The sequence below is a fragment of the Pyramidobacter sp. YE332 genome (assembly GCF_033060595.1).
Classification (GTDB): domain Bacteria; phylum Synergistota; class Synergistia; order Synergistales; family Dethiosulfovibrionaceae; genus Pyramidobacter.
Genome location: NZ_CP133038.1, coordinates 2,122,480 through 2,236,167, shown reverse-complemented (window position 1 = coordinate 2,236,167; position 113,688 = coordinate 2,122,480). Strand labels below are relative to the sequence as shown.

The following is a 113,688-nucleotide window of genomic DNA, read 5'->3' as shown; positions in this document are numbered from 1 at the left end:
GTGCTACGCCTACACGCGTGGCGATACGGCTCACGTAAGGCCGTGGTGCGCGTACACATGGGCGCGCGCAGTGGCGCGCATATACCATTCATTGAAAGAAAGGAAAACGACATGGCATTCGTAACCTATAAAGACAGCTACGATAACGACATCAAAGCCTACGACAAAGTAAAAGTCGCCGGGCACGAAGTTGAAAATAACTCTAGGGAATGGCTGTTCGACATTTTTCTTGGCATGGACGAGCTGACAGGGACAGGCGCGCCCTACCGCTGCGCTTCGGGGTATTACCCCGTCTGCGTGCGTATCGACGCGCAAGGTGAACTGAACATACCGGCGCTTCGCCTGGATGCGCTGAAAACGCAGCGCATCCAGCTGATCGAAAGCCACGCGGCGCGACAAGCGACAGAGATCGACGAGATGCTTCTGATGCTTGCCCCCGGTCCCGAAGCAGCCCCCGAAGATACCATCGGAGTCGTCGCTTCGTTGTGCGCGCACCTGAACGACGGCCCCCAGACGCCCGAGGAACAAACCGCACTCGATAATCTGGTAAACACCTATAACACCTTCTCCGGTGCGACCCTTCCCCAGAGCTGCGGGATGAACCTCTTTATTTTCGTGCTAAATCTAATCGATTCCCAACGTGCCCAGATCGCCGCCGACAAAGCGCTGCACATAGCCGCCGTGCAGGCCGCGACGACGGAAGCGGAAGTGAACGCCGTACCTTGTATCTGGACACCCCACGACACCCCCGTCTTCGACCCCGACACGACATATACCTATACGCCTACGCCGCAGGAGCCGTAAAGGAGAACTAAAACGCAACAAGGACGCCCTCACGCGGGAGCGTCCTTGTTGATCGGCGCTGTCTAGCGCGCCAGTTTATACAACATGTACTGGTTGAGGCTGACTCCCTCGACGGCGGCGGCGTCTTTCAACGTCTTATGCAGGCTGCGCGGGATCCGCAGCACAATGCGCCCGCTGTACTCGTCGAGCTGCAGCTTCAGTTCCTCCAAGGCAATGGTCGTCCCGTCGTCCATGGCCTCCGCGGCGTCCAGCGACGCCCGTTCTTCAGGCGTCAGTTCCTCGGCGGGCTGCGCGTCGATGCGCGCTATGCGGCGCCGGATATCTTCCATTCCGAGTCCTTTTTTCATCGTGCGGCCTCCTTGTATTTGATATCGATTCGAGTGTTGATTTCGATGACGGTGATAACGATTTCGCTCTTGCGCCATTCAAAGATGATGCGGAAAGGCGGCGTTTTGTAGCGGTATAGATTTTTCGTGCCCGCCAGCCTGCGAATGTCGCCCTTGAATTCCGAGACTTCGTCGAGGGCGGCATACAGCTTCGTTCTCGTTTTTTCGTCGAGCTTTTTGAGGTATTTTTGCGGTTGCTTTTTGAGCAGTATCTCCATGCTGCCGCCTCCCTTGCTGATGTAATAGTATCATATATGGTACTAAAAGTCAAGGGCGAGTTTGGTTTCTACAGAATATGACTGAGGTGATTTTATGTCCGAAAAACTATCGGAGCATTTCAGCCGGGAGGAGTGCGCGTGCCGCGATCACTGCGGTTTCGACACGCCCGATCCGCGGCTGCTGGAACTGGCGGAGAAGGTTAGGACAATCCTGAAAGAACCAATGCACGTTCACAGCGTGTGCCGCTGCAAGGCGCGCAACACCAGGCAGGGCGGTTCGCCGACGTCGAAACATCTGAAGGGGCAGGCGATGGATTTCCATTGTGAACGCCTGTCGCCGCTGGCAGTCTACAACGCCATCGCCAAGGCGTGGTACGACGGACGGCTGCCCGAGCTGGGCGGCGTCGGGCTCTATGATTGGGGCGTGCACATCGATGTCGCCAAAGCGCCGGATGGGCATTTGAGAAAGTGGGATTTGCGAAAAAGGAGATAGTCAATGCCGGGAGAGGAACAGCACGAGCGGACGTTGATCGACATCGCCATGACGGGAGGTGTGGGAGCGATGCTGGCCATGATTTTTCAAGGAGTACGCGCCGGTCGTGAGCATCTCGGAGAGCCGTTCGACGGCTGGCGTTTTACAGTGGGGCTGATCAGCGCCGGGGCGATCGGCGCGATTGTCGCCTGGGGGCTTGACAGCCTGGGGGTGAGCAAGCAGCTGTCTGCGGTCATCATCTCCATGTGCGGCTACGTTGGCGGCCCTCTTTTGGACATCTGCTATACCGAGATCCAGGAGACGCTGCAGGCCGCGTTCGACGGTCTGCAAAAGTGGCTGTCGGAGGGGAAGTGGGATCGCCGTGGGCACGATGAGTAAGTTACGCGAATTCAAAATTGGATTCTTGTAGGAATGCTTCCGGGATATTCATAAACGTGTTAATACTTGACACTATGTAAAAACATGTTTATAATGTGTCCTGAAAGCGAGGTGATATACACATGGCAAAGCGAGGCGAAGAGGAAAACTCAAGGGGAAGAAAAACCTTCACCACGACGATTAATTCTGAAAAGCTACTGCCTTTCAAGATTAAGTGCGTGGAGTTGGGGCTTCCCATGAACACCGTGCTTGAGAATTTTATGGAACGCTTTGCCGCCGGTACATTAAAATTTGAACCTGCGGACAAATAGCAAAAACCCCGCGCATCTGCAAAATCTTCTCGGCAGAAGACAGATGAACGGGGTCCCAGAACCACAGAGGTTCCATGGAGATTATATCACAATCTTCTATCCTCTGTGGATGAGCCATTATTCATGGAGGTAAAAAATGCTCGCACCACTACCGAAACTCTACGGCAACCTCTTCGAGAATATTTTTCTGCCCCCCTTGAATCATCTTTAATCATATGGTATCATCGTGAATAAGGAAGGAGGGCGAGAAATGGATAAACTTCTCACAGTAAAGGAGGTTGCCGAAATCATTGGAGTTCACATTGACACCGTGAGGATATGGCTGCGTACAGGCCGAATGAAAGGCGTAAAGTTCGGGAAGGCGTGGCGCATTCCTGAAAGCGAACTCAAAAAAGGCAACCCCGAATAACCATCAAGTCTTTGGCCGGACTTGGTTATTCGGGGCCCCAGAACCACAGAGGTTCCATGGAGATTATACCACAATCTTCTGCCCTCTGTGGATGAGCGATTATTCATGGAGGTAAAAACATGCTCGCACCATTACCGAAACTCTACGGCAAGGACCATCTGTTCAACCAGCTCCCCAATGAGGCCGTTCGGGCCATGGCGATTCGCGAAGCGCTGGCGCTCTGGAATCAGGGGCTTCACAGGTTCCCCGAAGGCGTCGACCGGAGATGGAAGTACGGCGACAATCTGTTCGTGGCGTATCTGTACATCGCCGACCTGATCAAGCACAACTGCGAGGTCAGTCTCGAATCGCTGGAGTCGATGTTCAACAACTGGTCGAATCAGGAAGTGACCTACGGCTTCTTCGCCCGGCCGGTCGCGCCCGAAAGCTCCACCCTCGGCGTGACGCTCTGGAAGGGCGAAGCCCGCGTCGGCAGCATGGACGTGTCCAAGTATTTCGAGAAGGAACATAAAAATGTGATGCGAGATATTAAAGAGCTGGACTGTTCCTTTGATTTTCAAAAGCTCAATTTTGAGCTCTTGTCCCGAACCGTTGAAGTTGCTAACGGCGCGCAAAAAGAAGTTCCCTACTACATGATGACCCGCGACGGGTTCACGTTCCTCGTGATGGGCTACACGGGCAAGAAAGCGGCGGCGTTCAAAGAAGCCTACATCAAGGCCTTCAACGCCATGGAAGAGATCATCCGCGGGCATTCCGACCGCGTGGTCGAGATCGAAGTGGATCACGAGGCCGAACGCCTCGAACTGCTGCGCCGCAATCTGGCGCTGCTGGAGGGGATGAAGAAGCCCGAATCAATCCTGACCAAAGGGCCTGAGAAGCTGCCGGAAAGCGCGCCGCGGAAGGAAGACCAGCTGGCGCTGCCTCTGCCGGGAAAGAAGGCGCGACGGCGTCGGCGCTGTTACCGCTTCGTCCCTCCGGCGCGCGGCTACTACACCGCCACGCAGCTGGCGGAAGAGTTCGAGACGAGCCGGGGATACATCGGTAAAGTCGCGCTCCGCTACCGGCTGAAAGCGCCCAAGGGCGAACGCAACGAGTTCGGCTATTGGTACGCCGACCAGAGGGGCAAAAATGAATCCCGGCTGTGGGCGTACAGCGAGTTCGCCCGCGAGTGGATGAAGAAGTATTTCGAAGCGCTGTAATGCATCTGAATAACGGACAAGGCGACCTCTACAGGGGGCCGCCTTGTTTTATTGGAGGACATGCGAGATGACGAAAAAATCTTGGCTGTTATGGCTGGCGGCGGTTGTCGTTGTCGGACTGCTGGCGTTTATCTATTGGCGTCAATATCAGGACTGGCGTGAGACGGACGCGCTGATCTCCCGCCTGCGCGAGAGCGCCGCCACGTCCGAGCGCCGGGCGGATGCCATCGTGGACGCCACCAGACAAAGGGAGGTGACTGTTCGTGCTCAAGCCAAAAAGCGGACTGATGATCTACCTGCTGACCGTCTCGCTACTGCTCTCGACGTTCTGCTGGCAGAGTATCGCGCAGGCCGCTGATGTTCAGCGCGTCTCCGACGGGTATCTGCTCTCCGAGGCCGCCATGCGCGACACCATCGCCGGCTGGACGGCGGATCGCGAGAGCGCCCGCGTCCTGCGGCAGGGACTGGACGATCTGCGGGCGGAGATCGCCGCGCAGGCGGAGGATACGCGGCGGCTCGTCGTGGACCTCCGGCGCGAGCTGGCGGCGGAGCGGGCGGAGTATAATAGACGCATCAGGCGTGGACGGGCACAGGGGCTCCTGCTGGGGTTGCTGGTCGGAGCTGCGAGTATGGCCATAGCAAAATAAAGAGCGGGCATCGTCTGTCATTGACGGTGCCCGCTCTTTTTTGTTTTTCACTCATATGTCGGGGTGCCGTCACGCAAAGCATCCAGATAGTCGGCGTAGACCTGCATCATCGCCGTGCGTTCCTCGATGTATTCGAAGCGGTTGTACGCATTACGCACCTTGTCGCGCTCCTTGTGCGACAGCTGGCGTTCGATCACGTCGCGGGGGAATCCCATGCCGTTCAGCAGCGTGCTGGCCGTCGCGCGGAAGCCGTGCACCGTCGTCTCCGGCGGACGCTGGTCTTCCGGCAGCGTCGCGTGCAGAGTTTTCACGGCGTTGAGCAGCAGCGTCTTCGGCAGCTGGGCCCCCTTGATATCGGACGGAAAGATCAGCGCCTCTTTGCTGGTGAATGAGCGCATTTTTTGCGTTTCCAAAATCGCCATGGCCTGGCGCGACAGCGGCACCACATGATCTCGCTGTTCTCGCCGGCGCTTGGTGTGAGACGCGGGAATGATCCAGAGACGTTTTTCAAAGTCGATTTCCGCCCACGTTGCTTGGCGCATCTCCTTCTGGCGCACGAACGTGTACATCACAAACAGCAGCGCCAGACGCGTCGTCGGCGTGGAAACGGTGTCGATGGCGCGCATCAGGCGCCCGACGCCGGCAGGATCGGTGACCGCCGCGAAGTGCTGCTGCTCCGTGTCCTCGGGCGAGTCGGGGATCAGCGCGCGCGACAGATTGCCGGCCGGGCTTTTGCCGAGCACGCCTTCGTCGAGCGCGTAGTCGAACAGGCCGGTGACGATGGTCGCGGTGCGCTGGGCGGTCTTGTACGAATGCTCTTTCTGGATCCGCTTCAGATCCATGACCAGCTCGCGGCGCGTCACGTCGGCGCAGGGTTTCTGCCGCAGCGCCGCGCTGAAATACGAGAAGCGCAGGCGCTTGATGTACTCCTCGTCGGGCGTTTTCTTGCGCACGAACTCCGTCAGCCAACGGTCGGCCAGCTGCTGCAAAGACGGTCCGCGCAGCGCCCGCCCGTTCAACAGATCTTCGGCGATGTTGCTCGCCTCGATGCGGGCGTCTTTCAGCGACATGTCGGGATACCTGCCGATCGTCCGGCGAGCCTCCACGCCGCCGATGCGCGTGCGGATGACCCACTTCTTCAACCCGCTGGGGTAGACGCGCAGATACAGACCATTCGCCGTATCGGCCAAGACATACGCCTTGGCTTCCGGCTTTGCCTGGTCGATCGTCACCTTCGTCAGCGGCGTGCCGTCAGCCTTCTTTTTCTTCCCCGTTCGATCGAGCATTTTCAACGCCTCCGTTTCAAGTCACCGATTTTAGCGGTGACTCGAAACGATAGGGCAGTTTTAAGTCACCACTTTACGTCACCGATCGAGCATAATAACAACCAATGACACTTAACGACTTTAAACGAATTATAACAAACAGAGACGTTGCGGCGCAACGTCCCCAATCTTTAATCTTCGTTGAAAAACATTGCTTGTCAACGGCAAAAAGATAAAAAAATGGAGCCGACTCCCGGATTCGGACCGGGGACCCCATCCTTACCATGGATGTGCTCTACCTACTGAGCTAAGTCGGCTTAAAAAATGGTGGTAGCGGGTGGATTTGAACCACCGTAGGCTCTCGCCGTCAGATTTACAGTCTGATGCCATTGACCACTCGGCCACACTACCACGTCGTATGAAGTTGTCAAAACTGGAGCCGGCGATCAGAGTCGGACTGATGACCTGCTGATTACAAGTCAGCTGCTCTACCAACTGAGCTACGCCGGCCTGACAGGAAGACATTATAAAGGGTTTTCGTCAAAAGTCAACGGGCAAATGCAAATTTCTTCGTTCGCGGCGTGCGGCTCGGGAGAACAACCTCCATCCTGTGTCGTCCTTTCGACGAGCCTTCGGCGGGCGAAAAAGCGCGAAAAGAGCGCGGCGAAACGGCCGCTTGTTCGATGAAAACGACCGCTCCGCCGCCTCGCTTTTCAATTTTTCGCGCCGTTCCGTCCTGCCGCCGCGGGCGGAACGGCGTCGGGCAGCTTGAACCGTTCCGAAAGGCCGAGCGCGTAGTCGAGATCGGCGCGGCTGCTGTTCATGTCGTAAACGGCGTCGACGAGCTGAGTGCGGGCGTTGGTCAGGGCGGTGCGGGCGTCGAGCACGTCGAGGTTGGTGCCGACGCTGGATTTATAGCGCAACAGGGCCATGCGGTAATCTTCCTGCGCGCTGGCGACCTGGCGTGAAGCCACGTCGATGCGCTGGCGCGCCGATTCGAAGTTCAGCTGCGCCGACGAGACCTCCAGCGCGACCTGCCGTTTCACGTCTTCGATCTGGGCGAGCAGTTCCTGCGCCCGCGCTCTGTACTCCTTGACCTGGGCGCGGGCCTTGCCGCCGTCGTAGAAATCCCATCGCAGGCTGAGCGACAGCTTCCACGTGTCCAGATCGTCGGGCCAGAAATCGCGCCCCGTGTTGAAAACTTCTCCGCCGGCGACAATCTTCGGACCGGTAGACGCGCGCGACGCGGCGGCGACGGCCAGCGCGGCGCGGCGCGAGAAATCGAGCGCCTTCAGCTCGGGACGCAGGGCGTAAAGGCTGGCCTCGTCCCAGTGGGGCGCGTCTTTCGGCGCCGCGTTCCGGTCCGGCTCCGGCAGGTCGAATTTCGAGCGCAGCTCGGTGCCGACGGCGCGTTCGAGCGCGCGCCAGCGCACGTCCACGGCGTTTTTGGCGGAGATCACGTTCAGCTCGCCGTTGGACACGTCGACTTCCACGCGCAGCACTTCGTCCTGAGCGACGACGCCGTACTTGAAAAAGTTCCTGACCTGCGACAGATGTTCTTTGGAAAGCGCGAGCACCTCTTCGGCCACGGCCAGCTTGGCGCGGGCGCGCTGCAGGTTGTAATAGGAGACGAGCACGGCGTTCTCCACGGCCTGGCCGGTGCGGACTTCGCGGGTCTGAATGCCGCGGAAGGCCATTGTGCGCGCGGCGATCGTGTTCTCGACGGCGCCGCTGCTGAAAAGCAGCCACTGCACGCCGAGCGCGGCCTGATACGCCTCTTCGAAGGAATTGAGGGCGTAACCGCTGAAAACTTTAGGCGGATCGGACTTTGGATCGACGGTTACAACAGCAGGAACTTTTCCCTCCTCGCCCTGCCACGCCCCGGCGAGCGCGGCGTACAGCTTGGGCAGTTTGTCGGCGCGGGCCTGGGCGAGCTGCTGCCGGGCCTGTTCGATGCGGGCCTCGGCGGCCGCCAGCGAGGGATTGTTCGCGCAGGCCAGTTCAAGGGCCGTCTCCGTCGTCAGCACGGGACGTTCGGGGCGTTTTGAGGCGCGGCCGTCCTTCGCCGCGGCGGGGACGGCCAGCACAGCGGCCGCCAGAAGAGCGGCGATCGTTTCCTTGTACACGGGCATCAGCCTCCTGATCGGTCGGGCTTTTTCGCGCCCGACGAAAGATGCGTTGCCGCCATTATACATAAATTTGCGGGAATCAAGAAGCCGCAGCGGCAATTTTGTTCAGTTCCTGTAACCTGTTCGAAACGAAAACGCCCCGCCGTGAGGCGGGGCGTTCGCGTGCGATTTTCTCGCTATGCCAGGGCGGCCTTGAAGACTTTTTCCACGTCGGCCTTCTCGGCGTGCCCTTCGTGAACTTTCTCGCCGTCCACGAAAAACGTGGGCACATAATAGTAATCGTACTTCGCGGCGACGTCGGGCTGTTTCTTCTCGTCGACCATCTCGAACGGAACGGCGGCGTACTCGGGGTGTTCGGCCTTCAGCTCGTCGAGGCACTTGCGGGCCAGCTTGCAGTGAGGGCAGCTTTCGAACATGAACATGGTGATTTTTTCATCGTGGTTCCTCCTTGGATAAATAAAATCGAAGCCTAAAATTCGTACAGCACTTCCACGCCTTTGGGCAATCTTTGTGGTTCGAGCAGCGGCAGAGGATCGAGCGCCGCGCCGCCGCTGAAAAGGCCGAGGTGGAGGTGCGGTCCGGTGACGCGCCCCGTCGCGCCGGAAAGGGCGATCGCGTCGCCGGCTTTCACTTTCTGGCCGGCTTCGACGAGGTTCTTCGAAAGATGGAAATAGGCGGACAGCACGCCGCCGCCGTGATCCACGTAGACGGCGCCGCCGGAAAAATAATGGGCCCCTTCGAGCACGACCGTACCGTCGGCGATCGCTCTGACCGGCGTACCGACGGCGGCGCGCAGGTCGAGGCCGCCATGGCCGCTGCGGGGCACGCCGTTGTAGACGCGGAAGCCGCCGAAATACGCGGTGGGGATCCCCGGCACGGGGGCACGTAACGGCGCGGCAGCACGCCGCCTTTGCTGCGCGTCGCCAGCGCTTTCCGCACGAGCTGGCGCTCTTCGGCGATGCGTTTCAACTCCGACTGAGGCGGAGTGACCATCTTCGGCGCGACTGTGAGCACCTGTTTGGGGTAACGGTAGCCGGTCACTTTGATTTTTCGTTCGGCCCGGATCCGGCCTTTGGCACCGCAGTCGAACTCTACCTGCACGGGCAGCGTCGATCCGGCCAGTTTGGCGTCGTTGGGCGCGCCGAGGATCGTGCGCACGGCGTTGCGGCGCGGCGCGAGGACAAACTTTTGCCCGCGCCACGTCACCGTGACGTCGCCGATCGCTTCGTTGGCGCGCAGCTCCAGAAAAAAAGGCTGACCGATCGGCGCCTCTTCCGGCACCGTCAGCCGCATGCGCGCGGCAAACGCCGCCGGCATGAATGCGAACGTCAGCAGCAGCGCCAGGACAAATTTCTTCACTTCTTCTCTCACCTCTGAAAAAATTCGCCCGGGCGGCGAAAGCTTTTGGGCCGGCCAGACGTCACTCAAGCTCTCTCAGCTTGCGGCGCAGGATCTTGCCCGAAGGCGACACGGGCAGGCTCTCGACGAAATCGACCTTGCGCGGGATCTTGTAGTTGGCGAGTTTGCCCTTGCAGTATTCGATGATGTCGCGGTCGGTGACCGAAGCGCCTTCCTTGAGCACGACGAAAGCGCGCGGGATCTCGCCGTTGACGAGGTGGTGCATGGCCACGACGGCCGCCTGGGCGATCGACGGATGGACGTTGAGGATGCGTTCCACTTCCTGGGGATAGACGTTGAAACCGCCGACGATGATGATGTCGGTGAGGCGGTCGAGCACGGTGATGTAGCCGTCCGCGTCGTATTTGACGACGTCGCCGGTGTCGTACCAGCCGTCGGGGGCGAGGCGCTCGGCGGTGACTTCGGGCGCTTCGTAGTAGCCGTGGAACACGGACTTGCCGCGCAGTTTGAGCACGCCGGGCGTTTCCGGCGGCAGCGCGTTGCCCTGCTGATCGCAGACTTTCCACTCGTAGCCGGGCAGGACGGGACCGATGGTGCCGAGCTTGCGCGTCTTTTCGTCGTTGTTGAAGGTGACGACGGGTGAGCACTCGGTCGTGCCGTAGCCTTCGAGAATGGGATGGCCGAACAGCTCCATGCTGGCCTGGTCGAGCATCGTATTGAGCCGGTCGCCGCCGGTAATGACGGCGCGGACCGAGTTGATCTCGATGGGATTGTGTGCGGCCGAACGCTTCAGGAACTCGAGCATGGCGGGCACGAGGAACAGCACGGTACAGCCGGCGTCGCGGATCGCCTCGAGCGTTTTCAGCGGCGGCATGAATGCGGGCACGGCGGCGACTTTCGCGCCGGCGTATTGGGGCAGCAGCATGGAGAGCGTCAGGCCGAAGGAGTGGAAGTTCGGCAGCGCCCAGATGATCGTGTCGCTCGGATAAATCGGGAAATGTTTGCAGATCGAGCGCACGTTGTCGACGAAATTTTCGTGGCTCAGCGGCACGGCCTTGGGCAGGCCGGTCGTGCCCGAGGTCGTGAAGAACACGGCCCAGTCGGACGTCGTCGTTTTGCGTTCCACGCCGCGGAATTTGTCAAGCGTGCCTGTCGTCGGCTCGATCTCCACGACGGGGTAGCGCAGCACGCCCGCTGCGGCTTTGGCGTCGCCGCGCGCGACCGCGATCGCGAACGGCTGCACGAGGTCGATGGTGGGCAGCAGATTGTCGGTGCCGGCGCGCATGTTCAGCGGGACCAGCGTGCCTTTCAGGGTCCAGACGGCAAGAGTCAACGTCAGCAGCGCCGGGCAGTTGGGCAGCAGCGTCATGAGCCGCTGCCCTTCTTTGAAACCGGCCGCCGTCAGCGCTTCGCGTTCCGCGGCGACGGCGTCCAGCAGCGCCTGCCCCTTCAGCCACTCCCCGTCCCACCAAAACACATCCGCGGCGGCGCGTTTTCTCAAACTCTCCAGCAGGAGATCTTCAAGACGTTCCATTTGTTTCCTCCTCAGATAAAGCGGCGGCAGAATCTCCGCGCCGGCCGGCTCATTTCTCAGCTTGGCGCGCCCTGGCAAGGACGCATTTCAAGAATTCTACACGATTCTCCTTTTCAAGGCAAACGGATGCTTTTATGTCTTCAGTCCGGCTCAGCACTGATACTTCATGGGCACGAACTGGGGCATTTCGCTGAAGCCGAGCTTCTCGTAAAAGGCTTGGGTGCCCGGAGCGCCGACCAGACCGATCCAGTCGATCCCGACGGCGCGGAGTTCCTTCACAAGCCGGGAAACGATCTTCTTCCCCCAGCCCTGACCGCGGTAATCGGTGCGCACCACGATGTCCTGAATGTAAGCGTCGCTGACGCCGTCGGAAAGGGCGCGTCCCATGCCGACCAGCTCGCCGCCGTCGAACAGCGCCACGAACCGGAAGGAATTGGCCACCATCGCGGGGATGACGTCTTCGCTCCAGCCCTCTTCCCACCAGCCGGCATCCATGTAAAGATCGACGACCGCCTCGGGGCGGAGCGATGTAACCACTTCAAGGCGCAGTGAATTTTCCAATTAAGAAGCACCTCCATGAGAAATGTAACGCGATATTTTCTTCGATCACCGGTTATATGGTAATTTTTCGCCGCCAAATTGGCAAGCGCCGATTGCAGAATTTTGTCGCCGCGTCCGCCCCCAAAAATTCGGCGGCGCGTTTCTTCGGCACGGAGCCGGGGCTTCGTCATTTTCCGCCGCGCAAAAAACGTTTTCATCTTCGTTATGTTTCATTGAAGCGGCTGCGACTCCGTGTTATAATGACGGCAATCGAACATGGAACTCCGTTTAAAGAGGAAGCCGGTGGAAATCCGGCGCGGCCCCGCCGCTGTAACTCGGACAAATCCGAAGCACGTCACTGATCGCGTTATTGGGAAGACTCGGACGAGGATGAAGAGAAGCCAGAATATTCTTTAAAGGGAGCTTGCAAAGGGGGAATGTTTGCGTGGGCGAACTCCTGTGCGGCTGACCAGTGACAGCCGCGGCGGAAGGACACGACGCAGGGTCGTGTCTTTTTTTGTCTCCCGAGGCCCGAGCTTCGGAAAAAAATTTCATGAAAGGTCGTCTGATGAATATGTCCTTTAAGTCCATGATTCTCGCCGTCACCCTCGTGGCCGTCGCTTTCTCCGGGATCGCCTGCGCCAAGGAAGCCAAAAAGGAAGAGAAACAGGCCATCCTGATCACCTCTTTCGGCACCTCCATGCCCAGCGCCCGCAAAGCGATCGACAATCTGGTCGTCGCCGCCAAAAAGGCGTTCCCCGGCGCCGAGGTGCGCTTGGCCTTTACCTCCAACATCATCCGCCGCAAGCTGGCCCGCGAAGGCAAGAAGAACGTTCCCCCACGCCCGTCATGGCTTTGGCGCAGCTGAACGACGAAGGGTTCGCTACGGTCGGCGTGATGCCGACGCACATCATCCCCGGCGCCGAATACGACGAGATCAAGAACGTTGTCGAAGCTTGGGGCGAACTGAAAGGCAAATACGGCATCAAGGATCTGCGCCTCGGCAAGACGTTCCTGTCCAGCGTCGAAGGCTGCGACGAGATGGCCGCGATCCTCGTGAAGAGATTCGAAAAACTCGCCGGCAAGGACACCGCCGTCGTGCTGATGGGACACGGCACGCCGCACCATATCGCCAACGCCATGTACAGCCAGCTTCAGGTCGCCCTAAACAAAGTCGCCGACGGCCGTTTCTTCATCGGCACCGTCGAGAACACGCCGCTGATCGAAGACGTCGTCGCCGCGCTGAAGAAAGCCGGCTACAAGAAGACGCTCGTCTCGCCGCTGATGATCGTGGCCGGCGACCACGCCAACAACGACATGGCCGACAAAGACGATCCGGAGTCCTGGTACAGCATCCTCAAGAAGGAAGGCTTCGCCGTCGAGACTTACATCAAGGGCCTTGGCGAGGACAAGAACGTTACCGCCGCCTTCGTGGAACACCTGAAGGAAATGATGAAGTAAACATGCCTCCGTCGCCTGTCGGAAATCTCGAGCGCTGGCGTTCGCAACTTCGTGCGCGATACTTCCGCCTCGGAGCGGCGCTCGGCGTTCTGCTCTTTCTGACGGCGCTGTGGCGAATCACGCAGGGAGAGTGGAATATTCCACTCTCCCGCGTCTTTGAACTGCTCTCGCCGTTTCTTCCCGCCGCCGAGAGCGAGACCGCCGAGGCGCTGGTGATCCGCGCCGTCCGCCTGCCGCGGTTCTTCGCGGCGGCGGGAGCCGGGGGGCTGCTCGCCGTCTCGGGTGTCGTCCTGCAGGGGCTTTTGGCCAATCCGTTGGCCGAACCTTACACGCTGGGCATCGCCGCGGGCGCGGCGTTCGGCGGCGCGGTGGGATTTTTCTTCGACCGCTTGGCGGTGACGCCGACGGCGTTCGCCGGCGCGCTCGGTTCGCTGGCGCTGGTCAATCTGATCGCGCGCAAAAACGGCGGCAGCGGCGCGTATCTGGTGCTGGCGGGCATCGTCGCCAACGCCGTGCTCTCGGCGGGGGTGACGCTTCTCAAGGCCGTCGCCGACGACAAGCTGGGAGCGATCGTGCTCTGGCTGATGGGCAGTTTTTCCGGCGCTTCGCCCGCGGCGGCGCGTCTGGTCTGGCTGGGCGCGGCGATCACGCTGGTCCCGGCCTGGCTTTACGGGCGACGGCTCGACGCCGTCTCGCTCGGCGAAGGGCAGGGGGAAATGCTCGGCGTCGACGAGAAAAAACTGCGGCGGCGTCTGCTCTGCGCCGCATCGCTGGGCACGGCCATGAGCGTGAGCAGTTTCGGCATCATCGGTTTCGTGGGGCTGGTGGCGCCGCATGTCCTGCGGCTCCTCATCGGGCCCTCGCACCGGCCGCTGCTGGTCTTCAGCTTCCTCGCCGGCGCTCTGCTGACGGCGCTGGCGGACGGAGCGGCCCAGCGTCTCGGGGAACTGCCCGTCGGCGTGATCACGGCGCTGATCGGCGGCCCTTTTTTCTGCTGGATTCTGGTGAAAAGAAAATGACCGCGCCGTCTCTTTCGTATTGTTTGCGCGATCTCAGCGCCGGCTACGGGGACCGCGAAGTCCTCAGAGGCGTTTCCGGCTCGGTCGAACCGGGGTTGGTGACGGCTCTGATCGGCCCCAACGGCAGCGGCAAAAGCACGCTGCTCAAAACGCTGGGCGGTTTTTTGCCCTATCGGGGCAGCCTCGCGCTCGGCGGGCGCGAGATCCGGCGCTGTCCTCGCCGCGAGCTCGGCCGCCTGCTCGGCGTCGTCGCCCAGCAGGCGGTCATGAAAGCGGCTTTCAGCGTCTACGACGTGATCGGTTTCGGCCGTCTGCCGTACCAGCGTCTGCTGGCTCGGCGCTCGCCCGCGGACGACCGTGCCATTCAGGCGGCAGCCGAGCGTCTGGAAATCGCGTCGCTGCTCTTCCGCCCCGTCACCGAACTGTCGGGCGGCGAGCGGCAGCGCGTGCTCCTCGCCATGGTACTGGCCCAGGATCCGCCCATCTTTTTGCTCGACGAACCGACTTCGGCCATGGATCCCCGCCAGGCCCAGCATGCCTTCCGCCTCATGCGCGGGCTTGCCGCCGGCGGGAAAACTGTGATCGTCGTCGCCCACGACATCAACGCCGCGCTGTCCTGCGCCGACCGTTATCTCGCTCTCCGCGGCGGCGAACTGATCGCCGCCGGGCGCGCGGATCGCATCGACGGCGGCGTGCTGGAAAAACTTTACGACACGCCGTTCGTCCCCTACATTTCGCCCGAAGGTGATAAAGCATGGCATCCTTCTTCAAAAAAACGCTGATCATTTTTCTGATGGCGTTCGTTTGGGCCGCGCCGGCGACGGCTTACGAGCGCATCGTTTCGCTCTATTCGGGGCACACCGACAACATTATCGCCCTGGGCGGCGAGGGAAGGTTGATCGCGCTGTCGAAAAACGACGAACCATCGCGCCTCACCGATCTGCCGCGCTTCGCCCTCAACGTCGGCGCCGAGGCGCTGCTGGCGCTCAAGCCGGATCTCGTGCTGACGCGTACGCTGGTGGAAAAGCAAAATCCCGAACTGCGCGGCGTGCTCGAACGCGCCGGAGTTCCCGTCATGCGCGTCGATCCGCCCTCGTGGGACTCTTTCACCGCCTACCTGCGGGCGCTGGCGCCGCTGATCGGCGTTGCTCCGCAGGCGGCGGAAGCCCAGTTCGCGCAAGCCTGCGATGAAATCCGGCAGGCAGCGGCGGCGCGACGAGGCGGCCGCCCCGCGCCGTCGGTCTTCGTCGAAGCCACGGCCAAGGAACTGCACACCTGTTCCCCCGATTCGTGGGCGGCGCATCTGATCGAACTGGCCGGAGGCGCGAACGCCGCCGCGGAAGCCGAACCGATCCGCCGCGGCAGCGCCGTCGCTCCCTGGGGAGTAGAGCGCGTCATGAAGCTGCTCGCCGGGGGACTGGACGTCTACCTCGTCCAGCACGGGCCGATGAACCGCGCCTCGCTCGACGAAGTCAAAGCCCGCCCGTGGGCGGCGGCGCTCGCTTCCGTCAAGCTCGCGCAGATCCCCGAGTACTGGCTGAGCCGTCCCTCGCTGCTTGGGCTCAAAACGGGCGGGGCGGAATTGATCCGCATTTTTTACGGAGAGTGATCCCATGAAATTTATCGTTGCCGGCGTCGGTCCCGGCGATCCCGATCTCGTCACCGCCGGCGCGCTGAAACTGATCGAGCGGGCCGACCTGGTGCTCAGCCCCCATTCTCATGCGGAACGGGCCAGCGTGGCCGAACAGGCCGTACGACCGCATCTGCCCGATCTGAAAACGACGCCGGTGTTGTTTCCGATGACCGGCGACGCGACATCCCGCGACGCGGCGCTGAAAGCGCAGCTGGAAGAGCTGCGCCCTCTCTGGCAAAACGCCGAGACGGTCGTGTTGCCCGTGATCGGCGACTCTACGCTCTACGCCACGGGTTTCTACCTTTACGAGCTGTGGAAGCAGATCGTCCCCGAACTGGAACTCGAGCTGACGCCCGGCATCTCGGCGCACTGCCTGGCCGCGGCGAAGTCCGGCTCGTTCCTCGCCATGGGGAGCGAGATCCTCGCCATCGTCCCCGCCACGGCGTCGCGCGAACGGATCGCCGCTGCGCTGAAAGCGGCCGACGCCGCCGCGGTCTACAAGCCCTGCGCGCTGCGTGGACAGCTCCGCTCGACGGTGGAAGAAGCCGGCCCGTGGAACAAGATTTTGCGTATCGACCGCGCCGGTCTGCCCGACCAAAAGATCTTCACGGACGCCGCGGCCCTGGGCCCCGCCGAGGAATACCTTTCGATCCTGCTGCTGTGGCGCTGACCATGGACTGGGCGCGTCTGCTCCGCGGCGAACTGCGGCTGACGATCGACATTCTCGCCGGTTTTCTGATCGGCGCGCTGATCGTCCGCACGGGGCTGGCGGACAAAGCGCTGCGGCGCGCCCTGCCCTGGCTGAAACGATGGGGCATCGGCGCTACGCTCGGCGCGGCGCTGACCGTCAGCATCGGCTCGTCGAAAGCCGGCGCCGCCGTGGTAGCTTCGGCGCTGGACAGCGGGCGCATTTCGCCGCGCACGGCCAAATGGGGCACGCTGCTGCTGGCTTTTCCGGCCTACGCGCGCCGCTGGGTCGCGACGATGGTTTTGTCGTGCAGTCTGGCCGGCTGGGCGGGCGCGTTCTTCGCGCTGACGCTGCTGTTCCGCTCGGCGGCGAAATTCGCGCTCGAGCTTTTCATTCTCAACCGCGGCGAACACGACGACCGGCCTCTGGAAGAAACGGCGGCGGGCGGCGAAACGGCGCGGAGATTCGGCTTCAAGCTGCTGAAAACGCTGCCGCTGGCGTGGTTCTTCTACGCGCTCGCCGTGCTCGTCGTGCCATGGGCGGAAAAATATCTACAGCTCTGGCTGCGCGGCAGCGCCTTTTTCCCCCTGCCCGCCATGGCGGTGGCGGCGGCGTCTTTCGCCCACGTTTCCGCGGCGCTGGCGCTGGCCGGGGGCAGTCTGGCCGCGGGCGAGCTGTCGACCGCGCAGGCGGTTTTCGCGCTGCTTTTCGGCAACAGCCTGAGCCTGATCACGCGGCTCGTGCGCACCAACGCCGGCTATTACTTCGGCTTTTTCCCGCGCGCCGTCGCCCAGTCCATGCTGCTGTGGAACGTCGCCGCGTCGGCCGCGCTCAGCCTGCTGACGCTGGCGCTGGCGGCGCTGCCGCTGTGTCTGTGAAACGAAATTTTGCCTTAGAAGAGGTGAACGCTGTGAGACCGGAAGAGATCGAACAGGCGAGCATGAGAACGATCGTCGCCGAAATGGAACCGTGGCAAGGACCGGAGGAGAACCTGCCCGTGGTCATGCGCGTCATCCATACGACCGCCGATTTCGAGTTCCAGAAGAACCTGCGCTTCACGCCGAACGTGGTCGGGCGCGCCCGCGAAGCGCTCCGCGCCGGGACGACCATTGTCACCGATACGATGATGGCCGCCGCCGGCGTCAACAAAAAAGCCTGCCAGACGCTGGGCGTGCAGGTCGTCTGCCGCATGTCGGACGCCGCCGTCCGCGAAGAAGCCGCGTCGCGCGGCGTCACCCGCGCCGTGGTGAGCATGGAGGCGGCCGTGCGCGAGACGCCGCAGGCCATCTTCGCCATCGGCAACGCGCCGACGGCGCTGATCCGCCTCTGCGAGCTGATCGACGCGGGCGAGGCCCGTCCGGCGTTGGTCGTCGGCGTGCCCGTCGGTTTCGTCAACGTGATCGAGTCCAAGGAACGCCTGGCGCGCACCGCCGTGCCCTCGATCGCCGCCATGGGACGCAAGGGCGGCTCCGCCGTCGCCTCGGCGGTCCTCAACGCGCTGCTCTATGGAATTACACGATAGCCGTGGCCTGCGCGAAGGTTTCACCACCGGCAGCTGCGCCGCCGCGGCCGCGCAGGCTTCGGCGCTGCGCCTGACGACGGGGCGGTGCCCCGCGCAGGTGCGCATCGTCACGCCCGCCGGCAAGGAACTCACGCTCGACATCGTCGAGTACGCCTTTCCGGCCTGCGGCGTCGTCAAGGATGCCGGCGACGACCCCGACGCCACCGACGGCATGACGGTGATCTCGTCGGTGGAACTGGGCGACGGCGACGGCCCCGTCTCCTTCAGGGCCGGCCCGGGCGTGGGCACAGTGACGCTGCCGGGGCTGAAAATCCCCGTCGGCGAAGCGGCCGTCAATCCCGTGCCGCGCCAAATGATCGAAGAGGCGCTGCGCGCCGTCATCGGCCCGCGCCGCGCCTGCGTCACCGTCTCCATCCCCGGAGGCGAAGAAAAGGCCGCGCACACGTTCAACCCCCGTCTCGGCATCGCCGGCGGTTTGTCGGTGCTGGGCACCACAGGCATCGTCAAGCCGTACAACGTCGAGTCGGTCTACGCTTCGTTCTTGCTGGAACTGAGCACGTTCGCTTCGTCGGGGCTGAAGTGCGTCGGCCTGTGCTTCGGCAACAGCGGCGAAAAGGCCATGCGGCACGTATGGAACATCGGCGGGCGCGTCATCATGCACACGGGCAACTACATCGGCTTTGTGCTCGACGAGGCGCTGCGGCTCAAGTTCGAACGCGCGCTGATCTGCGGCCACCCCGGTAAGCTGCTCAAGGTTGCCGCGGGAACGTTCGACACCTACAACCGCACCGGCGACGGCCGCCGCGAAGCCCTCTGCACGCAGGCCGCTCTGGCCGGAGCGGGACGCGAGATCGTCAGGAAACTTTACGAGAGCACTACGACCGAGGTCGCCATGCAGATCGTCCGCGAAGAAAAGCTCGACTTCCTTTGGACGACGCTGGCCGAGGTGACGGCAAAGCGCTGCCGCGAGCGGATGTTCGGCGACCTCGCCGTGGAAGCCGCTTTTATCGACAATCAGGGCCGACTGCTGGGCGCGAGCGCCGGCGCGGCGGCCTTCGCGGAGGAACTCGCCCATGCGCAATAAACTTTTCGTCGTCGGCGTCGGCCCGGGCGGCGCCGATCAACTGACGTCCGCCGCGCGCGAAACGATCCGGCGCGCCGGGTGTGTGGTCGCCGCGCCGCGCCATCGCGCGCTGGCGGGCGGCCATCCCAACGTCATCGCCCTCGGCAAATTCGAGGAGACGTTTGCCGCCGTCGACGCCGCGCTCGACCGAAATTCCGTGGCCGTGCTCGTCTCCGGCGACGCGGGCGTGTTCAGTTTACTGCCGCTGCTCAAAAAACGCTTCCCCGGCGACGACCTCGAAGTGATCCCCGGCGTCAGTTCGCTGCAAAGCCTGTGCGCCGCCGCACGCGAAACGTGGATCGACGCCGTTGTCCTCTCCGGGCACGGGCGCGATCTCGGCGAGGCGAAGGTCCTCGACGCCGCCGACCAGAACAGAAAGACGATCTTCTTCTGCGGGCCGCAGTGGAACCCGCGCCGCCTCTGCCGCCTGCTTGCCGACTGGGACATGGACCACCTGCGTCTCACCGTCGGCGAGCGGCTCAGCTACGGCGACCAGCGCCTCAGCCGCGGTTCTCCCGCGGAACTGGCGGCGCGGGAATACGACGATCTGTCGTTGGTTCTGATCGAAAATCCTTCGCCGTGGAGCGCGCCGCAGGCGCGCCCGCGAGACGACGATTTTCTCCGCGCGGACGTGCCGATGACGCGCGAGACCGTGCGCTCGGCGATCCTCGACGAGCTGCGTCTGCGCCGCGATTCGACGCTCTGGGATCTGGGCGCGGGCACTGGCTCGGTGACGGTCGCGGCGGCGCTGTTCTGCGCAGACGGTCGGGTCTGCGCCGTGGAGAAAAATCCCGCAGCCGCGGCGCTGATCGCCCGCAACGTCAGAAAGTTCCACCGGCACAACGTCGCGCTGTACGAGGGCGACAACGCCGCCGTGCTGCCGTCGCTGCCGCGCCCCACGCACGTCTTCGTCGGCGGCAGCGGCCCGGAACTGCCGGAGCTGCTGCGCGCCGTCGCCGCGCTCGGCGAAGGGATCCGTGTCGTCGTCTCGGCGGTAGCCTTCAAAACCTACGCGGCCGCGGCCGAGAACCTCGCCGGAGCCGGCTTCCATGATTTCGACGCCGTACAGGTGGCAGTCGGCCGCGCCAAAAAGATCGGCGGCACGCTCATCATGGCCGCGCAGAACCCCGTCACCATCTTTTCGGCGTTCACCGCCGGCATACAGAAAGAAGGACGATAACATGATCCACTTTGTCGGCGCCGGCCCCGGCGCGCCCGACCTGATCACGCTGCGCGGCGCGAAACTGCTGGCGCGGGCGGGCATGGTGATCTACGCCGGTTCGCTGGTCAATCCCGAACTGCTGAACGGCACGCCCGCAGGCTGCGAGATCTACAACAGCGCTTCGATGACGCTGGACGAGGTGATAGAGAAAATGGCCGACGCCGACCGCCGCGGCCTTGAAGTGGTACGGCTGCACACCGGCGACCCGTCGATCTACGGCGCGATCCGCGAGCAGATCGACCGGCTCAAAGCGTTGGGCGTCGCCTACGACATCACGCCCGGCGTCAGTTCGTTCTGCGCCGCCGCGGCCGCCGTGGAGGCGGAATACACGTTGCCGTCCGTCAGCCAGACGCTGATCATCACGCGCATGGAGGGGCGCACGCCGGTACCTCCCGGCGAGAAGCTGGCGTCGCTGGCCTCTCACGGCGCTTCGATGGCGCTGTTCCTTTCCTCCGGTCTGCTGGAAGAGACCTGCGCGGCGCTGATGCGGGGCGGTTACGCGCCCGACACGCCCGCGGCCGTGGTCTACAAGGCGTCGTGGCCCGAACAGAAGGTGCTGCGCGGCGACGTTTCGACCATCGCGGCCATGGCGGCGGAAGCGGGCGTCCGCAGCACGGCGCTGATCCTCGTGGGTGGATTCCTCGGCGAGGACTACGAGCTGTCGAAGCTCTACGACGCCTCGTTCTCGCACGGCTTCCGCAAGGCCAGCCGATGACGTCCCTTCACGCCGTCGCCTTCACGCGCGACGGGACGGAACTGGCCCGGCTGATCGCCGCCCGTCTCGGCGGGCGGGCCTGGGCCCCGCCCCGCTACGCCGGCGGAGACGTCTCGCCTCTGACGGGCTCGATCGCCGTCTGGACGCGCGAACGTTTTTCCTCCAGCGACGCGCTGGTATTCGTCTCGGCCTGCGGCATCGCTGTGCGCGCCGTCGCTCCGTGCCTGAAGGACAAGACGCGCGACCCCGCGGTCGTCTGTCTCGACGATCGGGGACGGAACGTGATCTCGCTGCTTTCGGGGCATCTCGGCGGCGCCAACGAGCTGGCGCGCCGCGTCGCGGCGCTGACGGGCGGCCGTCCGATAATCACCACGGCGACCGACGTCCATAAGGTCGAAGCCGTGGACGCGTGGGCGAAAGAACACGACTGCGCCATCGAAAACATCGGCACGGTCAAAAGCGTTTCCGCGGCCGCGCTCGACGGCGAAAAAATCGGCGTCGCCGTCACCGAAATGGAACAGCCCGCGCCCTGGCCGGTGACGCTGTGGCTGCGGCCGCGCAACCTTGCGCTCGGCGTCGGCTGCAAGCGCGGTACGACGAGCGCGGCTCTGCGCGCGGCGCTGGACGATTTTTTAAGCGGCGCGGGAGTCTCGAAATTGTCGCTTTGCGCGTTGGCTTCCATCGACCTGAAAAAGAACGAACCCTGCTTGGCGGATTTGGCGCGCGAGCTGGGCGTTCCCTTTCTCACGTTCCCGGCCGCGGAACTCGCCGCCGTGCCGGGGCAGTTCTCTCATTCGCAAAAAGTCCTCGACGTCACGGGCGTGGGCAACGTCTGCGAACGGGCGGCCGTTCTGGCTTCGGGGCTCGGCGTTTTGCTGCGCGGCAAAGCGCGCTATCCCGGCGTCACTTTCGCGCTGGCGCGGCGAAAATTTTTCGATCACACGGAGAAGGCGGACCCATCCATGAAGAACGTTTCTGATACGGAGGCGCAAGCATGATCTACGTCGTCGGCCTCGGCCCCGGAGGCGAAGACCAGCTGACGCCGCGCGCGCTCGCGGCGCTGGAACAATGCGACGTCATCGTCGGCTACAAAACGTACGTCGACCTGATCGCGCCCCGTTTCGAGGGACGCAAGGAACTGGTCGTCTCGCCCATGAAGGGCGAAGTGCAGCGCTGCGAAGACGCGCTGCGCCGTTCGCTGGCGGGGAGCACGGTAGGCGTCGTTTCCAGCGGCGACCCCGGCGTGTACGGCATGGCGGGCATTATGCTCGAAGTGGCGGCGGGACGCGACGAGGTGACCGTCGTGCCCGGCGTCACGGCGGCCTGCGCCGCCGCGGCCGTGCTCGGCGCGCCGCTGACGCACGACTTCGCCGTCGTCAGCCTCAGCGACCTGCTCACGCCGTGGAAGCTGATCGCGCGCCGCCTCGAAGCGGCCGCGGCCGGCGATTTCGTGATCTGCCTTTACAACCCCATGAGCCGCGGGCGTCCCGACAATCTGCGTCTGGCCTGCGAAACGCTGCTGAAGACGAAAAGCGCCGACACGGCGGCTGGCTGGGTGCGCAGCGCCGGGCGCGACGGCGAAGAGGCGCATCTGACCACGCTGGGGGCACTCGCCGACGAGAAGCTCGACATGTTCTGCACGGCCATCGTCGGCAGCAGCGCCACGAAATTCCTCGACGGCCGCCTCGTCACGCCGCGCGGCTATCAGCGGCCATGAACGGGCGGCTGCTGGTCTTCGGCGGCACGACCGAGGCGCGCGAACTGCTGCGCCGCGGCGTGCCGGCCGTTTGCTGCGTGGCCACCGCTTACGGCGCCAAGCTGCTTGAAGGGCTCGAAAACGTGCGCGTGCTCACGGGCCGTCTCGACGAAACGGCCATGGAAGATCTGTTCCGTGCCGAGAAGGTCACCCACGTGATCGACGCCACGCACCCTTACGCGCTGGAAGTGACGAAGAACGTGCGCCGCGCCTGCGAACGCACGGGCGTGAAGCTGCTGCGCGTGGCGCGCGCCAGAACGCCGCTGTTCGGCGACGTGACCGCGGTCGCCACGCCGGAAGAGGCGGCGGCGCTGCTGGACGGCGGCGGCGAGAAAGTCCTGCTCACGGTGGGCAGCAAAGAGCTGCCGGCCTTCGCGGGCGTAAGCCGCGCAAAGGAGCGTCTTTTCGCCCGCGTGCTGCCCACGTCGGACGTGATCGCCCAATGCGAGGCACTGGGCTACGACGCTGGGCACCTGATCGCCATGCAGGGAGCGTTCAGCGCCGCCATGAACGAGCAAATGCTCGCGGCCACCGGCGCGACGGTGATCGTCACCAAGGACGGCGGCGCGTCCGGCGGCATGGAGGAAAAGCTGCGCGCGGCGCAGAACCGCGGCGCGCGCGTCATTCTTATCGGCCGCGGTGACGAAGAAGGGGCGACTGTCGACGAAGCGATGCTGTGGCTGCGGCGCGAGATGAAACTCGAATGTCCGCCGCTGTTTCCGATGCTGCTGCCGCTCGAGGGCAAGAAAGCCCTGCTGATCGGCGGCGGCCCCGTCGCCCTGCGGCGCGCGCAAACGCTGAAAAGCTGCGGCGCCGACGTGCGCGCCGTCGCCGTCGCGTTCTGCGAAGGATGGGACGGTTTCGACACCGCCGCGCGCGAATGGCGCGAGAGCGACCTCGACGGCGCGGTCCTGGCCGTGGCCGCCACCGACAATCGCGAACAGAACCGCCTGATCGCCGCCGCGGCGAAAAAACGCGGCGTCCCCGTCAGCATCGCCGACAACGCCGCCGAGGGCACTTTTTACTTTCCCGCGCTGATTCATTGCGGCGCGGCCGCCGTATCGGCGTCGAGCGGCGGACTCGATCCGGCTCTGACGCGCCGCCTGGCCGACCGCCTCAGAGAGATCTGGCCCGGGATCGTCGCCGAAGAACTCCATAGGAAAGAAGAAAACCGCCGATGAAAATCCTTCGTTTTGGCAGCCGCAAGAGCGATCTGGCGCTGGCGCAGACGCGCCTTGTCATGGATGCCGTCGGGCGCGCCCATCCCGAATACCGTCTCGAACTCGTGCCCATCGCCACCAGCGGCGACGTGAACATGAAACCGTTCTCGGAAGCGTCGGACGCGTTCGGCATCAAGGGACTTTTCACGCGGGAACTGGAAGAGGCCCTGCTCAACGGCCGCATCGACGTGGCCGTCCACAGCCTCAAGGACCTGCCCGCCGCGCAGGACGAACGGCTGCCGCTGCTCGCCTGCTTCCGTCGCGGCGATCCCCGCGACGCGCTCGTGCTGCCCGACGGAGTCTCGGCCATGAACGGCGCTGTGATCGGCTGCTCGTCGGCGCGACGCCGCCTGCAGGCGCTCGATCTGTTTGCCGGCGCCGAGGTGCGTCCGGTGCGCGGCAACGTCGGCACGCGCCTGCGCAAGCTCGACGAAGGCCAGTTCTCGGCGCTGATCCTCGCGGCCGCGGGACTGGCGCGCCTCGGCTTGAACGCGCGCGTCAGCCGTTACTTTTCGGTCGACGAGATCGTCCCCGCGCCGGGACAGGGAATCCTCGCCTGTCAAGGACGCGCCGGCGACAAAAACGAAGACTGGCTCGACGCCGTTTTCGACCCCGACGCGACGGACTGCGCCCGCGCCGAACGAGTCTTCTCGGCGGCGCTCGGCGGCGGCTGCGCGTCGCCCGTCGGCGCGTGCGCGCAGCTTCGCGGCGGCGAGATGAAGCTGACGGGCTTTTTCGCCGACGAAAGTCGCGGCCTGAAACTTCGCGCGTCGTTGACGGGACGCCGCGAAGAAGCGCAGCGGCTCGGCGAAATGCTGGCCGAAAAAATTCTCGGAAAGACGAGGTGATCTCATGTCCGTCGGCAAAGTCTGGCTCGTCGGCGCCGGTCCGGGCGATCCCGGGCTGCTCACCTGCCGCGGCCGCGAAGTTCTGGAGCGCGCCGAAGTCGTGATCTTCGACCGCCTCGTCGGCGACGGCGTGCTGGCGCTCATGCCCCGCACCGCGCGCTGTATCGACGTGGGCAAGGAGGGCGGCCGCCACCCCGTGCCGCAGCGCGAGATCGAGGCTCTGATCGTGCGCGAAGCGCTGAATGGACATAACGTCGTGCGCCTCAAAGGCGGCGATCCGTTTTTGTTCGGCCGCGGCGGCGAGGAGATCGAAGCGCTGCTGGCGCACGACATCCCCTACGAGGTCGTGCCCGGCGTCGCTTCGGCGATCGCCGCGCCGGAGTGCGCCGGCATCCCCGTCACGCACCGCGGCCTCGCCAACTCGCTGCACATCGTCACCGCCCACACCAAGGAGGGCGGCATCGCCGCGCAGGATTACGACGCGCTGGCGCGGCTGAACGGCACGCTCGTGTTTCTGATGGGCGCGACCGCCATTGCGGAGATCTGTTCGCAGCTGCTGGCGCGCGGTTTCGCCGCCGACACGCCGACGGCGGCCGTCGAATCGGGTACGACCGCCTGCCAGCGCGCGCTCGTCGGGACTCTGGGCGATTTCGAACGCAAAGCCCGCGACTTCGGGCTGCGCGCGCCGGCCGTCATCCTTGTCGGCCCCGCGGCCGCTCTGGCGTCGCGGTTCGCCTGGCGGCAGAAACTGCCGCTGTGGGGCAAAAAAGTGCTCGTCACGCGCCCGGCCAACCGTCAGGGACGGTTGTCGCGGATGCTCCGCGACCTCGGCGCCGAAGTGGTGGAATTTCCCTGCATCGCCGCCGCGCCGCTGGAGACGAAACTGCCGCCGCTGGACGGCTACGACTGGGTCGGTTTCACCAGCGCCACCGGCGCGGAATGCTTCTTCGCGCGTCTGGCCGCGGAAGGGCGCGACGTGCGTGAACTGGGGGCGGCCAAAATCGCCGCCATCGGCCCCGCCACAGCCGCGGCGCTGCGCGAGCGCGGGCTCCGTCCCGATCTGGTCCCCGCCGTTTACGACGGCGTCCATCTGGCCGAAGAACTGGCCGGCCGAGGCGGCTCCGCGCTGCTGTTCCGCGCGCTTGACGGCTCGCCCGAGCTGACCGAGACGCTGCGCGCCCGCGGCGTCGTTTTCAGCGAAGTGCCCCTCTACCGCACCGAAACGCTCGCGGCTCCGTTTCAGCCCGTAAATGTCGACGCCGTGTTGTTCACCAGCGCCTCCACTGTGCGCGGCTTCAAAAAAGCCTGCCCCGAACTGGAAGCGCCGCTGGCCTGCTGCATCGGCGCGCAGACCGCGCGCGAAGCCGAACGGCTGGGGCTGAAAAACATCCGCGTCGCCGCCCGCGCGACGCTGGAAGACCTTATCAATACTTTGAAAGAAGATGGCAGATCATGATCGTCAGACCGAGAAGACTGCGCCAGACCCCGGCGCTCCGCAACCTCGTCGCGGAAACGCGCCTCAGCGCCGATATGTTCATCTACCCCGTGTTCATCCGCGAAGGCTGCGGCATCGTCGAAGACATCCCCTCGCTGCCCGGGCAGAAACGTTACAGCCCCGACACCTTCCCGCTCGTCCTCGAAGAGATGGCGCGCTGCGGCGTCAAAGCCGTGCTGCTCTTCGGCCTGCCCGAGCGCAAGGACGAAACCGGTACCGGCGCGTGGGACGAGAACGGCGTCATCCAGCAGGCGCTGCGCGTCGGCAAAAAAGCTTTTCCCGAGATCACCTTCATCGGCGACGTGTGCATGTGCGAATATACCTCGCACGGCCACTGCGGCATCCTTCACGGCGAAAAGGTGGACAACGACGAGACGCTCGAGTACCTGACGCGCATCGCCGTTTCCCAGGCCGCGGCGGGGGCCGACGTCGTCGCTCCCTCCGACATGATGGACGGCCACGTCGCCGCCCTGCGCGCCGGACTGGACGCCGCCGGCATGAAGGACAAGATCATCTTCTCTTACGCCGTCAAATACGCCTCGGCGTTCTACGGCCCCTTCCGCGACGCCGCCGGCTCCGCGCCGGCCTTCGGCGACCGCCGGGGCTACCAGATGGATCCGCGCAACGCGCGCGAGGGACTCAAGGAAGCAGAACTCGACATCGAAGAAGGCGCCGACATGATCATGGTCAAACCCGGCCTGCTCTACCTGGACGTGCTGCGCGCCGTCAAAGAGATCAGCCCCGTGCCCGTCGGTTCCTACTGCGTCAGCGGCGAGTACGCCATGATCAAGGCCGCGGCCGCCAAAGGCTGGCTCGACGAATCGCGCGCCGTCGCCGAAGCGGCGTACAGCCTGGCGCGCGCCGGAGCCGACGTGATCGTCACCTACTCGGCCCTCGACCTGGCCCGCTGGCTCAAAGAAGGGCGCGTCGCCTTTTAGGAATGCCGGAAATTTTTGAACGACAGCCGCCGCGGAGAAGTGGCGACGCGGAGATTGAAATGGGAAAGGTACTTTCCCCTCATGTCTTTCTTCTGCTTTTCTTCGAGCCTTTGTGCCTCCGTGGTCGTTTCCGTTTTGATCCCGTTTTTCTCCGCTTCGCCGCTTCTCCGTGGGAGATCTTGTTTTACGGTGCGTTTGCTATAGCGACAGCATAGGCCGGAGCGGGAGCGCTTCGGCGAAAGGAAGTGAACGACCATGAGCGCGCTGAAAAAGTTCCCCCGTCTCGTCATCGCTGCCACTCAGAGCGGCTGCGGCAAAACAACGCTCACCTGCGGCATCCTCGCCGCCCTGAAAAAGCGCGGCCTGGCCGTGCAGGCCTGCAAGATCGGCCCCGATTACATCGACCCCGGCTATCTGGCCCAGGCCAGCGGACGCCCCGCGCACAATCTCGACACCTGGCTGATGGACGAGACGGCGATGGAGCGCCTGTTCGCGGAAAACTCTTCGCAAGCCGATCTTGCCGTCGTCGAAGGAGTGATGGGGCTGTACGACGGCGGGCGCGGCGGCGTCAGCAGCACCGCGGAGATCGCCAAAAAGCTACGCGCCCCCGTGGCGCTGGTGATCGACTGCAAGTCGATGGGTGACAGCGCCGCGGCGTTGGCGCTGGGATTTCGCGAATACGACCGCGGCGTAGACTTTTGCGGCGTGATCCTCAACCGCCTCGGCTCGGACGCGCACCGCGACATGATCGCGGCAGCCATGGACCGCCTCGGTATCCCCGTGCTGGGCGCCCTGAAACGCGACGAACGGTTCGCCGTCTCGGAACGGCACCTCGGCCTGCTGCCCGCGGAAGAAAGCGGGGAACATGACTTCAACGCGCTGGTCGAGTGCGTGGAACGTTCCGTCGATCTCGAGACGCTGCTGAGGATCGCCGCGGAAGCGCCGGCGCTGGAATTTTCTCCCCGTCCCGCCCCGTCCGCGGCGGAACGCCGGGCCGTGATCGGCGTGGCGCGCGACAAGGCCTTTTCGTTCTATTATCCGGAAAGCCTCGCCGAACTGGAGCACGCCGGCGCGCGGCTCGTCTTCTTCAGCCCGCTCGACGACAAGGAGCTTCCCGACGCGGACGGCCTGATCTTCGGCGGCGGCTTCCCGGAGATGTTCGCCGCACGTCTCGCCGCCAACGACGCGATGAAAAGCGAACTTGCCGCGGCGGCCCGCGCCGGCATGCCCATCTACGCCGAATGCGGCGGCTACATGTACCTGACGCGCTCGCTGACCGATTTCGAAGGGCGCGCATTCGCCATGGCCGGCCTGATCCCCGCCGCGTGCCGCATGAACCCCAAGCTGCAGACCGTCGGCTACGTCGAGGCCACAGCTCTGCGCGACACCGTACTCTGTCCCGCCGGAACCGTCGTGCGCGGCCACGAGTTCCATTTTTCCTCGGTGCAGCCCGACGAGAGGACGGAAGCGAGCGCCGCCTGGCGTTTCGTCAAAAAGCGTACCGGCGCGGCGTATGCCGCCGGTTACGCGAGTGCGAACGTGCTGGCCTCGTATCTCCACCTGCACTTCGCCGGCAGCCCGCAGCTCGCCTGCAATTTTGTGGACGCCTGTGAACGCTTCGCCCGCTCCCGATAAAAAATCCAGCCTGAACGGCTGTTCCGATCGGAACAGCCGTTCAGGCTGGATTTTTTATTCAAAAAGAATCAATACCGCAGCGAGTAGACGGGATGGTACAGGCGCTCGTCGCGGAGGATCCTGCTCTGCTCGGCCAGCGCGTTCATCGCGTCGTCGCCCATGTCGATGGAGAGACGCGAGGTGAGGATGTGGATCAAAAACAACGGTCCGATCAGGCTGCTGCCGAAGGTGGGGCTGTTGTCGCTGACGAAGAACGACAGGTCGGCGTCGCTGCAGATCGGCGCGGCGGGACTGTCGGTGATGGTGACGATTTTGGCGCCGTTGCGCCGGCCCCGCTGCAGCGCCTCGGTGAGCAGCACCGAGTAGCTGGGCAGGTCGAAGGCGATGATCAGGTCGCTTTTGCGGACGCTGCGGGCCTGCTCGATCAGCGTCAGGCAGCCGGAACCGGGGTACATCTGATGGGCGCGCAGCCCCAACTCGCGCAGGCGGCTGTGCAGGCATTCGGCCATCATGCCGGAGATGCTCCAGCCGGCGCAGTAAATGCCCTCGGCCGATTTGACGAGTTCGCAGAACGCGCGCACGTCTTCGACGCGTAGGCGGTTCCACGTGTCTTCGAGATTGGCGTGTTCCATCTGGCGGATGCGCTCCGACAGATCGCCCTCTTCGCTCATGGCGCGGGCCAGCATCGCCGCGGGATTAACCTGTTCGAGCACCGATTCCTTGAGCGCGCTCTTGAGGTCGGCGTAGCCGGTGAAGCCGAGGATGCGCGCCACGCGCACGAGCTGCGCCTTGGAGACGTTCAGCTGCTCGGCCACGTCGCCGATGGAGACGAAGGCCGCCTCGCGCATGTGAGTGAGAAGGTATTCGACGACGCGGCGCGCCTTGGAGGGCATCGAGTCCAGATTGCTGCGCAGAAGTTCCTGCAATTTATTCGCTTCCAATGGATAACACCTCTTTCATCGCTAATAAACAAAAGTACATTAATATTTTACAAAAAGCGACGCCGCCCGTCAACGGCGAAAATCCGCCGATCGATCAGATGGAGGTCGTCCTTTCCCGGCCAAGCGTCGCGATTGCCTCAAACGCCGCGAAAAAGGGGAGCGCCGAAAAAATTCCGGCGTTCCCCTTTTTCGCTCGATGGATCAGCCAAGGATGGCGGCCAACAGTTCAAGCACACGAAGCGCGGCGTTCAAAGCGGAGCTTTTCCCGGCCGCGCCGCCGTCTTCGGGCGACTTCTCCGGAGCGCCGGCGGGCTGTTCCGCCTTGGCTTTTTCCTGTTCAAGCCAGCGCTCATAGATGGCCTTGATCTCGGCGGCATACTTTTTCGATCCGGCGACCGTGTAATATTCGCAGTCCGCCGCCGTGGTGTAGGTATATCCTTTCATGCCGGGGTTCATCGGCGCCAGCGCGACGATCGCGCCGCCGGCGTGGTCGCGCTCGCCGGGGACGGGACGGTAGACGATCATGACGAGATGGTCGTCTTCACGGGTCGATTTGACCTTTTCAGCGACTTTAGGATGCATTACTTCATGAGAAGCGTTCAGCAGGTCGAAAATCGTCCAGTCCTTGCCCGCGAAGGTGATCAGGAAATCGCCCGGCTGCAGCCCCGCGCCGATCGCCTGCCCGCCGGGCGTCAGCTTGGTGATGCGGGTCAGGCAGACGCCCTTGGCGGCGGGCGCTTTCTTTTGCCGTTTCAGATAATTCTCCAGCGGGATGGGGCGGAACGGCAGCGTGTTGGTGTCGGCGCTGCCGATCGCGGCGTTGTTGCCGGCGCGGTATTCGGTGCGGCCCCCGAGCGGCACGGCGTAGCCGATGACGCTGCCGTTCGCGCTCTTGTAAGTGTGGCGTCCGCCCAGCTCTTCCACGCGGGCGATAGGGGCGTTGCGGGCGTCGCGATATTCCCAGCGGTTGCCCACTTTGCGCACGGTGCCGAGCGTGGCGTTGTTCGGCGCGGTGTAGGTCAGCACGCCGCCCATTGTCTTCGCGTAGCCGACGACTTTGCCGCCCACGCGGTATTCGACGCCGTTGCCGAACGTGCGCCCCGTGTACCTGACGCCGCCGACGGTGACGTCGATGTTATAGGCGAAACCCGCGGCGGCGGACGACGCCAGCGCGAAAGCGCAGAGGAACAGAAATATCTTTTTCATAAAATGGCCTCCTCAGTTTGATCTTTTTTCGACGGAAAATCACTCGCCGAACTCTTCGCTCTCCCCGTCGCCCTCGCCCCACTCGCGCATCAGCACGGCCCAGGCGAACTGGTCGGCCTGATATTCGTAGGCGTTCATGTTGGCGTTGGTCTGCGACCAGAAGTAGCAGCCGCGGCTGTCGTGCAGCAGATGGTGGATCTCGTGGAACAAGGCGAAGCCCTGCCAGAAGCGGGGCAGGCGGCTGTTGAGGTGGATGCGGCAGCGGCGCAGCTCGCGATTGGTGTAGGTGAAACCCCACATGTCGGGGCTCATCGGCACGCGCGCCGTCTCGACCTCGAGAGAAACGCGCTCTTCCAGCTTGGCCAGCGCGTCGAACTCGTCCAAACCCTGCCACTCCGCCGCCTCTTTCAGGATCGACGGCTCGATGTACCGGGGCGGCGGCGGAAAAACGAAATCCTCTTCCGCGCTAATCTCTCGCTCTTCTCGATCTGCCACGCTTCGGCTCGCCTTCCCAATCCGACAGAGCGGCGTCGATCAGCCGGTGGACCATGTGCACGTCCTTTTCGGAGAGCTTGTGGCTGCGGTACCAGATCTCCATCGGCTTGGGACCGGCGAAGAGCTCTTCCAGCTGCAGACGACCGCCGGTGTCGCGAGGAAATTCCTCGAGAAGGTCCGAGGTCTCCACGCCGAGCCTGTCGGCAAGACGGTGGAGCAGTTTCATCGAAGGACTGCGGCGGTTGCTCTCGAGCGCCTGAATGTAAATCCTGCTGACTTCCGTCGCGTCGGCGAGCTGCTGCTGCGTCATCTTGAGCGCCTTGCGAAGCGTGCGGATCCGAAGACCTAGAGTCATCAAAAAGACCTCCCTGTTGATTAGTGTACACGTACTATACTACAATAAATTTCTGTTGACAAGTACCCCAAACGGCGAATTTCATGTATAATGTCCCTGACACTTCATTCTTTTTATTTATAGACTTTGACGGCAAGGGAGCTGATTGCATGGATTTCAAGGAGTTGGAGACGTTCGTTTCCATCGTGGAAAAGGGAAGCATATCCGCCGCTGCCGCTGCTCTGGGAGTCTCGCAGCCGGCGGTGAGCAAACGCGTGGCCCGCATCGAAGCGGAAATGGGCGCTTCCATGTTCGCCAACGGCCATAAACATTCTACGCTCACGTCGGAAGGCGCGGTGCTCTACAAAGCGGCGCTGAAGATGCTGGATACCCGCAAGAAAGCGCGGATCCAGATCGCCGAGATCTCTCAGGAACTTTACGGCACGGTGCGCATCAGCGCCAGTTCCATCCCCGGCGATTTCATTTTGCCGGAGATCCTCGTAGAGTTCATGGAAAAACATCCCGGCGTGAGCGTACAGGTCACGCAAGGCGATTCGCAGTCGGCGCTCGAGGATCTTTCCGACAAAAAGGCCGATCTTGCCGTGATCGGCTCCGACCGGAGCCTGCCGGGTTTCACCAGCCTGCCCTTTTATCACGACGAGCTGGTGCTGATCGTCAACCACAATCATCCGCTCGCCGCGAGAAAATACATCCCCATGGAAGAAATCGGCGGGCTCAAGCTCGTCGGGCGCACCTCCGGCTCGGGCAGCCGGCAGACGTGGGAGCGCATCTACAAGAGCCGCACGGGCACTTTCAAAGAGCCGGAGCTGCAGTTCGGTCACACCATGGGCGTGGTCAACGCCGTCGCTAACGGTGCCGAAGCGGGCATCGTCTCGCGTTTCGCCGCCCAAACCTCGCCGGCCGTCGCCGTGCTGACCTTCAAACCGGCAGTGTATCGCGCTTTTCATCTCGTCTACGGCCTGTGCGAGACCAAAGCCGTGGAAGTGTTGATCTCTTTCCTGATCCAGAAAGCCGAACAACAGCAGTTGAGTCAGCCGCAGTAGAAGAGCGAAAGACTTGCGGCGATCCCCGGCGTCGCCGCCCGTTTGTCCTCAATGAGAACAAGGGGTATCGTGAAGAAGCCGAGAAGACAAGGGCAGACCCGAGCGATAAAACATTGGACGATCTCCGAAGAAGCATTGTGGAGAAGATCGATAAAGCGAGCTGCGCAGACCACTCTATACGGTCTGCGCAGCTCGCTTTGTGAATCTCTCCCGCAGCGCCCTCGCGTTCGACTTTTTCAATAAGAAACAGTATCACTCGTTGTAATTCGCCGCGCGGTGGACGGCGAAGACGCGGCGCCCGCGCAGGGAGACGTTGAGCTTCTTTTCCAGCTTGCGCGCGATGCGCACGAAAGGCGTGCCGATCAGCAGATAGATGACCGCGACGATGAACCCCGTGCCGAAGTAGTCGTAGTTGACCGTGGCCAGCTGCCCGTAGGTGCGAGTCAAATCGACGAGCGTGATGATGGAAACCAGCGAGGAGTCCTTGAGCAGGGCGATGAAGTCGTTGGTCATCGGCAGCAGGGAAACGCGGATCGCCTGGGGCAGGATCACGTGGCGCAGCGCTTCTCGTTTGGTCATGCCGAGCGCCAGCGCGCCTTCCATCTGGGCGCGCGGCACCGCTTCCAGCCCGGCGCGGTAGTTCTCCGACTCGTAGGCGGCGTAGTTCAGCCCCAGCGCCAGTGTTCCGGCCACGAAGGGCGAGAGCTGCACGCCGACGTTGGGCAGTCCGTAGAAGATGAAAAACAGCTGGATCATCACCGGCGTTCCACGGATAAATTCCGTGTAACAGGTGGCGAACGCCCGCAGCGGCAGCGGGCCGAAGAGGCGGCAGACGGCGATGAAGAGGCCGACGGCCAGCGCCAAAGCCATCGAAGCGACGGAAACCTCCAGCGTCACGACGGCGGCGCGTCCGAACGACGGCAAAAAGCCGACGTAGCGTTTGATCCGTTCCGGCCAGCTGCGCGCGCCGCGCTGGATATCCGCCCAATGCTCGTACATGACGGGTCTCTCGAGCGCCGGACGGTCGTCGTTGAAGTATTCCGCCATGAGCGGGTTCCAAAGGTTCCAGCGGTCGTAGATGCGGCGCAGCGTGCCGTCGTCGCGCAGCGTCACGATCGCCTCGTTGACGCGCTTTAAAAACGCCTCTTCTCCCTTGCGGATCGTCATGGCGTATTCCATGCGGCCGATCGGTTCGCCCACAAACTCGAACATGGGATTGAATTGCGAATAATAGATCGACATGGGCGCGTCCATGACGACGGCGTCAAGGCGCCCGTTCTGCATGTCCTGGTACGCCGTGGCTTCATTTTCGTAGCTGCGGATGTCGGCGATGCCGGCCTTGGCCAGCGTCTCGTAGGCATAAGAGCCGCGCAGCGTACCGATCGTGTGGCCGCGCGCGTTTTCGAGGTTGCTGACGCCGGCGGGATTGCCCTTGGGGACGACCATCTGCAGGTAGGTGACGTAGTAGGGAATGGAAAAGTTGATCATCTCCTGCCGCTCCGGCGTCACCTCGATGCCGTTGATGGCGATATCGTAAAGACCGCGCTGCATGCCGGGGATGAGGATGTCCCAGACGTTCTGCACGAACTGGGGTTTCAATCCCATTTCAGCCGCCAGCGCCTCGGCGATTTCGGTTTCGAAGCCCGTCAGTTTTTCGGGCTCGGAAGGGTCGTACAGGATAAAGGGCACTCCGCCCTCGGAGTTGCCGCCCCATCTCAACACTGTGTCGGGCATGAACTCGGCGGCGAAAGAGCATGAAGCGGAAAGCAGCGTCGCAAACACGATGACGCCTATCTTCGGCTTGATTCTCATGAAGTAGTATCAACCTCGCATTCTGGAAGATGGCGGTACGTGAATAAGATTAATTGTGATAGCTCGCGGGGCGCAGCGTCGCGTCGCGGCCATGCTTTCCAGAGCGGTTGCCGCGGATGGCCACGGCGAGGCGGCGTTCGGTGTAGCGGGCCAGACGCACAAAGGGCAGCCCCAACAGGAAGTAGATCACGGCGACCATGATGCCGATGCCGAAATAATCGTAATAAGTGTTCGCCAATTGACCATAAGCCTTGGTCAGGTCGATCAGCGTGATCATGGAGACCAGCGACGAATCTTTGAGCAGCGAGATGAAATCGTTGGTCACCGGCGGCAGCGAGACGCGCACGGCCTGGGGGATGACCACGTAGCGCAGCGCCTGGCGTTTGTCCATGCCCAAGGCGAGGGCCCCTTCCATTTGAGCGCGCGGCACTGCCATCAATCCGGCGCGGTAGTTTTCGGCCTCATAAGCGGCGTAGTTCATGCCCAGGCCGATCACGCCGGCCATGAACGGCGACAGTTTGATGCCGATGTTGGGCAGACCGTAGAAGATGAAAAACAGCTGGATCAGCACCGGCGTGCCGCGCACTACCTCGATGTAGGCCGTCGCCAGACGGGAGAGGAGTTTGGGCGCGAAAAGGCGCGTGATCGCCAGCAGCAGCCCCAGCACGATGGCCAGGCTCATCGCGCAGACCGAAACTTCCAGCGTGACGACGGCGGCCTTGCCGAACGTGGGCAGAAAACCCACGTAGCGTTCGAAGCGCTGTTTCAGCGTCATGCCCTGCCGCTGATACTCCGCCCAGACATTGAATTTGTCGGGGCCGAAGCGGGCCGGCGAATCGTCGTTGAAGAATTTTGCCATGACGGGCGTCCACATGTTCCAGCGGTCGTAAATGCCGCGCAGCGTGCCGTCGTCGCGGATGGAAACCAGCGCTGCGTTCAGTTTGGCCAGCAGCTCGGTCTCGCCCTTGCGCACGGGAATGCCGTAACTGATCTCGCCGATCGGCTCGCCGACGAACTCCAGATCCGTGTTGAAACCGGCGTAGAAGATGGCGATCGGCGAATCCATCAGCACCGCGTCGAGACGGTCATGGGCCATGTCCTGATAGGCGTTGATCTCGTTGTCGTAGGTGCGGATCTCATCCACGCCGGCATCGGCCAGCGTGAAGAAAGCGTAGGATTGTTTCAGCGTGCCGACGCGTTTGCCTACGCAGTCCTCCAGCGAATTGATGCGGACGGGATTGCCCCTCTGAACGACCAGCTGCAGGAACGTTTTGTAATAAGGAAGCGAAAAATCGACTTCTTCTTTGTGCTCCGGCGTGATCTCCAGGCCGCTCAGGGCGATGTCGTACAGCCCGAGGTTGAGGCCGGGGATCAGATTGTCCCAGCCGTTGTGGACGAACTGAGGCGTCATCCCCATGCGTTCGGCCAGAGCGTTGACGATGTCGATCTCGAAGCCGATCATGATCTTGTCGTCGCGGGGATCCATGAACATGTACGGCACGTTGCCCTCGGAATCGCCGCCCCACCTCAGAATCGGCTGATCCGCCGTCAGGGCCGGAGAGACGATGGCCAGCAGCGCCAGCAGGGCGCAGAGAAGAGTACGCAGCCGTTTCATCAGTAGCTCACTCCGTTGAGATGGCGCAGAAAGTTCTGCGTGCGGGGATCCTTGGGCTGGGTGAAGAGGACGTCGCCGTCTTCTTTCTCGACGATTTCGCCGTCGTACATGAAGACGATGTAGTCCGAGGCGTCGCGGGCGAAGTTCATCTGATGGGTGACCACGACCTGGGTCATGCCGTCGCGGTCCAGATCCTTCATGACTTGAAGGACTTCTCCGACCAGCTCCGGATCGAGCGCCGAAGTCGGCTCGTCGTACAGCATCACCTTGGGCTGCATGGCCAGCGCGCGGGCGATCGCGGCGCGCTGGGTCTGCCCGCCCGACATGGTGACGGGATACTTGTCGACAAAATCGGACAGGCCGACTTTGTCGAGCAGTTCAAGGCCCTGTTTTTTGGCGTCCTCTTCTTTGACATGCTTGACCACCATCGGGGCCAGCATGATGTTTTCAAGAACGGTTTTGTGCGGGAAGAGATTGAAACTCTGAAAAACCATTCCGACTTCCTGACGCATCTTGTGGCAGGCGTCGAGGAACTTCTTGTCGAAATCCCGGTCTTTCTCTTCGTCCTCAGTGGAACGGCTGACCGTTACGCCGGCTATGGAAATCGTGCCGGAATCGATGTATTCGAGGCAGTTCAAACACCTGAGAAAGGTGGATTTGCCACAGCCCGAGGGGCCGATGATGGAAACAAGGTCCCCTTCTTCAATGTCGATGGAGACTCCCTTTAAAATGGTCGCTCCGTCTTCGTAACTCTTGCGCAGGTTTTTCACCTGGATCAACGGTACAGCCGCGTTGGTCAAAAGTCTCATCCTCCTGTTACAGGTCGGACATGAAGCCGTCGTCCTCCCTATAGCCTGCGCCGGTTTGCTCCCACAGGGTCCGGCATTTTTTTGTGTAAAAGTTTTCGCCCCTTCGTATTCCAACTGCGCGGCGCTGGGATGGCCGGCAGTGGAGTCTCTCGTCACGAGGACGAGGTCATAATAATTATAGGGTGATTTCCCCCTTTGACAAGGCCTGAATTTTTTCAAGCGGACGATTGATCAGGCAAAGTTCGTCGAAAGTTTCGCTTCATTTTGTCGAAAACGCGCAAAGGGCTCTTTCATATCGCTCGCTTCACCTCGGACGACTTTGCGGAAACAGGCGACGAAGAATTTTCCGCGGCGGGAATCCCATTCCGTAAAAATCATTGCCGATCTTTTTTATAGGAATTTATTCTTGTCGGAGAAAAACATATTGATATAATAGGTTTATCATGACAATCCGAGATCAATGGGGGAGTTCCATGTTGAAAGAACTGTTGAAAGTCGATCGCCTGACCGTGCGCGTGGAGGACCGGGAGATCCTTCGCGGCGTCGGCCTGACGGTGAACGCCGGCGAGACACACGTCCTCATGGGGCCGAACGGGGCCGGCAAGTCGACCTTGGGGTACGCGCTGATGGGCGATCCGCGCTATGCGGTCGGCGCGGGGAAAATTTTTTTCGCCGGCCGGGACGTGACCGAAACATCCGCGGCGCAGCGCGCCAAAGCGGGGATGTTTTTGTCGTTTCAGGCGCCGCTGGAAGTGCCCGGGCTGGCGCTGAGCGGTTTTCTCCGCACGGCGCTGGAGCAGCGCACGGGCGAGCGCGTCAAATTTGGAGCTTTCCGCAAGGATCTGGCGAAGGCGATGGAAGTCCTGCACATGGATCCGTCTTACGCCGACCGCGATCTGAACGTCGGTTTTTCCGGCGGCGAGAAGAAGAAAGCGGAGATCCTTCAGCTGCTCATGCTCAAGCCGTCCTTCGCCATCCTCGACGAGACGGATTCGGGGCTCGACGTCGACGCGGTGCACGTTGTTTCCGCCGGCATCCGCGAATATCAGAAGGACGAAAACGCGGCGCTGATGATCATCACGCACAACGCGCGCATCCTCGAGTCGCTGCGCGTCGACGCCGCGCACGTGCTCGCTCGGGGGCGGCTCGTCGCTTCCGGCGGCGCGGAGCTGGTCGACGAGATCGGCGCGCGCGGTTTCGAACGCTTTCTCGGCAGGTGAGCTCCATGAAAGAAAAGACGTACGTCGAAGACCTGGACCGCAGCCGCTACGACTTCCGTTTCGACGGCAAGGACGCCTACAAAGTCGAAGAGGGGCTGACGACGGAGATCGTCGCCCGGATCTCCGCGGAAAAAAACGATCCGCCGTGGATGCGCGAGTTTCGCCTGAACGCGCTGAAAGTTTACGGCGAGCTGCCGCTCCCCGACTGGGGGCCGCCGCTCGACGGGCTGAACATGGAAAACATCGTCACCTACGTGCGCCCCGATACGGAGCGCATGCACGCGAGTTGGGACGACGTGCCGGCGGACATCAAAACTACGTTCGAGCGCCTCGGCATCCCGCAGGCGGAGCGGCAGTCGCTGGCCGGCGTCGGCGCGCAGTACGATTCCGAGCTGGTCTATCACAACGTCAAGGCCGAAGTGGCGGCGCAGGGCGTGGTCTATACCGATCTGGAGAGCGCGCTGCGCGGCCCGTACGCGGAGATGATCCGGGAGCATTTCATGAAGCTGGTGCCGCCGCGCGACCACAAGTTCGCGGCGCTGCACGGCGCGGTCTGGTCGGGCGGCTCCTTCGTCTACGTGCCGCCGCGCGTGAAGGTGGAGATTCCGCTGCAGTCGTATTTCCGCCTCAACGCGCCCGGCGCGGGACAGTTCGAGCACACGCTGATCATCCTCGACGAAGGAGCCGACCTGCACTTCATCGAAGGCTGCTCGGCGCCCAAGTACAACGTGGCCAACCTGCACGCCGGCTGCGTAGAGCTGTTCGTGGGCAAAAACGCGCGGCTGCGCTATTCCACGATCGAGAACTGGTCGAAGAACATGTACAACCTCAACACCAAGCGCGCCGTCGTCGAGGAGGGCGGAATCATGGAATGGGTGTCGGGATCGTTCGGCTCGCACGTCTCGTATCTCTATCCGATGACGATCCTGAACGGAGACGGCGCGCGCATGGAGTTCACCGGCATCACCTTCGCCGGGCGCGGGCAGAATCTCGACACGGGCATGAAGGTCGTGCACGCCGCGCCCTCGACGTCGTCGTACGTCGCCACACGCTCGATCTCCAAGGACGGCGGCGTCGGCACCTTCCGCAGCGCCGTGGTCGTGAACGCCGCAGCGAAGCGCGCCAAGTCGTCGGTCTCGTGCCAGTCGCTGATGCTCGACGCGATCAGCCGCAGCGACACGATCCCCGCTGTGGACGTCCGCACGCCGGATGCCGACGTCGGTCACGAAGCCAAGATCGGCCGCATCAGCGACGAAGCGGTGTTCTACCTGATGTCGCGCGGCATCCCCGAGGACGAGGCGCGCGCCATGATCGTCAGCGGTTTCGCCGACAACGTCTCCAAGGAGCTGCCGCTGGAATACGCGGTGGAAATGAACAATCTGATCCGCCTGGAAATGAAGGGCAGCATCGGCTAGAGGAGGAAAACTTTCATGGATTCGATGGAGATGAAGGTCAATCGCCTGCCCGCGCCGACGTGGAACTGGCTGCGCATGAACGGGACGGAAACGGCTGCGCGGGTCGGCGGCGAGGGAGCTTTTGCCGCCGAAGTCCCCGCGGGCGTCGCGGATGAAACGCTGCCCGCGCCGTCGCTGCGCTGCGCGTCCGGCATGGGGCCGGACGTGGAGCGGTTGGTGGAGGAGGCGGCGCTGCCGGTCCGCAGATACGCGGCCGCTGGAAAAGTGGACGAAGCGCTGCGTTTCAGCTTTGATTATGCGGACGGCGCGGCAGCGTTCAACGCCGTGGAGCTGGAGACGGGCGAAGGCGGCGAGCTGACGGCGGTCATGGATTTCCGTTCGGCCCCCGGCGCGGCGGGGTTCGCCGGCGCGCAGACGAAGATGGCGCTGGGGCGGAACTCGCTGCTGCGTCTGGTGCAGATCCAACGGCTTGGCGGCGGGCTGACGTTTTTCAACGACGTGGGCGCGCGGTGCGCCGACGGCGCGCGGGTGGAGCTGATCCAGCTGGCGCTGGGCGGCGGGAACGTCTTCATGGGCGCGCAGTGTGCCCTCGAAGGGCGACGCAGCGCGCTGAAGGCCGACGTCGGCTATCTGTTGCGCGGAACCGAACGGCTCGACATGAACTACACGGCGCTGCACGAAGGACGCCGCACGCAAAGCGAGATCAACGCTTCCGGCGTGCTGCGGGAGAAGGCTTTCAAACTGTTCCGCGGTACGATCGACTTTCGCCGCGGCGCCGCGCAGGCGTCGGGCGACGAAAAAGAGGACGTGCTGCTGCTGGACGACGGCGTCGTCAACCGGACGATCCCGCTGATCCTCTGCGGCGAAGACGACGTGACGGGCAATCACGGCGCCACGATCGGACGCCTCGACGACCGGCTGCTGTTTTATCTTGAGTCGCGCGGGCTGCCCCGCGACGACGCGTACGAGATGATGGCCCGCGCGCGCGTCGCCGCCGTGGCCGCGAAAATTCCCGACGAAACGACGCGGCGCGGCGTGGAACGCTGGTTGAACGGAGGAACGAACGATGAATGAAACGGAACTGAAACGGGAAGACGAGCGCCTGCGCGGCGACTTTCCGATTTTCGCCGATAAAGATCTGGTCTATCTCGACAGCTCGGCGACGACGCAGAAGCCAAAGCGCGTGCTGGACGCGGTGCGGGATTATTACGAGAAAAACAACGCCAACCCGCTGCGCGGCCTGTACCGGCTGAGCGTGGCGGCGACGGAGGCCTACGAAAACGCGCGCGCGGCCGTTCAGAAGTTCGTCAACGCCGCCGCGCCCGAGGAGATCGTTTTCACTCGCAACGCCACGGAGAGCTTGAACCTCGTCGCCTACAGCTGGGGCATGAACTTTTTGCGCCCCGGCGACGAGATCCTCGTCAGCGTCATGGAGCACCACAGCAATCTGCTGCCCTGGCAGAACGCCGCCCGCGCGGCCGGCGCGGCGTTGAAGTTTGTCGACTGCGCGCCGGACGGCTCCCTGACGGCGGAAACGTTCGCCGTGGCGCTGACGCCGCGCACGCGGCTGGCGGCGGTGACGCACGTTTCCAACGTGCTGGGCGTGGAAAACGATCTCAAAACTTTTGCCGAATTGTGCCGCCGCAACGGCACGATCCTCGTCGCCGACGGCGCGCAGAGCGTGCCGCACCTGCCCGTGGACGTGCGGGAGCTCGGCGTCGATTTTCTCGCCTTTTCCGGGCACAAGATGCTGGCGCCGATGGGCGTCGGCGTGCTGTACGGACGGCGCAAGCTGCTCGACAAAATGCCGCCCTTCCTCTACGGCGGCGAGATGATCGAGTCCGTCCGGCGCGACGGCGCCACCTACGCGCCCGTGCCGCACAAGTTCGAGGCCGGCACCGTCAACGCCGGCGGCGCCGCGGGATTGGCGGCGGCGATCGAATACATCCAGTCCGTCGGCTTCGAAACGATCCAGCGCCGCGAAAACGCCCTCTGCGCGCTGGCGCTGGCGGAAATGAAAAAGATCCCGCACGTGCATGTGCTCGGCAGCGGCGATCCACTCGACCACCACGGCATCCTTTCCTTCACGGTCGACGGGGTGCATCCGCACGACATCGCGGCGATCTGCGACGAAGCCGGCATCTGCGTGCGGGCCGGCCATCACTGCGCCCAGCCGCTGCTCGAACATCTCGGCTGCCGCTCGACGGCGCGCGCCAGCATCGCCTTTTACAACACGGAGGAAGACATCCGCCGTTTTATCGCCTGCCTGGCGGGCATCCGAAAGAAGATGGGCCGCGATGGAGAATAGGACGTTTTACAACGAAATCCTCACCGAACACAACGTTCGTCCGGCGCACAAACACGCGCTCGAAAACGCCGGCTTCTCGCTGGAAGGCGTCAACCCGTCCTGCGGCGACGACATCACGCTCAGCCTCAAAATCGAAAACGGCGTCATCGTCGACGGCGCGTTCGCGGGCGACGGCTGCGCGATCTCGCAGGCTTCGGCGGACATCATGCTCGACCTCGTCATCGGCCGCACGAAAGAGGAGGCCCTGCGTCTGTCGGATATCTTCCGGCGCATGATCCAGGGCGCGGCCTCCGAGGAAGAGATCGAAGAGCTCGAAGAGGCCGGCGCGCTGCGCGACGTTTCCCACATGCCGGCGCGCGTCAAGTGCGCCGTGCTGGGCTGGCATACCATGGACGAGATCCTGCGGAACCTCGACAACGCCGCGAAGAAACGCTGAAAAAAGCCGCAAAGTTAGCCTGATATGTACCCAGAATCCTGGACACAATGATTACTGATCGAACTCGCGAGACATGGATGCTATCCTGTACTTTACAGGCGGCATCCATTTTGTTTTGATCTGGTTCCGCTCATTGTTATAGTATTTTATATATTTTCTGATTGCACTGGTAAAATCCTTAAATGCCCTATATTCCTGCTCATGTCTATAATACATCTCATTCTTCAGTCTCCCGAAGAACGTCTCCATAATACAGTTATCGTAGCAATTGCCTTTCCTTAACATCGACTGGATAATACCGTGTGCTTTCAATTCATGCTGATACTGCCATCTGTATTCTTGCGGCGCAACCAGCGCCCAAAATTGTACGTTCTGTGGTGTCTATTATGCGGAAAACAGTTCTGAGATGCAAGATGAATTCTGAAACTTAATTATATAATTTCTGACATGCCAAACCCCAAAGTAAATGCAACACGGTATCGAAAAACTCTTTTCCGTTGAGAGGTTGCACTTCTTATCTTGAGAAGAGGATATCACCATCAATCATTGTTATATCAACTTTCAGTTTGTCAATGTCCATAGGAGCAATGCTCAATATGTCATCAGAAAGCACTATCAAGTCAGCCAGCTTGCCAACCTCTACGCTGCCCTTGATGTTTTCCTCAAAAGTAGAATATGCGCCGTTAAGCGTTGCGACTCGAATCGCCTCAAGAGGGGTTATAGCCTGAGTACGATCGCACTGAACGCCCTTTACTCTGTCATACCTGTTGACACAACCGTCAATGCACTTAAGTCCCACTGGTCCGGAGGGCGCGTCACTGTGAAGCGAGCATTTTACTCCTTTGTCAATCATGCTTCTCAGTGCCCCAAGATATCTGTTTCGTTCACCGTAAAAGCGCGTGAAATTGGCTCCGAGCATGGCGACGAGACCGGCATTGACAGACGGGCAGATGTTCATGACCGCCATTCTGTCAATCAGATCCTGATCGACTATCGTGCAGTGCTCAATCCGATGGCGCAAACGCCGCACTCTGTCAGGATCTTCAGCAAAGACCCTTTCAAAGCCCTCTATCATGAATTCAATAGCAAGGTCACCAATGGCGTGCGCTGTAGCCTGGCATTCGGCGTCATTTATCTTCTTAATGTAGTCTGAAACTTCCTGGCGCTCCCAGCCTCTTTCGCGAACCATTGAGGGGGCATGTGAATAGGGCTCACGAGTCGCGCAGGATGGACCACCTGAACCGCCATCGATCATGAATTTGCACGGTCCTACTCTGAAATGTTCATCGCCAAGGCCCGTGAGGAATCCTAGGTCAAGCCAGCTCTGATTCTCAGCAAGAGAGAATGGTTTGCCAAAGATGCTGTGAAGCGCCATGTTGACACGCACTTTGAACGCACCTTCACGGCAGAGTTTCTGCATAACGTGATAAGATGTGCGCCCGCATTCTCCCATATCTCCAACCGAAGTGACTCCAGCCTCAAGCAATTGCCGTTGCGACACCAGCGCCGCTTCTTTCTGCTGGTCTTCCGTGTAACCGACGTGAGACCAGAGTAAAAAGTGAGTGTGACCTCTCACCATGCCAGTGAGGGCTCCATTTACCACTTCTACCTCATCGGGGGGAAATTTCGCGGCGTCCTTTGGCGATGTCACGCCAAGGCACGCCAGCGCCAGGGTGTTATACATGCAAATGTGCCCGCCTCCGTGCATGCATTGGACTGGATTTAAAGGAGCAACCTCGTCAAGCTCTTCTAAAGTCGGATGCCGCTTCTCGCACAGAAGCAGTGGTTCATAACCCATCATGGATATCCACTCGCCTGGCTTCTTATGCTGGACTGCACAGCGAAGCAAATCCAGAAGTTCGACAATGGAACCGCAACGCTTGAGCGTTGTGTCAATAATAGCCGAGTTGGGATCGCAGCCGAGCATTCCGTTCAGTATCGGGTGAAAATGAGTATCGTTGATGCCAGGCATCAGCGTTCGTCCCTTGAGGTCAATGACCCGCGTTTCAGGGGCGATGAGGCCGTCTATCTCACTGTCGCTTCCGATAAAGGCGATTTTGTTTCCCTTGACGCCGACGGCCTCAACAATCTCGTCGGCTTCGTTCACAGTGATCACTTTGCCATTTATAAAAGCTGTATCCAGATATGAATAGCCTCCAATCATGCTTTCCGATATTCTTCCTTTGTGGTCGCGCGTCTTCATATTCTCACTCCCTCAGCTATTTCATAATAAATTCAAGGACCGGCCCCACAGTGTCCCGCAGACACAAACATGCCAAACCATTAGCCTGCCTGCGATTCTCACCTCAGGACCGATCCCGCAGAGAACAGTCACAGCATTTCAGTTGTCAATAAATGTCATGCCACCGTTTTGCCGTCTTTCATGATGAGTTTGCCATCCTGGTACTTCTCGCCTTTTGCCATGTCAAAGGTCTTCTTGCCCCAAACGCCGACGACGCGCATAAAGACAAGATAGCTGACGAGAACAGCCACAAGGCAGAAGATCATAGAGCTCCTGCTCATGGAACGGGCTGAGTAGGCCAGAATAGCAGGCATGACAAAGTATGACGCGGGAACGTTCACGATGTTTGCTGGCCCCAGTTCCGCCGCGGTTGTTGTCTCCGCTTCGGGGTCGACGATACGGACAAGAGAGAGTCCCGTAGCGTTCGTGCCCGTCGCGGTTCCCCACTCACCGAGAATGCGCTCAAAGTCGTTACTTCCGCCAAAGCGCGCGCCGAAGTAAAGAATGGCGTACCACGTGACAAGAGAGGCGACTACGCAGATGATCAGAATAGGCACCATCCACTTGCCCACGATCTGCATGTCAATGGCCATGAAAGCTGAAGCCACCATCAGGTCTGTGCAGAGAGCGCCAATGCGGATCTGAGTACCTCTGTCGAGATACTTTAACAGCCCGAACCTGCCGACGAACCAGCGGAGGGCATAGGCGCAGAGCATGCCGTTAAAGAACAGCAACTGAGAGAAGAGTCTTCCAAAATAGCCGGGGAAGAACCCCCACAGCTTGCCGACATAGATACCCATAATCCAAGCCACGCCAACAAGAGCGACGTGGAATGTCAGGACATCAAGGTTGCCGCCAAAAGTTGTGAGCTTGCCGTAATTTTCTTGTTTTTCAGGCTCATAAAATCCCAGGGCTACGTCGTCGCCAAGGCGGACGCTTGAACTTGCGATTCCCATTTTGATGCCCCTCTTTGCGTAGGGTACGCCGAAGATAAACGCGACCAGAAAGCCCATAGACGCAAAGGTAATGCCCACCTGAACAGCGTGGCTCCACCCCGCAGCCTCCATCTGAATTCCGTATGTGACTGCCTGTCCAGGCCCCTGAGCGAAACCGAAAGAGATGAGGAGCCCATATGTAGGATCCATCCCCCAGTATTGTCCAATCAGGCACAGAAGGCCGAAACCGATCAGAGCCTGGAACGAATAGGCTAGAGCCCAGAACGAGCCCATTCCAAGGATACCTGAAAACATGCTGCCAGCAATTTTTTCACGGAACCCCGAAAGACGGTGTGGCATTGTTTTATGTGCCGCCTGATCTTTTTTCGCCGCGAGAGTAATACCCATGTTAATAAAAAGGAACGTATAGAGTTGCCCTGAAATGTAGCTGTAATCAGCCGATGAGGAACCGCCAAGTCCAGTCGTATTCATAAATGCGAACCCGACAACACCTGCAATGACACATGCAGGTACCAGAGATTTCCCTAAAAAGAAGATCTTTGCCCGCAATAGCACTGCGAGAATAAACATTACCCCTATCCACGCTAAAGCTGTCATTTTCATTCCTCCTCCTTATGATTATTTTGCACCACAGGATCAACAATTGTAATGCACAACAACCTCACAGCCATCTGTCAGCTGTGGCATGACAGATATGCCCGCACCGCATTGTCGTCACATCAGGGCTCGGGGCAACCATGTGCTGAGCCAGGGCAGATAAGTGACGAGAAGCACATCCACCACGAGCGCCAGAATGAAAGGCAAAACGCTCTTTGCGATTTTCTCAAGTTTAATGCCAGAGACACCACAAGCCACAAAAAGGCAGATTCCAAAAGGCGGAGTAACCTGTCCAATAGCCAGGTTGACACAAATTATCAGACCAAAGTGAATAGGATCAATGCCAAGCTGGACAGAAATCGGGAAAAGTATGGGAACCAGGATGATTAACGCCGCCACGGTGTCAAGGAACGTGCCGACAACAAGCAGAAGCACGTTGATCAGCAACAGGATTATCACCGGATTTGAGGATACGGAAAGCATCCATTTGGCGATCACGTCGGGGATTCTGTTGTTCGTCAAAATCCAGCCGAACAGCGATGCAGCAGCGATCAAAAACAGGATACCCGCCGTGCTGACCGCGGATTCGATCAGCACATCTACAATAACCTTGAATTTAAGCTGACGATAGACAAAAGTTCCAATGACAAAGGCATAAACGACAGCCACGACAGCCGCCTCTGTCGGCGTGAACATGCCGCTGTAAATGCCGCCTATGACGATGATAGGCATGAAGATCGCGAGAATCGCGTCTTTAAAAGCAACCCAGCAATCATGCCAGCTGGCCGTATATTCATCTTTATACCCACGCTTACGCGAAATCACATAGACTATGACAATCAGAGACAGCCCCATCAGCAGACCGGGAATCATTCCGCCGAGAAACATGGCTCCCACTGACGCGCCTGTAAGCACAGCGTAAGTAACAAAGGGAATGCTGGGGGGAATGATGATTCCGATGGTCCCCGCTGAGGCGTTGACCGCGGAAGCAAAACCTACGTCGTAGCTGTGCTTGACCATGGCGGGAATCATGATGCCTCCAATAGCGGCTGTGGTTGCGGCGGAGGAACCGGAAATCGCCGCAAAAAACATGCAGGCTACGATGGATACCATACCCAACCCTCCGTGACAAGCTCCAAGAAAGGCACTTGCGAGGGAGATCAGTCTTTGAGATATTCCCCCCTGTTCCATCAAGCTACCAGACAGGATAAAGAATGGTACAGCCATGAATGGAAATGAGTCCGTCGCGGTAAAAAGCCTCTGAGGTACCACTTGTAGGGGAACGCGAGTGCATAGCATCAAAGTGAGCACCGAAGCTATTCCGATGGAAAAACCGATAGGAACCTTCAGGAAAAACAGAACCAGCAACGATCCAAAAAGTATCAATGCGATATCGTTACTCATGTCCATCTACCGCCCTTTTAAAGCTCTGAATGAGACTATCAAGAGAGTGAAGCATCATCAACGCCGCACCAATGGCAATTGAAGCGTAAATATAGCCCATTTTCACGCCCATAGCGGGGGATGTCTGGCGAAGTGTGATCATCGTTATCTTGATGCCATATCGAATCAAGATGTAGAAGAATGCCATATTCAGCATCGTTACGAATACGGCAGTCCAGCGCTGTATTGACTTGGGGAAAAAACTCATAAAAGCTTCGATCTCTATTAAGGCACCGCGTTTGACACCGACACTCAAACCAAGAAACGTCAGATAGACCATCATGTAACGCGACAGTTCCTCGGACCATGGCAGAGAGCCATGCATTATTCTGAAAACGACCTGTGCAAAGGTCACCACCGTCATAGCTGCCAATAACACGCAGATAATTTTCTCCACAAGGTAATTCAGAGCGTTGCTGACATTATGCATCATGCGCACTCCTTCCTAAAAGAGGCTGCGTCTTTGCAACGCAGCCTCTCACCTACACTAAACTTCGCTATCATGCCTTTAGATAGAAATACTTGATTTGTAAAATTGAAACGCAATCAAGCATCTATAGAAGCATAGTATTATCTGTTACGAAATAATGAATTCAATTTCAGAAACTTAATGCTTTTAAACGCATCTTTTACTTCGTATTTATAATGCTGTCAATGAGTTCTTTTGTAAATTTCTTTTCATATTTCTCGTAGACAGGTACGCATGCTGCCTTAAATTCATCCTGATTGGGATAGGTCACTGTCATGCCTGCTTCCTGGAGCAAGCCAATCTGTTCGTCATCCATCTGTTTGATCAAACCGCGCTGATAGGGTGCCACCTCTTTGGCTGTGTCAACGAGAATTCTGCGGGTATTCTCGTCAAAGCGTTCGAGTGTGATTGCGCTGATCAGAAGGAGTGATGGCGAATAAACATGGTTCGTCACGGCAAGATATTTCTGATTGGCTTCTACAAGCTTCTGTACGTAAATTATGGGCACAGGGTTTTCCTGTCCGTCAATAACTCCCTGCTGAAGAGCTGTGAAGACCTCACTCCAGGCCATAGGAGTCGGGTCAACGCCAAGGGCGCGGAAAGCATCCATATGGACCTGGTTCTCCATGGTACGAAGCTTTAAACCTTTGATGTCGGCTACCGAGTTAATCGGGCGCTTGGAGTTCGTAACCTGTCGGAAACCGTTTTCCCAGTAGGCAGCTCCCACGATGCCAACGTCGGCTAGTTTCTTTAAAAGCTCCTCGCCGATTGCTCCATCGAGCACCTTATAAACGTGTTCTCGGTCGCGGAATAGGAAAGGAAGATCAAACATCAGGAATTTAGGTTCAAAGCCACCCATGGGGCCTGTAGAGGAAACGCACAGATCCAGCGTCCCCATTTGAAGCCCTTCGATGTTATCGCGTTCATTTCCGAGCTGCGCAGAGTGGAAAATATCAATGGACACTTCGCCATTTGTGCGCTCTTTGACCAGTTCAGCATATTTTACAAGTCCAAGATGGTAAGGGTGAGAAGGTGCCACAGAATGTGAGGCTTTAAGGACTTCTGCGGCAAACGCGCTTGTGCTTAACATAGTGCAAAGGACTGTCGCGAGTGCAAGCAATTTTTTCATGTTTTTACCTCCTTGATGATATGTTTTTTGTATATTCGCGCGCATAAAACCGTTTTACTGAAAGACGCCAAAGTTATTCCGATGCTGGAGGAATATCAACCTGCTTGTTGAAGCAGAATTCATGCGAAGGGAACGTGCCATCGAGGGTCTCTTTATGAAATTCGTTAAGGCCTTCAACCATAGCCTGGCGAATCTGGGCAAACTGTTTGACGAATTTGGGCTTAAACTCGCCGTACATGCCGAGAAGGTCCTGTGTAACCAGAACCTGGCAGTCTACGTCGGGGCCAGCGCCTATTCCGAGGATGGGTATTTTCACTTCTTTGGACATAGCCCTGGCAACACAGTTGGGGACACACTCAAGAACGATGGAGAACGCCCCGTTTTTTTCAAGAATTTTGGCGTCTTCAATAATCTTGCGGGCGCTCTCAGGCGTACCACCCTGCACCTTAAATCCGCCAAAGGAAGTAGCGGTCTGAGGGGTCATGCCAATATGGCCCATTACGGGGATGCCGGCCTTGACGATTGCGGCGACTTTATCAGCCATCTCGACGCCGCCTTCAAGCTTAATGCAATCGCATCCCGTCTCCTTGATCAGGCGTGTCGCATTCATGATAGCCTGCTCGCAGCTCACGTTATAGGAACCAAAGGGCATGTCCCCCACGATAAAGGTATTCGGAGCTCCCTTGACGACGGGGCGGATATGATGAATCATATCATCCATGGTCACAGCGGTGGTACCGCTATAGCCAAGCATAATCATGCCGAGAGAATCTCCGACGAGAATCACTTCTACCTCACTATCGTTTACGATTGAAGCCGTAGTATAATCATAAGCCGTTACGTAGGAAAATTTCCTGCCCTCGTCTTTGTACTTCTGAAAATCCATAATAGTCATTTTCTTTTTCGTCATCACAAACTCCTCCTCCTAGAATAATGTAGTCGCACTTGTTGACAGATTATTGAACGGAACAATCTGCGATAATGTCAGCATGCAGTGTGAGCGTCGCCGTTTGTTTCCTTGGGGACATTTCCTCGTAAAGGAGAGTGGCGCCTCACCTCTTGCGGCAGTTCACGAATGAGCTGGATGTTGAGACCGAAAGTCTTCTCCGTCTGTCCAAGGAGGTTGTGAGCCGCAGGAAGCGTGAGAATTCACCTGCAAATACGTTGTGGTGAGGTGACTCATGTACTATCTTGGTATTGACATCGGGAAGAACAATCACGAAGCAGGGCTTATCAGGGAGGACGGCAGCCACGTCGGCAAGTCGCTGCGTTTCGCCAATGCGCAGGAGGGCTTTCAGCAGCTTCTGCTCTTTCTCGAACAGAGTCTTCCCGAGCGGGAGGCCTTCTGTATCGGCATGGAGGCGACCGGTCATTACTGGCTCGCGCTCTACTCCTTTCTGCGGGAGCAGGGTTTTGCTCTGCATGTGATCAACCCGATCCAATCCGACAGTCTGAGGAACTTCCACATCCGGAAGCAGAAAACGGATGCGGTCGACTGCTTTCTGGTGGCTGAGGTGATCCGTTTCGGCTCGTTCAGCGCAACTCATCTGGCTGATGAAGATATCATGGCGCTGCGCAATCTGGCCCGTTTCAGAGAGTCGCTCAAGGACTCCTGCGCCGACTACAAGCGACAGGTCGTCACCGTTCTGGATCAGGTGTTTCCGGAGTATGCCGCCTTGTTCTCCAACGTCTTTGGCGAGAGTTCAAAGGCATTTCTCAAGACGTACGGCACTCCGGAACAGGTGGTCGACGTGAACACGAAATCGCTGGCCGCTTTGCTCAGAAAAACCAGCCGGGGCCGGCACGGTACTGACAAAGCCCGTGAGCTCAAGTCTCTGGCGGCGCGTTCGGTCGGCCTGACTCTGTGTTCGGATGCCTTTGCCTTTCAAATCAGGATTCTCATCGAACAGATCGAATTCACGGAGAAGCAGATCGATGAGATCGACAAGAAGATCGCCCGGCAGCTGAGGAAGTTTAGCTCTGTCATCCTCACTGTCCCCGGCGTGGGGCCGGCGACGGGCGCCGTGATCCTCGGTGAGATCGGCGATATCAGTCGTTTCTCCAATCCCAAGAAACTCGTCGCCTTTGCCGGGATCGATCCGACTTCGTTTCAATCGGGGAACTATGTCGGCCAGCACAACCGCTTGTCCAAGAAAGGATCCCCCTACCTGAGACGAGCTGTCTGGATGTCGGCGCTGATAGCAGTCAGATGCGATCCTGTCTTCAAAGCGTTCTACGAAAAGAAGCGCGGCGAGGGGAAAGCGCATGGGACTGCATTGGGGGCTGTGTCGAGAAAACTGCTTTATACGATTTACGCTGTTCTGAAAGCCAACAAACCTTACGAGGTACGCCGCCAGGGCATAGAATGATCCTGTTCCCGCGGGGTTCCCTGCCCGTGTCGCTTCCGTGTGAGCTCGTTCGCGTGCTTGTTTTGTCTGAGTTCTGTCCAATATGCCGTTTTCAGGGGCGCTTTGGCTTTTTCACGCGGGCAACCGGCTAGAAATACTTCGGGCATGAGCTCGAATTTCCTGCTTGACTTTTAATAGCTGGTCTCCTTTAAGTTAACGATATTTGTTGTAAACGCTTCCACCTGAGACAGAGCCATAGTGTAACGCTCTATTGCAATTCCAAAGCTTGAATCAATTTCACGATCGTACTGTTCACGGGCACGTCCACATGCTGTGTTTCAGCTTCTTTTATAACGGCGCCGTTGATTTTACCGATCTCGGTTTTCCGATTCTTCAACACATCCTGCAACATGGACGACTGGTTCGCTCCCGTCGCGCGCGCAATGTCTACCACGTTCGCAAACACCTGAGATGGATCAAAATTGGCCCCACCGGCGTTTGCCGTTTTTACAGCCTCGTATACCAATTCCTTCGACAGCGCGTTGGCGTAATGATTTTCAGCAATACAGATATTAGGCATCTTCAGCAAAGCGGTTATCGCGTTGATCCCCACATTGACAAACAGCTTGCTCCATACAAGTCTCATGACATCGCTGGAAACATCAGTTTTCAAATCGCAGGCAGTCAACACGTCCGCCACATTTGCAGCCGCTGCGCACTCTCCGATAATTGGCCCGATATGGTTTAAGCCAACCCCAGCGTGGTATACGTGTCCAGGCCCCTTCATTGTGCAACCATGTGCCGTGGTGCCGAGGATAACGTTCTTTTTATCGACAAAGCGACAAATATCTGCGTCATTGCCGTAACCATTCTGAAGAGAGAGCACTATCGTATCAGGACCAATTAATGAATGGTTCTTTTCCATTGCCTCGGCGGTCTGGATGGATTTTACGAACACGATCGCGAGATCAATTGCGCCTACAGTGCTTGCGTCTGTTGTCGCCTTCGGGTGAAAGACGCGAAGTGCTCCGTTTTTCTCCTCAATTTTGAGCCCCTGCTCGTTCACTGCGTTTACATGAGCTTCCCAAATATCCACAAGATAAACGTCGTTCTTCTGCGACAGATAACCACCAAAAAGGCTCCCCATCGCCCCTGCGCCGATAATGGCAATCTTCATGGTATCTCCTCCTTTAACTATGAAAGCTATAAAAACAAAGGCCAATTACTATGATTATCAAATTATACTCCATAATTTTTCATGACTTATCGTGCTTATTCATGAATAAAGATCATAAAATCCGAATTAATTTCGTATTGCGAAACGGTATATTGCCTAGTAAAATCATTATACATAACCTTCACCAGATGTCAATCACTTTATTTACCTACCTGCTAATCTTAGCCTAAAGATTCTTCCGATTATGCAGCTTATTGGGTATTTTTTACTACAGAACACATGAAGGAGAGTTATTATGGATAATAAGTCAAACGCCGGGCGAGTCCAGTCAATTGAACGTGCTTTTTCTATTGTGGAAATGCTTAAAGTACATCAAGAATTAGGCATTTCTGAACTAAGTTCTCTTCTTTCTCTTGACCGCAGCACTGTACACCGGCTTTTAGCTACGCTACGCTCTCTTGGCTATGTAAATCAGAATAAAAGTAATCTTAAATACTCGAATAGTCTAAAGTTTTTCGATCTTGGTCACAGCGTTGTGCGTTCACTAGGGCTGAGTCAAATCGCGAAACCTTTCATGGCGCGTCTCGCGAATCAGACAGGCGAAGGTGTGAACATTGCTGTTATGGAGTCCTATGCCATCGCTTATATCGAAAAAATCGAGAGCCAGTCCACCATACGCGTCAATCTTCCTCTAGGTGCCTACATGCCGGCTTACTGTACAGGGCTCGGCAAAATGCTTCTTGCGGCTCTTCCGGAAGAAGAGATTCGGGAAAATTATAGAAATTCGTCGGAGACAGCGGCAAGAAACACAATTCAATGCCATGAAGACCTCCTGCAGCTCCGTCGGTATACTGCTAATACAATCACTGACCTTGAAGCTCTTTGCACTGAATTGGCCCAGACGAGAGAGCGCGGGTACAGTATTGACGATGAAGAATATGTTGAAGGCCTTTACTGCATTGCAGCTCCTATTCGTAATTACAGAGGTGCCACTATCGCTGCCATGAGCGTTGCTCTCGCAAAGATCATGGGTCGCGATATCAAGCAGGAAGCGCAAAATGTTATCCCCAAGCTACTTGCAGCAGCACGAGAGCTTTCTTGTGCTCTTGGGTATCTGCCATGATCATCGGCTAAGCTGCTAACTTGAAGTACTTCTGTAATACTATTTCTTTATAGTATAGCCAAAGAAAAAAAATTGATATGTACCCTCTTTACTGGACAGCCAGTAAGGAAGGTACATATCAGGCTAACTTTATGATCTTTTCATATCCAGAGCGGCATTCCGTCTGCGGTTTCTTCCGTTTTCCGGTATAATCTGAAATTACGGGACGAATTCATCTTAAGTTTTATGGGAGGTATCTCAATGAGTCAGAACGGTTTTACCCGTCTTTATCCGTCGCTCTGGAAGCAGGACAAGCAGAGCGCGATCATGGAGTTCGCCGAAGGTTACAAGGCCTTTCTCGACGTGTGCAAGACCGAACGCGAGACCGCGGCCGAAGTGATCCGTCAGGCGCGCGCCGCCGGCTATGAAGACCTCGACGAGCTGTGCGTGGCGCACCGCGAACTGAACGCCGGCGACAAAGTGTACGCGCTGCGCCAGAACAAGGCCGCCGCGCTCTTCGTGATCGGCCAAAGACCGCTGACCGACGGCATGAACCTGATCTGCGCCCACGCCGACGCGCCGCGCCTCGACCTGCGCGCCAACCCCCTTTACGAGAAGGACGGCTACGCGTTGATGAAAACCCATTATTACGGCGGCATCAAAAAATACCAGTGGGCGGCGCTGCCGCTCAGCCTGCACGGTGTCGTCGTCAAAAAAGGCGGCGAGCGCGTCGACGTCGTCGTCGGCGAGGACGAAAACGATCCCGTCATGTACGTCAGCGATTTGCCCAAGCACCTTTCCGCCGAGCAGATGAAGCGCTCTCTCGAAGAGGGGCTCAAAGGCGAAGAACTGAACCTCGTCGTCGGTTCCGTGCCGCTGGCCGGGGCCGAGGGGGATGCCGTCAAGAAACAGATCCTCGCGCTGCTGGAAGAACGCTACGGCATCGCCGAAAAGGATTTCGTCAGCGCCGAGTTCGAAGCGGTCCCCGCCGGCCGCGCGCGCGATGTCGGCCTCGACGCCTCGATGATCGCGTCCTACGCGCACGACGACCGCGTCTGCGTCTACACCGCCCTGCGGGCCATGCTGAACGTGGCGCGCCCGGCCTACACCGCCGGCGTGATGTTCGTCGACAAGGAAGAAGTCGGCAGCAACGGCAACGCCGGCATGAACTCCCATTACATGGAAAACCTTGCCGCCCGCCTCGTGCGCCTATGCGGCGGCGACGCGCTGGACCTGGATCTGGCGCTGGAGAATTCCAGACTGCTGTCCGCCGACGTCACCGTCGGCTACGACCCGAATTTCGCCGACGCGTTCGAGGTGAACAACACCGCGCGCCTCGGCAGCGGACCGGCCATCGTCAAGTACGCCGGCTCCAAGGGCAAAAGCGGCTGCAACGACGCCAATGCCGAATTCGTCGCCATGGTTCGCGACGTTTTCGACGACGCCGGCGTGGCGTGGCAGATCAGCACCATGGGACGCATCGACCTGGGCGGCGGCGGCACGATCGCGCCCTTCGCCTCTCGCTACGGCATGCACGTGCTCGACTGCGGCGTGGCTCTGCTGAGCATGCACGCCCCCTTCGAACTGGCCAGCAAAGCCGACGTCTACGAAACGGCGCGCGCCTACGAGGCCTTCCTCAACAGCGCCGCCGAGATGAAAAATTATCTGCGCTAAGGGACGCAGGAACGTCGTTTCCTTTTTGATACGCCGCCGATAAAAAGAGGCCGAAGGCTGATGAAATCTGATTCATCAGCCTTCGGCCTCTTCGAATGTTCCACGTGGAACAGTGCTGTCAGGTTAATTCATGCCGTTTTTTTCGGGAGCCTTAGCGCCCGTTCTTGACGTCGTCGGCCATCGTATTGCCGAAATCGACGGCCTTGAGCCACTCGGGATCGTAGCCGGGCTGCTTGATCTTGTTGTCTTCGACGTAGAAGGGCATCTGCCCGTACTTGGAGATCAGCTGCGCGGCGAAGGCCCACCAATCTTTCTCCAGCGCTTTCATGTTCGTGGCGCAGTAGTTGGTCAGGAACGCCTTGGCCGCGGCGGGAGCCTTGGCGTAGAGCTCAAGCGCCAGTTTTTCGACGCCGGGCTGCGCGTCAAAATAACGCTGTTCGATCGCGGCCTTCTTGGCGCGGATCTCGGGGTACATCATGTCCCAGCGGTGCTGCGCCCACTGCTGCACGAAGTTGAACGCCCACCAGGGGTTCTCCGTGTTGAAGTTGACGCGGTCGTTGTCGCCCCAGTTCTGCGGCAGTTCGGTGACGCCGGCGTAGATGGGCGTGTAAACGGTCGTGTCGGGAGCGGCGAGGCCGAACCACAGCACGCCGCCGATCGCCGCGGGCAGGTCGGCGCGGGTCTGGCCGATGAAGCTGTAGGAGCACTGCGGCACGGCGATGGCGCGTTCCCAGGAAGCCCACGCCTTGCGGTCTTCCATGTCGTGCTTGGGCTTCTGCGGGCGGAAGCGGGCGGGCGAACCGAAGGGGCCGGCCGCCAGACCCTTGGTCATGTCGTAGGGCGTGCCTTCGAGGTGGTCGCTGTAGATCTTCTCAAGATCCTGAACGGTCAGCTTGTGATCGGGCTTGACCGAGAACGGATAATCCTGAAGGCCCGAGCCGGGCGTCAGCTTGAGAGAGGGCGCGACGATGTCGAAAGCGCGCCACTCGCGGCGCGAGCTGCCGAAACTGTTCTTGGCCGCTTCGCCGTAGCTGCCGTTGTCGAAAATGTGCGAGAAGTTGAAGGGCTCGCCCTTTTTCCACCAGCCCATTTCCTCGGCCAGCGCGGTGATGTTGGCGGAGTACATGAAGTTGTCCTTGTCGTTGAAGTCGATCACGCCGAGGCGGGAACGGTTGGCGCCGACGAAGAACTCGTCGTCGGGCACGCGGCGGGCCGCCCAGATGGCGCCCGGTTTGCCGCTGTCCTTCGTCCACAGCAGGCCGGCGCCGCAGATCTCGAAGACCCACAATTCCTTGCCGTCGCTGATGACCAGGCCTTCGCCGCCATCGCCGTAGCCGTATTTTTCGGCCAGTTCGCCCATGACTTTGATCACTTCGCGGGCGGTCTTGCCGCGCTGCAGGCCGAGGGCCTCGAGGTTCTCGATGTAGAACAGGCCGCTGGCGCTCTGCACTTCATCGCGGCCGGTCCATGTGTGCTCGCCGATCATGACCTGATGCTCGTTGAGGAACGGATAGCCGATATGGAAATACGTGTAGGTGCGCTCGACCTGAGGGATCTGGCCGGCGACCGTCAGCGAACGGCCGGGACGGCTGTCCATGCAGGAGACGATCTTGACGTCGACCATTTCGCCGGGCTGGTGCTCGCCGCCGGGCACCACGCGCACGCGGGCGTCGTACCAGCTGTCGCAGGTATGGGCGACGAGGATCGAACCGTCGGCGGTGGCCTTCGGGCCGACGCCCATAGGCGTGCAGGCGACCGATGCCGAAGCGGCGGCTATCAGAGCGGCGCCGGCGAAAAGCGTTGCGGAAATACGTTTCATATTTTTTTCCTCCTTCGTGAATTGGCTTTGAGGCCTAATCGTAATACAGACGGTCCTTGGGAGCTTCGGCGGGATTGTGGAACAGGAATCCCAGCCCTTTATCCATGATCTCCCGGTAGCCGGGGACGTCCTCGATCAGGATGGTCTTGTCGGGATGGATCATGTTGTTGACTTCGATCAGCGTCAGCACGGTCTGCACGTGGCGCGCCACGCGCTTTTCCGCCGGCCAGCCGTTCTCGTCGATGGGCGAGTAGAGCAGATGGTGCTCGCCGGCTTTCATGACGAAACGGTCCTTGCCCGACATCGCCAGTTCTTCGTCGGTGATGCCGCGGATACGGTCGAGCATCGGCTCGGCCACTTCGCACAGATAGGACGTGGCCTCGGAGTGGTCGCCGATCTCGCGGTGCGACAGGCCGTGCAGGGCTTTGGGCGAGAATTCCATGCCGATGGGGACGTCGAACATCGTCGAGGTCAGCGTCATCGACGTCATCGCGCCGACGTCCTGCCCCTTTTCATGCACGACCATCGTGTTCTCGACGGGATACTCAAGCTCGGCCTCGTGGAAGTCCATCGTCATGTCGACGCGTTCCTGGCGGATCAGCTGCATGGCGGCGTAATTTGTGCGCTCCGTGAGCAGCCCGTTGGCGCGCCCCGGCCAGGCGCGGTTGGCGTTGCGGATGTCCATGTAGGCCAGATTTTGGCCGCTGGGGTAGTGGATGTACACTTCGGGATCGGGCCACGAGTCGAGAGGATTGCTGGCGCGGTCGCCGAAACGCCAGCGTTTGACGCCCCAGTCCGTCTTGACGTGAGTGAAGCGGGGATAGGCTTCGCCCAGACGCGTGAGCGTCGAGCCGCTGGTGTTCAGGCGATCGATGACGATCACCCGTCCCTGCGTGACTTTCACGTTCTCCGTGAAAACCTGGGCCGACATGTTGGCGACCGGCTCTTCGGGGTGAGTGCCGCCGATGATCAGGATCGTGCCGCCGGGCACGCCGCTGTCGAAAAAGTAGACGTTGGCGTCGTTGACGGTCCCTTTGAGCCCGCCGTCGGGGAAGTATTCGCTCAGTTTTTTGACCTGAGTCAGCGCCGCGCTGGGCACGACCGGTTCCTTGAATTCGCGGTGTTCTTTGAAGAGCATGCCTGCGGTGGCCGCCGCCGCTCCGGCGACGACGAGAGCAAGGCATTTTACGGCTTTCAGATTCATTGCGCGCGCCCTCCTTTACTTGAGGCGCAGAAGGCGCAGTACGAAGGGCATCATGACGATGCTGTAAAGCACGGCTTTCTGCGGATCTTTCGTCTTGACGAAGTTCATGACCACCGCCAGCAGGAAGAACGCGGCGATCCCGTAATACAGCCACATAACGATATTGTTCAGCATGATCATGATCGACTAACCTCCAATCACAGCGGCGAGCTCTTTGCTGTACACCATGCAGGCCGTGCAGACGGCGAGGATGAAGAGCATGGGGACCAGCGCGGTCTTGACGAAACCGCCCCAGTAATTTCCCTTGTAGTCAAGCTCCATGACCGCCGCGCGCCCGACCACCGCGGTGGGAGGCAGACAGTCGCCGACGGGCCACATCACCGACCAGGTGGAAAGCGACACGATCGGGTCGAGCCCGAGCATGTTGAACAGCATGATCAGCGGCACGCCGAACAGAGGCGCGACGGCGTACTGGAGCACGCCTTCGGAAAGCGGCAGGATGATCCACAGCGTGGCGAACAGCACCGTCAACGGCAGCGTCACCACCATCAGCGACAGCAGCCCGCGGGCACCGCTCAGCGCCAGCACCTGGATCAGCGTGCCGACGACGACCATCGCGCCGACCAGGCCGAGCAGGTTCTCGACCGTCTGACGGGCGACCGCGAAGATGCGCAGGCGAATGGGGCTCAGCACGATGACGGAAAGAGCCGAGATCATGAACACCAGCGGCAGGCCGAGGACGGGGAAGTTGAAGGGGAATGCGCGTCCGGCGATGACCAGACCGACCAGCACCACGAAGGGAATGACGGCTTTCTGCCAATTCCATCCGGCCGGAGCTTCGGGCAGTTCCTTCAGCGCCTGCTCCACGTCGATCGGTTTACCGCGCCCGGCCAGCCAGAAGGTGGAGAACAAAGCGCCGACGATCGACATCAGCGCCAGCGGCGCGCCGAATCCGACGTAGGGCATGTTCGCGCCGGCGGCCGCCATCATGGCCCACAGGTTGATGGGCGGACAGGCCGCGCTCATGGCCGCGAGCAGGAAGATCAGCGCCACGCGGCGGTCTTCGGAGACGCCCATGGTCATCAGCACCGAACCGACCAGAGAGCCGACCGTCAGCACCGTCGTCGCTCCCGAACCGGTGATGGCGCCGGGAACCAGCATCAGGACCGTAAGGAAGAGCAGGCAGACGAAACGGTGCGCATGGAAGCTGCGCACGATGCAGCGCACGATGTAGGCCACGCCGCCCGACTCCTTGTAGAGCATCATGAAAAACGTGGCCGTCAGGAAGGTCAGGCACACGTCGAAGTAAGTGAAGGAACCTTCGACCACGTGACGGATCATTTCCACAAAGGGAAGGGGCGAACGGGGGTCGACGCCCTTCGGAAGCAGCGCGTGCACCGCCAGCCCGACCAGGGCCGAGAGAAACATGGACAGCTCCGTGCTTATCTTCATTTTCTTGCCGATGGCGAACGCTACGACGACCGCAGCCAGCACCAGCGAAGAATGGACAAACATAGTCATTGACAAATACGTCCTTTCAACGGAAAAAATTTAAATGGAAAAGAGCGCGGAAAAATAAGGCGTTCCAGCGGCGAACAGGCTGCGGGAACGCCTTTGCCTTATTCGGCGGCCTTCAGCGCGGGGCCGATGGCCAGAGCGTCTTTGACGACGATCAGAGGTTTGTTGTGTTCCTGGGCGTACTTGGTGAAGAACCCGTCGCTGTCGCTGTCGGTGACGGCGAGGATTACATCGGCGTCCTTCATCACGGCTTCGATGGAAGCGGCGTCGGAGTTGTCGGTGCGGCGGGCCATGCCCTCGATGTGAGCGCCGATCACGGTCATGCCGAGCTTCTTGGCTTCGGCGATCAGCTCGGTGCAGCGGGCGATCTCGTTTTCAACGTTGGTGCCGGCGGCGCCCATGCCCTTCATGCTGGTGCCGGAAGTGACGATCAGCGTCTTGGCGTTGGCGGCGGCCAGCTTGTCGGCGGTGAGTTTGTTGTCGTGGTTGGCTGCGATCTTCGACTGCATGGCCGACATGTGCACCATGACGGCGCCGGGGCTCTGGCCGCAGGTGGTAACGATAAAGGGCGCGTTCAGCTTGGGCACTTCCACGGCGAACGCGAAGCTGCTCAGCACGCAGGCGGCGAGCAAGGCGACAAAAACGGCGGATAACTTTTTCATGAAAAAACCTCCAGTGAAAGATAAGAATTGATGAAGCAACTGAACGATCCAGGCCGTTTTCCCTGCGGAAGCGGCGCTGAACCGTTCAGGCGTTTCCAGACGCTTAACTCTTCTTGTTGTTGATGTACTTGGTGATCAACGTCCTGTTCAGCTGATGCCAGGCTTTTTCGGCCTTGTCCATGCAGTCGATGGTGAAATCGGTGACCCTCTTGCTGACAGCGGCGGGATCTTTTTTGTAAAGTTCGGCGCCTTCCTTGTCGATGCGGGCCGTCTCGTCGAAGAAGCTCTTTTCGAGAGGCGTGCGCACGGCTTCGAGATCGGCCATGGCCTCGGCGTAGCGTTTCAAGACGAGGTCGTCGGCGAGCATGAACGTCCACTGGGCGGATTCGGGCGTGTAGCTGTCGCGGTCGAACTGACGCCAGCTGGCCTTTGTGTCGGTCGCGCCGCAGTAGATGGGGACGTAACAGGTGGTGTGGGGCGCGTCGAAGCCGAACCACAGGATGGTGCTCAAGGGCTTGGGCATGCCGTTGCGGGCCTGGGCGACGAAGCTGTAGGCGCAGTTGATCACCGAGACCGGGCGGCTGTAGTTCATCTTCAGCAGCGCGCGCATGTCGCGGGTGGGGAACGGCGAGGCCAGAGGGCTTTTGACGAGCTTGCCGTCCTTGCGGATGAACCATTCGTCGGCGTCGTACATGTCGAATTGCGTGCCGTCGTGATGGCTGCGCAGCATTGCCTGCACGTCCTGCACGGAGAGCTTTTTGCCGGGCTTGACGGCGAAGGGATAAGACGTCGCTTCCGCCAGCGGATCCCACTCGCGGTCGGGATCGAGACGGCGGTACAGCGAGTAGAGACGGTTGCGGACCCAGTCGGACGACAGCGCCCAGCCGCCCGTGTAAGGGGCGTAGGCCTTCGCCCAGTTGAAGGGGACGCCGCTTGCGGGATCCCACCAGCCCATGTCGATGGCGAACTGGCGGTAGTCCTTGGAGGCCATGAAGTTGTCCGTGTCTTCGGGATGGACTTCCTGGATACGGGCCACGTTGCAGGTAATCAGCACCATATCGTCGGGAACGCGCTGAGCGACCCAGTACGCCCCGGGCTTGCCGCTTTCGGGCGTCCACATCATGCCGGCGGAACGGATCTCGAACAGCCAGGCTTCCTTGCCGTCGGCGATCGTCAGGCTTTCACCTTCGAAATCACAGGAGCCGAGGAATCCGTATTTTTCCGCCAGAGAACCGATCAGGGCGATGGCCTCGCGGGCGGTCTTGGTGCGCTGCAGCGCGAGGACTTCGAGCTGCTCGATCGTCAGGATGGCGCGCGCGTCGGGCCGGAACGTCTTCATTTCGACTTTCTGGGCGAATGTGCTTTCGCCGATCGCCAGGCCGTACTCGTTCATGAAGGGGTAGCCGACGTGGAAATAGCCGTAGGTTTCCGGCGCCTGGGGGATTTCGCCGATCTTCGTGATCTCGGCGGATTCGTCGTTGGTGATGTTCCAGAAAACGGGCGTCATCTCGCCGTCGGCATGCTTGCCGCCGGGGATGAAGCGCACCTGCGCGTCGTAGAACGCGCCGTCCGCGGTATGGGAAGTGATGACGGAACCGTCGGCGGAAGCTTTCGCTCCGACGACCACGTCGGTGCAGGCCGAAGCCGCTCCGGCGAGAAGCATGACGCCAAGTATGCTGGAAATGACAGTGCTCTTTGCTCGCATGGTCCTTTACCTCCTTATGATGGGTCAGACGTTCGGATTCTCCGTTTCACGAGACGAAAAGCCGGCGGGAACTTCTGCGCCGGGGCGGCAAAGTTCCGCCGGCTTTTTAACGCTGGTGCGGAAGCGAAAAAACTACTTGCTGTTGGTTGCTTTCAGGTCGCGCTCGGTCATGCCGCCGAAGTCGACCGCCTTGAGCCATTCCGTGGGATAGCCGGGGGTCTTCTGCGATCCGTCGGGCTGCATGACGCCGCCGTCGCAGTACTTGCCGATCAGCTCGAAGGCGAAATCCCACCAGCCGTCGTTGACTTCGTTCATGGCCTTGTTGGTGTAGGCCGTCAGGTATTCGACCGCCTTCTTGGGATCCTTCTTGTACAGCTCGACGGCGTGGTCTTCGATCGTCTTCTGGTCGGCGAAGAACTTGTCCTCGTAGCTGGCCTTCTTGGCGCGGATCTCGGGATAGATGGCGTCCCAGCGGATCGTCGCCCAGTTGTTGACGAGGTTGAACGCCCACCAGGCGCTGTCGCGGTCGAACACGTGACGCTTCGTCTCGCTCCACGCCTTGGGCACGGAGGTCACGCCGCAGTAGATGGGAACGTAGACGGTGGTATCGGGGGAATCCTCGCCGAACCACAGCACGCCGCCCACGGCGTCGGGCATGTCGGCGCGGCTCTGGGAGACGAAGCTGTAGGAGCAGCGGAACAGCGCGATGGGACGCTCCCAGTCGTCGCCCTTGCGGCCTTCGGGACGAACGTCCTTGGGCGTCTGCCAGCGGCTGGGGCAGCCGAAGGGGCCGGCGGCCAGGCCCTTGGTGAGGTCGTAGTCGGTGCCTTCAAGGTGATCGCTGTACACGTCCATGATGTCCTTGACGGAAAGTTTCTTGTCGGGCTTGACGGAGAAGGGGTACATCTCCCACTTGGCCAGCACGGGGAACTTCAGGGAAGGAGCGACCAGGTTCAGGGCTCTCCACTCGCGGCGTGCGGCGTAGTAGGCGTAGCCGTAGGGCTCGGGGTTGAAGATCGTGGAGAAATCGAAGGGCTCGCCCTGCTTCCACCAGCCCATGGCCTCGGGCAGCTTGGTGATGTCGGTGGAGTGCATGGTGTTCTCGGTGTCGTTCAGATCGATGACGCCGAGGCGCGAACGGTTGGCGCCGACGAACACTTCGTCGTCGGGAAGACGCTTGGCCGCCCAGTGAGCGCCGGGGGTGCCGGAATCCTTGTTCCACAGGCCGCCGCCGCAGACCTCGAAGACCCAGCATTCCTTGGGATCGCCGATGATCAGCGTCTCGCCGCCGTCGGCGTAGCCGTACTTTTCAGCCAGCTCGCCCATGACCTTGATGGCTTCGCGGGCCGTCTTGGCGCGGGCCAGTCCGAGCGCCTCGAGGTTCTCGATGTACATCAGGCCTTCGGTGGAGGCCAGTTCGTCGCGCCCGCTCCAGGTGAACTCGCCCATCATCAGCTGCTGGTCGTTCATGAAGGGGTAGCCGATCTGGAAGTAGGTGTAGGTGTGCGCGACCTGTGGGATCTCGCCGACTTTGCGCAGCGGCTTGTTGGGGCGGGTGTCGACGCACATGACGTTGTAGATGTCGACCATTTCGCCTTCTTTGTGGTCGCCGCCGGGAATGATCTTGATGCGGTTGTCGTACCAGCCGTCGCAGGTGTGGCTCACCATGACGGAGCCGTCCGCCGACGCCTTGGCGCCCACTCCCATGGGCGTGCAGGCCATCGCCGCCGCCGCCGAGAAGAGCAGGGCGGCGCTGGCGAAGGCCGCTGCCGAGAAACGTTTCATTTCCATTCCTAATGACCTCCTTGAAATCTGCCTGCCGTTTGCAGGATTTATAAGAACACTCCGCGCTGCCCCCATGGACGGCCCGGTACTGCACGATAAGGAATTTAAGAAGGAAGATCTGGCAAGAATGTGTCCAACTGAAGATGGCGCTTTGAACAAAATTTCTTTTCTCATGCCCATGAAAGAGTTGACGCAAATTCTCGATTAAAGAAACGTCCAAACCATTAAAAGTGTAACAGTTTTCCCCAGCGAGATAAAGATTTAGGAAATGATTCCGTCGTTTTGTTCTTTACGTGTGTTGTCGTCTGAAAATTATGAGTCATTGAGAGAAGCTGTCCCAAAACTACAGAACTGTCTTTCAAGATACATGATACCGCTTCGTTCCGCTTCTATGCAGTGCTGTAGCACTGCATAGAGCTCATCAAAGATATAGCAAAGAGGCCGCCTCAATTGACTTTTGAGACGGCCTCATGATTGACGCGATGCGCGTTTTTCACAGGCGCTGTTTTTTCAGGGCCTTGGCCCAGTCCGCTTCTTTGAAACCGGGCAGCACGGCTTCAGGCGTAACCAGCAGAGGACGCTTGACGAGCATCCCGTCTGTGGCCAGAAGCTCATACGCTTCCTCGTCGGACATGCCGGGCAGGCGGTCCTTGACGTTCAGCGAACGGTAGAGTATTCCGCTTGTGTTGAAAAAGCGCCGCACAGGCAGACCGCTTTTTTCGTGCCACGCGCGCAGTTCGGCGACCGTGGGGCGAGCGTCCACGATAGGGCGCTTTTCGTAGGAGACGCCGTTGTCTTTCAGCCACTGTTCGGCTTTTTTGCATGTGCTGCATCTGTCGTAACAGAGAAAAAGATTCATGCTTTTCACGCTCCGTTCCATGATCGCACCGGCGACTCAGCAGCGCGGCCGGCTTTGTCCTGAATCTACACCACACGGATACTCGTGATGGCTCATTGCAAAGTGAAGTTGAACATCTGGGAGGGTAAGAAGTAAAACAAGCCCCCTAAATAAGCGCCAATCGACACCGCCACGGAGGATGCTGCTGTGAGGCAATTCTACCACAGAAGGACGCCGAAAGGGAAAACATCTGACTTACGCTGGCCGGATACCAATTTAGGGACGTCCCAAAGACGGGTGGTCGGTCATTCAAAGAGTCAAAGAGCTCAACTGCGTCCCCAACGCGGTGCGCGATGAGATCAAACGAGGTTGTACAAGGGGACAAAACAAGATGCAAAGCTGAAACCCAGAAAAGCTACGAGAAACACCGTCGACGCTGCGGACGTCGTTGTGATTCCATGGAGAAATCCGAATTCATTGCTTTTGCCGAACGGCATCGCCTTCTTTACTCTCTGATGTTTGACCCCATTTTGCATAAGGCTCCTCTTTTTATTCGGTATGTGTTATTATTAACAAACAAGATCTTTGTCTTTTTGCGCGGATTCGCAAGATGACAATATCGATCATCCGAACGAGTGACGGTGCTGAGATGACGAGAATTTTCCGTGCGGTGTTGCGAACGACTCTGCCGCTCTTTTGTCTGATGCAGATCCTGTGGAGCGGAAAAACCGCCGCTGGGGTTGAAGCGGTGCCCGACATGGTGATCGGCGCGGGCGAAGGGCGGACAATACGCGTGCTCTGTATGGAGACGCAGCCTCCGTATCTTCAGATCGACTCTCGCGGCACAATGCGGGGCGTGTACGTCGATCTGCTCGAGCTGATCGCTCAGAAGGAGAAGATGCGCTTTCTCCTTTCGCCGCGCGGCGCGGGGGACGTGAGAAACTCCATGTACCAGATCCAGCCGGAGATCGTGCTCGGTTCGCTCTACCCGGTCGATCCCGAGCAGGAACGATTCGGGTATCTTGCCGTGCGCAATCTCGACCCGATCGATCCCGGCATGGCCGAGAACGTGGCGCGGATCCTCGAGGGCTTTCCCGAGGCGGAGCGGGATTCGCTGTGCTTCGCCCTGCCGTTCCTGTGGGAATCGTCGACCGTATTCCTGCCGAGCGGACGGACCGACGGGCTGAACGAGCTGCGCGGAAAAAGGATCTGCGTCGTTGCCGGCGCGCCGGAAGAAAAATTTTTGACGAATCTGGGCTTCAAAAAAGAGATCATGCACTGTCCGTCCGCAGCCGACGGGCTGCGCATCCTGGCGGCGGGCATGTGCGACGCCTTTGTCTGCGAGACGTTTCAGGGGCGCTATCAGCTGGAGCAGACGCGGCGTTACCGCTATGCCATCGACGCGCGCAAGCTGCCGCTGCAATCCTACGAGCGCGGTCTGGTGGTGCTGCACGGCGACGTGGCGATGACGCTCAAGATCGGACATGCGCTGGCGGAAATGAAGCTCGACGGGCGCTATAACGCCGTGATGAACAAATGGCTGGGGCAATACGATGAATTCCTGCTCAGTCCGCGGATTCTCGTGCAGGCGGGCTGTGTCGTTTTGTTGTTCGTCGGCGCGATCCTCTTCTGGAACCACGAACTGAAGCGAAAGATCCGCATCGCTTCCAACGAGCGCGACCGGATCCTCGATTTCGTCTGCGACGGGATCCTGGCCGTCGATCCCGCGGGGCGGATCACGATGCTGAACCGCATCGCCAAGCTGCTGCTGGACCTGAAGGACAGCGACGTCGGCAAGATCGCCGACGAACTGATCCCCGGGCTCGACATCCGCAGGGTGATCGACGACTGTCAGCCCGTGTACAATCTCGAGCAGAACCTGCGCGAGGCGCTGGTGTCGTGCAACAAAGTGCCGGTGTTTATCAGCGGCCGCTGCTACGGCGCCATCGTCACGCTGCGCGACCTTTCCGAGCTGCAGGCCATGGCGGAGGAGATGACGGGCGTGAAGATGTACGTGGAGTCGCTGCGCATCCACAATCACGAGTTCATGAACACGCTCCAGGCCATTTCCGGCCTGATCCAGCTGGGACAGTACGACAAGGCGGTGGCCTACATCGCCGCGGAGACCGATTCGAGCCAGTCGGCGCATTCGTTCATGACGGAGCGGATCAAAAACGCCGCCGTCTGCGGCGTGCTGATGGGCAAAGCCGGACTGTGCCGCGAGCAGGGCATCAATTTTGTTCTCGAAGCCGACAGCTCCTGCGCCGATCACAGCGCCGAGATCAGCGAGCGGTCGCTGGTGATCGTCGTCGGCAATCTGATGCAGAACGCGGTGGAAGCGCTTCAGGAAAAGGGCGTCGACGAACGTTCCGAGATCCGTTTTTCCATGTACGACGAATCGGGCTACATCTTCCTGAGCGTGCGCGACAACGCCGGGCTGATGAACGCCCGCATCGCGGAACGGCTTTTCGACAAGGGGTTCAGCACCAAGAAAAGAGGCCGCCCTTCGGGCTTTGGACTTTATACGATCAGCAATATCGTAACGTCGCTTGGCGGCGACATTTCAGTGGATTTTGCGGAGGGGGAGTACACGGATTTCACCGTGACGATCCCTCTTCCGAAGAAACAGGAGGAGCTCTCTGATGCCGGAAGCTATTGATGTGCTCATTGTCGAAGACGATCCGATGGTGGCGGCGATCCATCGCCAGTTTATCGGCGCCGTCCCGGGATTTATCGTCGCGGGAGTGGTCTCCAGCGGCAAGGACGCGCTGGAGTTTTTGCAGCGGCATCCCGTCCGCCTCGTGATCCTGGACGTCTTTTTGCCGGGCATGGACGGCGTGGCCACGCTGCAGAGGATCCGCGAGATGAACCGTACCGTCGGCGTCATCGTCGTGTCGGCGTCGCGCGACACCAACACGATCAACGCCGTGCTCAAGGCGGGGGCTTTCGATTACGTGATCAAGCCCTTCGTCTTCGAACGCATCCAGACGTCGCTGCGTTCGTTCCAGCAGCTGGAAAACCGTCTCAACCGCGGCGCCGACCAGATCGATCAGAAGGAGCTGGACAAACTGCTTCAAGTCCAGCAGAAGGATACGGCCGCCAACGATCTGCCCAAGGGGCTGAACCCGCAGACGCTGCAGCAGGTGAAGAACCTCCTCGGGCACGCCGCCTCGCCGCTGTCTTCCGTTGAAACGGCGCAGGCCCTCAAGATCTCGCGCATCACGGCGCGCCGCTATCTGGAATATCTGGTCGCCGCCGGCGAGGCGACGCTGGAGCTGGAATATCAGAAAGTCGGCCGTCCCACGAACCGTTACGCGCTGAGGAAATGAAAATCGCGGTGACGTCGCCGTGACGCGAAAGTTTTTTGTCTCATTTCCCGATTTTTGATGTTCCACGTGGAACATTCCGTGTTGGATCCCGAAAGATGCCGGGACGGCGCGACGACGAGAAAAAGAAATCAGGCGTTTTCCGTCGAAAATGGGGGAGGGCGAACGGCTGGATTTTATCCGGCTGCTCGCCCTCCCCCATTGTGTCGTCTTGTCTTGTTTCTTTACAGCGAAATGCCCGAGAACGAGCCGCTGAGCTTTTGGCCGCCCAGTTTTTTCAGGTCGCGTTCCGACGTCGCGCCGAAATCGACCCGTTCCAGCCACTCGGCAGGATAGCCGGGCGTCGTCATCGCGCCCTGAGGCGTCATCACGCCGCCGTCGTGGTACTTTCCGATCAGCTCGAAGGCGAAGCTCCACCACCCCTCGCACAGCTCGTCCATCTGCGCGCAGGTGTGTTCGGTAACGCGCCGGGCGGCTTCTTCTTCGCGGCCGCGGGAGCAGAGGTCGGCGATCTCGTTCTCGAAGCCCGTCTGCGCGGCGAAGAAACGCTCTTCGTACCGGGCGCGGCGGGCGCGGATGTCCCTGTACATGGCGTCCCATCTCAGACAGGCCCAGTTGTTGACCAGCGTAAACGCCCACCAGGCGCAGTCGCGGTCGAAGACGTGGCTCTTGCCCTCGCTCCACGGCGCGGGTACGTCCAGCGCGCCGCAGTAGACCGGCACGTAGACGGTCGTATCGGGAGAACCCAGCCCGAACCACAGCACGCCGCCCACGGGATCGGGCAGCCAGCCGCGGCACTGCGCCACGAAACTGTACGCGCAGCGGTAGATGGCGATGGAGCGCTCCCAGTCGTCGGTTTTGCGCCCTTCGGGACGGCTCGCGGCGGGCGTGAACCAGCGCACGGGGCAGCCGAAGGGGCCGGCCGCCAGTCCCTTGGTGAGGTCGTACTCGGTGCCTTCGAGATGGTCGCTGTAAACGTCTATCAGATCCCGCACGGTCAGCTTCTTGTCGGGAACGACGCTGAACGGATAGGCTTCGCGGCAGGTGACGACGGGGAACTGCTGCGACGGCGCGACGAGGTTCAGCGCGCGCCACTCGCGGCGCGAGGCGTAAAAGGCGTAGCCGTACGGTTCGGGATTGAAGATCCCGGAGAAGTCGAACGGCTCGCCCCGCTTCCACCAGCCCTGTTTTTCCGGGTACGCGGTCAGCTCCGAGCCGAGCATGAGCGCGTCGCTCTCGGCCAGTTCGATGACGCCGAGGCGCGAGCGGTTGGCGCCCACGAAAAAGCCGTCGTCGGGGATGCGCCGCGCCGCCCAGTGCGCGCCGGGACGTCCGCAGCCCGGCTCCCAGTCCGTTCCGGCGCCAACGATCTCGAAGACCCAGGCTTCGTTGGGGTCGCCGACGACCAGCGTTTCGCCGCCGTCGGCGTAGCCGTATTGTTCGGCGAACTGTCCCATCAGGCGCACGGCGTCGCGCGCGGTGGCGCAGCGGGCCAGCGCCAGCGCCTCGAGATTTTCGATGTAGAAGATGCCCTGCGGCGACGCCAGCTCTGGCCGGCCCGTCCAGGTGAACTCGCCGATGATGACCTGACGTTCGTTCATGAACGGATAGGCGATCTGGAAATAGGTGTACGTGCGCGCCGCCTGAGGCACAGAGCCAACCTTGCGCAGCGGCTCGGCGGGGTGGTTGGCGTGGCACATGACGTTGTAAATGTCGACCGTCTCGCCGGGCGCGTGGTCGCCGCCGCGGATCACGCGAAGGCGCTGGTCGTACCAGCCGTCGCAGCTGTGAGTGACCAGCACCGAACCGTCGGCGGTGGCTTGGCGTCCCGCTCCCATGGTCGTGCAGCCCCGCGCCGCGGAGGCGGACGCCAGCAACGCGCCCAGCGTCAGAAGGACGAGAAGAACGGAGAAAAACATCGCGAAAAACCTCCTTGCAAAAATGTGATCGTGTCCTGCCGATCATTATAACCTCCCGCCGTTTTTTTGCGGAAAAATTTTTGGGCCGTCCGCGGCGGGCGCGGGGAGCAAGGGCTTTCGCCCGCCTTGCATGTCCCGACTCCGGATCGTATAATGATATAGTTTTCATATATCCATCGTTTCGTGCCCACGGCGCGTCAAAGTACACTCTGGACCGGGAGGTTTTTTTTCATGTTGAAGGCGATTTCTGTCTCGGACAAAATCTGGTGGGTCGGCGTCAACGACCGCAAGACGCCGCTCTTTGAAAATCTGTGGTCGCTGCCCTACGGCGTCTCCTACAATTCCTATCTGATCGACGACGAAAAGGTGGCGCTGATCGACGGCGTCAAGGCCGAGTTCTTCGGCGAATATCTCGAGCGCATCCAGAGCATCATCGGCGCCCGTCCCGTGGACTATCTGATCGTCAACCACGTCGAACCCGACCATTCCAGCGCCATCCGCATGCTGCGCCAGGTGTACCCCAACATCGCCGTCGTCGCCGACAAGCAGGCGCTTGCCTTCATCGGTCAGTTCTACGGCCCGTCCGTGAACGCGAAAGAAGTGAAGGACGGCGAAACTCTGACGCTGGGCGCCCGCAGCCTCACTTTCGCGACGATCCCCATGGTGCACTGGCCCGAGACGATGATCTCCTTCGAGAACTCCAGCGGCATCGCCTTCACCTGCGACGCGTTCGGCAGCTACGGCGCGCTCAACGGCGGCATCTTCGGCGACGAGCTGGACATGCACGTTTATACCGGCGAGGCGCGCCGCTATTACGCCACCATCGTGGGGCGCTTCAGCGTCAACGTGCAGGCCGCCCTCAAGAAAGCCGCGGCGCTGCCGATCAAGATGATCTGCCCGTCCCACGGCCCCGTCCACCGCGGCGAAGGCGTGGAAAAAATCGTCCGCCTTTACGACGGCATGAGCCGCCAGGAGACGACGCAGAGCGCCGTGATCGTCTACGGTTCCATGTACGGCAACACCGCCCGCATGGCCGAGTGCGTCGCCGACGGCCTGTGCGGCGGCGGCGTGACGGACGTCAAAGTCTACGACGCCGGCACGGCCGACCTGAGCTGGATCATCCGCGACGCGTGGCGTAGCCGCGGCTTGGCGCTGCTGAGCTGCTGCTACAACATGGGCATGTTCCCGGCCATGATGCCCGTGGTGGAAAAGATCGACAACTGCAAGCTCAGCGGCCGCGTGCTCGCCGTCGCCGGCTGCTATTCGTGGAGCAAGGGCACCGAGCTCAAGCCGCTGCAGGCGCTGGCCGCCAAGCCCGGCTGGGATCTGATCGAGAAGGTCGTGGAAGTGAAAAGCTGCCCTACCGAAGCCGACGAAGCCGCCCTGCGCGAGGTGGGCGCGGAGATGGCGCGTCGGATTCGCGCAGAATAACGTCGGCAAGATTTTACGCGTTCCACCGTCCGGCAGGAGAGCGCAGAACTCGGGACGAAGCCTCCGCAGGATGACGGCTTCGTCCCGAGTTTCTTTGTCATTGCCAGGCGCTTTATCGAGGCTGGGGTCGTCGTTCTTCCCGTTCATTGAAGGCGCTTTACGCGAAAGACGCGATCTCTTGAAAGAGCCGTTCTATGCTGCGAGAAAAAATTTTGCCGTGAAATTGTTTTCTCCGAGGAGATGATAAAATGTCGTATCAGTCCGCAATTCCCCAGTCCGTTACCGAGGAAGTGACGCGTTATTTGCACCGCCAGCTGTTGGTGAGAAAACGCTTCCAGCCCGGCTCGTTCATCCGCGAGAACGACGTGGCCGAAGAGCTCAAGGTAAGCCGCTCTCCGGTGCGCGAGGCGCTGAAGATCCTCGAGTCCTACGGCATCGTCAAAACTCTGCCGCGGCGCGGCGCCCTGGTGCTGCAGTACACCAATGCCGACGTGGGGGAGATCTACGATGTGCGCGTACTGCTCGAGTCGAAAGTCTATTCTCGGATCGTGAAAAACCATCTGCTGAACGACGAACATTACCGGTATCTGATGAAGTGCATCGACGATTACCGTGATATCCGCGCGGCCTTCGAGAAAAACCTTCAGGAGGGACAGCTGGATTTCTTCGATCTGGAATGCCGCTTCCACTTCTATATCCACGGGATCTCGGGACTGTCCTGGACTTCCGAGCTCCTGAAGAAGACCTATTCGCGCCTGTTCCAGTACATGATCCACAACGTCGGCCTCGAGGACCTGGAAAGCATCCTCACGTTCCACACCAACATCGTGAAAAACCTGAGAAGCGGCGATTTGGCGGCGCTGGGAGAAAACCGCATTGAAAGCTACATGCTGGACAAAGCTTACCGCCCCGATCAGTGACGCCGATCCTCGATAGGAAACGACAACTGAGGCGCCGCTCTCCGTGGGCGTCCAGCCGCTCGGGAGCATCTCGACCGCTGCGCGGCCTGCGCAGCTCGCGTCGAGGCTCTCCCCGGAGGGCTTGGCGGGCATTCGTTGTTTGAGTCACGAATGAGAGATGCTTTTCCGGCGCTGTCGGTCGCTCCTTCCGAGTGGATTCCTGCGGAAGGAGCTTTTGTTTTTCGGTCGATCGACAAACCGCGCGAACGAATCTAAAGTGAAAAAATCTTGGCGACGATCGGGAAATGGGGGATGAATCGTGGCGGGGCGGACGGTAGACTTCACTCGGGGCGGCATCATCGGAAAGATCGTCGCCTTTGCGGTGCCCATCGTTCTGGCGGAAATGCTCCAGAACCTTTATAACACGGTGGATTCGATGGTCGTCGGCAATTTCGTCGGCGACAAGGCGCTGGCGGCCGTCAGCGTGTGCTCGGCCGTTTCGCAGATGGTGGTGGGATTTTTCAACGGCATGTCCATCGGCGCCTCGGTGATCGCGGCCCGGTATTTCGGCGGCGGCGAACGCGAACGTCTCGGCGCCGCCATGCGCACCGCCTTTGCCTTTGCGGCCGCGCTCGGACTGATCCTCTCAGGCGTCGGCATCTTCGCCGCGCCGGGACTGCTTGGCCTGATCTCCGTGCCGGCGGAAGTTTACGGCGACGCCGTCGTCTATCTGCGCATCTATCTGGCCGGGATTCTCTTCACCGTCGTCTACAACGTGGCGGCCGGCCTGCTGCGCGCCGTCGGCGATTCGCGCGGCCCGTTCAACGTCCTCGTGCTGGTCTGCGCTCTCAACATCGTTCTCGATCTGCTCTTCGTCGTGGTCTGGGGCTGGGGCGTCGCCGGCGTCAGCGCAGCGACCGTGGTCTCGCAGATGGTAGCAGTGTTCATCGTCTCCTTCCGGCTGAAAAAGCACGACGGCAGTTTCCGGCTCACCTTCGGCGAACTGTCCCGCGAACGGGAAATCCTGCGCCGTGTGATCTCGATCGGCATGCCGGCGGGAATGCAGAACTGCCTGATCTCCTTCTCGAACTTGTTCGTGTGGCGCTACATCAGCGGCTTCGACGCGGCGGCGATGGCTGGACTGGGGGCCACGCAGCGGATCGATCGCTTCGTGGCGCTGCCCTGCAAAGGTTTCGGCATGGCACAGACCACTTTCGTGAGCCAGAACGTCGGCGCCCGCAAGGCCGAGCGCGTCAAGCACGGCTTCAAAAGCTGCCTGCTGTTGTCCCTGACGTACTGCTTTACCGTCAGCGCCGTGCTCTTCGCCGCCGCTCCGTACTGCATCAGACTGTTCAACGACGCGCCCGCCGTCGTAGCGGCCGGCATCGACATGATGCACGTGATGCTGCCGTTTTACGGTTTCATGGCCCTGCGCGAAGTCTGCTTGGGCACGCTGCGCGGCTACGGCGACACGCGCGTTCCCATGATCCTTTCGCTGATCGGTATGGTCGTGCTGCGCCAGCTCTATCTGGCGGTAGCGCTGGCGCTGGATCACCGCATCATCCACGTCTATGTCGGCTATCCGCTTGCCTGGGCGGCTACCGCGGCGCTGACGCTCGGCTATTACCTGGCGAAGCGCCGTCGGTACGAAGCGATGGCCTCGCTTCGTACCGAAAAATGACGCAGTACGGGGCGGCAGCTTTTGGAATGAATTCAAAAGCTGCCGCCCCGTACTGTATGGAGACGGAAATGGCGCTCCCGGCGTCAGCCCCGGGCTTGGGAGCGCGTCCCGAGGGCCGAGTCGGGCGCGCCGAAGGAACGGGAAAGTTCACGGCATTCCCTGACGATAACGGGAGCTGCTTTCGCCTTGATCTCGTCGGTGAAACGGAAGCTGGGACCGGAGATACACAGGCAGGCCGTCAGCTTGCCCATAAAGTCGAAGAGCGGGCAGGCGATGGACGACGTGCCTTCCTCGCGTTCGGCCAGACTGACGGCGTAACCACGCTGCCGCGCCTCGGCGACTTCGCCGAGGAACTGAGCCCAGCGTTCCTTCCGATCCTGCGGAGCCTCCGCGTACACGCGTCGAATCTCGTCGGACGTCATGAAGCCGAGAAAGATCTTTGCGGTGGCGCCGGCCCAGAGCGGATAGTAGGAGCCGGGATGAGAAATGCGCTTCAGCTCGTGAAGGCTGACCGCTTGTTCGACGCAGACGCGCCAGATGTCATGTTTATAATAGAGACTGACCGTTTCGCCGAATACGTCACGCAGCCGCCGCATGACCGGCAGCACGGCATTTTTGATGGAGTCGTGCGCCTGAAAGAGTTTGCCCAGGCGGTAGGCCTTCCAGCTCACGCGGTAGAGACGATTGGCGTCGCGCTCAAGAAAGCCTTCCTCGCACAGCGCCGCAAGAACTCGCAGCGTGGTGGGCATGGAAAAACCGGTTTTTTTCGTGACGGCGGTCAGCGAGAGCTGTGGGGCATCCTCGGAAAAGCAGTCGAGCACTGACAGACATTTTCTTATCGATGAAACTCCGTTGACTGATTTTGCAGACATTTTTCCCCCTCGTTTTTTGAGTGAAAGTCTAGACTCTCAAGAACTCACTGGCGCTACAAAAATTTTATCATTTTATTTCATAATATGGAAGTCAGTGTGTAACAAAGAAACATTATTTGCTCATTGACAAAGGGGGAAAGGTGTTTCATAATTGGGTTCGCTTAGTAAAAGTTGCTTTCATCATGTAAAATGCAGTGCTCGTTTGCTTAAGAAAATGTCAGAACATTGAGGAGGAGGCAGCAGTTATGATTCGTAAGACAGTGAAAAGCGTTTGCGCGGCAGCAGCGTTCTTGGGAATGACGGCAGCGGCCGGTTTTGCGGTTGACTTCGCCCGCATCGGTACGAGCAGCGTAGGCGGCGGATTCTATCTGATCGGCAACACGATTGCCCAGATCGGCAACGCGGCCAAGAACGGCGTCAACTATACGGCGGTGACCGGCGGTTCCACAAAGAACGTCAACGGCTTGGCGAAAGGCGATATGGAGTTCGGCATGTGTCAGTCCGCCACGGTCGACGAGGCTTTGAACGGCTCCGGCCCCTTCAAGGCGCCCGTGAAGAGCATCCGTTTCGTCGCCGCCATCTATCCGATGCCGTGTCATGTCCTGGTCAGCGGCGAAGACATGAAGAGCGTCGCCGATTTCCGCGGCAAACGTATCGATTACGGCGCCATCGGGCAGGGGATCGAGACGTATAGCCGCATTATTCTGAACGCCTACGGCATCAAGGACGAAGACGTGACGATCAACCGTTACGGCAAGACCGAGAGCGCCGAAGCCCTGAAGACCGGCGAGGTTCAGGGCAACTTTTGGACCACGACCGCGCCCAACGCTCAGGTCACCGACATGATCACCGGCGGCGTGCGCCTTTTGTCCATCGACGAGGACAAGCGTCAGCAGATCGTCAAGGAGCATCCTTATTTTGCTCTTGCGACCATCCCCGGCGGCACTTACGACAAGCATCCCGACGACGTCAACACGATCGCGGCCATTGGCGTGCTGCTGTCCGACGAAAAAGTGAGCGAGGACGTCGTGTACAAGACGGTCAAGGCCATGTTCGAGGGGCAGGAGGAGTTGAAAAAGCGTCTTCCTGCGTATTTCTCCAACTTCGGCCGCGAGCATGCCCTCGACGGCTGCGCCATGGAGATCCATCCCGGCGCGCTCAAGTATTACAAGGAGATCGGTCTGATTAAGTAAAGACGATCTCGCGGCGAAAATCGAACAGGGAGAGTCCTGCCGGCTCTCCCTGTTTTTGCACGGTCCTTGGCCTTTTATAAAATATGTGTTTTTGAGACGAGGGGGATTTTTCTCGATGACGACGCGCATTTCAGCCCAGAGCGTTGCCGACGCCAACGTTCAGGCTCGGCAGCTTCAGAAAAAACCGGGCAAACGCCGTACCTTCACGGGAGCGATGGGTACGCTGATCACGGTCCTGGCCGTCGCGTTGGCGGTCTTTCAGCTTTACACCGCCTTTTTCGGCGTGCTGCCGACGATGCAGCAGCGCAGTTTTCACGTCGCTTTCATTCTTCCCATGATTTTCCTGCTTTACCCGGCCGCGAAAAGATCGCCGCGCGACCGCGCCACGGCTCTTGACTGGATCTTTGCGATCGCGTCGGGCGCCTGCGCTCTTTACGTGTTCTTCGCGTATGAAAGCATCGCCACTCGCGCCGGTGAAGTTTACAGCTACGAGCTCTGGCTTGGCGGCGTCTTCACCGCGCTGGTGTTTATCGCTGGGCGGCGCGTGCTTGGCTGGCCGCTGCCGATCTTCTGCTTCCTGTTTTTGCTGTTTGCCTACTTCGGGCGCTCGATGCCCGGCCCCATTCAACACTTCGGCCTGTCGGTCCCGCGCATCATCGAAGAGCTCTATCTGACGACGGACGGCCTCTTCGGTTTGGTGACGGGCGTTTCGGCCACGTACATTTACCTGTTCGTGCTCTTCGGCGCCTTTTTGACGTCCACGAAGACGTCGGATTTCTTCAACGACATTTCCATGGCCTTGACAGGGCATCTGAAGGGCGGCCCCGCCAAGATCTCCGTGCTCTCCAGCGCTCTGATGGGCACGATCAGCGGCAGCACGTCGGCCAACGTGGCGACGACGGGCGCCTTCACGATCCCTCTGATGAAAAGCATCGGCTACGAACCGCACTTTGCCGGCGCCGTCGAAGCGGCCGCCTCCACCGGCGGGCAGATCATGCCTCCCGTCATGGGAGCCGCAGCGTTCATCATCGCCGATACGCTGAACATTCCCTACACTCAGGTTCTGCTCTGCGCGATCGTTCCCGCTCTGCTGTACTTCTGGGGCATCTGGTGTTCGCTCAGCCTCGAGGCTTCGCGCCTCGGCCTGAAAGGGCTGCCGAAGGAGACGCTCCCCCGGGCCGGAGAAGTCCTGGTCAAGAGCGGCTACAAAGCGATCCCTCTGTTCGTGATCGTCTACTTCCTGGTCAAGGGGTACAATCCGCTCTATTCCGGCTGCTGGGGCATCGGCTGCTGCGTGCTGCTGAGCTTTGTGAAGAAATCCGACCGCATGGACCTGACGACGTTCGTCAACACGCTGAAAGACGGTTCGCTGGGCGCCCTTTCGGTCGCCATGGCCTGCATCATCGTCGGCAACGTCATCGGCATGATGGGCGCCACGGGCGTGGCCCTGCGCATCGGCGATGCCGTGCTGGCGCTGACGCGGGGACATTTGGTCCTGACCATGTGCGTGACGCTGCTGATCGCGACGCTGCTCGGCATGGGCATGCCGACGACGGCGAGCTACGTCATGGCCAGCGCTGTGGCGGCCCCCGCCTTGACTCTGCTCGGCGTAAGAGGTTTGGACGCGCATATGTTCGTGTTTTTTTACGCCGTCCTCTCGTCGGTGACGCCGCCGGTCTGCGTGGGCGCCTACACGGCTGCCGGCCTGGCCAACGCCGATCCCAACCGGACGGCTTTTACCGGCGTCAAACTGGCTCTGCCGGGTTTTATCGTGCCGTTCATCTTCGTGCTGGCTCCCGAGATCCTGCTGACCAACGTCACGAACTGGTTCGTCACGTTCCAGGCGATGATTTCCGCCGTGGTGGGCGTGTTCCTGCTGTCCTGCTTCACCGAGAACTTTTTCATGGCGCCGCTGCGCTGGTATGAACGCCTTCTGGCGCTGGTCGGCTCCCTGGCTCTGCTTTATCCCGGCACTCTGAGCGACGCGGTGGGCCTGGCGGCCCTCGTTCTCCTCTGGCTGGCGACTAGGGGCAGAACGAGTCCGAACGCCTCGGTCTGAGACGGTAAAAATTGTCACTCGCGGTCGGCTCACAGCCTCGTTGAAAACGTGGCACAGCATCCGAAAGGAATTGGTGCGCGGTATAAAACGCGAAAAAACTGATGAATCTTCATTGATCGAAAATGTTCCACGTGGAACATTACAAACGCCCCCCTGATGGCAACTGGGCTGTCAGGGGGGCTTGTTATTTCATTCGTTTCCCTTTGTGACTTGATGACATCTTTTGTTTAATTTTCTCCGCTTTCACTACTCTACGCATTAAATGATCTGCAGCAGCACGCTGGCGAGGATCAGCATGAAGGCACCGCCGATGCGGGAGGAGATCTGCGCGAAGGGCATCAGTTCCATGCGATGGGCCGCGGAAAGGACGGCCACGTCGCCCGTGCCGCCCATATTGGCCATGCAGAGCCCGGCGGTGATGGCCGACTCAACGGGATAAAAGCCGACGAGGCGACCGACGAGGCCTGAACCGATGATGGCGCCGAAGACCGTCACGCCGACGAGCAACAGGTACTGGCCGGAGAAGGCGGAAATGATCTGGCCGAGGTCGGTGTAAGCCACGCCGATGCCGGCGAGCAGGACGGCCGTGAGGTTCTTCATGACGAACTGGAACCACTGGTAGCAGCAGATCTCGTAATACTGGGGAAGAATCCCCAGCGCCTTGACGACGGCGACGGAGATGATCATCCAGGCGTAGCTGTGGATCTTGGGAATGAAGAACGCGACGATGCGTCCCCAGGCGAAGAATGCCGTCGCCAGCAGCAGGCCGACGCCCATGACCGTCAGGCTGATGGCATCGCGCTTTTTGAGAAATTCTTCGTCGGCTTGAATGGCGTCGTCGGCGCCCTTGGTGATGAGCAGATCGCCGTTTCCGGTGAGGCAGGGGAACGACTTGCCGAGTTTGCTGAGCAGCCCGCCGGCGACGATGGCCATGGCGTTGCCGAGGGCGACGGCGGGGATCATGATGTTGATGATGTCTTCGGGTTTCTGCGCCAGCGTCTCGCCGAAGATCTTCGACAGCGGCACCGCGCCGGCGCCCATGCCGCCGCCCATGATCGGCACGGCGATGTAAAGGATGGCCTGCTTGGCGCCGTAACCGGTCAGTTCGCCGACCAGCCCGGCCAGGCCGATCGCTACGGCGACGCCGCCGACGATGGCGGGCAGATAGCGGATCGCGGCGCGGATCAGCAGATCGCGGTTCATGCCGAGGATCGAGCCGCAGATCAGCGCGGCGATGTAGAAGTCGAGGAAGCCTTCGCCTTTCATGAAGTTCGTGACGATCTTGACGGTCGCGTCGGGAATGAGATGATAATAACAGAGTGTCGCCATGCCGAAAATGATGACGATGGCGCCGCCGCCGAGGTAGGTGTTGACGATCGGGCAACGGTTGCCGATCTCGTTGAGAACGGCGCCGACGACGATCATGAACGGAAAGGCGCCGATCATGCCTTTGGGCAGCACGCCCATATACGTCGCCACAAGGACGATGGCCGCGAAGACGGCGAAGATCTGCCAGGGCATGTTGAACAGCCTGAGGCTTTTGCTTTCTTCAGACATTTGTGGAATTCCTCCTCAGAACGGAAAATTTTTCGCGGCGCGACGTCGGCTCGGCCCGAGCGACGCCGCGCCGGTACAACCATAGGGGATGGAAAAGTTTTTACAGCCGCGCCACGCCGGTCTTGCGGGCGGCGTCGGCCACGGCTTTCGCCACCGCGGGCACGACGCGCTTGTCGAACGAGTCGGCGATGATATGGTCGGGCGTCAGTTCTTCGTCGGGGATCAGCGCGGCCAGCGCATAGGCGGCGGCCAGCTGCATTTCGTCGTTGATCTGCGTGGCGCGGCAGTCGAGCGCACCGCGGAAGATGCCGGGGAAGCCGAGGCAGTTGTTGACCTGGTTGGGAAAATCCGAGCGCCCGGTGCCGACGACCATCGCGCCGGCGGCCTTGGCTTCGTCGGGGAAGATCTCCGGCACGGGGTTGGCCATGGCGAAGATGATCGCCTTCGGCGCCATGGTCTTGACCATCTCTGCCTTGAGCGCGCCGCCGACGGAGGTGCCGAGGAAGATGTCGGCACCTTTGATCACGTCGGCCAGCTGGCCTTTTTCGTGATTCGGATTGGTGATCTTGGCGAGCGCGAGCTTGGCGGGGGCGAGCTCCATGTCGTCGGACAGAGCCCCCTTGCTGTCGAGGGCGACGATGTTCTTCGCCCCGGCCAGCGTCAGCATCTTGCTGATGGCCGTGCCGGCCGCTCCGGCGCCGTTGAGGATGATCTTCACGTCGCCGATCTTCTTGCCCACGACTTTGAGCGCGTTGATCACGGCGCTGAGCAGGATCACGGCGGTGCCGTGCTGGTCGTCGTGGAAGACGGGGATGTCGCAGACGGCCTTGAGACGGTCCTCGATCTCGAAACAGCGCGGCGCGGCGATGTCTTCGAGGTTGATGCCGCCGAGCGTGGCGGTGATGTTCTTGACGATGCCGATGATCTCTTCGGTGTCCTGCGTCTCGATGCAGATGGGGATCGCGTCGATGCCCGCGAAGTTCTTGAAGAGGCAGCACTTGCCTTCCATCACGGGGATGGCGGCCTTGGCGCCGATGTTGCCGAGACCGAGCACGGCGCTGCCGTCGCTGACGACGGCGACGACGTTGCTCTTGGACGTGTAAGTGTAAACTTCTTCCGGCTTTTTGTTGATGACGCGGCACGGTTCGGCGACGCCGGGCGTGTAGGCCACGGCCAGTTCCTGCATGTTGGTGACGGGCATCTTGCTGACCATGGCGAACTTGCCCACGGTTTCCTTGTGGCGCTCCAGCGCGATTTCGTAAATCGTTTTTTCTGCCATTGAGAACTCCTCCTTTTGAATGTGGAGCATAGACTGCTGTAAACAAAACGTTATAATTTTTTCTATTATACACGAAACTCTTCGGAAATGCCGTATTTTTGTTTCTCAACGACTGACGAAAACATCGTTTACAGACGGAGCGCCCGTGCTAGAATAAAAACGATTCGGATGATCCGTCGGCGCTGAAGAAGGGCCGCTTCGTTTTTTTGACAGGGAGGGATGCCGTTTGGAGATCAGGAGAAAAGCCGTTGCCGGCACGCTGGAATCGAGCGACGCGCTGGTGGAGATCGAACCGGGGCGCGGCGTTGCCGTCGAACTGGAATCGGTCGTGACGGCGCAGTTCGGCGCTTCGATCGAGAAGACCGTGCGCGAGGTGCTGAAGGAGTTCGCGGTGGAAAACGCGTCGCTGCGCGTCGTCGATCGCGGCGCGCTCGACTGCACGATCCGCGCCCGCGTGGAGACCGCGATCAAACGCGCGGCGGAGGAGGAAAAGTAAATGCGCCGTTCCATGCTGTTCCTGCCGGGCAACACGCCCAACATCATCGTCAACGGCGACGCGCTCGGCGCCGACAACGTCATCCTCGACCTCGAGGACGCCGTCGCGCCGGACCAGAAAGACGCCGCCCGCATCCTCGTGCGCAACGCCATCGAAGCGCTCGGCTTCGAAAACGTCGAATTGACCGTGCGCATCAACTCGCTCGACACGCCGTACTGGCAGGCCGACCTCGACGAGATCGTGCCGCTGCGTCCCGACTTGATCATGCCCGCCAAAGTCGGCGGCGCGGAAGACGTCGCGACGCTCGACGCCTACATGGCCGAAGTGGAAAAACGACACGGACTTCCCGCCGGGACCGTGAAGCTGATCCCGCTGATCGAGACGGCGCGCGGGCTGGAAAACGCCTACGCCGTCGCTTCGGCTTCGCCGCGCGTGGCGGCGATCTTCCTCGGCGCCGAAGACCTGACCGCCGACCTGCGCTGCCCCCGCACCAAGGAAGGAACGGAGATCTTCTACGCGCGCAGCCGCATGGTTTCGGCCGCCCGCGCCGCCGGGATCGACGTCTACGACACGCCGTTCACCGACGTCAACGACGACGAAGGCGCCGCCAGGGACGCGCGGTTCGCGCGCAGCATGGGATTCAGCGGCAAGGCCGTGATCTCGCCGCGCCACGTGCGCGCCGTCAACGAGGCGTTCAGCCCGACACAGAAGGAGATCGACTACGCCCGCGAAGTGCTCGCCGCCATCCGCCAGGCCAAGGAGCAGGGGCGCGGCGCCGTCTCGCTGTACGGCAAGATGATCGACAAGCCGATCGTCGCGCGCGCCGAGCAGACCATCGCCATGGCCGAAGCCATCGCCAAAGGAGGACGCGAAGAATGAAAGACAGCAAAGTCGTCGCCACGCTGAAAGACGCCGTCCTCCGCTCCGGGCTGAAAGACGGCATGAGGATCTCGTTCCATCATCACCTGCGCAACGGCGACGGCGTGATGAACATGGTCCTGGCCGAACTGGCCGCCATGGGCTACCGCGGTCTGACGCTCAACAGCAGCTCCGTGTTCGACGTGCAGAGCTCCATTATCGATCACGTCAAAAGCGGTCTCGTCAGCCGCATCGAGACCAACTACATGGGCGCCAAGGTCGGTCGCTTCATCTCCGAGGGCGGCATGAAGGAGCCGGTCGTCTTCCGATCGCACGGCGGCCGCCCGAGCGCCATCGAAAACGGCGTCACGCCGATCGACGTGGCGTTCGTGGCCGCGCCCGCGGCCGATCCCATGGGCAACGCCACGGGCAAACGTGGCAAAAGCGCCTGCGGCTCCCTCGGCTACGCCGAAGCCGACGCGCGCTGCGCCCGGCATACGATCGTCGTCACCGACAACCTTGTCCCGTACCCGCTCGAGGACGCGCTGATCCAGGAGCAGTGGGTCGACAGCGTCGTCCCCGTGGACAGCATCGGCGATCCGCGGGGCATCGTTTCCGGCACCACGCGCATCACCCGCGATCCCGTCGCTCTCGCCATGGCGCGCACTACCGTCGACGTGATCCGCGCCTCCGGCCTGCTTAAAGACGGGTTTTCCTTCCAGACGGGCGCGGGCGGAGCTTCGCTGGCTGCCGCCACGTTCCTCAAAGACGTGATGCTGGCTGAAAAAATTCAGGGCGGCTACGCCCTCGGCGGCATCACCAGCGCCATCGTCGATATGCTGAACGCCGGCTGCTTCCGTTCCATCATGGACGTGCAGTGCTTCGACCTCGGCGCCGTGGCCTCGATCCGCGACGATCCGCGTCACGTGGAAATTTCGGCGACGCGCTACGCCTCGCCTACGTCCAAGTCCTGCTGCGTCGACAGCCTCGACGCGGCCATCCTCGGCGCGACGGAGATCGACACCGACTTCAACGTCAACGTGCACACCGATTCCAACGGTTTCATCATGGGTGGCAGCGGCGGCCACAGCGACGTCGCCGCCGGGGCGAAACTGTGCATCGTCGTCGCGCCGCTGATCCGCGCCCGCCTGCCCATCGTCACCGACCGCGTCACCACGATTTCCACTCCCGGCCGCACGGTCGACGTGCTCGTCACCCAGAAGGGCGTGGCCGTCAATCCGGCCCGCGCGGCCCTGCGCGGTCGTCTGGCCGAAGCGTGCGTCACGATCGTGGACATCCACGACCTCAAAGCCATGGCCGAGAAGCTGACCGGCGTGCCCAACCGCCCCACGCGCGGGACCCGCGAGGTGGCGAAGGTCATATACCGCGACGGAACTCAGATCGACAGCATCAAGAGCGTGAAATAATTTCGCGCGGGGCGATCCTTTTGACCGGGACGGCCCGCATTGTCACAGACATCGCAGGGGGGAGATGCTGCAATGCACGCAACGGAAAAAATCCTCGCCGCCCACGCCGGACGCGCGTCCGTCGCGGCGGGCGAGATCGTCAACTGCACGGTCGACGTGGCCGGGATCAACGACCTGTATCTGCAGACCGTGCGCTCGTTTTTCGAGATCGGCGGCGTCACAGTCCATTCGCCGCAGAACGTGGTGATGTTCCTCGACCACTACGCGCCGGCCTCGTCGATCCAGCAGGCCGACAACCAAAAACAGTTCCGCGAGTTCTGCGACGCGCAGAACATCGCCAACCTCATGGACGTGAACGAGGGCGTCTGCCACCAGATCTGCGTGGACAAGGGCTTTTCGCGCCCCGGCCGCCTGATGGTGATCACCGATTCGCACACCACCACTCACGACGCGCTGGGGGCGTTGGGCACCGGCGTCGGCGCCACCGACATGGCCGCGATCCTGATCTCCGGGCAGCTGTGGTTCCGCGTGCCCGAAGTGGTCAAAATCGTCCTCGACGGCGCGCCGCGCCAAGGCATCTTCGCCAAGGACGCGATCCTGCACGTCATCGGCGCGTTGGGAGCGGATTACGGCGTCTACAAGGTGATCGAGTTCTGCGGCGAGGCCGTGCGCCGTATGCCGCTGTGCGAACGCCTGACGCTGTGCAACATGACCACCGAGATCGGCGCCAAGACGGCGTGGATCCAGCCGGACGAAGTCACCTTCGCGCACATGAGGCGGCTTGGTATCGACGACTACACGGTGTACGATACCGATCCCGATTACCGTTATGCCGCCGTGCACCGTTTCGACGTCGGCGCGCTCGAGCCGCAGATCGCCGAGCCGGACAGCGTCGACAACGTGCATCCCGTTTCGCACTGCGCCGGCGTGAAGATCCAGCAGGCCTTCCTCGGCACCTGTACCGGCGGCCGCTTCGAGGATCTGGAAATCGCCGCGCGCGTCGTCAAGGGGCGGAAAGTGCCGCGCGGTGCGCGCTTCGTCGTCGTGCCGGCCAGCCGCAAAGTGCTGCTTGAAGCCGTCAGAAGCGGCGTCATGGAGACGCTCGTCGAAGCCGGCGCCACGTTCGTCACGCCCGGCTGCGCCGCCTGCCTCGGCACGCACGAGGGCATGCTCGCGGGAGGCGAAAACTGCATCAGCTCCTCGAGCCGCAACTTTCCCGGCCGCATGGGCAGCGCCGAGGCGCGCATCTACCTCGGCTCTCCCGCCGCCGTAGCGGCTGCGGCGGTCGCCGGCGAGATCGTCGATCCCGCCGAATTCCTGTGATCAGGAGGCATCCCATGGACAAAATCATTTCCGGCCGCGCCCGCGTCTTCGGCAGCAACATCGACACCGACCAGATCTATCCCGGGCGCTTCCTCTCCGAGACCGATCCCGACGACGTGAAGCGCCACGCCATGGCCGGCGTCGATCCCGAATTTGCGGCCAGCTTCCGGCCCGGAGGCCTGATCGTCGCCGGCACGAACTTCGGCTGCGGCTCCTCGCGCGAGCATGCCGCCGCCACCCTCAAGGCCGTGGGCGTCGGCGCCGTCGTCGCCGAGTCCTTCGCGCGCATCTTCTTCCGCAACGGCGTCAACCTCGGCATCCCGCTCGTGGCCTGCCCCGGAGTTTCGAAAAAAGTCAGGGACGGCGACCGACTCACGCTCGACTTGTCCCGTTCGCTGCTGAAAAACGAAACCAGCGGCGAAGAGCTGCCCTGCGAGCCCGTCGGCGATTACGCTTTGACGATCCTCGAAGCCGGCGGCATCAAGCCGCTGCTGAAGGCCCGGTACGGCCGCCGCTGAAACGGGCGTTTGGGTACAAAAAAACCGGCCCCTGCGCAGGGCCGGTTCAATTTTTTTGTAAAGAAACTACTCGCCTTTGGCCAGAGCGATGTTTTTGGACACGGTGGAGATCATGCGGGCGATGTCGGTCTTGCGCACCCAGGAGATCACCACGTCGTCGCCGGAGACGCCGGCGGTGCTGATGCGGAGTTTGCCGAAGAAAATGCCGCGCTCGCCGCGGATGGAGTTGATCTTGCCGTAGGGGAAAATGCGGTCGTCGCTGCCGTAGACGATGCCCGAGTCGAGCACCATGAAGCGGCGGTTGGTCGCCACGACGAGCACGGTATTCTTTTTGCCGTCGTAGCCGCTGGTCAGGAATTCGATCACTTCGCCCTCGTCGATGATCTTGGGCAGGGCGCGGCGCTCTTTTCCGGTGAACCACTTGTGATAGGGACCGATTTTGCGGAGTTGCTCCCGGACGACTTCTTTCGATACTGGCATTGAGAAATCCCTCCTGAAAAGTAATGTTGGGTTGGATAGCAAGGAAAATTCATTTTCCGTTCAGGGCATGAAAACCCTTCGCAAGATTATACCCTCGATTTTGAAATTTGAGAACAGGCCCCGCATTTTTGCGTCACGGCGGAAATTTCGGCGAGGCCTTTTAAAAAGACAGAACCGCAGAGCCGGCCGTCGCACGGCGGCCGGCTCTGCGGTTTTTTATCCGCGGTCCCTGGCGTCCAGAGCGTCCATCCAGCGGCAGATCGAGTCCAGAGCCAGTTGGGTATTGCCGCAGCTGCAGTGATCGCCGGCCTCTTCGCGGTCGGTGAAGAGGCGGAAGGTGAGCGAACGCGCGTTTTTCAGCATGGCGATCTCCTTGCCGACCAGCGTGTAGGGGATCATGATGTCGTGCTGCGCGCCGAGGATGAGCACGTCCTGATCGATTTTTTCCGCCACGGGAGCCAGATCGTAATCCGCGAGCGCCAGCCCGAGGTCGAACGGCGTAGCCGCGCCGTAGCGCGGCAGCATTTTTGCCAACGCCAGCGCGTGCAGGTCCCCTTTCTTCACGCTGCGGCGGAAGAGTCCGTTGACGACGCTTTTCATATTCGCTTTCAAGAGGGAGCGGAGCGCTTGGGCGCGCGCTTTTCCGGCCGTCGCCCGATACACGTCCCAGAACGAGGGGAAGACCGACCAGCCGATCACGCGCGAGATCCGCTTGTCGAACGCGGCGGCCCGCGGCGCGAAATAGCCGCCGAGCGAAACGCCGACGATCGCGACGTCGCGCAGATCGAAGCGCGCCGTGATCGCCGCCACCGGCTTTTCCCACGCGGCGGTAAAGGGAAGGCCGCGCAGCCGCGTCACCGCGCCCTGGCCGGGCCCTTCGAACAGATAGACTTCGTAACCCCGTTCGCGCAGGTACAACATCGGGAAGAAGAATTCCTCGTAATAGGAGTCGTTGCCGCCATGAACGAGAAAAACGCCTTTTTTCTTCCGTTCCGGTTCTGTGTGCATGACCGGCAGCGTAACGTCCTCGTAGGGAACTTCCAGACGCTCGACGACGGGCGCGCTGCCGGAACCTGGCGTGAAATAATCCGCAAAATATCCGTAAAACAGCTCGCGGGCTTTGTTGTAGCACGCGAGGGCGTCGGGATCGCCGCCGTCCATGTAGAATTCCGCCATCCGGTAATAGGCGATGGCATTGCCGATGCGCTCTTCGGCGAGCGCCCGGGCGCCGAGCTCCATGAGGATTTTCTTCCAGTCGTCGAAGTCTCTGATCTGCCGCGAAACGCGTCTCACCTCCTCCAGATCGCCGCCGCTCCAGCTGATCATGCGGTTCAACTGATAGTTGAGGTGCGGTTCGTCGTTGAGTTCGTGAAAGCCCTTTTTGAAAACGATCGGTGCGCCGACATCGTATTTTTTCATGGGTTCCTCTCCTTTCGGCCGTTCCCTTGCGGCATGCGGCTGTCCGTCCGAGGCGGACAGACGAGTTTTTCATTTTTATCTGTTAAATATTATAGCAGACGCGGCGGAAAATCGTGTGCCGCCGGCTCTTTCATGAAAAAGACGAGGCGCCTCACCCGTTGAAGGTGAAGCGCCTCGATATTTTTCGTCCTCTGGTTGCGTTTTCCGAACGAGAATAAAAAAATGGCACTCTCTAGGGGATTCGAACCCCTGTTACCGGGCTGAGAACCCGATGTCCTGGGCCACTGGACGAAGAGAGCGCGTAAAAAATGGCTGGGATACAGGGATTCGAACCCCAATTCTCTGATCCAGAGTCAGATGTCCTGCCGTTGGACGATATCCCAAAGCCTCATGTTAAATTGAGCTCGGCGTCTTCCGCAGAGCAAGGGAATAATAGCATGCCTCAAAAAAATTGCAAGACCCTGATCGAGAAAATCCCGAGATGTTCCCGAGTGAAATTCTTCAAGGTAAATGCAACGCAACATCCGGTACCCCGTTGCATTAAATCTGAATTAAAAGGAGCTTGCATTTAGTCTGAATTGATGAAAGACCTTTCTTACGAGACAACAGATCTCGGAAAGGAGTTCATCATCATGAACAAACATTTGACTCTGGCTGAAAGAAAAGCCATTGAAAGCGCCCTCAACCGGCGAGAATCTCTCAGAAGTATTGCCTCAACGGTTCTGAAGTCGCCGAGTACGATCTCCAGAGAGATCAGAAAACATGCAGAGACTGTCTTCAAAGGCTGTTATGGCCGGACAGTAAACTGCTGCCTTCACCGGTATGACTGCTCCGTTACTTCCCTTTGTAACACCTCTCCGAAATGCCGTTCACTGTGTTTCCGGTGCTCAAGATGTAATACGATGTGTCCTGACTTTAAGGAGGAGGTCTGCCCGCAGCTTTCGGTTCCTCCGTATGTCTGTAACGGCTGCCCCAACCGTCACCGCTGCACTTTAAAAAAACGGATCTATTCTGCTAAATCTGCAAATGACTCTTACGAGAAAACTTTGCATGAGGCTCGTGAAGGCTTCAATATCTCCGATGCCGAGCTTGCAGATATTGATTCTTTTTTCTCTCCTCTCATCAAACAGGGGCAGTCTCTCTATCATATTATCCGTAATAATCGAGATACTGTTCCCTGTTCTGAAAGTACCGCCAGACGGCTCCTGCTTTCGGGTATTTTAGAGGCACGGAAAATAGACTTGCCCCGAGCTGTCCGTTTTAAGAAGAGAAAGGGAAAAAGAAATAACATGAAGGTGGATAAAAAATGTCGTGAAGGCCGTACCTACAATGATTTTCTCTCTTTTTCGGAGAAACATCCGGACATGCTTATTACCGAAATCGACAGTGTCGTTGGCACCACAGGAGGAAAAGTTCTTCTGACTGTCATCTTAAGAAACTGCAACTTTATGCTGGCTTTTTTGAGAGATAAAAATACTGCTCAATCTGTTGAGCAGATTTTTACAATGCTCTTCACTCTTCTGGGCAGGAAACGCTATAAGTCCATGTTTCAGGTCCTTCTTGCTGACAACGGTACAGAGTTTTCCAATCCGACGGCTATCGAAAAAGGTCCGGACGGAGAAAGAAAATCATATATGTTCTATTGCAATCCACAAGCACCGCAGGAAAAAACGAAGGTTGAAAATAATCATACTCTCATTCGAAGGATCCTTCCCAAGGGAACAACTTTCGACAATTTATCCCAAACTGATATCAACCTGATGATGTCTCATATAAACTCATACGGGAGGAAAAAATTTAACGGAAAATCTCCTGCAGAGATCTTTATCAACCTGTATGGCGAGGATGTATTGCATTTACTCGGACTCGAACTTATTCCGCCACAGGATATCTGTTTAAAGCGGACTCTTCTCGCCGGTAAATAACGGCTCCTTTTTAATTTCTTGATTGCATTAACTCTGAACTGAAAATTTTGCTTTCAGTTGAGGATCACTTTTGTATGCACTTTTTTCGGACAATTTCCTCGTAACAGCTTTTCATCCCCTTGAATTTGTTCCGTTAGCGCAATCTTGATCGTTATTATGTGTTCGTAATGACTGCTTGCTGCTTTTGTCCTGTCAAAGTAAATGCAACCCTGTCGCATTTACTTTGACGAGGTTGCATTTACTCTGAAAATTTACCGATGTTCCCGAGGCGGTTGTGTTTCGTCCGAAAATAACGCCCCAAAAGCGCCGCAACGTTTGAACTTATGGCGTTCAGAGTCTATAATTGAGCTGAAAGTTTTTGCGGAACCACGAATTTTCTCCTCAAAAATCCTATTTCAGAAAAGGAGTATGAACGATCATGGACGTTAACGACAAACTTTACCGCAAAGCGCTCGACCGTCGCCCTCTCAATGTGAGAAACCGCTGGGAAAACGAAGACGTAGGACTGTTCAGCGGCCGCGATATTTTCGACGCCATGAAGGAAAACGAGGCGATCGTGCTGGCGGCGAACGCCCGCCATCCGCTTACGGCCAAGGGCGTGCTGCGCGCCGCCAAAAAACACAGCGCCGCCGTGCTGATCGAGATCGCCAAATCGGAGACCAATTACTGCGGCGCCAATTTCGACAATCTCGTCGACTCCACCGTGCAGTATTCCAGGGAGCTGGGGCACGGCGCGGTCTTCGCCATGCACGTCGATCATTACGGCATCAAGGGCAAAGAGGACGTGATGAAGGCGGTCGCGCAGATGGGCGAGATCGTCGCCAAGGGCTGGACCTCGGTGGCGATCGACGCCTCGCATCTCGACGACTGGAACAATCTCTGCGCCACGCGCGACGTGGCCATGCACATCCCGCCGTACTTCGGGCTTGAGGCCGAGGTGGGCGAGATCAAGGGACCGGGCGAATTCTCCACGGTGGAAGAAGCGTCGTATTTCATCGGCGGGCTCAACTCGTGGGGCATCTTCCCCGACCTGATCGCCATCTCCAACGGCAGCAAGCACGGCACCTACGACAAGACGATGGGGCAGGACGAAGGCATCAACCTCGAGCGCACGCTGGAGATCGCCACGGCGCTGCGGCCTTACGGCGTCAGCATCGCCCAGCACGGCATCTCCGGCACCGACATCGAGAAGTGCGCCAAGTTCCGCAAGTACGGCATCGTCAAGGGCAACGTGGCGACGCTGTTCCAGAATGTGATCTTCGGCATCAAGATGGAGCCGGATACGGGCAACGCGGTGATCGAGGGCGATTCCTACGTCAAGGAAGCGGACCGCGGCATTCCCGTCGAACTGTGGAACGAGATCGTGGCGTACTGCGACGGCAAGGGCATGAGCCGCAAATCGGGCGACTACAAGAAGGCGAATCTGCCCTTCTGCGACAAGATCCTCGCCCTGCCCGACAAATATCTGGACCGCATCCTCGACGAGACGGAGTACTGGGCGGAGCGCTTCATCAGGGCGTTCAACGCCGAGGGCACGGCCGACAGGGTGATCGAGATCGTCAACCGCCGCGGCACGTGGAACCCGCTGCCCGAGCGCAAGATCATCGCCGACCGGAGCGATTTCCGCGCCGACAACGCGCCCACGAAGGGCGGCAACGACGGCGGCGATTATTCCGAATAAGCGATGAGAAACTTTCCCGCGAAAATTCTTTTGAGCGTTCTGCTGCTGGCGGCGGGAGGCGCTGCGCTGACGGCGGCTCCCGTCGCCACGCAGCTTACCGCCGACGCCATGGACTACGATATGGAAAGCGGCGAGTTCAAGGTGCAGGGACACGTGACGCTGAAGCGCGAGGACGTGACGCTGACGTCCGCCTACGGCGAAGCCAGCACGAAAACGCAGAAGGCGCGCCTGTGGCGGAGCGTGCGCGCTTTCGGCACTTATCGCGGCGAAAAGCTCGACGCCGTGTGTGCCGAGCTGACGGCCGACTTTTCCGTTTCCGGCGGCAGCTATGCGATGAATGGCAACGTGGACGCCGCCTTCGGCAGCCGCGTGCTGCGCGCGGCCGTGGCGCGGCTGAGCGGGCAGACTTTCGGCGCCGAGGACGTGACGCATTTCGAGGATAAAGACCGCAATATGGTCATGACGTGCCGCACGCTGAGCGGCGATTACGACGCCCAAGGGCTTCGCGCCGCCGAAGGAAAGGGGAACGTCACGGTCGTGCAGCAGGATGAAGAGAAGGTTTCGCGCCTCTGGTGCGACGCGCTGTCCTATTCCCGCGCGGCCGACACGCTGACGGGGACCGGCAGCGCCAAGATCCACGTGCAGCCCAAGAGCGGCAAAACCAGCGAGACGACGATCGAATGCGAAAAACTCGTCTACTCCGTGGGCGGCAGCGTCGTGACGGCGACGGGCAAAGCCCGGGCCGTGCAGGACGGGCGCCGCATCAGCGCCGAGACGCTGATCTACCATCCCGATACCGGGCGGCTCGAGGCCAAGGGAACGCCGCGCATCTCGGTGGATCTGACGAATCTGAAACCGTCGCCGCGGACGCCCGCGAAGAACGGAGCTCCCGCCGCGGGAAGCGAAAAAGGCGGCAAGAAATGAACGCGATAAAAACGCTGAGCGCGACGGGGCTGAACAAGAGCTTCAAAAAACGCCACGTCGTCAACGACGTCAGCCTCGAGTTCAGCACCGGCGAGGTGGTTGGCCTGCTCGGCCCCAACGGCGCCGGCAAGACGACGAGCTTTTACATGATCGTCGGCCTGATCGAGGCCGATTCGGGCGTTGTCAGGATCGACGACCGCGACGTCACGGGGCTGCACGTATATCAGCGCGCCCGCTGCGGCATCGGCTATTTGCCGCAGGAAGCCTCGGTGTTCCGCAGCCTGTCCGTGCGCGACAACATCGATCTGGTGCTGCAGGAGCGCGGCATCGAGACGAAGAAGCGCCGGCAGATCATCGACGAGCTGGTGGAGGAATTCGGCCTGACGGCGCTCGCCGACGTGATGGGCTATTCCCTTTCCGGCGGCGAGCGCCGCCGGCTGGAAGTGGCCCGCACGCTGGCGCTCGATCCCGATTTCATCCTGCTCGACGAACCGTTTGCCGGGATCGACCCGATCGCGGTCGGCGACATCCAGCAGATCGTCAAAACCCTGAAGGACAAAGGCTACGGCATCATGATCACCGACCACAACGTGCGCGACACGCTGGCCATCACCGACCGCGCCTACATCATCTATCAGGGCGAGATCAAGGTGAAGGGAACGTCTGCGGAGATCGCCGACGATCCCTTTGCGAGAAAATATTATCTGGGCGATTCGTTCCGCCTCGACTGAAGAGGCGTTTTCCGGCTTATTCGAGCGCGGCGATCCCGTCGAGCCGTTCCTCGGCGATCAGATCGGCGCACTCCTGCGCCGCCTGGACCGCCGCGGGCGTGAGCCCGATGCCGAAATCGACGCTCTGCGGCTGGATGGCGACGACCCAGGCTTCGCAGTCCGACGGCAGCGTGCCGGCCAGCAGCTGCGGCAGCGGCAGATCGTGGCTGGTGAAGGAAGGATCGTCGACGCGCGCCAGCGGAAATCGGCGCAGAGTTCCGGGCGGCAGCCCCATGTCGGAGGCGTCGATCAGCAGAAAGCGGCGCGGGCGCTCCCTTGCGAGCGTGGCGAGATAATTGCCGGGCGCCAGCTCGCAGCGGCGCAGCGAAAAGCCCGACAGATTCCTTTCGCCGAGCAGGCGCACGACCTCGAGCCCGGCGGCGTCGTCGCGCAGCAGAGGATTGCCGACGCCCCAGACGGTGGTATGGGTTCTCATATTCTTGCGGCCCCTTTCGATTGGCCGGCCCGAAACGGAAATGTTCCACGTGGAACATTCCGTTTCGGCGGGTCGAGTCTCTTTTGTGGAAAATCCGCGAAAATACGCATGAGAGCGGGAGAAACTTTATGGCAAGTGAAAAATCGGGAAACATGATCCGCAACGCCCTGACGATGATGGCGGGCACGTTTTCGAGCCGTATCCTCGGGCTGCTGCGCGAGGTGATCACCGCGGCGTATTTCGGCGCCGGACGCTCGCTGGACGCCTTTTTCGTGGCCTACACTGTCGCCAATCTCGGCCGTCAGCTGTTGGCGGAAGGGGCGCTGTCGGCCGCTTTCGTGCCGGTGTTCTCGCAGGTCCTGGAGCGCGACGGACACCGCCGCGCCGAGCGTCTGGCCCGTCAGGCGCTGACGGTGATCCTCGGCGTGGGCGCGCTGGCGGTGGCTGCCGGCGTCGTTTTCAGCCCGCAGCTGATCGCGCTGATCTCGCCGGGCTTTGCGGGCGAGAAGAAACTGCTGGCGGTGACGATGACGCGACAGATGTTTCCGTTCCTGCTGCTGATTTCCGTGGCCGCGCTGGCGATGGGGGCGCTTAACAGCCTGAACTGCTTTTTCGTGCCGGCGCTCGCCCCTGCGCTCAGCAACGCCGTTTATATTATGACCGTCCTGTTCTGCGCGTCAAGATTCGGCGTGGAAAGCCTGGTCGCCGCGGTGCTTTTCGGCGGCGCGGCGCAGCTGGCGTTTCAGTGGTGGGCGGCCTGCCGCAAGGATATGCTGCTCGTCCCCGCCCGTCCAAATTGGAAAGACCACGACCTGCGGCGCATGCTGACGCTGTTTTTGCCCTACGCGGCGGGACTGTCGCTGAATCAGGTCAATCCCGTGCTGGGACGTTTGTTCGGTTCGTTTTTGGCCGATGGTTCCATTTCCATGCTCAATTATTCGAACCGCGTCATCCAGCTGCCGCTCGGACTGGTGGTGATCGCCATTTCGCAGGCGGTGCTGCCGGAGCTGGCGCGCTGTGTGCGGCAGGGCGACGAAGTCTTTGCGGGCACGCTGCGCGACGCGCTGCGCTTCGCTCTGTTCGTGATCCTGCCGGTGACGCTGGGCACGCTGCTCGTGTCCAGCGAGGCGGTGAACTTTCTGTTCTTCCGCGGCGCTTTCGACGCGGAAGCGTGGCGCGGGACGGCCTCGACTCTTTTTTATGCGGCGCTGGGACTGCCGGGTATGGCCTGTTCGACGGTGCTGATGCGCGCGCTTTTCGCCCGTTCGCTGCCGCGCGCGGCGATGACGACGACGGCGGCCAGCGTGGCGGGCACGCTGCTGTTCTCGGCGGCGCTGGTGCTGCCGATGAAGATGAACGGCATCGCCTTGGCCAGTTCGCTGGCGTTCACGTTTTCCAGCGGCGTCGGCCTTCTTTTGCTGCGTCGTTCCATGTCGGCGCCGCTGCGTCTGTTTTCCGCCGGTTGGCTGGCGAAGATCGCCGTCTCCTGCGCGCTGACGCTTGCGGCGGGACTGGCGTGGCGGACGCTGTGGCGTTATCCGGTCGAGGCTTCGCTGCTGCGGCGCGGGCTCTGGATCGTCGGGATCGCCGCGGCGTGCGCGGCCGTTTATGGTATAACGACTTTGAAACTGAAATGCGAAGAGTGGGGGCTGATCTCTCAGGCCGTGCGTCGGAAAACGCCGCGGGAGAAATAACGCCGGCTGTCCGCAGGCGCGGAAAAACGGAGGTGAGTTTGTGAGAATGAAAAAGATGATAAAACTTCTTGGGGCGGCGGTGCTTCTGACGATGGGAGCGATTTCGGCCTTTGCCGCTTCGGCGAACAAGGATGAAGAATTGATGAAAGCCCGCTCGGTGCTGCTGTGGATCGGCGGCACGCGCGTCGGCGACCTGATGGTCGGGGCCGACGCCAAGCTGCAGTTCCAGTTCGTGGATCGGACGCTGTCGGCGCGGATCTACGCGGCGCCGAACAACTTTCCCGACGACATCGTCTGGAACGCGTCGTATATCGACAAGGCGGCCCGCGCCAAATGCAACCTGGTGATCCTCGGCTATCGGGCCATGAACCGCTGGAACTTCGATCCGGGCAAGCTGACCGTCAACGGCGAACCGCTGCCGGCCAACCGCATTTACACGAGTCTGCTCTCCAAGGAAACGGGCAATCTGGCCCCCGATACGCAGGACGCGATCGCTTTCGGCGTGCCGCGTTCGCAGTCGCGCGGCGGCAGCGAGATCGTTTTCGGCTATGAAGGATATTCCGTGAAATTAACGATTCCCGAGAGGTGAATGAAAATGGCGGGGCATGTGTTCAAGTGCGCGCTCTGCGGCGAACGGATCAGTTCCGACGCCCGTCCGGCGCGCTGTCCGAAGTGCGGGGGCAAGGCGTTCGTCCATGAAGAGGGCGAACCGTTGCGGAAAAAGGCGTGCTGCACGGGATCGTGCAGCGGTTGCAGCGGATGCTGCCACTAGACAGGCGTTTCCTGACGCTGGGCATCGAGAGCAGCTGCGACGACACGTCGGTGGCGCTGCTCGAAGGGCCGCGGCGCGTCCTGAGCTGGAAGATCTCCAGCCAGATCGAACGGCACGCGGCGTTCGGCGGCGTCGTGCCCGAGTACGCCTCGCGCATGCATCTGGAGGCGATCTTGCCGCTGACGTGTGCCGTCCTCGCCGAGGGCGGCGTCGCCGATCCCGCGAAACAGATCGGCCTCGTGGCGGTGACGCGCGGCCCGGGGCTGATGGGCTCGCTGCTGGTCGGAGTGATGACGGCCAAGGCATACGCGCAGGCGTGGAACGTGCCGATCCTCGGCGTCAACCATCTGGAAGGGCACATCTACGCCAACATGGTCGATCACGAAGATTTACGGTTCCCGTTTCTGTGCATGGTCGTCTCCGGCGGGCACACCGAGATTGTGCTCGTCGAAGGCTGCGGCGCGTACCGGATGCTCGGCGCCACGCAGGACGACGCGGCCGGCGAGGCGTTCGACAAGGTGGCCAAAGTGCTCGGCCTGCCCTATCCTGGCGGCCCGGTGATCGACCGTCTGGCCGCCGCAGGCGGCGCGGAGGCCTTTAAGTTTCCCGACGTGCTGCAGCATCTGGACGGGCTGAATTTCAGCTTCAGCGGTTTGAAGACGGCGGCGATCAATCAGGTCAACCGTCTGCGGCAGAAGGGCGAAGAAATTCCGCTGGAGGACTTTTGCGCGTCGTTCCAGAACACGGTGGTGAAGACGCTGGTCGCGCGTCTCGAACAGGCCGTGCGGCTGACGGGCGTGAAATCCGTAGCGATCTCCGGCGGCGTGGCGGCCAACAGCGCTTTTCGCCGCGCGGTGGCGGAACACGAGGGCTGGAAACCCTTCCTGCCCTCGAAGATGTTCTGCACCGATAACGCGGTGATGGTGGCTGCCGCCGGCTACGCGGCCTGGCAGAGCGGCCGCCGGGATGACATTGGGCTGGCGCCTGATCCGGCGCTTGATTTCGGCGAAGACGAGGTGGTCGGAAAATGAGGAAGGCGCGGAGGAGCAAGGGGTTTACGCTGATCGAACTGCTGATCGTGATCACGGTGATCGGCATCCTTTCCGGCAGCATGATGCTGACGATGGGCTCGAGCGCCGACAAGGCCGAAGCGACGCGGATCGTCGCCGATCTGCACAGCCTCAAGCTGGCGGCCGGGCTGTATTACGCCGATAACGTCGGCGGCGCGCTGTCGCCCGACATCGCCAGACTGAAAACCTACGTGACCGCGCCGGAAAAGCTGAGCGGCGATCAGTACGAATTTGTCGCCGGAGCCGACGCGGGACAGTGGTTCGTCGGCTACAAGGTAGCGGGGGCCGACGCCGGCGTGCGCGAAAACCTGAAGAAAATGGCCGCCGCCAACGGCTTGCGCGTCGGCACGACCTCGGCGGACACCGACGTGTACGACGGCGGCACGGCGGGCCTTTATGTGCGCGTCAAGTGACGCTGGTTCCCGAAAAAGTGGGGAAGGGACGGCCAAGGCTTCGAGAAAAACCGCCGCTTTTTGCGGCGCGCCCGCAGACTGGAGAGGGAAAAAAGCGGAAGTGTCGTTCCCCCGGCATTATGAAAAAGGCGCTGAGAGACCTGTCTCTCAGCGCCTTTTTCTGTCATCGCGTGCGTCATAGGACTGTCAATCGATTCTTGAGAAAGCCTTAACATCTGGGCGCTCGCTCGCCGTCGGGCCGTTCCGTTAAGAGGTGGCGTTAAAAGTCGATGGCGGACTGGCCGACGCGGTAGTAGGTTGTGCCGTTGTCCTCGTATTTCTCGTAAACGCCTTCCACGGTGATGGGGGCTTCGAGATCGGGGAAATCTTCGGGGTAGTACAGCTCGCCGGCGACGCCGAACTCGAGGCTGTTCTGCGCCATCGGGATGACGCAGTTGTAGAAAATCTTGTCGGGATCGGGCTGTCCCTGAGCGTCGGCGCCCTGGATGATGGCGAACTGGCCGGTCATTTTGATGCGGCGGCCGAGGTAGCTTTCGGGATTGTTCTTGATGTCGTAGACGGCGGCGAACAGCATCGTGCGCCCCATGGCGGCGAGGTCGATATCCGGCGCGGCCGGCGCGGGGAGGGCCAGCGCCGCGAGGAGGAACAGCGCTGCGGCGAGGCGTTTCATCGTGCGGCCCCTTTCAGGCGGCCGAGTGCCGCGCAGAGCAGAAAGACGAGGATGTTGCCGGCGACGATGGTAGATCCGACAGGCGTCCCCGCCAGCACCGAGACGACGATGCCGGCGGCGGCGCACAGCACGGAAACGGCGGCGGAGCAGAGCGTGACCGAGAGGAACGACGTGAACAGCCGCATGGCGCTCAACGCCGGAAAAATGATCAGCGCCGAAATCAGCAGCGAACCGACGAGATTCATGGCCAGCACGATGATCACGGCGATGACGACGGCGATGACCAGATTGTACAGCCCGGCGCGCGTGCCGGTGGCGGCGGCGAATTCTTCGTCGAACGTGACGGCGAAAATCTTGTGATAGAACAGCACGAACACGGCGATAACGACAAAGGAGAGGACGGCGCAGAGTTTGACCTCGAACGGATCCAGCGTGAGGATCGAGAAGGAACCGAAGAGGATGCTGCACACGTCGCCGGACAGATTGGCCGAACGCGAAAAAACGTTCATGAGCAGATAGCCCATGGCGAGGGCGCTGACGGAGAGCATGGCGACGGCGGCGTCGCCTTTGATGCGGCGAGTCCTCCCGCCCTGGAGCAGCAGCACGGCGCAGGCCACGGTGACGGGGAGCGTCAGCGCCGTGGTGCTATTCATCTTCAGCACAGCGGCCACGGCCATGGCGCCGAAGGCCACATGCGACAGGCCGTCGCCGATCAGCGAGAAGCGTTTCAGCACCAGCGTCACGCCGAGCAGCGACGAGCACAGCGCCACGAGCACGCCGACGATGAACGCGTAGCGCACGAAAGGATACTGAAAATACGCGGCGAGTTGGGTGAACATGGCGGACATCACTGCTTTCCCCCTTCGCGGTGCGTGAAGATCCGGCCGGCGGCGCTGCCCAGATATTCCGCACGGGAGCCGAAGAAGTATTTTCCTCCGCCGAGGTGGAGGATATGCGTGGCGTAGCGCACGGCGGCGGCGATGTCGTGGGAGATCATGACGACCGTGAGCCCTTCGTCGCGGTTCAGCGCCGCCACAAGCTCGTACATTTCCGTCGTGACTCTGGGGTCGAGGCCGGTCACTGGCTCGTCGAGCATGATCAGCTTGCGCGTGGCGCAGAGCGCGCGGGCGAGGAGCACGCGCTGCTGCTGTCCTCCCGAAAGTTCGCGGTAGCAATGACTGGTCAGGGGCGTCACGCCGAGACGGGCCATGTTCCGCGCCGCCAGTTCTTTTTCCCGGCGCGTGTAAAACGGCCGCAGCCCCATGCGGTTCAGGCAGCCCGACAGCACGATCTCCCTGACGCTGGCGGGAAAATCTTTCTGCACGGCGGTTTGCTGGGGAAGGTAACCGATCTCGGTCCGTTTCAGTCCTTCGCCGGTGACGACGCGTCCCGTCCGCGGCTTGATCAGGCCGAGGACGGTCTTCATCAGCGTGCTTTTGCCGGAGCCGTTTTCGCCGACGATGTAGAGATAGTCGCCGCGTTCGACGGCGAAGTTCAGCCCTTCGATCACCGGCGCGCCCTCGTAGCCGGCGGCGACATTTTCGCAGGTAAGCAGAGCCATGGAAATCTTCCCGTCCTAGTCGAGCGCTTCGCGCAGCGCGGCAAGATTGTCCCGCATGAGCGAAAGGTAGGTCGTGCCGCGTTCCAGATCCCGGGCGGTACAGGACTGCATGGAGTTCATGACGACGATCTTCCGCTCCCGGCCGCCGGCCGTGCGCAGCACCGTTGCGGCGATCTTGCGGTCCGAGTTTTCCAACACCAGCACGGCGGGCAAGTCAAGTTCTTTGACCTTGCCCGCCAAAACGGCCACGGTTTTGAAACTGGCTTCGCTCTCGGCCGAACAGCCTCTGAAAGCGGCGTAGTGCTCCAGTCCGTAGTCTTCGGTCATGTAGATGAAGGGGAAACGGTCGGCGAAGACGACGGTGCGGCGCTTGGCCGAGGCGGCCATGGCCGCGTATTCGCCGTCGAGCGCCTGCAGTTGGGCGATGTAGGCCGCGGCGTTGGCGCGGTAGAGCGGCGCGCCCTCGGGATCGAGTGCCGCCAGCTTCTCGGCGATGAGACGGCAGAAGCGCTGGGCATGGCGCAGCGACAGCCACACGTGTTCGTCCAGCTCCGGCTCTTCGCGCGCGTGATCATGATGGTGATGCTCCGGCGTTTCGCCGGCCGCGGGAGCTTCCTCACGGGCGCGCTCGCCAAGCGAGGCAAGCAGATCGATCACGGCCATCTCCCGGTTGACCGCGCCGGAGAGCGCGCCGGACAGACCGCTGTCGGACGCGCCGCCCACGCCGATGAAGAGGTCGCACGACGAAACCAGGATCATGTCGTTGACGGTAGGCTGATAACTGTGCAGGTCCACGCCATTGTCGAAAAGCAGTTTCAGGCGAACCTGGCCGGCTCGTTCGCCGAGGATGACGCGTGCCCAGTCATAGGCCGGAAAAACAGTGGCGACCACGGTCAGCTTCTTGTCTGCCGCCGCGGCCGGGCCGTGGCACGCCAGAGTCAGCGCGGTCAGCAGCAGGAAAAATCTTCTCATTTCTGAAAGCCTCCGTTGCAGAAAATTTAAAATTGTCCGCACCTCTGTGCTATAATCGCAAAAGGGCGGACTTTTTACGCCATTGGCAAAAATATATTTCAAAAGCTAGCACGCGGCATCGCCGTTGTCAAATGAAAAGAATGCATAAGTTCAGTCGTCGTAACGCTGAGGAGATATTCAATGATGAGGAAAATCTTCCGTTGGGCCGTCCTTTTCTGTGCGCTCTTCCTCCGGACGGACAGCGCCGCGGCCGCAGAGCCGCCGCTGCCCCGGGTCGAAACGCCCGTGCTGATCACCGGCTTCGGGCAAAGTCAGGACACCAATTCGGTCAACATTTTGTGCCGCCGTCTGCAGATCGACTACGACTACAAGCTCGACGTTCCCGCCGGGGAGGTGGACTGGAGCCGCTACAAGACCATCTTCGCCGTACTGGGGTGCAGCAGCAGCGTGTACTGCTGCTCGTTCGACGCCGATTCGACGGCGATCGTGATCACCCGCGACGGCAAACCCAGCCCGACGGTGTCGGGGCTGAGCATCCTCGACGAAGCGGCCCGCTGTTCCGAGATCCTGGCCGAGGCGAAGAAACACAACGTAAAAGTCGTCGCCATGCACGTGGGCGGCGAGCCGCGCCGTCTCAAGAACTCCGAACCGTTTCTGCCCTTCGCCGGCGCCGCCGACTTCATGATCGTCCGTTCGGACGGCAATCTCGACGGCTATTTTACCACGCTCTGCGCCGAAAAAAACGTGCCGCTCTTCACGATCGAAAAAACAGCCGATCTGAAGAAGATCATTCCGCTCATGGTACGGCCCTGACGTCCGCTTTGCGGCCGGCGGCGGGAGTTTTTCGACGTGATGATAGCCGCGCGTTCATAAAGTTATATGCTTTCATGACTTGGACAAAGAGCGGGGTTTGTGATAGGAATGAATCGCCAGTCCGACTTTCGAGAAGGCGCGCGCCTGCGCGGAACTGCCTCGAGAGATCGTTATTTTTTCATGAAGAGGAAGTGCATGTCCATGTCGTTCATCGATGAAGCGCTGGATCCCATTCGGATCCCCCGGTTCGTGAAAGTCCGCCAGAACTTTCCTCGCCCTTGCGTGCAGGACCCCGCCGGCGATCTGCGTACCGGGCTGGAAACGGGGCGTTATCTCGACTCCGTCACGCCCGGTATGAGCGTTGCCATCACCGCCGGCAGCCGCGGCATCACCAACTATCCGTTGATCATCAGGACGCTGGTCGAAGCGGTGAAAAGGCGAGGCGGCGAGCCCTTTATCTTCCCCGCCATGGGCAGCCACGGCGGGGCCACCGCCGAAGGACAGAAAAACATGCTGGCCGGCCTCGGCATCAGCGAAGAAACCATGGGTGCGCCGGTTCGTTCCACGATGGAAACGGTACGGCTCGGCACGGCTGCCAACGGTCGTCCCGTCTACCTCGACAAGTATGCCGACGCGGCCGACGCCATCATCATCGTCAACCGCGTCAAGCCGCACACGGGATTTCGCGGCGCAGTGGAGAGCGGCATCTGCAAGATGTGCGCCATCGGCATGGGCAAGCAGAAAGGCGCGGACTTCTGTCACGCCGAAGGCTTCGGGCACATGGCCGAGAACATTCCCGCCATCGCCGCCGTAACGTTGGCCAAGAAGAACGTGCTCTGCTGCGTGGCGCTGCTGGAAAACGCCTATCACGAGACGGCGCAGATCGAACTGATGCGCAAAGACGAAGTGCTCGGGCGCGAACCGGTGCTGCTCGAACGCGCATGGGAGCTGCTGGCCAAGATCCAGCTCGACGAATTCGACGTGCTGATCATGGACGAGATCGGCAAGAACATCGCCGGCACGGGCTTCGACACCAACGTGGTGGGACGCTACAACACGCCTTACGCCTCCGGCGGCCCGAAGATCACCCGCGTCGCCGCGCTCGACATCACCGACGTCTCGCACGGCAACGGCAACGGTCTGGGCATGCTCGACGTGACCACCATGCGCGCCTACGAAAAGTTCAGCATGGAGCAGACCTATCCGAACGCCATCACTTCCACCGTGCCGCTGACGGTGAAGATCCCCATGGTGCTGAAGAGCGACCGTCAGGCCATCCAGGGCTGCATCAAGACCTGCAACGTGCTCGACCCGTCGAAATTGCGCCTCGTGCGCATCAAAAACACCCTCGCCCTCGACGAGATCGAAGTCTCCGAGGCGCTGCTCCCGGCGGTCGCCGTCCATCCGCACATGGAGGTCGTCGGCGCGCCGTACGAACTGAAATTCGACGCGGACGGCAACCTGTTCTAACCACTCCGCAAAGAATTAGGGCTTGTTTAAAAAACATTTCAGCTTGTATTATTTCAATAAAATAACACTGGCAGCGACAAGAACAAAAGCGAAAAACGAAGCGTCAAGTTTGTCATAGCGGGTGAAAATTCTACGGAACCATTTGATTTTCTGAAAGAAACATTCAACCAAGTGTCGTTCCTTGTAAACATGCTCATCTATAAACCACGGTTCGGGATTATCGCTCTTCGGCGGGATAGTGTAACTTCCCTCCCGAGAAGTAATGTACTCTCTGATGGCTTGCGAACCGTAAGCCTTATCGCCGATGACGTTGCTCCCTCTGATTTCCGCTTGCCCGAGCAAGGACACGGCATGGCGGGAATCGTGGTCATTGCCGGGACTGAGCAGGAGCGCCAGCGGATTGCCTAAACCATCTACTATCGCATGAATTTTCGTATTCTTGCCGCCTCTGGACATGCCAATCGCTTGAGCCCCTTTTTTCCCCCTTCCGGGGTTTTCCCTCTCCCGTTGGCACTTTGATGTACTTTGCAGGACGTGGAGTCGATAGAGAGATTTTCCATGTCGGCATCAGCGCTTAGGGCGGCAAAGATCGCCTCGAATATTCCCCGCTGTTTCCACAGCCTGAAACGTGCGTAAACTGCCTGCCATTTGCCGTAACGCTCCGGAAGATCTCTCCATGGCGCTCCACTTCTGGCAAGCCACAGAATCCCATTGATGATCCTGCGGTTATCGTATTTTGCCGGGCGTCCACGTTGACCTGATTTCGGGTGTTCGGGCGGCAGCATTCTCTTGATTCGATTCCACTCGCTGGAGGTCAGTTCATATCTTCTCTCTTCCATGAGAAAAGTTTAAGCGATTGGATCGATTTAGGCAACTTTGACGTTTTTTAAACAAGCCCTAGTATGATACTATTTCTCAATTAAAATGCCGAATATGGAGGCGCTGCGGGGGAGATTCACAAAGCGAGCTGCGCAGACCGCGCAGCGGTCGAAATAGTCCTGAGCGACTGAACTCCTCCGCAGCGCCCGGGAAACTATGTTAATACTTTCTATCGAGGATTAGTATGAGATAAAAACGCCGCGGCCCGGTCAGCGCTGACCGGGCCGCGGCGTTTCCTTCATCGTGGATTTTTCATGTTGAAGAGATCGCACGACTGACTGTGTCCGGCGCGAAATGTTCCACGTGGAACATTTCCTATGCCGTTCGCTCCGTGAACGTGAAAAAGCAGCGGCCGCCGAAGGAGCGCCCCCATTGGTCGCGTCCTCCGAGCCAGTAGTCGAAGGTCCCGGGCACGCCGGCTTTCTGCAGATCGGCGGCTTTGACGCGGACAGTCCAGCGGCCCTCTTCGGCTCGCAACGAACCGGCGACGGGGCGGATGCCCATCAGACGGGCGTTGGTGCCTCCCAGCGTGAGCAGCAGCGCGTCCTCGGAGGGGATGCGCCCGTCCGTGAGCGCGAAGCTGAACTCGATCTCTTCGGCGCTGTCCATCGCCGTGGCGGCGGGGGAGGCGCTGACGGCGACGGGGCGCAAGTTTTTCTCCTGCTCGCCGATGGCGGCCAACGCTTCGGCGGCGACGGCTGCGTCGCGCTCGCGCAGCAGCGCGGCGGCGCGTTCTCTGTCGTCGAGCGCCGCGACGCGCGCCTGCAGTTCGCTTTCGCGCCGCGCAAGGCCGTTTTCGTAACTCCACAGCCAGCGTTCGTGCTCGTCGTGATGCTGCTGGAAGACCAGTTCGAAGAGGTTTTGGAAGTCGCGCAGCTTTTGCCAGCCGTTGTCGCGCCATGTCGCGATCTCCGCGTCGGGGCGGCAGTGAACGGCCAAAAGCGCCGGCGCTTCGTCTCCCATCGTGTCCAGCGCGGCGGGCACGCCGCAGAAAGGATGGAAGGGCAGATAGGGCAGTTCGCTTGGGCGTCCTGCGCACAGCCACATCGTCGTGGTCTCGGGACGATCCCGATCGCCGAAGACGGTGACGGACGATTCCATGGTCGTGCCCGTGCAGATGCGGCGGATCTCCGTGTCGTGCGGCGCGCCGCCGGGGAACTGCATACGCGCCCAGGCGGGGTCGAGGAACGAGCCTTCGTAGTAGCAGCGCAGGATTTCCATGACCTGTTCCACGGCGACGAGACGCTTCGGCACGACGGCGAAGGGGTAGCGGTCTTCGCGCCAGAAGGGGCTGCGCGTCAGGATCGAATAGCCGGCGGCGCTGCGGTACGTGTTGCCCGGCCCCATCCAGTCCCTCTCGGCCTGATAGACGCGCGCGAAGTCGAACGCGCCCTGAGCGGGATCGTACCAGCCTTTCTTTTGCGCGTACTCGACCAGATCGGGCGAGACGATGAAGTTGTCGCGGTCGTCGAAATCGATCTCGTGGATCGTATAGTAATTGGGAATGAACGCCGCCTCGCGGTCGCCGACGCGGCGCGCGGCGTAACGGCGGCCGCTGACGACCTGAAGCATCCAGGCTTCGTCGGCGTCGGCGCAGGTGTAGGTGCGACCGGAGGAAACGTAACCGTAGCGTTTGAGCATTTCGACGCCCACTTCCACGGCGTGGCGGGCGGAATTGGCGCGCTCGGCCATGACGCGGCGAAGGTTGAAGCCGATGCCGCCCTCGCTGAGCCGTGAGGCGTCTTCGAGGTCTTCCTTGGAGTCGACGCAGCTGTCGCTGACGATCAGCACGCCCCGGTCGTTGTAGAAGGAGTCGGCCGTCGACATGCCGCCGGAGGCGCCCTTCATCTCGCTCCAGTAGAATCCGTGCGTGTGCGCCGCCTGCGGGATGAGCGCGTAACCATCTTCGGCCGGCAGCGTTTCGCCGGGAGCGTGGTCGGCGGCGGGAACGTAACCGTGGCGGTTGACGAGACGGCCGCCGTCGTCTTCGTTGTGCCCGACGATCACGTGCCCCGTCGGCGAAGCTTCGCGCCCGATCACCACGGTCGTGCAAGCGCGCGCCGCCGCGGGCAGCGCGATCAGAAGCGCCAGAGCCAGAATGACAAGATCCATGGGAAACACCCTTTCCTGAAAAAATGATGGAATCGAAACGGCCGCTGCGAAAAAAGGAGAGGAAAAGCGTTTCCTCCCCTTTTTCCATTGTCGATTATAGAAAGCCTTCGAACGAGCGTCAAAGGTTTTTACTGATCAAAAAGATGGCATTGCACCCAATGCCCCGGCGCGATCTCGCGCTCTTCGGGCGCGCACTGTGAGCAGACGGGCATGGCGCAGCGGCAGCGCGTGTGGAAGCAGCAGCCCGACGGCAGGTTCACGGCGCTGGGGATCTCGCCTTCCAGCCCTTCGGCGTTGCGCATGTTGTGTCCCGTCAGCGTGGGGATCGAAGAGAACAGCGCCTTGGTGTAGGGATGCTGCGGAGATGCGAAGATCTGCTCCTTGCTGCCCTTCTCGACGATGCTGCCGAGGTACATGACCGCCACCTGATTGGAAATGTGCTTGACCACCGAGAGGTTGTGGGCGATGAACAGATAGGAGAAGTGGAACTCGTCCTTCAGATCCATGAGCAGGTTGAGGATCTGGGCTTGAATGGACACGTCCAGCGCCGACACCGGTTCGTCGGCGATGATGAATTCCGGTTCCACGGCCAGGGCGCGGGCGATGCCGATGCGCTGGCGCTGTCCGCCCGAGAACTGGTGCGGGTAGCGGGTCGCCTGCTCGGGACGGATGCCGACGCGGGACAGCAGGTCGAGCGCGCGGGCGCGCGCTTCCTTTTTGCCGCTCGCCACCTTGTGGAACAGCATCGGCTCCGTGAGGATCTCCATGACGTTTTGGCGCGGGTTGAGCGAAGCGTAGGGATCTTGAAAGATCATCTGCATCTTCTTGCGCAGCGGCAGCATCTCGTCCAGCGGGATGTGGGCGATGTCCTGCCCGCGATAGCGGACCGAGCCGCCGGCCGGTTCGATCAGGCGGATGATGCTGCGCGCGGCCGTCGATTTGCCGCAGCCCGATTCGCCGACAAGGCTGTAGACTTGGCCTTCTTCGAGATCGAAGCTGATGCCGTTGACGGCGTGGACGACGCGTTTGCGGCGCACGACGCGCCCGCCTTCGAAGCGGAGCTGGCTGAGGAACGAGCGGTCGAGGTCGAAACGCTGTTCGAGATTTTTGACTGAAAGCAGACAAGCCATGTTACTTCACCTCCCCGCTAAGCGGAAAATGGCAGGCGGCGCAATGCCCCGGCGCGATCTCGCGCAGCTGCGGCGCTTCGCGGCGACAACGTTCCTGAGCGCAGGAACAGCGCGGACTGAAATAGCATCCCGAAGGCAGGGCGAACATGTTGGGGACGATGCCGGGGATCGTGTCGAGGCGCTCTTTTTCCGTGCTCAGGTCGGGAATGGAGCTGATCAATCCATGGGTGTAGGGATGCGCGCTGCGGTCGATCACGTCGCGCGCGGCGCCGCTCTCGACGATCTTGCCGCAGTACATCACGTTGATGCGGTCGGCGACCTCCGACACCACGGCGAGGTCGTGGGTGATCAGCATCAGCGAGCAGCCCTCGGCACGGATCAGATCGGTCATCAGCTTGAGGATCTGCGCCTGGATCGTCACGTCCAGAGCCGTCGTCGGTTCGTCGGCGATGATCAGCCGCGGGCGGGCCGCCAGCGCGATGGCGATGACCACGCGCTGCCTCATGCCGCCGGAGAACTGGTGCGGATAGTTCTTGAGCCGGTTTTCGGGATTGGAAATGCCGACGGCCCTGAGCAGGTCGACGCTGGCTCGGCGGCGCTCGGCCGTATTCATTGACGTGTGCAGCCGCAGCGTTTCGTCGAGCTGCTGGCCGATCGTGTAGACGGGGTTGAGCGAGGTCATCGGATCCTGGAAGATCATGGAGATGTCCTTGCCGCGCAGCTTGTTCATCTCGTGTTCGGAAAGCGTCATGAGGTCTTTGCCGTCGAACAGGATCTCGCCCGATTCGATGAAGCCCGGCTCTTCGATCAGGCGGATCAGCGAGAAGCCCGTCACCGATTTGCCGCCGCCGGACTCTCCGACCACGGCCAGCACTTCACCCTGCCTGATGTCGAACGACACGTCGTCCACGGCCTTGACCGTGCCCTTGAACGTTTTGAACCACGTGCGCAGGTGCTTCACCTGCAAAAGAAGTTTGTCGTCCATGGCGGGCCTCATTTCAGCTTGGGATTCATCTCGTCGCGCAGAAAATCGCCGAGGAGGTTGATGCCGAACACGATGATCATGATGTACAGCCCCGGCAGGATCGAGACCCACCACAGGCCGCTGTAAAGCACCGTGAAGCCGTCGTTGCAGAGCATGCCAAGCGACGGGCGCGAGATCGGCACGCCCAGGCCGAGGAAGCTCAGCGTCGCCTCGGTGAGGATGAAGCCGCCCACCTGGATCGTGGACAGCACGACGATGGAGGCGAAGACGTTGGGCAGCACGTGCTTGTAAAGGATGCGCCAGTTCGGCAGGCCGATCACGTGCGTGGCTTCGATGTATTCGCATTTTTTGACGCGCAGCGTTTCGCCGCGCACCGTGCGCGCGTAGCGCACCCAGCCGACCAGCATCAGCGACAGCAGGATGTTGGTGATGCTGCGCCCCAGCATGGACATCAGGAACAGCGCGATCAGCATCGACGGGAACGACAGCTGCACGTCGGCAAAGCGCATGATGAGCGCGTCCACCTTGCCGCCGAAATAGCCCGAGATCAGCCCCAGCACGATGCCGATGCCGCTGGCCATCAACGTGCCCAGCAGGCCGATGACCAGCGAGACGCGACTGCCGTAGACCATGGCGCTGACCATGTCGCGCCCCTGCTGGTCGGTGCCCAGCAGGAACTTGGGGTCGCCGCCCTCCAGCCAGAACGGCGGCTTGTAGGCGTCGCCCAGGTCGAGCTCGGCCATGTTGTAGGGATTCTGCACCGTGAACTGCGGCCCCACGACCGCGATCAGGATCACGAGCAGGACGATCACCGCTCCGGCGATCGCCGTAGGGGAGTGGCGGAAATTGTAAAACAGTTCCGAATCCAGAAAGCGTGCGACTCGGCTTTTCTCGTGTGCGTCAGACATTTTTCGTCCTCCTCCTACTGCAAGTCGATGCGCGGATCGATGAAGACGTAGAGCAGATCCACGATGAAATTGATGAACACGAACATCACCGCGACGAACAGAATGTAGGCGGCGATGATCGGCCGGTCGGCGCTGGTCACCGCGTCGATGAGCAGCTTGCCGATGCCCGGCCAGGCGTAGATCGTCTCGGTGATCGTCGTGAACGCGATCAGGTTGCCCAGCTGCAGTCCGAAGACCGTGACCACCGGGATCAGCGTGTTTTTCAGCGCGTGTCCGAACAGCACTTTGCGGTTGGGCACGCCCTTGGCGCGCGCGAACTTGACGTAATCCTGCCGCATGTTTTCCTGCATCCCCGCGCGGGTGAGGCGGATGATGGTCGCCACGTTGCCCAGCGCCAGCGTGATCGACGGCAGGATGATATGTGCCCAGCCGTCGGCGGTGGCGAGGCTGGTCGTGATTCCGAAGATCACGCCCGTTTCGCCGCGTCCGGACACGGGCAGGACGCCGAGATACAGGCCGAAGAAATAGATCATCACCATGCCGATCCAGAACGACGGCATGGAGATCCCGGCGATGGACATGGCCATGACGCTTTTGCTGAAACGGCTCTTCGGATACGCGCCGGACCATACGCCCAGCGGGATGCCGAGAAAGATCGAGAGCACCATGGCCACGGCGACGATGTCCAGCGTGGCGGGAAGCCGTTCGGTGATCAGCGCCAGCGCCGGCAGGTGGTACATGTAGGACTGGCCGAAATTGCCGTTCAAAACGTTTTTGACGAAGATCCAGTATTGCACGTACAGCGGTTTGTCCAGGCCAAGATAGGCCGAGACGGCCGCGATCTCCTCGGGCGTCGCGTTTTCGCGCACCATAAGGTAAACGGGGTTGCCCAGCACGCTCGTGAGCACGAACACGATCAGCGAGACCACGAGCACGACCAGCACGAGCTGGGTCAGCCTTTTGACGAGAAACTGAAGCACCTTAAAGGTCACCTCCGCGGAAAAGCAGTCTATTCCGGAGCGAAAAGGACGGAAAAAGACTTTCATCAAAGACAGACGGTTCTTTTCGCGTGAAAAGAACCGTCTGCATTATGGGTGTCTTTCGGGAACCGGGAAATTATTTTTTGAACGTGACGTCCCACGCGTACACGTATTTGTTGTAGCGCGGCGCGTAATCGATGCGCGGCCCGACGGCGTACACGTCCATCTGGAAGTGCAGCGGGATGTAGGCCACGTCGTCGGCGGCCAGCTTCCACGCCTGCCGCATGATCTGATCGCGTTTGGCGGCGTCGACGGTCGCCATCGCTTCCTCGATCAGTTTGTCCACCTCGGCGTTACTGTAATAACCGCGGTTGACGCCGCCCCAGCCCTGCTTGACGTACTCGCCGGGCTTCATCGAGTAGATCATGTCGAGGGCGATCAGCGCTCCCTCGCCGCCGGAGTCGGCCCAGCCGGTCTGGCACAGATGCGTGTTGTCTCCCGACCGATTGACCGCGCCGATGTAGGAGAAGAAAATGTTGCGCGACATCAGATTGGGGACGACCTTGATGCCGACCTTTTCGAGGTATGAGGCGCAGGCCGTGGCGATGGCGCCGTCGTTGATGTAGCGGTCGTTGGATGCGTCGAGCGTCACCTGGAAGCGCGTGCCGTCGGCCTGGCGGGGATAGCCCGCCTCGTCGAGCAGCTTTTCAGCCAGCTGAGGATCGTAGGCAAGGCGCTTGATCTCGGGATTGTAGCCGTTGTAGCCCTCGGGGCAGTAGGTCGCGGCGGGGAGGGCAAAGCCGTTCATGACCTTGGCGACGATCTCGTCCTCGTTGATGGCGTGGTACATGGCGGCGCGGACGCGCTTGTCGGCCATCGGGTTTCTGCCCGTGGGCGAAACCAGCGGGAACTTGGAATCCTTGCTGGGGTTTTCCACGCAGGACGGATTGAGGTAGATGACGCGCAGGCTGGGCATCTTGACGATGCTGATGTTTTTGTTGCGCTCGATCATGGCCACGTCGCGCACCGGCACGTCGACGATCATGTCGACGGCGCCGGACATCATGTTGGCGGTGCGGGTGCCGGGGTTGGTGATCGGCTTGTAGACGACGTTCTCGGCCTCGGGTTTGTCGCCCCAATAAGTTTCGTTGCGCTTGAAGACGATGCGGTCGCCGCGCACGTGCTCGGCCAGCGCGTACTTGCCGGTGCCGACGGGGTGGTTGGCGTTGTAATCGTCGTCGTGGGCCTCGTAGGTCTCCTTGTCGAGGATCACCACGTCCTTGACGTGGGCCAGCAGCAGCACGTTGGGCGCCTTGCAGGTGATTTTGACGGTGTAATCGTCGATCTTCTCGCTCTTGTCGATGGTGGCGAACGCGTAAATGAAGGCCGACTTGCCGGCCGTGTTGGCGCGCTCGAACGAGAACAGGACGTCGTCGGCGTTGAAGGCGCTGCCGTTGTGGAACGTGACGCCCTTGCGCAGATGGAACGTCCAGATCGAAGCGTCTTCGTTGGTTTCCCAGCTCTCGGCCAGAAGCGGCTGCGGTTTGATCTCCCGGTCAAGGGTCACGAGCGGCTCGAAGACGTGCTCCATGATGGCGTTGTTGAGGTCTTCGTTCAGCGAATAGGGATAAAACGAATAAGCGTCGCCCGTCAGGCCGATCGTCACGTCCCGCGGGCCCGCCGCGCAGGCTGCCGAGGCTCCCAGTGCCAGAGCGGCCAGCGCACACCACAAAATACTTTTCTTCACGGTATTTTCCTCCTGTTAAAGATAAGTTTTTAAGAACCATCTGAATCATAATTTTTATGGATACAAAATTCAACAATAAAACATAGTAATCGGTGTGATAATGAGGGTTGCTTTTACATTAAAATGTTTGTTGCAGAACTGTCACACAGATAAAATACTTTTTCTCAGCTTTATTTGCCGACAATTTTTCGAAAAGAAAAGAAGCTCGTCACGGCAGTCATAGAACATGGGCGGCGGATTCATGTGAATCCGCCGCCCATGTTCTATGACTGCCGCTTTTTATTCCGCGGGCGTCCGCCTCTTATTTACCGAAAAGGCTGTTCAACCCTTTTTCGAGCTCTTTGTTGAGCGCATCGTTGAGCTGGTCTCTGACGCTGTTTTTGCCGGATCCGCTTTCGGCGCCGCTCTTGCCGGTGAGTTTCTCGGTGAGCTTGTTCACGGCGTCTTCTTTGGCCTTTTCAACGGCGTTCTTGGCCTGGTCCTTGACGTTGGTGACTTTGGCGTTTTCCTGCTGGGCTTCCTTGGCGTCCCAGGTCTTGCCGTTGACTTTGAAACTGCCGATCTTGGGGTCGTCAATGGTGCCGCCGACGTGGAAGGTCAGGTTGCGGAAGTCGTTGACGCCCCAGCTCTTGCTGGCGCCGGCGATACCGCCGCCGATCAGTCCGGCGATGCCGCCGGCTCCGCCGGTCAACAGGGCCGCCGCGCCGCCGGCCGCCATCGCGCCGCTCAGGGTCGAAGCTGCCGTGTTCACGAGCATGGCGTTGATGGAGCCGTCGACGTTGATGTCCAGATTGCCGGCGTAGGCGAAGGTACCGTTGGCTTTGATGTACTGATAAATGCCGTCGCCCTTTTCGGCGTTGATGACGGTGCCGTCCTTGAGCGTCAGCTTTTCGATGTCGTTGGAAAAGGGGATCCTGGCGTTGGCGTAGGCGATGCCCTTGTTGCCGTGCAGCGCGGCGACGGCGTTGACGATGGACTGATACTGCTTGAAGCCGTACATCCTGCCGCCCGCCGAGGAGACGGAACCTTCGCCGTCGAGCGTGAAGGGGCTGAGCTTGCCGGCGGCCTTGTATTCGCCGGTCAGCGTGCCGGTCAGTCCGCCGCCGAGCGCGGGCGCCATCTGGTCGATGATGGTCTTGAGCTGGCTGCCCTTCAGGCTGGCGCCGAGCTCGTAAGTCATCTTGTTGATGTCCATGCTCGCATTGCCGTCGATCGTTCCGCCGGCGAATTTGGAGGAGAAATCGGGCAGCGAGGCCACCATTTTGGAGAGCTTGAGGGAGGATCTGATCTGTTCGAACTTGAGCCCCGTAAGCGAGAAGACGGGGATGGAAAGCGAACCGTCGCCGGTGATGTCCGTGTCGGAAAGCTCGCCCTTGAGGCCGCCGCTGAGTTTGCCGGAAGCGCCCAGCGAGGCGGCGCCGAACGTGTTCATCACGTTGCCGAGGTCGATGCCGTTCAGTTTCAGATCGTAGGTGCCGTTCAGATTTTTGCCGAATTTCAGCACCGAGTCCATCTTGATCGTTCCGTTGGCGACGACCGCGGACATTTCCTTGAAGGCCAGATTGTCGCTGCCCATGGTGATGGAGCCGTTGACCTTGGTGACGGGCAGTTCCATAAAGACCAGCGAGGCGTTTTTGAACGTCACCGTGCTGCCCTGGAAGGCGACGGGCACGTTGACCTTGTCGATGTTCATGTTGTTGAGCGAGACGCGCGGCGAGTCGATCTTGCCGCCGGCGGTGATGGCGCTGCCCTTGCCCTTGACGGTGAAG

The 113,688-nt window shown here is 60.5% G+C and carries 109 protein-coding genes, 5 tRNA genes and 1 riboswitch (2 of these 115 cut by a window edge); of the genes, 60 read left to right on the top strand and 54 right to left on the bottom strand.

Annotated features, from left to right (window positions below):
- Both RAH42_RS10595 and RAH42_RS10590 read left to right on the top strand, forming a co-directional pair.
- Positions 1–124 carry the 3' end of a radical SAM protein gene (locus RAH42_RS10595; protein ID WP_317539450.1) on the top strand. Its footprint begins 863 nt before the window's first position, so only the last 124 of its 987 coding nucleotides appear in the window; the start codon falls outside the window, past its left edge; it ends in the stop codon at positions 122–124.
- Complete coding sequence (locus RAH42_RS10590) at positions 112–804, top strand: hypothetical protein (RefSeq protein ID WP_317539449.1); 693 nt, start codon at positions 112–114, stop codon at positions 802–804. The genes RAH42_RS10595 and RAH42_RS10590 overlap by 13 nt, the downstream gene beginning before the upstream one ends.
- 62 nt (positions 805–866) lie before the next feature.
- Here RAH42_RS10590 and RAH42_RS10585 read toward each other — a convergent pair whose 3' ends face one another.
- Positions 867–1,151 (bottom strand): toxin-antitoxin system HicB family antitoxin, encoded by a 285-nt coding sequence (locus RAH42_RS10585; protein WP_317539448.1) that lies wholly within the window; start codon positions 1,149–1,151, stop codon positions 867–869.
- Positions 1,148–1,408, bottom strand: a complete 261-nt coding sequence (locus tag RAH42_RS10580) for a type II toxin-antitoxin system RelE/ParE family toxin (protein WP_317539447.1) — start codon at positions 1,406–1,408, stop codon at positions 1,148–1,150. The genes RAH42_RS10585 and RAH42_RS10580 overlap by 4 nt, the downstream gene beginning before the upstream one ends.
- Before the next feature lie 94 nt (positions 1,409–1,502).
- Between RAH42_RS10580 and RAH42_RS10575 the strand changes: the two genes are divergently transcribed.
- The 7 genes from RAH42_RS10575 (at position 1,503) to RAH42_RS10545 (ending at position 4,845) form a co-directional block, all read left to right on the top strand.
- Entirely contained in the window at positions 1,503–1,901 is a 399-nt protein-coding gene (locus RAH42_RS10575) for a D-Ala-D-Ala carboxypeptidase family metallohydrolase (protein WP_317539446.1), read from the top strand.
- Between the two features lie 3 nt (positions 1,902–1,904).
- Complete coding sequence (locus RAH42_RS10570; protein ID WP_317539445.1) at positions 1,905–2,279, top strand: hypothetical protein; 375 nt, start codon at positions 1,905–1,907, stop codon at positions 2,277–2,279.
- A 122-nt stretch (positions 2,280–2,401) separates the two neighbouring features.
- Positions 2,402–2,590 (top strand): hypothetical protein, encoded by a 189-nt coding sequence (locus RAH42_RS10565; RefSeq protein ID WP_317539444.1) that lies wholly within the window; start codon positions 2,402–2,404, stop codon positions 2,588–2,590.
- Between the two features lie 250 nt (positions 2,591–2,840).
- Complete coding sequence (locus RAH42_RS10560) at positions 2,841–2,999, top strand: helix-turn-helix domain-containing protein (protein WP_317539443.1); 159 nt, start codon at positions 2,841–2,843, stop codon at positions 2,997–2,999.
- 119 nt (positions 3,000–3,118) lie between these two features.
- Positions 3,119–4,198, top strand: coding sequence for a Rha family transcriptional regulator (locus RAH42_RS10555; RefSeq protein WP_317539442.1), 1,080 nt, complete (start codon positions 3,119–3,121; stop codon positions 4,196–4,198).
- Positions 4,199–4,265: 67 nt separating this feature from the next.
- Complete coding sequence (locus RAH42_RS10550; RefSeq protein WP_317539441.1) at positions 4,266–4,556, top strand: transposase; 291 nt, start codon at positions 4,266–4,268, stop codon at positions 4,554–4,556.
- Entirely contained in the window at positions 4,462–4,845 is a 384-nt protein-coding gene (locus tag RAH42_RS10545; protein ID WP_317539440.1) for a chemotaxis protein, read from the top strand. The genes RAH42_RS10550 and RAH42_RS10545 overlap by 95 nt, the downstream gene beginning before the upstream one ends.
- 47 nt (positions 4,846–4,892) lie before the next feature.
- Here the strand turns inward: RAH42_RS10545 and RAH42_RS10540 are convergent, their stop codons facing one another.
- From RAH42_RS10540 to RAH42_RS10510, 7 genes are all read right to left on the bottom strand, one after another.
- Entirely contained in the window at positions 4,893–6,131 is a 1,239-nt protein-coding gene (locus RAH42_RS10540; protein ID WP_317539439.1) for a tyrosine-type recombinase/integrase, read from the bottom strand.
- A 220-nt stretch (positions 6,132–6,351) separates the two neighbouring features.
- Positions 6,352–6,427, bottom strand: a tRNA-Thr gene (locus RAH42_RS10535).
- Positions 6,428–6,435: 8 nt separating this feature from the next.
- Positions 6,436–6,521, bottom strand: a tRNA-Tyr gene (locus RAH42_RS10530).
- A gap of 23 nt (positions 6,522–6,544) precedes the next feature.
- Positions 6,545–6,620, bottom strand: a tRNA-Thr gene (locus RAH42_RS10525).
- Between the two features lie 203 nt (positions 6,621–6,823).
- Entirely contained in the window at positions 6,824–8,242 is a 1,419-nt protein-coding gene (locus tag RAH42_RS10520; RefSeq protein WP_078016308.1) for a TolC family protein, read from the bottom strand.
- A 173-nt stretch (positions 8,243–8,415) separates the two neighbouring features.
- Positions 8,416–8,661 carry a thioredoxin family protein gene (locus RAH42_RS10515; protein WP_317539438.1) on the bottom strand — a complete coding sequence of 82 codons (246 nt, stop codon included), beginning with the start codon at positions 8,659–8,661 and terminating at the stop codon, positions 8,416–8,418.
- A gap of 47 nt (positions 8,662–8,708) precedes the next feature.
- Positions 8,709–9,065 carry a M23 family metallopeptidase gene (locus tag RAH42_RS10510; RefSeq protein WP_317540258.1) on the bottom strand — a complete coding sequence of 119 codons (357 nt, stop codon included), beginning with the start codon at positions 9,063–9,065 and terminating at the stop codon, positions 8,709–8,711.
- Between the two features lie 246 nt (positions 9,066–9,311).
- Here RAH42_RS10510 and RAH42_RS10505 point away from each other — a divergent pair, with 246 nt between their 5' ends.
- Entirely contained in the window at positions 9,312–9,497 is a 186-nt protein-coding gene (locus tag RAH42_RS10505) for a hypothetical protein (protein ID WP_317539437.1), read from the top strand.
- 162 nt (positions 9,498–9,659) lie between these two features.
- On the opposite strand, the gene RAH42_RS10500 is transcribed toward RAH42_RS10505, so the two are convergent.
- The gene (locus tag RAH42_RS10500) at positions 9,660–11,132 is read right to left on the bottom strand and encodes an AMP-binding protein (RefSeq protein WP_078016290.1); all 1,473 of its coding nucleotides are present in this window, start codon (positions 11,130–11,132) and stop codon (positions 9,660–9,662) included.
- Positions 11,133–11,282: 150 nt separating this feature from the next.
- Positions 11,283–11,693, bottom strand: a complete 411-nt coding sequence (locus RAH42_RS10495) for a GNAT family N-acetyltransferase (protein WP_078016289.1) — start codon at positions 11,691–11,693, stop codon at positions 11,283–11,285.
- Positions 11,694–11,913: 220 nt separating this feature from the next.
- A riboswitch (cobalamin riboswitch) is annotated at positions 11,914–12,105 on the top strand.
- 135 nt (positions 12,106–12,240) lie between these two features.
- On the opposite strand from RAH42_RS10495, the gene RAH42_RS10490 reads away from it, so the two are divergent.
- The 18 genes from RAH42_RS10490 to RAH42_RS10405 all read left to right on the top strand — a co-directional run bounded on the left by RAH42_RS10490 (position 12,241) and on the right by RAH42_RS10405 (position 28,947).
- Positions 12,241–12,540 (top strand): sirohydrochlorin cobaltochelatase, encoded by a 300-nt coding sequence (locus RAH42_RS10490; protein WP_317539436.1) that lies wholly within the window; start codon positions 12,241–12,243, stop codon positions 12,538–12,540.
- Positions 12,522–13,133, top strand: coding sequence for a sirohydrochlorin cobaltochelatase (locus RAH42_RS10485; RefSeq protein ID WP_317539435.1), 612 nt, complete (start codon positions 12,522–12,524; stop codon positions 13,131–13,133). The genes RAH42_RS10490 and RAH42_RS10485 overlap by 19 nt, the downstream gene beginning before the upstream one ends.
- 2 nt (positions 13,134–13,135) lie before the next feature.
- The gene (locus RAH42_RS10480; RefSeq protein WP_078016288.1) at positions 13,136–14,152 is read left to right on the top strand and encodes an iron ABC transporter permease; all 1,017 of its coding nucleotides are present in this window, start codon (positions 13,136–13,138) and stop codon (positions 14,150–14,152) included.
- A gap of 23 nt (positions 14,153–14,175) precedes the next feature.
- Positions 14,176–14,934 (top strand): ABC transporter ATP-binding protein, encoded by a 759-nt coding sequence (locus RAH42_RS10475; RefSeq protein WP_240496138.1) that lies wholly within the window; start codon positions 14,176–14,178, stop codon positions 14,932–14,934.
- Positions 14,935–14,945: 11 nt separating this feature from the next.
- Positions 14,946–15,761: an ABC transporter substrate-binding protein gene (locus RAH42_RS10470; protein WP_168170046.1), complete on the top strand. Its 816-nt coding sequence runs from the start codon at positions 14,946–14,948 to the stop codon at positions 15,759–15,761.
- Between the two features lie 4 nt (positions 15,762–15,765).
- Positions 15,766–16,455 carry a precorrin-2 C(20)-methyltransferase gene (locus tag RAH42_RS10465; protein ID WP_078016285.1) on the top strand — a complete coding sequence of 230 codons (690 nt, stop codon included), beginning with the start codon at positions 15,766–15,768 and terminating at the stop codon, positions 16,453–16,455.
- Positions 16,456–16,457: 2 nt separating this feature from the next.
- Complete coding sequence (locus RAH42_RS10460; protein WP_078016306.1) at positions 16,458–17,351, top strand: hypothetical protein; 894 nt, start codon at positions 16,458–16,460, stop codon at positions 17,349–17,351.
- Between the two features lie 23 nt (positions 17,352–17,374).
- Positions 17,375–17,995, top strand: coding sequence for a precorrin-8X methylmutase (locus tag RAH42_RS10455; protein WP_240496136.1), 621 nt, complete (start codon positions 17,375–17,377; stop codon positions 17,993–17,995).
- Entirely contained in the window at positions 17,979–19,079 is a 1,101-nt protein-coding gene (gene cbiD / locus RAH42_RS10450) for a cobalt-precorrin-5B (C(1))-methyltransferase CbiD (protein ID WP_078016283.1), read from the top strand. Before RAH42_RS10455 ends, cbiD begins: the two co-directional genes overlap by 17 nt.
- Positions 19,069–20,298, top strand: a complete 1,230-nt coding sequence (gene cbiE, locus RAH42_RS10445; protein ID WP_078016282.1) for a precorrin-6y C5,15-methyltransferase (decarboxylating) subunit CbiE — start codon at positions 19,069–19,071, stop codon at positions 20,296–20,298. The genes cbiD and cbiE overlap by 11 nt, the downstream gene beginning before the upstream one ends.
- Position 20,299: 1 nt before the next feature.
- On the top strand, positions 20,300–21,055 hold the full coding sequence (gene cobM, locus RAH42_RS10440; RefSeq protein WP_078016281.1) for a precorrin-4 C(11)-methyltransferase: 756 nt from the start codon (positions 20,300–20,302) through the stop codon (positions 21,053–21,055).
- On the top strand, positions 21,052–22,053 hold the full coding sequence (locus RAH42_RS10435; protein WP_078016280.1) for a cobalt-precorrin 5A hydrolase: 1,002 nt from the start codon (positions 21,052–21,054) through the stop codon (positions 22,051–22,053). The genes cobM and RAH42_RS10435 overlap by 4 nt, the downstream gene beginning before the upstream one ends.
- On the top strand, positions 22,050–22,772 hold the full coding sequence (gene cobJ, locus RAH42_RS10430) for a precorrin-3B C(17)-methyltransferase (protein WP_317539434.1): 723 nt from the start codon (positions 22,050–22,052) through the stop codon (positions 22,770–22,772). The genes RAH42_RS10435 and cobJ overlap by 4 nt, the downstream gene beginning before the upstream one ends.
- Positions 22,769–23,992 carry a precorrin-6A reductase gene (gene cobK, locus RAH42_RS10425; protein WP_078016278.1) on the top strand — a complete coding sequence of 408 codons (1,224 nt, stop codon included), beginning with the start codon at positions 22,769–22,771 and terminating at the stop codon, positions 23,990–23,992. Before cobJ ends, cobK begins: the two co-directional genes overlap by 4 nt.
- Positions 23,989–24,879, top strand: coding sequence for a hydroxymethylbilane synthase (gene hemC / locus RAH42_RS10420; protein WP_078016277.1), 891 nt, complete (start codon positions 23,989–23,991; stop codon positions 24,877–24,879). Before cobK ends, hemC begins: the two co-directional genes overlap by 4 nt.
- 4 nt (positions 24,880–24,883) lie before the next feature.
- On the top strand, positions 24,884–26,335 hold the full coding sequence (gene cobA / locus RAH42_RS10415; protein WP_317539433.1) for a uroporphyrinogen-III C-methyltransferase: 1,452 nt from the start codon (positions 24,884–24,886) through the stop codon (positions 26,333–26,335).
- Complete coding sequence (gene hemB / locus RAH42_RS10410) at positions 26,332–27,312, top strand: porphobilinogen synthase (protein WP_296426911.1); 981 nt, start codon at positions 26,332–26,334, stop codon at positions 27,310–27,312. The genes cobA and hemB overlap by 4 nt, the downstream gene beginning before the upstream one ends.
- A gap of 255 nt (positions 27,313–27,567) precedes the next feature.
- Complete coding sequence (locus RAH42_RS10405; protein ID WP_317539432.1) at positions 27,568–28,947, top strand: cobyrinate a,c-diamide synthase; 1,380 nt, start codon at positions 27,568–27,570, stop codon at positions 28,945–28,947.
- Positions 28,948–29,015: 68 nt separating this feature from the next.
- On the opposite strand, the gene RAH42_RS10400 is transcribed toward RAH42_RS10405, so the two are convergent.
- The 4 genes from RAH42_RS10400 to RAH42_RS10385 all read right to left on the bottom strand — a co-directional run bounded on the left by RAH42_RS10400 (position 29,016) and on the right by RAH42_RS10385 (position 31,944).
- Positions 29,016–29,888, bottom strand: a complete 873-nt coding sequence (locus RAH42_RS10400) for a MurR/RpiR family transcriptional regulator (RefSeq protein ID WP_296426624.1) — start codon at positions 29,886–29,888, stop codon at positions 29,016–29,018.
- A 201-nt stretch (positions 29,889–30,089) separates the two neighbouring features.
- On the bottom strand, positions 30,090–31,094 hold the full coding sequence (locus RAH42_RS10395; RefSeq protein WP_317539431.1) for a PDZ domain-containing protein: 1,005 nt from the start codon (positions 31,092–31,094) through the stop codon (positions 30,090–30,092).
- 39 nt (positions 31,095–31,133) lie between these two features.
- Positions 31,134–31,589: an ImmA/IrrE family metallo-endopeptidase gene (locus RAH42_RS10390; RefSeq protein ID WP_296426621.1), complete on the bottom strand. Its 456-nt coding sequence runs from the start codon at positions 31,587–31,589 to the stop codon at positions 31,134–31,136.
- On the bottom strand, positions 31,561–31,944 hold the full coding sequence (locus RAH42_RS10385; RefSeq protein WP_078016270.1) for a helix-turn-helix transcriptional regulator: 384 nt from the start codon (positions 31,942–31,944) through the stop codon (positions 31,561–31,563). The genes RAH42_RS10390 and RAH42_RS10385 overlap by 29 nt, the downstream gene beginning before the upstream one ends.
- Positions 31,945–32,093: 149 nt before the next feature.
- Here RAH42_RS10385 and RAH42_RS10380 point away from each other — a divergent pair, with 149 nt between their 5' ends.
- Positions 32,094–32,987, top strand: a complete 894-nt coding sequence (locus RAH42_RS10380; RefSeq protein ID WP_078016269.1) for a LysR family transcriptional regulator — start codon at positions 32,094–32,096, stop codon at positions 32,985–32,987.
- 252 nt (positions 32,988–33,239) lie between these two features.
- Here RAH42_RS10380 and RAH42_RS10375 read toward each other — a convergent pair whose 3' ends face one another.
- From RAH42_RS10375 to RAH42_RS10365, 3 genes are read right to left on the bottom strand one after another with little or no spacing between them, the layout of a single operon-like run.
- The gene (locus RAH42_RS10375) at positions 33,240–34,799 is read right to left on the bottom strand and encodes an ABC transporter substrate-binding protein/permease (RefSeq protein ID WP_296426617.1); all 1,560 of its coding nucleotides are present in this window, start codon (positions 34,797–34,799) and stop codon (positions 33,240–33,242) included.
- Positions 34,800–34,848: 49 nt separating this feature from the next.
- Positions 34,849–36,414, bottom strand: a complete 1,566-nt coding sequence (locus RAH42_RS10370) for an ABC transporter substrate-binding protein/permease (RefSeq protein WP_317539430.1) — start codon at positions 36,412–36,414, stop codon at positions 34,849–34,851.
- Complete coding sequence (locus RAH42_RS10365) at positions 36,414–37,214, bottom strand: amino acid ABC transporter ATP-binding protein (RefSeq protein ID WP_120372240.1); 801 nt, start codon at positions 37,212–37,214, stop codon at positions 36,414–36,416. Before RAH42_RS10365 ends, RAH42_RS10370 begins: the two co-directional genes overlap by 1 nt.
- A 452-nt stretch (positions 37,215–37,666) precedes the next feature.
- Between RAH42_RS10365 and sufC the strand changes: the two genes are divergently transcribed.
- From sufC to sufU, 5 genes are read left to right on the top strand one after another with little or no spacing between them, the layout of a single operon-like run.
- The gene (gene sufC, locus RAH42_RS10360; protein ID WP_317539429.1) at positions 37,667–38,443 is read left to right on the top strand and encodes a Fe-S cluster assembly ATPase SufC; all 777 of its coding nucleotides are present in this window, start codon (positions 37,667–37,669) and stop codon (positions 38,441–38,443) included.
- Between the two features lie 5 nt (positions 38,444–38,448).
- A complete protein-coding gene (gene sufB, locus RAH42_RS10355) occupies positions 38,449–39,858 on the top strand; it encodes a Fe-S cluster assembly protein SufB (protein ID WP_317539428.1) in 1,410 nt (469 codons plus the stop codon).
- 15 nt (positions 39,859–39,873) lie between these two features.
- Positions 39,874–40,932 carry a SufD family Fe-S cluster assembly protein gene (locus RAH42_RS10350; protein ID WP_317539427.1) on the top strand — a complete coding sequence of 353 codons (1,059 nt, stop codon included), beginning with the start codon at positions 39,874–39,876 and terminating at the stop codon, positions 40,930–40,932.
- Complete coding sequence (locus tag RAH42_RS10345; RefSeq protein ID WP_078016262.1) at positions 40,925–42,166, top strand: SufS family cysteine desulfurase; 1,242 nt, start codon at positions 40,925–40,927, stop codon at positions 42,164–42,166. Before RAH42_RS10350 ends, RAH42_RS10345 begins: the two co-directional genes overlap by 8 nt.
- A complete protein-coding gene (sufU, locus tag RAH42_RS10340; protein WP_078016261.1) occupies positions 42,156–42,602 on the top strand; it encodes a Fe-S cluster assembly sulfur transfer protein SufU in 447 nt (148 codons plus the stop codon). Before RAH42_RS10345 ends, sufU begins: the two co-directional genes overlap by 11 nt.
- A gap of 514 nt (positions 42,603–43,116) precedes the next feature.
- Here the strand turns inward: sufU and RAH42_RS10335 are convergent.
- The 6 genes from RAH42_RS10335 to panB all read right to left on the bottom strand — a co-directional run bounded on the left by RAH42_RS10335 (position 43,117) and on the right by panB (position 50,348).
- The gene (locus tag RAH42_RS10335; RefSeq protein WP_078016259.1) at positions 43,117–44,805 is read right to left on the bottom strand and encodes an amidohydrolase; all 1,689 of its coding nucleotides are present in this window, start codon (positions 44,803–44,805) and stop codon (positions 43,117–43,119) included.
- 155 nt (positions 44,806–44,960) lie between these two features.
- Positions 44,961–46,397, bottom strand: a complete 1,437-nt coding sequence (locus RAH42_RS10330; RefSeq protein WP_240496135.1) for a sodium:glutamate symporter — start codon at positions 46,395–46,397, stop codon at positions 44,961–44,963.
- A gap of 117 nt (positions 46,398–46,514) precedes the next feature.
- Complete coding sequence (locus RAH42_RS10325) at positions 46,515–47,801, bottom strand: TRAP transporter large permease (protein ID WP_078016305.1); 1,287 nt, start codon at positions 47,799–47,801, stop codon at positions 46,515–46,517.
- Positions 47,794–48,273 (bottom strand): TRAP transporter small permease, encoded by a 480-nt coding sequence (locus tag RAH42_RS10320; protein WP_078016257.1) that lies wholly within the window; start codon positions 48,271–48,273, stop codon positions 47,794–47,796. Before RAH42_RS10320 ends, RAH42_RS10325 begins: the two co-directional genes overlap by 8 nt.
- Positions 48,274–48,469: 196 nt before the next feature.
- On the bottom strand, positions 48,470–49,438 hold the full coding sequence (locus RAH42_RS10315; protein WP_078016256.1) for a TRAP transporter substrate-binding protein: 969 nt from the start codon (positions 49,436–49,438) through the stop codon (positions 48,470–48,472).
- A gap of 73 nt (positions 49,439–49,511) precedes the next feature.
- Positions 49,512–50,348 (bottom strand): 3-methyl-2-oxobutanoate hydroxymethyltransferase, encoded by an 837-nt coding sequence (gene panB, locus RAH42_RS10310; RefSeq protein ID WP_078016255.1) that lies wholly within the window; start codon positions 50,346–50,348, stop codon positions 49,512–49,514.
- 271 nt (positions 50,349–50,619) lie between these two features.
- Here panB and RAH42_RS10305 point away from each other — a divergent pair, with 271 nt between their 5' ends.
- Positions 50,620–51,807: an IS110 family transposase gene (locus RAH42_RS10305; RefSeq protein ID WP_317539426.1), complete on the top strand. Its 1,188-nt coding sequence runs from the start codon at positions 50,620–50,622 to the stop codon at positions 51,805–51,807.
- A gap of 247 nt (positions 51,808–52,054) precedes the next feature.
- On the opposite strand, the gene RAH42_RS10300 is transcribed toward RAH42_RS10305, so the two are convergent.
- Entirely contained in the window at positions 52,055–52,963 is a 909-nt protein-coding gene (locus RAH42_RS10300) for a 2-dehydropantoate 2-reductase (RefSeq protein WP_078016688.1), read from the bottom strand.
- A 295-nt stretch (positions 52,964–53,258) separates the two neighbouring features.
- Between RAH42_RS10300 and RAH42_RS10295 the strand changes: the two genes are divergently transcribed.
- Positions 53,259–54,086, top strand: a complete 828-nt coding sequence (locus RAH42_RS10295) for an IclR family transcriptional regulator (RefSeq protein ID WP_078016687.1) — start codon at positions 53,259–53,261, stop codon at positions 54,084–54,086.
- Between the two features lie 240 nt (positions 54,087–54,326).
- Positions 54,327–55,739, top strand: coding sequence for an aminopeptidase (locus RAH42_RS10290; protein WP_078016686.1), 1,413 nt, complete (start codon positions 54,327–54,329; stop codon positions 55,737–55,739).
- A gap of 151 nt (positions 55,740–55,890) precedes the next feature.
- Here the strand turns inward: RAH42_RS10290 and RAH42_RS10285 are convergent, their stop codons facing one another.
- From RAH42_RS10285 to RAH42_RS10250, 8 genes are all read right to left on the bottom strand, one after another.
- A complete protein-coding gene (locus RAH42_RS10285) occupies positions 55,891–57,558 on the bottom strand; it encodes a C69 family dipeptidase (RefSeq protein WP_078016685.1) in 1,668 nt (555 codons plus the stop codon).
- A 34-nt stretch (positions 57,559–57,592) separates the two neighbouring features.
- Positions 57,593–58,762 (bottom strand): succinylglutamate desuccinylase, encoded by a 1,170-nt coding sequence (locus RAH42_RS10280; protein WP_078016684.1) that lies wholly within the window; start codon positions 58,760–58,762, stop codon positions 57,593–57,595.
- A 15-nt stretch (positions 58,763–58,777) separates the two neighbouring features.
- Complete coding sequence (locus tag RAH42_RS10275) at positions 58,778–58,942, bottom strand: hypothetical protein (RefSeq protein WP_168170081.1); 165 nt, start codon at positions 58,940–58,942, stop codon at positions 58,778–58,780.
- 6 nt (positions 58,943–58,948) lie between these two features.
- Positions 58,949–60,283: a C4-dicarboxylate ABC transporter gene (locus RAH42_RS10270; protein ID WP_078016683.1), complete on the bottom strand. Its 1,335-nt coding sequence runs from the start codon at positions 60,281–60,283 to the stop codon at positions 58,949–58,951.
- A 98-nt stretch (positions 60,284–60,381) separates the two neighbouring features.
- Positions 60,382–60,942 carry a DUF6305 family protein gene (locus RAH42_RS10265; RefSeq protein ID WP_078016682.1) on the bottom strand — a complete coding sequence of 187 codons (561 nt, stop codon included), beginning with the start codon at positions 60,940–60,942 and terminating at the stop codon, positions 60,382–60,384.
- A 103-nt stretch (positions 60,943–61,045) separates the two neighbouring features.
- Positions 61,046–62,647, bottom strand: a complete 1,602-nt coding sequence (locus RAH42_RS10260; RefSeq protein ID WP_317539425.1) for a C69 family dipeptidase — start codon at positions 62,645–62,647, stop codon at positions 61,046–61,048.
- A gap of 132 nt (positions 62,648–62,779) precedes the next feature.
- Positions 62,780–64,438, bottom strand: coding sequence for a C69 family dipeptidase (locus RAH42_RS10255; RefSeq protein ID WP_078016680.1), 1,659 nt, complete (start codon positions 64,436–64,438; stop codon positions 62,780–62,782).
- A gap of 487 nt (positions 64,439–64,925) precedes the next feature.
- Positions 64,926–65,291: an arsenate reductase family protein gene (locus RAH42_RS10250; protein ID WP_078016679.1), complete on the bottom strand. Its 366-nt coding sequence runs from the start codon at positions 65,289–65,291 to the stop codon at positions 64,926–64,928.
- A gap of 628 nt (positions 65,292–65,919) precedes the next feature.
- Here RAH42_RS10250 and RAH42_RS10245 point away from each other — a divergent pair.
- Both RAH42_RS10245 and RAH42_RS10240 read left to right on the top strand, forming a co-directional pair.
- Complete coding sequence (locus tag RAH42_RS10245) at positions 65,920–67,929, top strand: transporter substrate-binding domain-containing protein (RefSeq protein WP_317539424.1); 2,010 nt, start codon at positions 65,920–65,922, stop codon at positions 67,927–67,929.
- On the top strand, positions 67,913–68,599 hold the full coding sequence (locus RAH42_RS10240) for a response regulator (RefSeq protein WP_078016677.1): 687 nt from the start codon (positions 67,913–67,915) through the stop codon (positions 68,597–68,599). Before RAH42_RS10245 ends, RAH42_RS10240 begins: the two co-directional genes overlap by 17 nt.
- A gap of 221 nt (positions 68,600–68,820) precedes the next feature.
- Here the strand turns inward: RAH42_RS10240 and RAH42_RS10235 are convergent, their stop codons facing one another.
- Positions 68,821–70,515, bottom strand: coding sequence for a C69 family dipeptidase (locus RAH42_RS10235; RefSeq protein ID WP_317539423.1), 1,695 nt, complete (start codon positions 70,513–70,515; stop codon positions 68,821–68,823).
- Positions 70,516–70,746: 231 nt separating this feature from the next.
- On the opposite strand from RAH42_RS10235, the gene RAH42_RS10230 reads away from it, so the two are divergent.
- The 3 genes from RAH42_RS10230 (at position 70,747) to RAH42_RS10220 (ending at position 74,526) form a co-directional block, all read left to right on the top strand.
- Positions 70,747–71,946 (top strand): FprA family A-type flavoprotein, encoded by a 1,200-nt coding sequence (locus RAH42_RS10230; RefSeq protein WP_078016675.1) that lies wholly within the window; start codon positions 70,747–70,749, stop codon positions 71,944–71,946.
- 248 nt (positions 71,947–72,194) lie between these two features.
- Entirely contained in the window at positions 72,195–72,866 is a 672-nt protein-coding gene (locus tag RAH42_RS10225; protein ID WP_078016674.1) for a GntR family transcriptional regulator, read from the top strand.
- A 298-nt stretch (positions 72,867–73,164) separates the two neighbouring features.
- Positions 73,165–74,526, top strand: coding sequence for an MATE family efflux transporter (locus RAH42_RS10220; RefSeq protein ID WP_317539422.1), 1,362 nt, complete (start codon positions 73,165–73,167; stop codon positions 74,524–74,526).
- 83 nt (positions 74,527–74,609) lie between these two features.
- On the opposite strand, the gene RAH42_RS10215 is transcribed toward RAH42_RS10220, so the two are convergent.
- The gene (locus tag RAH42_RS10215) at positions 74,610–75,398 is read right to left on the bottom strand and encodes an IclR family transcriptional regulator (protein WP_317539421.1); all 789 of its coding nucleotides are present in this window, start codon (positions 75,396–75,398) and stop codon (positions 74,610–74,612) included.
- Between the two features lie 245 nt (positions 75,399–75,643).
- Between RAH42_RS10215 and RAH42_RS10210 the strand changes: the two genes are divergently transcribed.
- Positions 75,644–76,591: a TAXI family TRAP transporter solute-binding subunit gene (locus RAH42_RS10210; RefSeq protein ID WP_078016670.1), complete on the top strand. Its 948-nt coding sequence runs from the start codon at positions 75,644–75,646 to the stop codon at positions 76,589–76,591.
- Positions 76,592–76,706: 115 nt separating this feature from the next.
- Positions 76,707–78,650, top strand: a complete 1,944-nt coding sequence (locus tag RAH42_RS10205) for a TRAP transporter permease (RefSeq protein ID WP_317539420.1) — start codon at positions 76,707–76,709, stop codon at positions 78,648–78,650.
- A 258-nt stretch (positions 78,651–78,908) separates the two neighbouring features.
- Here the strand turns inward: RAH42_RS10205 and RAH42_RS10200 are convergent, their stop codons facing one another.
- Together RAH42_RS10200 and RAH42_RS10195 are read right to left on the bottom strand one after the other, a co-directional pair.
- Positions 78,909–80,207 carry a 2-hydroxycarboxylate transporter family protein gene (locus tag RAH42_RS10200; protein ID WP_120372868.1) on the bottom strand — a complete coding sequence of 433 codons (1,299 nt, stop codon included), beginning with the start codon at positions 80,205–80,207 and terminating at the stop codon, positions 78,909–78,911.
- A 100-nt stretch (positions 80,208–80,307) separates the two neighbouring features.
- The gene (locus tag RAH42_RS10195) at positions 80,308–81,486 is read right to left on the bottom strand and encodes an NADP-dependent malic enzyme (protein WP_078016668.1); all 1,179 of its coding nucleotides are present in this window, start codon (positions 81,484–81,486) and stop codon (positions 80,308–80,310) included.
- A gap of 226 nt (positions 81,487–81,712) precedes the next feature.
- On the opposite strand from RAH42_RS10195, the gene citD reads away from it, so the two are divergent.
- The 5 genes from citD (at position 81,713) to RAH42_RS10170 (ending at position 86,108) form a co-directional block, all read left to right on the top strand.
- Positions 81,713–81,982 carry a citrate lyase acyl carrier protein gene (gene citD, locus RAH42_RS10190; protein ID WP_078016667.1) on the top strand — a complete coding sequence of 90 codons (270 nt, stop codon included), beginning with the start codon at positions 81,713–81,715 and terminating at the stop codon, positions 81,980–81,982.
- Positions 81,983–82,861, top strand: coding sequence for a CoA ester lyase (locus RAH42_RS10185; protein ID WP_078016666.1), 879 nt, complete (start codon positions 81,983–81,985; stop codon positions 82,859–82,861). It begins immediately after the preceding gene.
- On the top strand, positions 82,858–84,267 hold the full coding sequence (citF, locus tag RAH42_RS10180; protein ID WP_317539419.1) for a citrate lyase subunit alpha: 1,410 nt from the start codon (positions 82,858–82,860) through the stop codon (positions 84,265–84,267). Before RAH42_RS10185 ends, citF begins: the two co-directional genes overlap by 4 nt.
- A gap of 72 nt (positions 84,268–84,339) precedes the next feature.
- A complete protein-coding gene (locus RAH42_RS10175; RefSeq protein ID WP_317539418.1) occupies positions 84,340–85,590 on the top strand; it encodes an aconitase/3-isopropylmalate dehydratase large subunit family protein in 1,251 nt (416 codons plus the stop codon).
- Positions 85,591–85,604: 14 nt separating this feature from the next.
- The gene (locus RAH42_RS10170; protein WP_317539417.1) at positions 85,605–86,108 is read left to right on the top strand and encodes a 3-isopropylmalate dehydratase small subunit; all 504 of its coding nucleotides are present in this window, start codon (positions 85,605–85,607) and stop codon (positions 86,106–86,108) included.
- Between the two features lie 66 nt (positions 86,109–86,174).
- On the opposite strand, the gene RAH42_RS10165 is transcribed toward RAH42_RS10170, so the two are convergent.
- The 4 genes from RAH42_RS10165 to RAH42_RS10150 all read right to left on the bottom strand — a co-directional run bounded on the left by RAH42_RS10165 (position 86,175) and on the right by RAH42_RS10150 (position 88,390).
- Complete coding sequence (locus tag RAH42_RS10165) at positions 86,175–86,588, bottom strand: PH domain-containing protein (RefSeq protein ID WP_078016661.1); 414 nt, start codon at positions 86,586–86,588, stop codon at positions 86,175–86,177.
- Positions 86,589–86,804: 216 nt separating this feature from the next.
- Positions 86,805–88,007, bottom strand: a complete 1,203-nt coding sequence (locus tag RAH42_RS10160) for an alpha/beta fold hydrolase (RefSeq protein WP_078016660.1) — start codon at positions 88,005–88,007, stop codon at positions 86,805–86,807.
- Positions 88,008–88,230: 223 nt separating this feature from the next.
- Positions 88,231–88,306 (bottom strand) — tRNA-Glu (locus RAH42_RS10155).
- A gap of 10 nt (positions 88,307–88,316) precedes the next feature.
- A tRNA-Gln gene (locus tag RAH42_RS10150) sits at positions 88,317–88,390 on the bottom strand.
- Between the two features lie 519 nt (positions 88,391–88,909).
- Here RAH42_RS10150 and RAH42_RS10145 point away from each other — a divergent pair.
- The 4 genes from RAH42_RS10145 to lptB all read left to right on the top strand — a co-directional run bounded on the left by RAH42_RS10145 (position 88,910) and on the right by lptB (position 93,268).
- Positions 88,910–89,932: an IS30 family transposase gene (locus RAH42_RS10145; protein WP_317539274.1), complete on the top strand. Its 1,023-nt coding sequence runs from the start codon at positions 88,910–88,912 to the stop codon at positions 89,930–89,932.
- A gap of 418 nt (positions 89,933–90,350) precedes the next feature.
- Positions 90,351–91,613 (top strand): class II fructose-bisphosphate aldolase, encoded by a 1,263-nt coding sequence (locus RAH42_RS10140; protein WP_078015945.1) that lies wholly within the window; start codon positions 90,351–90,353, stop codon positions 91,611–91,613.
- 30 nt (positions 91,614–91,643) lie between these two features.
- Positions 91,644–92,537 (top strand): hypothetical protein, encoded by an 894-nt coding sequence (locus RAH42_RS10135; RefSeq protein ID WP_317539416.1) that lies wholly within the window; start codon positions 91,644–91,646, stop codon positions 92,535–92,537.
- Positions 92,534–93,268, top strand: a complete 735-nt coding sequence (lptB, locus tag RAH42_RS10130) for an LPS export ABC transporter ATP-binding protein (RefSeq protein ID WP_317539415.1) — start codon at positions 92,534–92,536, stop codon at positions 93,266–93,268. The genes RAH42_RS10135 and lptB overlap by 4 nt, the downstream gene beginning before the upstream one ends.
- Positions 93,269–93,284: 16 nt before the next feature.
- On the opposite strand, the gene RAH42_RS10125 is transcribed toward lptB, so the two are convergent.
- Complete coding sequence (locus RAH42_RS10125; RefSeq protein ID WP_296427420.1) at positions 93,285–93,743, bottom strand: hydrogenase maturation protease; 459 nt, start codon at positions 93,741–93,743, stop codon at positions 93,285–93,287.
- 128 nt (positions 93,744–93,871) lie between these two features.
- Here RAH42_RS10125 and murJ point away from each other — a divergent pair, with 128 nt between their 5' ends.
- Genes murJ through RAH42_RS10100 form a run of 5 tightly spaced genes read left to right on the top strand, consistent with a single transcriptional unit; the run spans position 93,872 to position 97,692 of the window.
- Positions 93,872–95,437 (top strand): murein biosynthesis integral membrane protein MurJ, encoded by a 1,566-nt coding sequence (murJ, locus tag RAH42_RS10120; RefSeq protein ID WP_296427421.1) that lies wholly within the window; start codon positions 93,872–93,874, stop codon positions 95,435–95,437.
- A gap of 46 nt (positions 95,438–95,483) precedes the next feature.
- A complete protein-coding gene (locus tag RAH42_RS10115) occupies positions 95,484–96,026 on the top strand; it encodes a hypothetical protein (RefSeq protein ID WP_078015950.1) in 543 nt (180 codons plus the stop codon).
- Positions 96,027–96,032: 6 nt separating this feature from the next.
- Entirely contained in the window at positions 96,033–96,209 is a 177-nt protein-coding gene (locus RAH42_RS10110; RefSeq protein WP_317539414.1) for a hypothetical protein, read from the top strand.
- On the top strand, positions 96,197–97,240 hold the full coding sequence (gene tsaD, locus RAH42_RS10105; RefSeq protein WP_317539413.1) for a tRNA (adenosine(37)-N6)-threonylcarbamoyltransferase complex transferase subunit TsaD: 1,044 nt from the start codon (positions 96,197–96,199) through the stop codon (positions 97,238–97,240). The genes RAH42_RS10110 and tsaD overlap by 13 nt, the downstream gene beginning before the upstream one ends.
- Positions 97,237–97,692 carry a prepilin-type N-terminal cleavage/methylation domain-containing protein gene (locus tag RAH42_RS10100; RefSeq protein WP_078015953.1) on the top strand — a complete coding sequence of 152 codons (456 nt, stop codon included), beginning with the start codon at positions 97,237–97,239 and terminating at the stop codon, positions 97,690–97,692. Before tsaD ends, RAH42_RS10100 begins: the two co-directional genes overlap by 4 nt.
- A 259-nt stretch (positions 97,693–97,951) precedes the next feature.
- Here RAH42_RS10100 and RAH42_RS10095 read toward each other — a convergent pair whose 3' ends face one another.
- Genes RAH42_RS10095 through RAH42_RS10080 form a run of 4 tightly spaced genes read right to left on the bottom strand, consistent with a single transcriptional unit; the run spans position 97,952 to position 100,895 of the window.
- A complete protein-coding gene (locus tag RAH42_RS10095; protein WP_078015954.1) occupies positions 97,952–98,362 on the bottom strand; it encodes a hypothetical protein in 411 nt (136 codons plus the stop codon).
- Positions 98,359–99,210, bottom strand: coding sequence for a metal ABC transporter permease (locus tag RAH42_RS10090; protein WP_120372259.1), 852 nt, complete (start codon positions 99,208–99,210; stop codon positions 98,359–98,361). The genes RAH42_RS10095 and RAH42_RS10090 overlap by 4 nt, the downstream gene beginning before the upstream one ends.
- Positions 99,210–99,923, bottom strand: a complete 714-nt coding sequence (locus RAH42_RS10085; protein WP_317539412.1) for an ABC transporter ATP-binding protein — start codon at positions 99,921–99,923, stop codon at positions 99,210–99,212. The genes RAH42_RS10090 and RAH42_RS10085 overlap by 1 nt, the downstream gene beginning before the upstream one ends.
- Before the next feature lie 15 nt (positions 99,924–99,938).
- Positions 99,939–100,895: a metal ABC transporter substrate-binding protein gene (locus RAH42_RS10080; protein WP_317539411.1), complete on the bottom strand. Its 957-nt coding sequence runs from the start codon at positions 100,893–100,895 to the stop codon at positions 99,939–99,941.
- A 183-nt stretch (positions 100,896–101,078) separates the two neighbouring features.
- Between RAH42_RS10080 and RAH42_RS10075 the strand changes: the two genes are divergently transcribed.
- Together RAH42_RS10075 and RAH42_RS10070 are read left to right on the top strand one after the other, a co-directional pair.
- Complete coding sequence (locus tag RAH42_RS10075; RefSeq protein WP_317539410.1) at positions 101,079–101,708, top strand: DUF6305 family protein; 630 nt, start codon at positions 101,079–101,081, stop codon at positions 101,706–101,708.
- 201 nt (positions 101,709–101,909) lie between these two features.
- The gene (locus tag RAH42_RS10070) at positions 101,910–103,178 is read left to right on the top strand and encodes a lactate racemase domain-containing protein (RefSeq protein ID WP_317539409.1); all 1,269 of its coding nucleotides are present in this window, start codon (positions 101,910–101,912) and stop codon (positions 103,176–103,178) included.
- A 48-nt stretch (positions 103,179–103,226) separates the two neighbouring features.
- Here the strand turns inward: RAH42_RS10070 and RAH42_RS10065 are convergent.
- From RAH42_RS10065 to RAH42_RS10030, 8 genes are all read right to left on the bottom strand, one after another.
- Positions 103,227–104,017, bottom strand: a protein-coding gene (locus tag RAH42_RS10065; RefSeq protein WP_317539161.1) for an IS5 family transposase whose coding sequence is annotated in 2 segments (ribosomal slippage) — positions 103,227–103,646 and positions 103,649–104,017 — 789 coding nt in all. Because the reading frame shifts where the segments join, the coding sequence is not laid out codon by codon here.
- Positions 104,018–104,372: 355 nt separating this feature from the next.
- Positions 104,373–106,169 (bottom strand): C69 family dipeptidase, encoded by a 1,797-nt coding sequence (locus tag RAH42_RS10060; RefSeq protein WP_317539408.1) that lies wholly within the window; start codon positions 106,167–106,169, stop codon positions 104,373–104,375.
- 128 nt (positions 106,170–106,297) lie between these two features.
- A complete protein-coding gene (locus RAH42_RS10055; protein ID WP_296429079.1) occupies positions 106,298–107,299 on the bottom strand; it encodes an oligopeptide/dipeptide ABC transporter ATP-binding protein in 1,002 nt (333 codons plus the stop codon).
- Position 107,300: 1 nt separating this feature from the next.
- Positions 107,301–108,284: an ABC transporter ATP-binding protein gene (locus tag RAH42_RS10050; protein WP_317539407.1), complete on the bottom strand. Its 984-nt coding sequence runs from the start codon at positions 108,282–108,284 to the stop codon at positions 107,301–107,303.
- 8 nt (positions 108,285–108,292) lie between these two features.
- Positions 108,293–109,192, bottom strand: a complete 900-nt coding sequence (locus tag RAH42_RS10045; RefSeq protein ID WP_120372267.1) for an ABC transporter permease — start codon at positions 109,190–109,192, stop codon at positions 108,293–108,295.
- A 14-nt stretch (positions 109,193–109,206) separates the two neighbouring features.
- Complete coding sequence (locus RAH42_RS10040; RefSeq protein ID WP_078016022.1) at positions 109,207–110,172, bottom strand: ABC transporter permease; 966 nt, start codon at positions 110,170–110,172, stop codon at positions 109,207–109,209.
- A 136-nt stretch (positions 110,173–110,308) separates the two neighbouring features.
- Positions 110,309–111,919 (bottom strand): ABC transporter substrate-binding protein, encoded by a 1,611-nt coding sequence (locus RAH42_RS10035; protein WP_120372268.1) that lies wholly within the window; start codon positions 111,917–111,919, stop codon positions 110,309–110,311.
- Between the two features lie 301 nt (positions 111,920–112,220).
- Positions 112,221–113,688: the 3' portion of a hypothetical protein gene (locus tag RAH42_RS10030; RefSeq protein ID WP_317539406.1), read on the bottom strand. Its footprint extends 1,304 nt past the window's final position; 1,468 of the gene's 2,772 nt are visible here — the last part of the coding sequence; its start codon lies beyond the right edge, outside the window; its stop codon occupies positions 112,221–112,223.

Coding starts and splice junctions, on each gene's coding strand:
- RAH42_RS10285 (WP_078016685.1), bottom strand. CDS start 57,558: ATGAAACGTATTTCCGCAACGCTTTTCGCCGGCGCCGCTCTGATAGCC.
- RAH42_RS10485 (WP_317539435.1), top strand. CDS start 12,522: ATGGCTTTGGCGCAGCTGAACGACGAAGGGTTCGCTACGGTCGGCGTG.
- RAH42_RS10325 (WP_078016305.1), bottom strand. CDS start 47,801: ATGAGTAACGATATCGCATTGATACTTTTTGGATCGTTGCTGGTTCTG.
- RAH42_RS10225 (WP_078016674.1), top strand. CDS start 72,195: ATGTCGTATCAGTCCGCAATTCCCCAGTCCGTTACCGAGGAAGTGACG.
- RAH42_RS10195 (WP_078016668.1), bottom strand. CDS start 81,486: ATGGCAGAAAAAACGATTTACGAAATCGCGCTGGAGCGCCACAAGGAA.
- RAH42_RS10070 (WP_317539409.1), top strand. CDS start 101,910: ATGTCGTTCATCGATGAAGCGCTGGATCCCATTCGGATCCCCCGGTTC.
- RAH42_RS10385 (WP_078016270.1), bottom strand. CDS start 31,944: ATGACTCTAGGTCTTCGGATCCGCACGCTTCGCAAGGCGCTCAAGATG.
- RAH42_RS10515 (WP_317539438.1), bottom strand. CDS start 8,661: ATGTTCATGTTCGAAAGCTGCCCTCACTGCAAGCTGGCCCGCAAGTGC.
- RAH42_RS10235 (WP_317539423.1), bottom strand. CDS start 70,515: ATGTTTTTCTCCGTTCTTCTCGTCCTTCTGACGCTGGGCGCGTTGCTG.
- RAH42_RS10185 (WP_078016666.1), top strand. CDS start 81,983: ATGCGCCGTTCCATGCTGTTCCTGCCGGGCAACACGCCCAACATCATC.
- RAH42_RS10480 (WP_078016288.1), top strand. CDS start 13,136: ATGCCTCCGTCGCCTGTCGGAAATCTCGAGCGCTGGCGTTCGCAACTT.
- hemB (WP_296426911.1), top strand. CDS start 26,332: ATGATCGTCAGACCGAGAAGACTGCGCCAGACCCCGGCGCTCCGCAAC.
- RAH42_RS10175 (WP_317539418.1), top strand. CDS start 84,340: ATGCACGCAACGGAAAAAATCCTCGCCGCCCACGCCGGACGCGCGTCC.
- RAH42_RS10500 (WP_078016290.1), bottom strand. CDS start 11,132: ATGGAACGTCTTGAAGATCTCCTGCTGGAGAGTTTGAGAAAACGCGCC.
- RAH42_RS10100 (WP_078015953.1), top strand. CDS start 97,237: ATGAGGAAGGCGCGGAGGAGCAAGGGGTTTACGCTGATCGAACTGCTG.
- RAH42_RS10570 (WP_317539445.1), top strand. CDS start 1,905: ATGCCGGGAGAGGAACAGCACGAGCGGACGTTGATCGACATCGCCATG.
- RAH42_RS10465 (WP_078016285.1), top strand. CDS start 15,766: ATGAAATTTATCGTTGCCGGCGTCGGTCCCGGCGATCCCGATCTCGTC.
- RAH42_RS10160 (WP_078016660.1), bottom strand. CDS start 88,007: ATGAAAAAATACGATGTCGGCGCACCGATCGTTTTCAAAAAGGGCTTT.
- RAH42_RS10170 (WP_317539417.1), top strand. CDS start 85,605: ATGGACAAAATCATTTCCGGCCGCGCCCGCGTCTTCGGCAGCAACATC.
- RAH42_RS10330 (WP_240496135.1), bottom strand. CDS start 46,397: ATGACAGCTTTAGCGTGGATAGGGGTAATGTTTATTCTCGCAGTGCTA.
- RAH42_RS10295 (WP_078016687.1), top strand. CDS start 53,259: ATGGATAATAAGTCAAACGCCGGGCGAGTCCAGTCAATTGAACGTGCT.
- citF (WP_317539419.1), top strand. CDS start 82,858: ATGAAAGACAGCAAAGTCGTCGCCACGCTGAAAGACGCCGTCCTCCGC.
- cobA (WP_317539433.1), top strand. CDS start 24,884: ATGTCCGTCGGCAAAGTCTGGCTCGTCGGCGCCGGTCCGGGCGATCCC.
- RAH42_RS10080 (WP_317539411.1), bottom strand. CDS start 100,895: ATGAGAAGATTTTTCCTGCTGCTGACCGCGCTGACTCTGGCGTGCCAC.
- RAH42_RS10140 (WP_078015945.1), top strand. CDS start 90,351: ATGGACGTTAACGACAAACTTTACCGCAAAGCGCTCGACCGTCGCCCT.
- RAH42_RS10260 (WP_317539425.1), bottom strand. CDS start 62,647: ATGCGAGCAAAGAGCACTGTCATTTCCAGCATACTTGGCGTCATGCTT.
- RAH42_RS10370 (WP_317539430.1), bottom strand. CDS start 36,414: ATGAAACGGCTGCGTACTCTTCTCTGCGCCCTGCTGGCGCTGCTGGCC.
- RAH42_RS10250 (WP_078016679.1), bottom strand. CDS start 65,291: ATGAATCTTTTTCTCTGTTACGACAGATGCAGCACATGCAAAAAAGCC.
- RAH42_RS10290 (WP_078016686.1), top strand. CDS start 54,327: ATGAGTCAGAACGGTTTTACCCGTCTTTATCCGTCGCTCTGGAAGCAG.
- RAH42_RS10380 (WP_078016269.1), top strand. CDS start 32,094: ATGGATTTCAAGGAGTTGGAGACGTTCGTTTCCATCGTGGAAAAGGGA.
- RAH42_RS10560 (WP_317539443.1), top strand. CDS start 2,841: ATGGATAAACTTCTCACAGTAAAGGAGGTTGCCGAAATCATTGGAGTT.
- RAH42_RS10230 (WP_078016675.1), top strand. CDS start 70,747: ATGTTGAAGGCGATTTCTGTCTCGGACAAAATCTGGTGGGTCGGCGTC.
- panB (WP_078016255.1), bottom strand. CDS start 50,348: ATGACGAAAAAGAAAATGACTATTATGGATTTTCAGAAGTACAAAGAC.
- RAH42_RS10315 (WP_078016256.1), bottom strand. CDS start 49,438: ATGAAAAAATTGCTTGCACTCGCGACAGTCCTTTGCACTATGTTAAGC.
- RAH42_RS10460 (WP_078016306.1), top strand. CDS start 16,458: ATGGACTGGGCGCGTCTGCTCCGCGGCGAACTGCGGCTGACGATCGAC.
- RAH42_RS10280 (WP_078016684.1), bottom strand. CDS start 58,762: ATGAATCTGAAAGCCGTAAAATGCCTTGCTCTCGTCGTCGCCGGAGCG.
- RAH42_RS10345 (WP_078016262.1), top strand. CDS start 40,925: ATGAATGAAACGGAACTGAAACGGGAAGACGAGCGCCTGCGCGGCGAC.
- RAH42_RS10075 (WP_317539410.1), top strand. CDS start 101,079: ATGAGGAAAATCTTCCGTTGGGCCGTCCTTTTCTGTGCGCTCTTCCTC.
- sufB (WP_317539428.1), top strand. CDS start 38,449: ATGAAAGAAAAGACGTACGTCGAAGACCTGGACCGCAGCCGCTACGAC.
- RAH42_RS10555 (WP_317539442.1), top strand. CDS start 3,119: ATGCTCGCACCATTACCGAAACTCTACGGCAAGGACCATCTGTTCAAC.
- RAH42_RS10435 (WP_078016280.1), top strand. CDS start 21,052: ATGACGTCCCTTCACGCCGTCGCCTTCACGCGCGACGGGACGGAACTG.
- RAH42_RS10580 (WP_317539447.1), bottom strand. CDS start 1,408: ATGGAGATACTGCTCAAAAAGCAACCGCAAAAATACCTCAAAAAGCTC.
- RAH42_RS10095 (WP_078015954.1), bottom strand. CDS start 98,362: ATGAAACGCCTCGCCGCAGCGCTGTTCCTCCTCGCGGCGCTGGCCCTC.
- hemC (WP_078016277.1), top strand. CDS start 23,989: ATGAAAATCCTTCGTTTTGGCAGCCGCAAGAGCGATCTGGCGCTGGCG.
- RAH42_RS10115 (WP_078015950.1), top strand. CDS start 95,484: ATGAAAAAGATGATAAAACTTCTTGGGGCGGCGGTGCTTCTGACGATG.
- RAH42_RS10055 (WP_296429079.1), bottom strand. CDS start 107,299: ATGGCTTGTCTGCTTTCAGTCAAAAATCTCGAACAGCGTTTCGACCTC.
- sufU (WP_078016261.1), top strand. CDS start 42,156: ATGGAGAATAGGACGTTTTACAACGAAATCCTCACCGAACACAACGTT.
- RAH42_RS10090 (WP_120372259.1), bottom strand. CDS start 99,210: ATGTCCGCCATGTTCACCCAACTCGCCGCGTATTTTCAGTATCCTTTC.
- cbiD (WP_078016283.1), top strand. CDS start 17,979: ATGGAATTACACGATAGCCGTGGCCTGCGCGAAGGTTTCACCACCGGC.
- RAH42_RS10125 (WP_296427420.1), bottom strand. CDS start 93,743: ATGAGAACCCATACCACCGTCTGGGGCGTCGGCAATCCTCTGCTGCGC.
- RAH42_RS10215 (WP_317539421.1), bottom strand. CDS start 75,398: ATGTCTGCAAAATCAGTCAACGGAGTTTCATCGATAAGAAAATGTCTG.
- RAH42_RS10265 (WP_078016682.1), bottom strand. CDS start 60,942: ATGAAAAAGTTATCCGCCGTTTTTGTCGCCTTGCTCGCCGCCTGCGTG.
- RAH42_RS10305 (WP_317539426.1), top strand. CDS start 50,620: ATGTACTATCTTGGTATTGACATCGGGAAGAACAATCACGAAGCAGGG.
- RAH42_RS10490 (WP_317539436.1), top strand. CDS start 12,241: ATGAATATGTCCTTTAAGTCCATGATTCTCGCCGTCACCCTCGTGGCC.
- cobK (WP_078016278.1), top strand. CDS start 22,769: ATGAACGGGCGGCTGCTGGTCTTCGGCGGCACGACCGAGGCGCGCGAA.
- RAH42_RS10045 (WP_120372267.1), bottom strand. CDS start 109,192: ATGTCTGACGCACACGAGAAAAGCCGAGTCGCACGCTTTCTGGATTCG.
- tsaD (WP_317539413.1), top strand. CDS start 96,197: ATGCTGCCACTAGACAGGCGTTTCCTGACGCTGGGCATCGAGAGCAGC.
- RAH42_RS10395 (WP_317539431.1), bottom strand. CDS start 31,094: ATGAAAAAGATATTTCTGTTCCTCTGCGCTTTCGCGCTGGCGTCGTCC.
- RAH42_RS10200 (WP_120372868.1), bottom strand. CDS start 80,207: ATGTCTGAAGAAAGCAAAAGCCTCAGGCTGTTCAACATGCCCTGGCAG.
- RAH42_RS10470 (WP_168170046.1), top strand. CDS start 14,946: ATGGCGTTCGTTTGGGCCGCGCCGGCGACGGCTTACGAGCGCATCGTT.
- RAH42_RS10590 (WP_317539449.1), top strand. CDS start 112: ATGGCATTCGTAACCTATAAAGACAGCTACGATAACGACATCAAAGCC.
- RAH42_RS10270 (WP_078016683.1), bottom strand. CDS start 60,283: ATGACTATGTTTGTCCATTCTTCGCTGGTGCTGGCTGCGGTCGTCGTA.
- RAH42_RS10585 (WP_317539448.1), bottom strand. CDS start 1,151: ATGAAAAAAGGACTCGGAATGGAAGATATCCGGCGCCGCATAGCGCGC.
- RAH42_RS10375 (WP_296426617.1), bottom strand. CDS start 34,799: ATGAGAATCAAGCCGAAGATAGGCGTCATCGTGTTTGCGACGCTGCTT.
- RAH42_RS10085 (WP_317539412.1), bottom strand. CDS start 99,923: ATGGCTCTGCTTACCTGCGAAAATGTCGCCGCCGGCTACGAGGGCGCG.
- RAH42_RS10210 (WP_078016670.1), top strand. CDS start 75,644: ATGATTCGTAAGACAGTGAAAAGCGTTTGCGCGGCAGCAGCGTTCTTG.
- RAH42_RS10245 (WP_317539424.1), top strand. CDS start 65,920: ATGACGAGAATTTTCCGTGCGGTGTTGCGAACGACTCTGCCGCTCTTT.
- RAH42_RS10060 (WP_317539408.1), bottom strand. CDS start 106,169: ATGGATCTTGTCATTCTGGCTCTGGCGCTTCTGATCGCGCTGCCCGCG.
- RAH42_RS10275 (WP_168170081.1), bottom strand. CDS start 58,942: ATGATCATGCTGAACAATATCGTTATGTGGCTGTATTACGGGATCGCC.
- RAH42_RS10550 (WP_317539441.1), top strand. CDS start 4,266: ATGACGAAAAAATCTTGGCTGTTATGGCTGGCGGCGGTTGTCGTTGTC.
- RAH42_RS10520 (WP_078016308.1), bottom strand. CDS start 8,242: ATGCCCGTGTACAAGGAAACGATCGCCGCTCTTCTGGCGGCCGCTGTG.
- RAH42_RS10255 (WP_078016680.1), bottom strand. CDS start 64,438: ATGGAAATGAAACGTTTCTCGGCAGCGGCCTTCGCCAGCGCCGCCCTG.
- cobJ (WP_317539434.1), top strand. CDS start 22,050: ATGATCTACGTCGTCGGCCTCGGCCCCGGAGGCGAAGACCAGCTGACG.
- RAH42_RS10350 (WP_317539427.1), top strand. CDS start 39,874: ATGGATTCGATGGAGATGAAGGTCAATCGCCTGCCCGCGCCGACGTGG.
- RAH42_RS10320 (WP_078016257.1), bottom strand. CDS start 48,273: ATGATGCATAATGTCAGCAACGCTCTGAATTACCTTGTGGAGAAAATT.
- RAH42_RS10240 (WP_078016677.1), top strand. CDS start 67,913: ATGCCGGAAGCTATTGATGTGCTCATTGTCGAAGACGATCCGATGGTG.
- RAH42_RS10165 (WP_078016661.1), bottom strand. CDS start 86,588: ATGCCAGTATCGAAAGAAGTCGTCCGGGAGCAACTCCGCAAAATCGGT.
- RAH42_RS10300 (WP_078016688.1), bottom strand. CDS start 52,963: ATGAAGATTGCCATTATCGGCGCAGGGGCGATGGGGAGCCTTTTTGGT.
- RAH42_RS10540 (WP_317539439.1), bottom strand. CDS start 6,131: ATGCTCGATCGAACGGGGAAGAAAAAGAAGGCTGACGGCACGCCGCTG.
- RAH42_RS10575 (WP_317539446.1), top strand. CDS start 1,503: ATGTCCGAAAAACTATCGGAGCATTTCAGCCGGGAGGAGTGCGCGTGC.
- murJ (WP_296427421.1), top strand. CDS start 93,872: ATGGCAAGTGAAAAATCGGGAAACATGATCCGCAACGCCCTGACGATG.
- RAH42_RS10335 (WP_078016259.1), bottom strand. CDS start 44,805: ATGAAGACGCGCGACCACAAAGGAAGAATATCGGAAAGCATGATTGGA.
- RAH42_RS10050 (WP_317539407.1), bottom strand. CDS start 108,284: ATGGACGACAAACTTCTTTTGCAGGTGAAGCACCTGCGCACGTGGTTC.
- RAH42_RS10405 (WP_317539432.1), top strand. CDS start 27,568: ATGAGCGCGCTGAAAAAGTTCCCCCGTCTCGTCATCGCTGCCACTCAG.
- lptB (WP_317539415.1), top strand. CDS start 92,534: ATGAACGCGATAAAAACGCTGAGCGCGACGGGGCTGAACAAGAGCTTC.
- RAH42_RS10145 (WP_317539274.1), top strand. CDS start 88,910: ATGTGTCCTGACTTTAAGGAGGAGGTCTGCCCGCAGCTTTCGGTTCCT.
- RAH42_RS10205 (WP_317539420.1), top strand. CDS start 76,707: ATGACGACGCGCATTTCAGCCCAGAGCGTTGCCGACGCCAACGTTCAG.
- cbiE (WP_078016282.1), top strand. CDS start 19,069: ATGCGCAATAAACTTTTCGTCGTCGGCGTCGGCCCGGGCGGCGCCGAT.
- cobM (WP_078016281.1), top strand. CDS start 20,300: ATGATCCACTTTGTCGGCGCCGGCCCCGGCGCGCCCGACCTGATCACG.
- RAH42_RS10110 (WP_317539414.1), top strand. CDS start 96,033: ATGGCGGGGCATGTGTTCAAGTGCGCGCTCTGCGGCGAACGGATCAGT.
- sufC (WP_317539429.1), top strand. CDS start 37,667: ATGACAATCCGAGATCAATGGGGGAGTTCCATGTTGAAAGAACTGTTG.
- RAH42_RS10565 (WP_317539444.1), top strand. CDS start 2,402: ATGGCAAAGCGAGGCGAAGAGGAAAACTCAAGGGGAAGAAAAACCTTC.